This is a genomic window from Bacteroidia bacterium (genome assembly GCA_033391075.1).
Taxonomy (GTDB): domain Bacteria; phylum Bacteroidota; class Bacteroidia; order J057; family J057; genus JAWPMV01.
Genome location: JAWPMV010000002.1, coordinates 1 through 115343, shown reverse-complemented (window position 1 = coordinate 115343; position 115343 = coordinate 1). Strand labels below are relative to the sequence as shown.

General features: G+C 40.1%; 87 protein-coding genes and 6 pseudogenes (1 of these 93 running past the window's edge). 60 read left to right on the top strand and 33 right to left on the bottom strand.

Annotation, left to right across the window (positions count from 1 at the left end):
* The 3 genes from R8P61_32885 to R8P61_32875 form a co-directional block, all read left to right on the top strand.
* Positions 1-1320 carry the 3' portion of a carboxylesterase family protein gene (locus R8P61_32885; protein MDW3651916.1) on the top strand. The gene continues 240 nt to the left of window position 1, outside the view, so only the last 1320 of its 1560 coding nucleotides appear in the window; its start codon lies beyond the left edge, outside the window; the stop codon is at positions 1318-1320.
* Positions 1321-1343: 23 nt separating this feature from the next.
* Entirely contained in the window at positions 1344-4676 is a 3333-nt protein-coding gene (locus R8P61_32880; GenBank protein MDW3651915.1) for a glycosyl hydrolase, read from the top strand.
* 159 nt (positions 4677-4835) lie between these two features.
* Entirely contained in the window at positions 4836-7172 is a 2337-nt protein-coding gene (locus R8P61_32875) for a glycoside hydrolase family 3 N-terminal domain-containing protein (GenBank protein MDW3651914.1), read from the top strand.
* A gap of 70 nt (positions 7173-7242) precedes the next feature.
* Here the strand turns inward: R8P61_32875 and R8P61_32870 are convergent, their stop codons facing one another.
* From R8P61_32870 to R8P61_32845, 6 genes are all read right to left on the bottom strand, one after another.
* Complete coding sequence (locus R8P61_32870; GenBank protein MDW3651913.1) at positions 7243-8562, bottom strand: prolyl oligopeptidase family serine peptidase; 1320 nt, start codon at positions 8560-8562, stop codon at positions 7243-7245.
* A gap of 121 nt (positions 8563-8683) precedes the next feature.
* Entirely contained in the window at positions 8684-9277 is a 594-nt protein-coding gene (locus R8P61_32865; protein ID MDW3651912.1) for a YceI family protein, read from the bottom strand.
* A 36-nt stretch (positions 9278-9313) separates the two neighbouring features.
* The gene (locus R8P61_32860; protein MDW3651911.1) at positions 9314-9955 is read right to left on the bottom strand and encodes a hypothetical protein; all 642 of its coding nucleotides are present in this window, start codon (positions 9953-9955) and stop codon (positions 9314-9316) included.
* 2 nt (positions 9956-9957) lie between these two features.
* On the bottom strand, positions 9958-10377 hold the full coding sequence (locus tag R8P61_32855) for a hypothetical protein (protein ID MDW3651910.1): 420 nt from the start codon (positions 10375-10377) through the stop codon (positions 9958-9960).
* Between the two features lie 14 nt (positions 10378-10391).
* Entirely contained in the window at positions 10392-11462 is a 1071-nt protein-coding gene (locus R8P61_32850; GenBank protein MDW3651909.1) for a hypothetical protein, read from the bottom strand.
* A gap of 185 nt (positions 11463-11647) precedes the next feature.
* Entirely contained in the window at positions 11648-14272 is a 2625-nt protein-coding gene (locus tag R8P61_32845) for a TonB-dependent receptor (GenBank protein MDW3651908.1), read from the bottom strand.
* A gap of 283 nt (positions 14273-14555) precedes the next feature.
* Here R8P61_32845 and R8P61_32840 point away from each other — a divergent pair, with 283 nt between their 5' ends.
* A complete protein-coding gene (locus R8P61_32840) occupies positions 14556-15572 on the top strand; it encodes a histidine kinase (protein ID MDW3651907.1) in 1017 nt (338 codons plus the stop codon).
* Positions 15573-16295 (top strand): LytTR family DNA-binding domain-containing protein, encoded by a 723-nt coding sequence (locus R8P61_32835; protein ID MDW3651906.1) that lies wholly within the window; start codon positions 15573-15575, stop codon positions 16293-16295.
* 81 nt (positions 16296-16376) lie between these two features.
* Here the strand turns inward: R8P61_32835 and R8P61_32830 are convergent, their stop codons facing one another.
* Positions 16377-17282, bottom strand: coding sequence for a helix-turn-helix domain-containing protein (locus tag R8P61_32830; protein MDW3651905.1), 906 nt, complete (start codon positions 17280-17282; stop codon positions 16377-16379).
* Positions 17283-17468: 186 nt separating this feature from the next.
* Between R8P61_32830 and R8P61_32825 the strand changes: the two genes are divergently transcribed.
* From R8P61_32825 to R8P61_32805, 5 genes and pseudogenes are all read left to right on the top strand, one after another.
* Positions 17469-17921, top strand: coding sequence for a nuclear transport factor 2 family protein (locus R8P61_32825; protein MDW3651904.1), 453 nt, complete (start codon positions 17469-17471; stop codon positions 17919-17921).
* Positions 17922-17990: 69 nt separating this feature from the next.
* The gene (locus R8P61_32820) at positions 17991-18446 is read left to right on the top strand and encodes a (2Fe-2S)-binding protein (protein ID MDW3651903.1); all 456 of its coding nucleotides are present in this window, start codon (positions 17991-17993) and stop codon (positions 18444-18446) included.
* 53 nt (positions 18447-18499) lie between these two features.
* Positions 18500-20770, top strand: coding sequence for a molybdopterin cofactor-binding domain-containing protein (locus R8P61_32815; protein ID MDW3651902.1), 2271 nt, complete (start codon positions 18500-18502; stop codon positions 20768-20770).
* A gap of 14 nt (positions 20771-20784) precedes the next feature.
* Positions 20785-21400 (top strand): annotated as a pseudogene (locus R8P61_32810) (molybdopterin cofactor-binding domain-containing protein).
* Positions 21401-21616: 216 nt separating this feature from the next.
* Positions 21617-22033 carry a hypothetical protein gene (locus R8P61_32805; GenBank protein ID MDW3651901.1) on the top strand — a complete coding sequence of 139 codons (417 nt, stop codon included), beginning with the start codon at positions 21617-21619 and terminating at the stop codon, positions 22031-22033.
* On the opposite strand, the gene R8P61_32800 is transcribed toward R8P61_32805, so the two are convergent.
* The 3 genes and pseudogenes from R8P61_32800 to R8P61_32790 form a co-directional block, all read right to left on the bottom strand.
* On the bottom strand, positions 22004-22717 hold the full coding sequence (locus R8P61_32800) for an IS6 family transposase (protein MDW3651900.1): 714 nt from the start codon (positions 22715-22717) through the stop codon (positions 22004-22006). The two genes, R8P61_32805 and R8P61_32800, sit on opposite strands and share 30 nt — an antisense overlap.
* Before the next feature lie 65 nt (positions 22718-22782).
* Positions 22783-22944 (bottom strand): annotated as a pseudogene (locus R8P61_32795) (Crp/Fnr family transcriptional regulator).
* 371 nt (positions 22945-23315) lie between these two features.
* A complete protein-coding gene (locus tag R8P61_32790; GenBank protein ID MDW3651899.1) occupies positions 23316-24317 on the bottom strand; it encodes a two-component regulator propeller domain-containing protein in 1002 nt (333 codons plus the stop codon).
* Between the two features lie 349 nt (positions 24318-24666).
* On the opposite strand from R8P61_32790, the gene R8P61_32785 reads away from it, so the two are divergent.
* The 10 genes and pseudogenes from R8P61_32785 to R8P61_32740 all read left to right on the top strand — a co-directional run bounded on the left by R8P61_32785 (position 24667) and on the right by R8P61_32740 (position 43562).
* Positions 24667-27708, top strand: coding sequence for a Tn3 family transposase (locus R8P61_32785; protein ID MDW3651898.1), 3042 nt, complete (start codon positions 24667-24669; stop codon positions 27706-27708).
* 731 nt (positions 27709-28439) lie between these two features.
* Entirely contained in the window at positions 28440-31202 is a 2763-nt protein-coding gene (locus tag R8P61_32780) for a substrate-binding domain-containing protein (protein ID MDW3651897.1), read from the top strand.
* 205 nt (positions 31203-31407) lie between these two features.
* On the top strand, positions 31408-32736 hold the full coding sequence (locus tag R8P61_32775; GenBank protein MDW3651896.1) for a sugar porter family MFS transporter: 1329 nt from the start codon (positions 31408-31410) through the stop codon (positions 32734-32736).
* A gap of 51 nt (positions 32737-32787) precedes the next feature.
* Positions 32788-33729, top strand: a complete 942-nt coding sequence (locus R8P61_32770) for a carbohydrate kinase (protein ID MDW3651895.1) — start codon at positions 32788-32790, stop codon at positions 33727-33729.
* A gap of 10 nt (positions 33730-33739) precedes the next feature.
* Positions 33740-35356 carry a glycoside hydrolase family 32 protein gene (locus tag R8P61_32765; protein ID MDW3651894.1) on the top strand — a complete coding sequence of 539 codons (1617 nt, stop codon included), beginning with the start codon at positions 33740-33742 and terminating at the stop codon, positions 35354-35356.
* A gap of 25 nt (positions 35357-35381) precedes the next feature.
* Positions 35382-38678: a TonB-dependent receptor gene (locus R8P61_32760; GenBank protein MDW3651893.1), complete on the top strand. Its 3297-nt coding sequence runs from the start codon at positions 35382-35384 to the stop codon at positions 38676-38678.
* Positions 38679-38702: 24 nt separating this feature from the next.
* A complete protein-coding gene (locus tag R8P61_32755) occupies positions 38703-40442 on the top strand; it encodes a RagB/SusD family nutrient uptake outer membrane protein (protein MDW3651892.1) in 1740 nt (579 codons plus the stop codon).
* 81 nt (positions 40443-40523) lie between these two features.
* Entirely contained in the window at positions 40524-42359 is a 1836-nt protein-coding gene (locus tag R8P61_32750; protein MDW3651891.1) for an FG-GAP-like repeat-containing protein, read from the top strand.
* 292 nt (positions 42360-42651) lie between these two features.
* Positions 42652-42984, top strand: a pseudogene (locus tag R8P61_32745) (transposase).
* Positions 42985-43049: 65 nt separating this feature from the next.
* Positions 43050-43562, top strand: coding sequence for an HNH endonuclease (locus R8P61_32740; GenBank protein ID MDW3651890.1), 513 nt, complete (start codon positions 43050-43052; stop codon positions 43560-43562).
* Positions 43563-43778: 216 nt separating this feature from the next.
* On the opposite strand, the gene R8P61_32735 is transcribed toward R8P61_32740, so the two are convergent.
* Positions 43779-44285, bottom strand: a complete 507-nt coding sequence (locus tag R8P61_32735; protein MDW3651889.1) for a hypothetical protein — start codon at positions 44283-44285, stop codon at positions 43779-43781.
* A gap of 116 nt (positions 44286-44401) precedes the next feature.
* Here R8P61_32735 and R8P61_32730 point away from each other — a divergent pair, with 116 nt between their 5' ends.
* The 4 genes from R8P61_32730 (at position 44402) to R8P61_32715 (ending at position 47270) form a co-directional block, all read left to right on the top strand.
* Positions 44402-45115, top strand: coding sequence for an IS6 family transposase (locus R8P61_32730; GenBank protein MDW3651888.1), 714 nt, complete (start codon positions 44402-44404; stop codon positions 45113-45115).
* Positions 45116-45141: 26 nt separating this feature from the next.
* On the top strand, positions 45142-45546 hold the full coding sequence (locus R8P61_32725) for a hypothetical protein (GenBank protein MDW3651887.1): 405 nt from the start codon (positions 45142-45144) through the stop codon (positions 45544-45546).
* Positions 45547-45564: 18 nt separating this feature from the next.
* Complete coding sequence (locus R8P61_32720) at positions 45565-46284, top strand: hypothetical protein (GenBank protein MDW3651886.1); 720 nt, start codon at positions 45565-45567, stop codon at positions 46282-46284.
* A gap of 272 nt (positions 46285-46556) precedes the next feature.
* A complete protein-coding gene (locus R8P61_32715; GenBank protein MDW3651885.1) occupies positions 46557-47270 on the top strand; it encodes an IS6 family transposase in 714 nt (237 codons plus the stop codon).
* Positions 47271-47346: 76 nt separating this feature from the next.
* Here the strand turns inward: R8P61_32715 and R8P61_32710 are convergent, their stop codons facing one another.
* Positions 47347-50259, bottom strand: coding sequence for a Tn3 family transposase (locus R8P61_32710; GenBank protein ID MDW3651884.1), 2913 nt, complete (start codon positions 50257-50259; stop codon positions 47347-47349).
* 163 nt (positions 50260-50422) lie between these two features.
* Between R8P61_32710 and R8P61_32705 the strand changes: the two genes are divergently transcribed.
* Positions 50423-50986, top strand: a complete 564-nt coding sequence (locus tag R8P61_32705) for a recombinase family protein (protein MDW3651883.1) — start codon at positions 50423-50425, stop codon at positions 50984-50986.
* Positions 50987-51028: 42 nt separating this feature from the next.
* Positions 51029-51676: a T9SS type A sorting domain-containing protein gene (locus R8P61_32700; protein MDW3651882.1), complete on the top strand. Its 648-nt coding sequence runs from the start codon at positions 51029-51031 to the stop codon at positions 51674-51676.
* Positions 51677-51853: 177 nt separating this feature from the next.
* Here R8P61_32700 and R8P61_32695 read toward each other — a convergent pair whose 3' ends face one another.
* Together R8P61_32695 and R8P61_32690 are read right to left on the bottom strand one after the other, a co-directional pair.
* Complete coding sequence (locus R8P61_32695) at positions 51854-52312, bottom strand: DUF3368 domain-containing protein (GenBank protein ID MDW3651881.1); 459 nt, start codon at positions 52310-52312, stop codon at positions 51854-51856.
* On the bottom strand, positions 52312-52527 hold the full coding sequence (locus R8P61_32690; protein ID MDW3651880.1) for a UPF0175 family protein: 216 nt from the start codon (positions 52525-52527) through the stop codon (positions 52312-52314). The genes R8P61_32695 and R8P61_32690 overlap by 1 nt, the downstream gene beginning before the upstream one ends.
* 1095 nt (positions 52528-53622) lie before the next feature.
* On the opposite strand from R8P61_32690, the gene R8P61_32685 reads away from it, so the two are divergent.
* From R8P61_32685 to R8P61_32675, 3 genes are all read left to right on the top strand, one after another.
* The gene (locus R8P61_32685; protein MDW3651879.1) at positions 53623-53952 is read left to right on the top strand and encodes a hypothetical protein; all 330 of its coding nucleotides are present in this window, start codon (positions 53623-53625) and stop codon (positions 53950-53952) included.
* Between the two features lie 84 nt (positions 53953-54036).
* Positions 54037-54585 (top strand): hypothetical protein, encoded by a 549-nt coding sequence (locus R8P61_32680; GenBank protein MDW3651878.1) that lies wholly within the window; start codon positions 54037-54039, stop codon positions 54583-54585.
* A gap of 236 nt (positions 54586-54821) precedes the next feature.
* On the top strand, positions 54822-55535 hold the full coding sequence (locus tag R8P61_32675; protein ID MDW3651877.1) for an IS6 family transposase: 714 nt from the start codon (positions 54822-54824) through the stop codon (positions 55533-55535).
* Between the two features lie 30 nt (positions 55536-55565).
* On the opposite strand, the gene R8P61_32670 is transcribed toward R8P61_32675, so the two are convergent.
* Positions 55566-55904, bottom strand: coding sequence for a DUF3124 domain-containing protein (locus tag R8P61_32670; GenBank protein ID MDW3651876.1), 339 nt, complete (start codon positions 55902-55904; stop codon positions 55566-55568).
* A 317-nt stretch (positions 55905-56221) separates the two neighbouring features.
* Between R8P61_32670 and R8P61_32665 the strand changes: the two genes are divergently transcribed.
* The 9 genes from R8P61_32665 (at position 56222) to R8P61_32625 (ending at position 63942) form a co-directional block, all read left to right on the top strand.
* Positions 56222-56890 (top strand): hypothetical protein, encoded by a 669-nt coding sequence (locus tag R8P61_32665; GenBank protein MDW3651875.1) that lies wholly within the window; start codon positions 56222-56224, stop codon positions 56888-56890.
* Positions 56891-56967: 77 nt separating this feature from the next.
* Positions 56968-57828 carry a hypothetical protein gene (locus R8P61_32660; GenBank protein MDW3651874.1) on the top strand — a complete coding sequence of 287 codons (861 nt, stop codon included), beginning with the start codon at positions 56968-56970 and terminating at the stop codon, positions 57826-57828.
* Between the two features lie 98 nt (positions 57829-57926).
* Complete coding sequence (locus R8P61_32655) at positions 57927-58346, top strand: DNA starvation/stationary phase protection protein (protein MDW3651873.1); 420 nt, start codon at positions 57927-57929, stop codon at positions 58344-58346.
* A gap of 47 nt (positions 58347-58393) precedes the next feature.
* Positions 58394-59281, top strand: coding sequence for a mechanosensitive ion channel family protein (locus R8P61_32650; protein MDW3651872.1), 888 nt, complete (start codon positions 58394-58396; stop codon positions 59279-59281).
* 498 nt (positions 59282-59779) lie between these two features.
* Positions 59780-60757 (top strand): hypothetical protein, encoded by a 978-nt coding sequence (locus R8P61_32645; protein ID MDW3651871.1) that lies wholly within the window; start codon positions 59780-59782, stop codon positions 60755-60757.
* A 96-nt stretch (positions 60758-60853) separates the two neighbouring features.
* A complete protein-coding gene (locus R8P61_32640; GenBank protein MDW3651870.1) occupies positions 60854-61354 on the top strand; it encodes a hypothetical protein in 501 nt (166 codons plus the stop codon).
* A 3-nt stretch (positions 61355-61357) separates the two neighbouring features.
* Complete coding sequence (locus R8P61_32635; GenBank protein ID MDW3651869.1) at positions 61358-62272, top strand: mechanosensitive ion channel family protein; 915 nt, start codon at positions 61358-61360, stop codon at positions 62270-62272.
* 12 nt (positions 62273-62284) lie between these two features.
* The gene (locus R8P61_32630; GenBank protein MDW3651868.1) at positions 62285-62707 is read left to right on the top strand and encodes a hypothetical protein; all 423 of its coding nucleotides are present in this window, start codon (positions 62285-62287) and stop codon (positions 62705-62707) included.
* A gap of 65 nt (positions 62708-62772) precedes the next feature.
* Entirely contained in the window at positions 62773-63942 is a 1170-nt protein-coding gene (locus tag R8P61_32625) for a DUF5706 domain-containing protein (protein MDW3651867.1), read from the top strand.
* A 467-nt stretch (positions 63943-64409) separates the two neighbouring features.
* On the opposite strand, the gene R8P61_32620 is transcribed toward R8P61_32625, so the two are convergent.
* Positions 64410-65162 (bottom strand): carbonic anhydrase family protein, encoded by a 753-nt coding sequence (locus R8P61_32620; GenBank protein ID MDW3651866.1) that lies wholly within the window; start codon positions 65160-65162, stop codon positions 64410-64412.
* 228 nt (positions 65163-65390) lie between these two features.
* Between R8P61_32620 and R8P61_32615 the strand changes: the two genes are divergently transcribed.
* Positions 65391-65822: a hypothetical protein gene (locus R8P61_32615; GenBank protein MDW3651865.1), complete on the top strand. Its 432-nt coding sequence runs from the start codon at positions 65391-65393 to the stop codon at positions 65820-65822.
* A gap of 552 nt (positions 65823-66374) precedes the next feature.
* Here the strand turns inward: R8P61_32615 and R8P61_32610 are convergent.
* A complete protein-coding gene (locus R8P61_32610) occupies positions 66375-66959 on the bottom strand; it encodes a Crp/Fnr family transcriptional regulator (GenBank protein MDW3651864.1) in 585 nt (194 codons plus the stop codon).
* A 165-nt stretch (positions 66960-67124) separates the two neighbouring features.
* Here R8P61_32610 and R8P61_32605 point away from each other — a divergent pair, with 165 nt between their 5' ends.
* On the top strand, positions 67125-67988 hold the full coding sequence (locus tag R8P61_32605; protein MDW3651863.1) for a response regulator: 864 nt from the start codon (positions 67125-67127) through the stop codon (positions 67986-67988).
* A 25-nt stretch (positions 67989-68013) separates the two neighbouring features.
* On the opposite strand, the gene R8P61_32600 is transcribed toward R8P61_32605, so the two are convergent.
* Entirely contained in the window at positions 68014-68427 is a 414-nt protein-coding gene (locus R8P61_32600) for a response regulator (protein MDW3651862.1), read from the bottom strand.
* Positions 68428-69046: 619 nt separating this feature from the next.
* Here R8P61_32600 and R8P61_32595 point away from each other — a divergent pair.
* A complete protein-coding gene (locus R8P61_32595) occupies positions 69047-70033 on the top strand; it encodes a tyrosine-type recombinase/integrase (GenBank protein MDW3651861.1) in 987 nt (328 codons plus the stop codon).
* Between the two features lie 40 nt (positions 70034-70073).
* On the opposite strand, the pseudogene R8P61_32590 reads toward R8P61_32595, so the two are convergent.
* The 8 genes and pseudogenes from R8P61_32590 to R8P61_32555 form a co-directional block, all read right to left on the bottom strand.
* Positions 70074-70345: pseudogene (locus R8P61_32590) on the bottom strand (DDE-type integrase/transposase/recombinase).
* Positions 70346-70485: 140 nt separating this feature from the next.
* Positions 70486-70872: pseudogene (locus R8P61_32585) on the bottom strand (methyltransferase domain-containing protein).
* 123 nt (positions 70873-70995) lie between these two features.
* Positions 70996-71607: a hypothetical protein gene (locus R8P61_32580; protein MDW3651860.1), complete on the bottom strand. Its 612-nt coding sequence runs from the start codon at positions 71605-71607 to the stop codon at positions 70996-70998.
* Between the two features lie 47 nt (positions 71608-71654).
* Positions 71655-73034: a hypothetical protein gene (locus tag R8P61_32575; protein ID MDW3651859.1), complete on the bottom strand. Its 1380-nt coding sequence runs from the start codon at positions 73032-73034 to the stop codon at positions 71655-71657.
* Positions 73035-73113: 79 nt separating this feature from the next.
* Complete coding sequence (locus R8P61_32570; GenBank protein MDW3651858.1) at positions 73114-74367, bottom strand: hypothetical protein; 1254 nt, start codon at positions 74365-74367, stop codon at positions 73114-73116.
* Positions 74360-74923, bottom strand: a complete 564-nt coding sequence (locus tag R8P61_32565; protein ID MDW3651857.1) for an RNA polymerase sigma factor — start codon at positions 74921-74923, stop codon at positions 74360-74362. Before R8P61_32565 ends, R8P61_32570 begins: the two co-directional genes overlap by 8 nt.
* 88 nt (positions 74924-75011) lie before the next feature.
* Positions 75012-75938 (bottom strand): glycosyltransferase family 2 protein, encoded by a 927-nt coding sequence (locus tag R8P61_32560; GenBank protein MDW3651856.1) that lies wholly within the window; start codon positions 75936-75938, stop codon positions 75012-75014.
* 9 nt (positions 75939-75947) lie between these two features.
* On the bottom strand, positions 75948-77126 hold the full coding sequence (locus tag R8P61_32555; protein ID MDW3651855.1) for a class I SAM-dependent methyltransferase: 1179 nt from the start codon (positions 77124-77126) through the stop codon (positions 75948-75950).
* A gap of 347 nt (positions 77127-77473) precedes the next feature.
* Here R8P61_32555 and R8P61_32550 point away from each other — a divergent pair, with 347 nt between their 5' ends.
* The 8 genes from R8P61_32550 to R8P61_32515 all read left to right on the top strand — a co-directional run bounded on the left by R8P61_32550 (position 77474) and on the right by R8P61_32515 (position 91613).
* Positions 77474-78574: a class I SAM-dependent methyltransferase gene (locus R8P61_32550; protein MDW3651854.1), complete on the top strand. Its 1101-nt coding sequence runs from the start codon at positions 77474-77476 to the stop codon at positions 78572-78574.
* A 649-nt stretch (positions 78575-79223) separates the two neighbouring features.
* Complete coding sequence (locus R8P61_32545) at positions 79224-82895, top strand: efflux RND transporter permease subunit (protein MDW3651853.1); 3672 nt, start codon at positions 79224-79226, stop codon at positions 82893-82895.
* Complete coding sequence (locus R8P61_32540) at positions 82892-84136, top strand: TolC family protein (protein MDW3651852.1); 1245 nt, start codon at positions 82892-82894, stop codon at positions 84134-84136. The genes R8P61_32545 and R8P61_32540 overlap by 4 nt, the downstream gene beginning before the upstream one ends.
* 15 nt (positions 84137-84151) lie before the next feature.
* Positions 84152-85954 (top strand): efflux RND transporter periplasmic adaptor subunit, encoded by a 1803-nt coding sequence (locus tag R8P61_32535; GenBank protein ID MDW3651851.1) that lies wholly within the window; start codon positions 84152-84154, stop codon positions 85952-85954.
* A 132-nt stretch (positions 85955-86086) separates the two neighbouring features.
* Positions 86087-86533, top strand: a complete 447-nt coding sequence (locus R8P61_32530) for a DUF3347 domain-containing protein (protein MDW3651850.1) — start codon at positions 86087-86089, stop codon at positions 86531-86533.
* Positions 86534-86632: 99 nt separating this feature from the next.
* Positions 86633-87229, top strand: coding sequence for a DUF2911 domain-containing protein (locus R8P61_32525; protein ID MDW3651849.1), 597 nt, complete (start codon positions 86633-86635; stop codon positions 87227-87229).
* Positions 87230-87297: 68 nt separating this feature from the next.
* Positions 87298-89553, top strand: a complete 2256-nt coding sequence (locus tag R8P61_32520; protein MDW3651848.1) for a multicopper oxidase domain-containing protein — start codon at positions 87298-87300, stop codon at positions 89551-89553.
* A gap of 44 nt (positions 89554-89597) precedes the next feature.
* On the top strand, positions 89598-91613 hold the full coding sequence (locus tag R8P61_32515) for a copper-translocating P-type ATPase (GenBank protein MDW3651847.1): 2016 nt from the start codon (positions 89598-89600) through the stop codon (positions 91611-91613).
* A gap of 144 nt (positions 91614-91757) precedes the next feature.
* Here R8P61_32515 and R8P61_32510 read toward each other — a convergent pair whose 3' ends face one another.
* Positions 91758-92960 carry a hypothetical protein gene (locus R8P61_32510; GenBank protein ID MDW3651846.1) on the bottom strand — a complete coding sequence of 401 codons (1203 nt, stop codon included), beginning with the start codon at positions 92958-92960 and terminating at the stop codon, positions 91758-91760.
* 991 nt (positions 92961-93951) lie between these two features.
* On the opposite strand from R8P61_32510, the gene R8P61_32505 reads away from it, so the two are divergent.
* Positions 93952-94539, top strand: a complete 588-nt coding sequence (locus R8P61_32505; protein MDW3651845.1) for an AraC family transcriptional regulator — start codon at positions 93952-93954, stop codon at positions 94537-94539.
* Between the two features lie 143 nt (positions 94540-94682).
* Positions 94683-95423 carry a cation transporter gene (locus R8P61_32500; protein ID MDW3651844.1) on the top strand — a complete coding sequence of 247 codons (741 nt, stop codon included), beginning with the start codon at positions 94683-94685 and terminating at the stop codon, positions 95421-95423.
* 32 nt (positions 95424-95455) lie between these two features.
* Here the strand turns inward: R8P61_32500 and R8P61_32495 are convergent, their stop codons facing one another.
* Together R8P61_32495 and R8P61_32490 are read right to left on the bottom strand one after the other, a co-directional pair.
* On the bottom strand, positions 95456-96775 hold the full coding sequence (locus R8P61_32495) for a hypothetical protein (GenBank protein MDW3651843.1): 1320 nt from the start codon (positions 96773-96775) through the stop codon (positions 95456-95458).
* Positions 96768-97331: a sigma-70 family RNA polymerase sigma factor gene (locus R8P61_32490; protein ID MDW3651842.1), complete on the bottom strand. Its 564-nt coding sequence runs from the start codon at positions 97329-97331 to the stop codon at positions 96768-96770. The genes R8P61_32495 and R8P61_32490 overlap by 8 nt, the downstream gene beginning before the upstream one ends.
* 188 nt (positions 97332-97519) lie before the next feature.
* Here R8P61_32490 and R8P61_32485 point away from each other — a divergent pair, with 188 nt between their 5' ends.
* From R8P61_32485 to R8P61_32465, 5 genes are all read left to right on the top strand, one after another.
* Positions 97520-98743 (top strand): methyltransferase domain-containing protein, encoded by a 1224-nt coding sequence (locus tag R8P61_32485; GenBank protein MDW3651841.1) that lies wholly within the window; start codon positions 97520-97522, stop codon positions 98741-98743.
* A 19-nt stretch (positions 98744-98762) separates the two neighbouring features.
* Positions 98763-99839, top strand: a complete 1077-nt coding sequence (locus R8P61_32480) for an acyltransferase (GenBank protein MDW3651840.1) — start codon at positions 98763-98765, stop codon at positions 99837-99839.
* 49 nt (positions 99840-99888) lie between these two features.
* Complete coding sequence (locus R8P61_32475) at positions 99889-102084, top strand: T9SS type A sorting domain-containing protein (GenBank protein ID MDW3651839.1); 2196 nt, start codon at positions 99889-99891, stop codon at positions 102082-102084.
* 98 nt (positions 102085-102182) lie between these two features.
* The gene (locus R8P61_32470) at positions 102183-102851 is read left to right on the top strand and encodes a hypothetical protein (protein MDW3651838.1); all 669 of its coding nucleotides are present in this window, start codon (positions 102183-102185) and stop codon (positions 102849-102851) included.
* Entirely contained in the window at positions 102802-104574 is a 1773-nt protein-coding gene (locus tag R8P61_32465; protein MDW3651837.1) for a GNAT family N-acetyltransferase, read from the top strand. Before R8P61_32470 ends, R8P61_32465 begins: the two co-directional genes overlap by 50 nt.
* Positions 104575-104728: 154 nt before the next feature.
* Here the strand turns inward: R8P61_32465 and R8P61_32460 are convergent.
* The 4 genes and pseudogenes from R8P61_32460 to R8P61_32445 form a co-directional block, all read right to left on the bottom strand.
* Positions 104729-105226 (bottom strand): annotated as a pseudogene (locus tag R8P61_32460) (IS6 family transposase).
* A gap of 89 nt (positions 105227-105315) precedes the next feature.
* Positions 105316-106545 carry a hypothetical protein gene (locus tag R8P61_32455; GenBank protein MDW3651836.1) on the bottom strand — a complete coding sequence of 410 codons (1230 nt, stop codon included), beginning with the start codon at positions 106543-106545 and terminating at the stop codon, positions 105316-105318.
* A complete protein-coding gene (locus R8P61_32450) occupies positions 106542-106982 on the bottom strand; it encodes a Rieske (2Fe-2S) protein (protein MDW3651835.1) in 441 nt (146 codons plus the stop codon). The genes R8P61_32455 and R8P61_32450 overlap by 4 nt, the downstream gene beginning before the upstream one ends.
* 9 nt (positions 106983-106991) lie before the next feature.
* Positions 106992-108194, bottom strand: a complete 1203-nt coding sequence (locus R8P61_32445; GenBank protein ID MDW3651834.1) for a di-heme oxidoredictase family protein — start codon at positions 108192-108194, stop codon at positions 106992-106994.
* A 220-nt stretch (positions 108195-108414) separates the two neighbouring features.
* On the opposite strand from R8P61_32445, the gene R8P61_32440 reads away from it, so the two are divergent.
* From R8P61_32440 to R8P61_32425, 4 genes are all read left to right on the top strand, one after another.
* On the top strand, positions 108415-108753 hold the full coding sequence (locus R8P61_32440; protein MDW3651833.1) for a DUF6660 family protein: 339 nt from the start codon (positions 108415-108417) through the stop codon (positions 108751-108753).
* A 90-nt stretch (positions 108754-108843) separates the two neighbouring features.
* Positions 108844-113163, top strand: a complete 4320-nt coding sequence (locus tag R8P61_32435; GenBank protein ID MDW3651832.1) for a CusA/CzcA family heavy metal efflux RND transporter — start codon at positions 108844-108846, stop codon at positions 113161-113163.
* A gap of 21 nt (positions 113164-113184) precedes the next feature.
* Positions 113185-114405, top strand: a complete 1221-nt coding sequence (locus R8P61_32430; protein ID MDW3651831.1) for an efflux RND transporter periplasmic adaptor subunit — start codon at positions 113185-113187, stop codon at positions 114403-114405.
* A gap of 68 nt (positions 114406-114473) precedes the next feature.
* On the top strand, positions 114474-115343 hold an 870-nt coding region (locus R8P61_32425; GenBank protein MDW3651830.1), incomplete at its 3' end, for a heavy metal translocating P-type ATPase.

The following is a 115343-nucleotide window of genomic DNA, read 5'->3' as shown; positions in this document are numbered from 1 at the left end:
TCTCCCAGCCCCATCCAGAATGAGCCCAAACCTTTCTATTGTTGGTCAGAAGAATTTATCGCTCAACCAGAACCCTTAAGCGAAGATTGCCTGTACCTTAATGTATGGACAAGTGCAAAATCAAACAAAGAGAAGCAGGCCGTTTTTGTCTGGATTTATGGGGGCGGGCTAAATAGCGGCTCTGCCAATTGCGACATTTATGATGGTGAAGAAATGGCGAAGAAAGGAGTTATCTTTGTCAGCCTCAATTACCGGGTAGGGGTATTGGGTTTTATGGCACATCCCGAATTGAGCAAAGAATCCGTGTACCAGGCATCTGGGAACTATGGCTTCCTGGATCAAATGGCTGCTCTGAGGTGGATACAAGAAAATATCTCAGCTTTCGGAGGAGATCCGGATAATGTTACCATAGCCGGGCAATCGGCAGGTGCTTTTAGTGTGAATGCCTTGATTGCCTCTCCTTTAGCGAAAGGCCTATTTCACAAAGCCATCCTCCAAAGTGGGGGTTTATTATCTAGCAGGCTGAAGCAGGGGTTGACAGAGGTTGAACAAATGGGTATGCGTTTTATGAAAAAGGCAGAGGCGAATTCTCTCGAAGATTTGCGGAAACTGCCTGCCGATAAATTGCAGAAAATCAGCAATGACAGAGAAATTGGGCGATTTGGTGTTACCCTGGATGGCTATGTTTTACCCAAAAATTTATTGAGCCATTTTGAGAAAAGCTTGCACCAACAGGTACCTATTATGGCGGGTTGGGTAACAGGAGACGGAGATTTTTTGGGCAGAACGGAAATGTCGGTGGCAGCCTATCGGGAGCAAGCTCAAAAGACATATGGGGAAAATGCTGATGCTTTTTTGCATATTTTTTCTGCTACTACGAATGAAGAAGTCAAAGTTGCTAATAGTAAATTAGCTATGCTGAATTTTGCGGGTCTGCCTTCTCACTTATTAGCAGGATTTAATACCAAACCCACTTATTTGTACCAGTTCGGTCATGTACCTCCAGACAAACCCGATTTCCCTAACTATGGTGCCTTTCATACGTCTGAAGTGCCCTATGCGCTGCATACTCTGCATACCTGGAAGCGTCCCTGGAAGCCTTTGGATAGAAAGTTGGAGGAGGTGATGTCTTCCTATTGGGTCAACTTTACCAAGACTGGCAATCCCAATGGAGCGGGCTTGCCAGTCTGGGAGATATATGAAAAAGAATCAGGAACTATCTTGACCCTGGAAAATGAGACCAAATCGCAGAAAGCCTTATTGAAAGAAGCCCTGGACTTTTTAGAGAAGAAGGTCCTGCAAAATGAAGATCGAAAATGAAATTTTTGGACAAAACCTAAGTCATGAAAAATCTACTACTAACTTCTTTGTTTTTAGGAATCCTATCCTTCTCCCATTGGAGTTGTTCCCCCAAAAGCTCTACCCCTGGCATGTCAAGGGAGGAGCTTCTCTCTGGTTTTCAGAATCCTCCCAATGAAGCCCGTCCCCGAGTATGGTGGCATTGGATGAACGGCAATATCACCAAAGAAGGTATCCAAAAAGATCTGGACTGGATGGAAAGAACAGGAATTGGTGGATTTCACAATTTCGATGCTAACCTTTTCACGCCACTGGTAACGGAGAAAAAACTGGTCTTCATGACGCCGGAATGGAAAGAAGCTTTCCGCTTTACTACAGATCTGGCCATTGAAAAAGGCATGGAAATGACCATTGCAGGCTCTCCAGGCTGGAGCGAAACAGGCGGCCCCTGGGTAGAGCCCAAAGATGGTATGAAAAAATATGTATGGACGGAAACGATCGTACAAGGAGGAAAAACTTATTCAGGCAAATTGCCCCAACCAGCAGATAATATCGGTCATTTTCAAAATATTACTACTGAAGAAGGAGGGGTTCTTGGTGGTTTTGTCGGCGAGCAACCCAAATATTATCAGGATGCTCAGGTATTTGCCTACAGGATGTCTGATGGTGAAAAAACATTAAAGGATTTAAACCCAAAAGTCAGTTCCAGTGGTGGTGATTTTAACCTGAAAAAATTGACCGATGGAGACCTGCATCATTCCGAATATTTGCCGCCAGTAGAGGTCGGTAAAAATGCATGGATCCAATATGAATTTACTACGCCTCATACTTTTAAGGCTTTTTCTGTAACAGGTATAACCACTGTTCCTTTAGCTGAATTTAATGGTAATCCTGAAAACAGAGCGTTGCAGGTCAGCGACGACGGAGTAAATTATAGAGATATAACCAAAGTTCCTGGGTCAATCGTTCCGCAAGTTACAATCAGTATTGAGCCTGCCACCGCTAAATATTGGCGTATGAACTGGGAAACTTTGCCACCTGCATTCAATCCGTTTTTAGCGATGGCTGGATTGCCTGTGGGAGAACCAAAACCAGAAGGGGTAAATGTAGCCGAATTTGTTTTGTACACCACCGACCGTATTAACCAGTTTGAAGATAAGGCAGGATTTAGCCCCTGGCAAGAAGATTCACCTACTTATCTGCCAAAAGAAGTAATAGCTATTGAGCAGGATAAAATAATTGACTTGACAGAAAAAATGCAGGCAGACGGGAGTCTGAATTGGGATATTCCTGAGGGCCATTGGGTAATCGTAAGATTTGGCTATTCTCTCACAGGGCGACAAAATCATCCAGCATCACCCGAAGCAACGGGTTTGGAAGTAGATAAACTGGATGAAGAAGCTGTCAGAAGATACATAAATCATTATCTGGATTTATACGAAGATGCAACGGGTGGTAAAATAGGCGAAAAAGGCTTGGGCTCTATTATTTTAGATAGTTACGAAGCGGGGCACATGACCTGGACACACGATTTTCCAGAAGAATTTCAAAAAAGAAAAGGCTACGATATCAGACCCTGGCTTCCTGTTCTGACGGGTAGAGTGGTTGAAAGTGTTGAAAAAAGTGAAAAATTTCTCTGGGATTTTAGAAATACAATTGGAGAAATGATCGTCGAAAATCATTATGATATCATAGGCGAAGAACTGAATAAACGCGGGATGGGACGTTACACGGAATCTCATGAAAATAAACGAATTTTCCTTGCCGATGGAATGGATGTCAAACGCAATGCAGAAGTCCCCATGTCTGCCATGTGGACTCCTGGTAGTTTGGCAGGAGGAACCGATGAAGAGGTTCGGAGTGAGGCAGATATTCGGGAGGCCGCTTCTGTTGCCAATATTTATAACAAAGCTTTTGTAGCGGCTGAGTCTATGACTTCTGTGGGCAAGCCCTTTCAGGAGCATCCTGCCCGACTAAAACGCACAGCTGATTTGGAATTGGCTTCTGGATTAAATCGTTTTGTGATTCACACCTCCGTTCACCAACCGCTGGATGATAAAATGCCTGGTTTTTCGTTGGGGCCATTTGGTCAATATTTTGGCAGGCAGGAAACTTGGGCAAAACAAGCGAGGCCCTGGATAGACTATCTGTCAAGAAGTAGCTATTTATTACAACAGGGCAAAAATATTGCAGACATACTTTATTACTATGGTGAAAATACCAATATCACCTGGATTTCCCGTGAATCTTTGCCTCCAATTCCAGCAGGTTATGAATTTGATTATGTCAATGCAACTGCCCTGCTAGAAGCTATAGAAATGAAAAATGGCCAATTGACCGCAAAAAGTGGAAATACTTATCAATTGATTGTACTGGATGAAAGTGCGAAACAGATGACGCTACCTATTCTGAAAAAACTGAATGCATTGGTACAAGCCGGAGCAAAACTAACAGGAACAAAACCTGAGAGAACGCCCAGTCTTTCTGATGATGCAAATGAATTTCAGCGGATCCTCAACCAGCTTTGGAATAGCCCTAATGTATGGAAAGGTTCAATAGAGTCAGCTTTACAGTCATTACATATTTCCAAAGATGTTGATGTAAAAAATACCAGCCATAAGATTCTTTTTCGTCATCGTCAAACAGCAGATATAGATCTATTTTGGTTAAATAATCGAAGCGAAAATACAAGTTCCATAGATGTTAGTTTTAGAATTACTGGAAAAGTGCCACAACTATGGCAACCGCAAACTGGTGAAACCAAGGCAGTTTCTTACAAAATCGAAAATAATCGCACCATCATTCCGCTGGAATTTGAATCCTGGGATGCCTTCTTTATAATTTTTGCGGAAAAGGCGACTCAAAACGAGCTGTTTATTCCCACAAAAGAACAAGTCGAATTTCTAACAATTACTGGCCCCTGGTCAGTCAAATTTCAGAAAGGAAGAGGGGCACCTGAACAAGCTACTTTTGAAACCTTACAATCGTGGTCTGACCACGAAAATAAGGGGATCAAATATTTTTCAGGAACAGCTATATATTCCAACACTTTTGATATAGTCGAGATTTCAGAAAATGCTCAATATGAGTTGGACTTAGGGGAAGTCAAAAATATAGCTGAAGTCATTGTCAATGAGCAATCCTTGGGAATTCTTTGGAAAACACCATACAGCATTGATTTAAAAAACACCTTAAAAAAAGGACAAAACACCCTTGAAATTCAAGTTACTAACTCATGGGTTAATCGCCTGATTGGAGATGCACAACCTGATGTGAAAGAGAAGATTACTTTTACGACTATGCCTTTTTATCAGGCAGATGGACAATTGCAACCCTCGGGTCTGTTGGGAGAAATACAGATAGTGGAAAGACGCTAAGATTTAGAAGCTTAGGATTGTGCCCTATCAAAAGACAGAATTTCAATTACTGCCGTAGTTCACCCTAAAAATCCTGACGTTGAAAGAACAATTTCTTGATTTACTCAATGACTAATTAATTTCGCGCAATAAGAACTTTCACATTAATTATAATTTTCAATGAAAGCCTCAGCCCCTATTCTAAGTTTATTTTGCATGCTCATGGCCTTATCGTCTTGCGGACCTAAATGGACTGAGACAGAAAAAGAAGGTTTTCATTTGGTTAAAAATGAAGGCGGCCCCACCCTGGGATATAAGCCCACATCAGGGGTAAGCCTCTTAATCGTTGACCGTCTGGCTTTCAAGGATTTGAATAAAAACGACCAACTTGATCCCTACGAAGATTGGCGCTTGACATTTGAGGAGCGTGCTCAAAATCTCGCCTCTCAATTAAGCATAGAAGAAATAGCGGGTCTGATGCTCTACTCTTCCCATCAATCCATTCCTGCCCGATCGAGAGGTTATTTTGCCGGAACCTATGACGGAAAACCCTATACAGAAGGAGAGACAGACCCTAGCAATTTGACCGATCAGCAAAAAAAGTTTTTAGAAGAAGATCATCTGCGTCATGTCTTGCTCACGACAGTCAAAAGTCCGGAGATAGCTGCTAAATGGAACAATAAGCTACAAAGTTTTTGCGAAAGTCTGGGTAAAGGCATCCCTGCCAACAATAGCTCTGACCCTCGACATGGCACACAGGCACGAGCAGAATACGATGCTGCCGCAGGAGGTGAAATATCCATGTGGCCCAGTACTTTGGGCATGGCGGCGACCTTTGATCCCGATCTGGTAGAAAAATTTGGAGATATCGCCTCCAAAGAATACCGTGGATTGGGTATCACGACTGCCCTTTCGCCTCAGATAGACATCGCAACTGAGCCCCGATGGATGCGCTTCAGCGGTACATTTGGCGAGAGCCCAAACTTGTCTGCTGCGATGGCACAAGCCTATTGCGACGGGTTTCAGACTTCTGAAGGAAGCCAGGAACTTGCCAGTGGCTGGGGATTCCATAGCGTAAATGCCATGGTCAAACACTGGCCGGGTGGTGGCTCGGGAGAAGGCGGAAGGGATGCCCATTACGGCTCTGGAAAATATGCGGTTTATCCCGGCAATAATTTTGATACACACCTGATCCCTTTTACAGAAGGAGCTTTCAAATTGAAGGGAAAAACAAAAATTGCTTCCGCTATCATGCCCTACTACACCATTTCATGGAATCAGGACAAAAAGTATGGTGAGAATGTAGGCAATGCCTATAACAAATACTTAATCACCGATTTGTTACGTGAGAAATATGGATATGAGGGTGTAGTTTGTACCGATTGGGGCGTTACCAGCGACCATAATGCTATGGATGTTTTCATTGATGGACATAGCTGGGGAGCTGAAACCCTTTCAGTCGTCGACAGGCACTACAAACTCCTTATGGCTGGAGTTGACCAGTTTGGAGGAAACAACGAGGCCCAACCGATCATCGATGCCTATGAAAAAGGGGTAGCCGAAATGGGAGAAGATCAGATGCGGGCGCGTATGGAACAATCTGCAGTCCGTTTGCTCAAAAACATATTTAGGGTGGGGGTCTTTGAAAATCCTTACCTCGACATACCGGAAACCAAAGCCACAGTTGGCAATCCAGAATTTATGAAGGCTGGATATGAGGCTCAACTTAAATCTATAGTCTTGCTCAAAAATCAGGGAGAGGTTTTGCCCCTTGCAAAGAAAATGACGGTCTATGTACCGAAAAGATACGTACCTGCGAGCCGAAATTTTTTGGGTATGGAGACGCCTGCTTCCAGCGATTATCCGGTAAATCTGGATTTGGTTAAAAAATATTATCATGTAACGGATAAGCCCGGAGAGGCGGATGTGGCATTGGTTTTCATTGAAAATCCAGACGCTACTATTGGCTATGACAAAGCTGAGCTGGCAAAAGGCGGGAATGGGTATATTCCCATTAGCTTGCAATATGGGGATTATAGGGCTACAGAAGCCAGAGCCGTGAGTATAGCCGGTGGCGACCCACTTGAGGATTTCACCAACCGTTCCTACAAAAACAAAAGCACCCAAACGGCCAATAAAACGGATGCGGAACTGGTAGCCCAAACCAAGGCCCTCATGAAGGGCAAACCTGTCATTGTATCTGTCAACACCGGCAATCCTATGGTTTTTTCCGAAATTGAAAAATATGCAGCAGCCATTCTGGTCAACTTCGGGGTTCAGGACCAGGCACTGTTTGATATCATTTCCGGCAAAGCAGAACCCTCCGCTTTGTTACCCATGCAAATGCCCGCAAATATGGCAAGCGTCGAAAAACAGGCTGAGGATGTACCGTTTGATCTGGACCTTTATCAGGATTCAGAAGGGAATGTGTATGATTTTGGCTTTGGATTGAACTGGAAGGGGGTCATTAAGGATGATAGGACAGAGAAATTCCTTGAAAATAAGGTGTTGAATTGAAAAAGAGTTATCTAAGCGTTCGCATAATTTCATATTTATTTTGTTGTAGATTTCGAGACCAAAAGTTGAGTTAATTTTTCGATAAACGTTGGGCCGCTATCCACTCCATAATTGTAACGGGCCTTCCGTTCAACTTCACGGGCATACCATTATAATCCCGTTGGCACTTATTGGCATGTGAGTATATCCATGACCAGTGGCCATTGTAATGAAAATTTTCTCCTCCGAAAAAGCCAGTGATGTCTACCACATGGTCATAAAAGGAAAAATGTACATTTTTTGCCCCAGCAGCTATCAGGCGTTTGTAAAGAGGAACTACTGAGTTTTTGGCAACTGTTACGGAATCATCTTTGGCATGCACAAACCAAATGGGTACATGTTTGATGCTTTCAATTTGTTTGTCAGAGATATATTCAGACTGATAGGCCAGGGCACTTGGGAAAGCTGCTGCAAAGAAATCCGGATAAAGCAGAAGGAGTTTTAATGTCATATATCCTCCGTTGGAGCAACCACCGAGATAGATTCGATTTTGGTCAATATTCGGGTTTTTAATCATATAATCCCTGATGAGCGCCATTAAAGCTTCATTGTACATGTCATTCTCTTTGCCCGTAGTCATTCCTCCAATACCATTATCCATCCAGTAGGTGGGGCTTTGAGGCACCAATACATAAGCACCTCCCAAAAGTACTTGTATTTCGTCCGAAGCGTAGTTGGCTGCGCGATTGGCGATCAATGGAATAGAGGGATCGGTTCCTCCCTCGCCACCGCCATGTAACCAGATAATCAACGGCATTTTTTCTTTAGGTGAATCTGGGACATAGGATGCATAGGACAAGGATTGGGTTTCCTTATGTTTGTATTTGCCACTTAGATCAAAGCGATCGATCAGGGGAATTATTCGATCTCTTTCCTTATTCCAAACCTTCCCGCTGGATTTTGCTGAAATGGTCATTTTGTAATCGATCCAGTTATTACCACTGCACTTTTCATTTCGAGCATACTGAATAGGAGAGCTTAGGGGCATATTAGGAGCTACTGCCAGTACGAGGCTTATATATTTATCTTCAATTGCCTTGGTTCCCTTTGCATCCGATACATAGGCATGTATGACCCTGCGATTGCCAGATGCCTGATCAGTAGGTAGTGTGACACAATCGGTTTTCCGCTCTGCAAAAACTGTAAAATCCTTCCAATCCACAGAATTTACTGGCTCATCCAGAGAAAGGATGACTTTATTGACCGCTGGTCCCCAGTCAAAACCTTCAATTACAGCAGTATAGGTTCCTCCATTTTCGGTAATGATTAGATCATTGGTAGCATAGGTGAATAGAGGATGGATCATACACAATATCATGGCGATCCAGGTAGTACATATTATTTTCTTCATGCTTAAATTCTCTAAATATTTATCGATTCTGCTCTTTACGAATCAATCCCAATTATGTGCAAAAGTGGCGTACTGAGAAATCTTAGTGACCTTTCAGTACGCCAGTTACTCTCTGGAGATTCTATCCTTTCGACAGATTCATCTCTACATTACAAGTAATCTGAATCTCCTGACTTACTACAAGACCGCCAGTTTCTAAGGCTCTGTTAAACTGTATTCCGTATTCGAACCTATCAACGACTCCTGTAATTTTAAATCCGGCCTTTTTACCTCTTTCTCCAAGATCAACGGATCCGTTATACTTTACATCAAACTTGATAGGCTTGGTGACATCTCGCATAGTAAAATCTCCAACCAGGTGGTATTTATCCCCTTCCTTTTGAATTTTTCCTTTGAATTTTAGTTCCGGATATTTTTCCGCATTAAAAAAATCATCGGATTTGAGGTGATTATCTCTCCTTTCATTATCGGTATTTATTGAAGCGACATTTGCAACAAATTCAACCTCGGCACCGGTAAAATCCTCTGAATTCGTAGTTACAGATCCTTCAAATTCTTTGAACTCCCCATCGACTTCGCTGATTAGATAATGTACCGCAGTAAAGCGGATATCTGTGTGACTTTTGTCCACTGTCCATTTAGTTTGGGCTGGCAATAGTTGTAGGCTACTTAATGCAAATACTATAAGTAAGGCTACATTTTTCAATTTTGTCATGTTTAGAAATTTTATAAATAAAACATTAGGATTTAGTTAATCCAATTTAACGTATCGCTCTAACCTATTTAATTCGTCATCATCTACATATTTGCCAATCTCGCGTCTCCAGTGATCCATGTTTTTATAGGGGCGATATTCTTCAAATTCATGTAACATACGCTCACCTACGCCTGGAATACTCAAAATATCTTCCTTGCTGGCCGTATTGAGGTCAATGGGAACAAAAATAAATTGCTCGAAGCGGGCAACTTCATCATCATCTACATATTTGCCGATCTCACGGCGGAACTGAGCCAGTTTCACATAGGGTCTGTATTCTTCAAATTCGTGGGCCATTCTGTTGCCCATACCGGGTACCAGGAGAATCTCTTCTCTGGTGGCCGTATTCAAATTTATCGGAACAAAACATGTTACATAAAACTCTTTTCGTTGGGCTTCAGAAAAGTAGGGACTTAGGTAGCTATTGAGTGCTGAAATACTCAAAAAAGGTCTTTTATCTATGATTCCATCCACAATTTCTTGATTCATATGTGGCAAGGCGAGCAGTTCTTTTTCACTTGCACGATTGGGGTTTAATACGCCATTATTTTTTCCAACTTGTGCATGCGTATGCATAGAAAATATTAAAATGCATGCCAGAATACCGGCTATTTTTGTTTGAACAAATTTCTTCATATTTAATTTGGATTAGGGTTAATTTCTATATCATGATCTTTTAAGGTGTACAGCAATCCTAATAAACCCAGGGCAGTCATCATCCCCGGTGCGAGAACGGGTGTTGCTCCTTTCAGGGTTTTCCAGATGAGTTCCCAACCTTCCATAGAAGGATACATTTCGAGTTCAAATTCAAGATTTCCATTGTAATGCAAGCCTATTCCTGCAAAGCCAGAAATAATAAATAGCCCCATGACTAATTGGAATGATCTTCGACTTAGCTTACGGTCATCAAGGTAATACCAAACAAGCACAACAAGGCTTACGGGCATAAGTATGATGGGGACTTGCTGCCAGAATCCTTCTGTATGTTCCAGCAGAAATAATTCGGCAACTGAACCGAAAAGGCTAAACAGAAATATGGCAAGTAAATATTTATGCATGACAATTTTCAAATTCATCTACCATACCAACTTTCAATGACTTTCAGACCCTCTGCCTTGGGTGTAAAACTAAGGGGGGAAGATCTTCTCTCTCGTCCTGTTTGAGTTGCATAGTTTTCAGGCGTCCATTTCCACAGAAAGACACCAGCCAGCCACTCTTCCTTCCAGAAACTTTCAAACATAGCTTGGTAGCATTTTGCTTGTGTCTCCGTAGAAATTTCTGTTTCAGCTACTTCGCCACGTTTTTCCCACTCCCAGGGCTTTATTGCAGCATCTTTGCTACTCCGGTATCCAATTTCTGTAAATACTATGGGTTTTTGCCACTTGGTATGCAATTGTTTGAGGCTGCGATAATGAGGCGTCCAGCCCTTTTTCAGTTCTTTTAAAGAAGGATTTTCCTTATTTGTAAGAGGAAAGTAGGCCTGCAAACCAATAAAGTCCAGGGCATCCCAAAACTTAATTTCTTCATATTCCTTGTAAAAATTGGCTGCATAGGTGAGCTTTCCGGAATACACTTTTCGGATGTTGGCTATAATCTGCCTCCATTCATTCTCATGCTGTGAAGATGCAATATAAAGTTCTGTGCCTATGCAAAGCCCTTCAAAACCATGGGTTTCTGCGAGCCTTGCATGATGTAAGATAAAGGCCTCATACTGATCAAACCATTGCTGCCATTCCTGAGGACTATTCATTTCTATATCCGAGCGCCACTTCCCATTAGCTCGGGTCAGCCAGATATGGGGCTTGAGTAAGGTTTTGATGCCTTTTTCTCTAGCCAGCTTGGCTGTATGTGCCAGACCTGCATCCCGCTCGCCCCACATGCCTCGATTGCTATGAAAGGCAATTTCGGGGCTGTCATGTCCAGCTTGCCAGCCGAAAGGAGTCTGCGATATCCAGTTCACATGATGCTTTGAGAGGCTTTGAATGTGATCTGCTTGGGTAGTGTCACGTGTCGCCTCCCAGCAAACGCCCTTTATCTTCTCTAGACTAGATAGCTCGTCTGTTTTTGCAGGTGATTCCAGGGCCTTATATATGCCTGTCCCACCTAGTAGCAAAACCAGAGATAAGACAATTAAATTTTTCATTTTGAGAAATTTGTTAAGCAAAATTAGATAGTTTTATGTTAAAGACCTGGGCAAAAAATCAAGATCTATATGTAAAAAACTACCCTGTCATTCCTGCTAAGTTGACAAAAGTTGGCGGATATTTTTTCTCCTACTGGTCAAAAAAATTCCGCCACGATAGCCGCTTTAGTTTTTATATGTTTCCCTTATCTATGCTCTTTCTCTTGTTTTTTGACTCTTTTTTTAAGCGCTTTCTTTTTATCTTTCGCAGCCTTTTTAACAACTTTTCCAGCCCTTCTTCCCTGGCCTTGCCGTCCTACACTGGCTCCAGAATTTCCCCCACCCATAGAATCGTTGCCTCCCTGCATAAGGTCATCATTTCGAACAGATCTTGTCTTTCGCCGTGCATCTTTCATTTCTAGGGTTCCAAACTTATAAGTGAAATTGACTTTTATATTTCTGTTAAACAAAAGCATACTATTGCTCTGGCTAAAGATAGGGGAATTCAATTCTGATCTTACATTCCAACCTTTGCCTGCGAAGTTCTCCGCGGCTATCCCCAAACTGCCTTTTTTGTTGTTAAAGTCTTTATTCATTCCCAGGCCATACATCCCAAAACCTCCGCGGCTACCTTGCAACTCTACTCGCCTTCCACGCATAAAACTAAAAGCCTGAATACTCCATCCACTATTGAACGAGACCTGGGACATGAGTCTACCCCCAAAGTTGTAGCCAGAATTTTTGGCTGTTTCGCTTGTACCATTTATGCTCTGCACCTGTCCTTCAATTGTTGCATAATATATGTCAAATCCTCCATTAATGGTCCAGGTAGGTGTCAGGTAGACATTTGCAAAAACATTAGTTCCCAAAGCCTTTTCTTTTCCAATGTTCTCATAAGTAGTCAAGATAGCACCGCTGATGGAATCGAGCGGATACCGCACCCGGTTAATGGCGTTTTCAGTTAGCCTACCAAAAACTGACACATTCAAATAGGTTTTCTTCAAATTGGTACTTACGCCCAACTCAATGTTATCGGTCAATTCAGGTGTGAGCTTAGGATTTCCCACCTGTATATCTTGACTGTTTTGTACATCTACATTGGGGTTTAGTTGACGTAACCATGGCCTTTGAATCCGGCGGTTATAGCCTAATTTCAGGGTAGTCTTTGGTCCCAATTTTTTAGAAATATTCAAGCTTGGAACAATATTGCTGTAATCAGGGATTTCGATTTCTGACTCGTCCTGTGTAGCATCTATATAGGTTCTTTCCCATCGCACACCTCCTTTGAAAGTATAATCACCTGCTACTGAAAGGGTATAGGAAGTATAGGCAGCTGTGACATTTTGTCCATAGTCAAGGGTACCAGCAGGACGGCTTATGTCCAGGCTAAAGTCTTCAGAAGCTGTAGCAACCAGGTAGGAATAATCACTATTTACCATGCGGAAAATTCCCTTTGCTCCTACCTCAAAGATTTGTTTATCTCCTATTGGGGTAATAAAATCTGTTTGGACGGTAACTTCCTGGTTTAAGCTATTGTCCCGGTTTTTTAGACTATTCAAAACCTCGTTGTTATCACTCAGGTTGTCAGAAACGAAGTTATTATTCATATCATCTCGACTATATAAGGTCGAAATGCTCCATTCTTGTTGGGGTTTAAAAACCTTGAGATAATCCAGGTTGACATCTACAGAACCAGAATATCGGGTACTGCTAATGTCCCTTAAGCTTGAATTTTGCAATACCTCATTGACAAATACTTCTGTACTTTGAAGTTGATCTCTTGAAAACCTCCGTATTCCATATCGCACATTTCCTGATATAAACTGGGTTTTATCTATATCATAGTCAAAACCCAGGCTGTATCGACCAAAAATACCATTATCAGTAGCATCAGCCTGTTGATGGCTTAGATTTCTTATCCCATTGAAAGTAGTCATTTGTGTCATTTCAGTCTCAGCTTTGTTATAAAAAGCCCGACCATGGCCTCCAAGGCTAAGGCCAAATTTCCCTTTTCGATAGCTTCCATTTAAGCCGAGGTTAGATCCTCTTAGGCCTATGCCTGTGTTGAGATTTAAATAATATCCCTCCAGGTTGTTTTTCTTGGTGATGATATTGATAATCCCGGCTGACCCTTCTGCATCGTATTTTGCAGAGGGAGAAGTAATAACTTCTACTTTCTTGATCATATCAGCGGGAATCATTTTCAATGCATCTGCAACGCTGGCCGCCATAATGGTTGAAGGCTTGTTATTAATGAGCACCCGAATATTTGAACTTCCTCTGAGGGAAAGATTTCCCTCCAGATCTACCTGCAACAAGGGAACCTTCCGCATGACATCAGTAGCGTCTCCGCCTTTGGCAAGTATGTCTTTTTCTGCATTATAGACCAATCTATCTACTTTTTCCTCAATCAAGGAAGTTTGGCCTGAGATGGTTACTTCATCCAAGGTTAAGGCGGCCCCATTAAGGGTAATATCTCCCAGATCCAGGGTATTTCCTTTTTCAATAAGCAGCTCTGAAATTATCTTTTTCTCATAGCTCAGGTGGGATATTTCTAGTTTGTAAGTTCCATCTGCCAATCCTGCCAAGCTAAATTTCCCCTTATTGTCTGTAATCGTTCCATCAATTAGTTTTTCACTTTGTTGGTGAAAAAGCGTAAGTGTCGCAAATTCCAAAGTGATGCCTTCTTCTGCTTCCAGAACAGCACCCATAATTTTCCCTTTTCCTTTTATAGAATTTCCTGTAGGTGTAGCAGACGCTGTGCCCGGTAATTGGGCATAGGTGCTAAGGCATAGAAAGAGATTTGTGATGATTAGAAACACATTTTTCATTTTTGGCAATGTTTGAGATACACTTTTTTACTGAAATCTGATTTAAAATTTCATGAAGATTTTGAGGTTGAAAATCTACTATCAACCCTCGAAATCAAACTTATCTCAGCTTATTAACATCACCTAAAAAATTCGTTGAACGCCCATTTTATTAGGGGAACTGTATAATTTCCTCTTAACTTTCGAAAGCGGTTGTTTGACCCGGAAAAAGAGTAGTTGAACGAATCTATTCATTATAAATAGTCAAAGCCCTTAGATTTGAAAACTAAAACAGGCAAAATCTATGATGCAGAAGTTTCTTCATAGCATTTCTAAAGAGGCACTCTTTCAGGTCATACTGATTGGGATCCTCTATGTGAGCGTTGTTTTTAATAAAAAAAATCCGGAGATCAACCTTTCTGATTCTCTTTTCTTTTTCAATTATGTTCTTGCTGCATTGGCAATTGGTTACATTCTCCTTCCCCGATTTTTTTATAAAAAGGAATATAGATATTTTGCTCTTGGAGTTATTGCTATTTTAATTGTAGTGGTAATCATAGAGGAATTTGTACTTGAAAAAATATTCTATCCCGACTCCAGAGGTAGTTTCTTTCCAGGGGTTTTGCCGACACTATTTGAAGTCCTGCCCATCATTTTAATCCTGGTAGGATTTAAATTTGGCTGGGATGCCCAGAGAAAGCAAAGTGAATTGGAAAAACTTAATACCATTGTGGCAGAAAGTCGTTTGCAGTTTTTAAAATCACAGATTAATCCTCACTTTTTATTTAATAACCTCAATAATTTATATTCCCTTTCCTTAGAAAATTCTCCTAAAACTTCAGGCATTATTTTGGAATTATCCTCCTTGCTACGCTATATGCTCTATGATAGCCAGGAAGATTTTGTAGCCGTTGATAAGGAAATAAAATGTCTGGACGATTTTGTGCGGCTCCAAACCTTACAGATAGGCGATAGAGGAAACATTGAATTTTCGGTTACAGGGAAGGCAGGATCACAGGTAATTGCTCCCTTATTATTGATCGTTTTTGCAGAAAATTGCTTTAAGCATAGCACTTCGAGCCTGTCAGATGGAATTTTTATTCAGATAGACTTGAACATCATGGATGGAAAGCTAATCATGCAATGCAATAACACTTTTTCACCAAATACTAACACCGAAAAACTATCTAAGGGTATAGGATTGGAAAACGTGAAATCGAGATTGGAATTGCTGTATCCTGACGCACATATTTTGAAAATAAGCAGCGATGAAAATGTTTTCCAAGTGTATCTTGAATTAAGACTTAAAGAAATACAATAAATGCTCTCTTGTATCATTATAGAAGACCAGCCCCTGGCACAAAAAGTCTTAAAGAGGTACATTGAGGATATGGGCCATCTAGAGCTCATTGGCACTTTTGCAGATGCCCTCAGCGCACTAGAGTTCCTGAAAAACCATTCCGTTGAGTTAATATTTCTCGATATTCATTTGCCCAAAATATCCGGTATTGATTTTTTGAAAATTGTCTCGCCAAGGCCTAAAATTATCCTTACTACTGCATTCTCGGATTATGCAATTCAAAGCTATGAACTAGATGTGGTAGATTATCTGCTTAAACCTTTTTCTTTTGAGCGCTTCGTTCAAGCTGTATCGAAGGTAATTTATACAGCTGATAAAACCCCTTCTCAGCAGGTCTCTGCTCCCGAAGAAGGGGCAGAAAAGCGAGAAAATTTCATATTTGTGAAAACAGGTTCTGAATATCAAAAATTAGCTATTAGCTCTATACAGCTTATCAAAGCCGATGGCGATTATACCCGGATTTTTACGAAGGAAAAGAAATATCTCGTTTCACATCCTTTAAGGTATTGGCTGGAGAAATTAGATGCCAAATGGTTTTCTCAGATTCACAAATCCTATCTGGTCAATGTTCAGCATATTGATAAAGTTTCTGGAAATCAGGTGTATGTTGGAGAGGGTATATTGCCTATCGGCAGAACCTTTAAAGAATCATTTTTTGTGAAGTATTTGGAGGATGCGAGCTAAGAACATGGAACGTGATATCCAGATGCCAGGGAGTAGGTGAGTGGATTGAAAAAAAATCATTGTACGCGCTTTAGCTTAATATCAATTCAAGGTTCTGTATACATTGGGTGTTTGCCCAACCCGTTGTTTAAATAGCCTTGTAAAATGCTGCGGATACTTAAATCCGAGTTCATAGGCTATTTCGCTAATGGATTTATGAGAATCGAAAACCTTTTGCTTTGCCAGGTCAATAATTTTTGCATGGATGTGTTCAAGGGCACTTTTTCCCGTTTCCTTTTTAACCAAATCGCCAAAATAGTTCGAAGACAGATGTTGTTCTTCAGCAAAGTAACTTACCGTTGGCATTCCCAATTCTATGGTTTTTTCTGTTTTAAAGTAGGCCTGCAAGGAAGATTCGAACTTCGCAACGACCCCCAGGTTTACTGTATCACGAGTGATAAATTGACGGTCGTAAAAACGGGTGCAATAATTTAGGAAGAGTTCGATGTTGGACAAAATAAGCTGCTTGCTGTGTTTGTCTATACCCTGAGATAACTCATAATGAATTTTGTCAAGGCAGTCCAATACAATTTGCCTCTCGCGTTGGGAGAGGTGAAGCGCCTCGCGCAATCCATAGGAGAAAAATGAGTAATTCTCTATGTTTTTTCCCAGATTCGAGCCCAGAAGCAGGTCCGGATGAAATAATAGGGCATGTCCAGAGGGCTTAAAATCTGAACCGATCTGTGTTATATTTACGACTTGCTCAGGGCCAATAAATACCAGGGTTCCATCCTGAAAATCGTAATTCTGACGGCCATATTTCAAAATACAATTCTTCTCCTGCTTTAGAAATACTGCATAAAAATGATATCGGACTGCTTCGATTTTTTCTTGGATACTGAGGCTGCCCTCGGAGAGATCCAAGACAGCAACTAGTGGATGCAATACAGTTAGATTAAGGCCTGCGCAATAATCATTGATCGTTTCCAAATCCTTTATTTCTTTCATATCGAATTTCATTGATCGAAAATAGTAATATAATATCATCGAACTTATATAATAAGTTAGCAATCCGTAAAAATGGTAAGCATACCCGTAATTCGGGTAGGTCTAAAGATGGGAGTGATTTATATTTTCATAGATCAATTTACAACAGAATAAATGGGATGGATATAACCTGAAATAATACCTTTTATGAAAATATCAATTATCGGACTGTTTTTAGTTTTAATCAGTGCACAATTTTCCTTTGCGCAAGATGCTAGCCTGGAACAGGAAATCAAAGATCTCTGCAAAGCCAAATGGCAATGGATGGCTGACAAAGATGTGGATAAACTCGCCGAACTCTTTGACGACAGATCAAAATTTGTCCACATGAGCGGATCCTGGAAAAAGGACAGGGAACTGGAAATCATTGAATCAGGCAGTATCTGGTACAAAAAAGCCGATGTCCACGATGTAGCGGTAGAAATTTTTGGCAACACCGCTGTCCTCTGGAATCGCATCACCTTAATGGCACACGTGAGAGGAAATGATGTTTCTAACGAATTTACCGTTACCGAAATCTATCAAAAACAAGGGGATGATTGGAAATTACTGGACCTGACCTTTAGCAGTGTGCGAGATACTCATAAGATTGAACATTAGCAGACTCCCTCGATAATTAGTATCTTTTACAAGCGAACCAAGACTTTATCAATTCCAATAATCTTCATCATGGCAATATTCAACCTAAATATAAACGGCAAAACCCAGGAAGTAGATGCAGATCCTGCAACCCCCATGCTCTGGGTGCTAAGAGATCACCTCAACCTGGTAGGCACCAAATACGGTTGTGGTATAGCTCAATGTGGTGCTTGCACGATTCATCTTGACGGGGCAGCGATACGCTCTTGTCAGATGCCCATTTCGGCAGTAAGCGATAAGGCAATCACCACCATAGAAGGATTATCTGAAAATGGAGATCATCCCCTCCAAAAAGCCTGGCTGGAACATGATGTTCCTCAATGCGGATACTGCCAGGCAGGACAGATCATGAGTGCAGCATCCTTATTGAAAGACAATCCCAATCCCAGCGATGCGGAAATTGATGCTAGCATGAGCGGCAATATCTGCCGGTGTGGAACCTATTTGAGAATCAAAGCCGCAATCAAAACGGCTGCTAATTCTTAAATGATAGGTTGATGATCTCTTACAAACATTACTTTCCCAAAGCAAAAAATAACATGTCTCTTATAAGAACTTCCCATAACCGACGATCCTTTTTAAAAACCTCTGCCTTGGCAGGAGGAGGACTGATGATCAGTTTTAGTTATCTGGCTGCTTGTGTTTCTCCAGCTGAAGAAACTTTGGAAATGCCCAAAGAATGGTTTGACTTCAACAGTTATTTGAAAATCGGGGACAATGGGGTTGTTACCATTTTCTCCCCCAATCCTGAATTTGGGCAAAATGTGATCACCTCCATGCCTATGATCGTGGCGGAAGAATTGGATGTGGATTGGAAAAATGTCCTGGTAGAACAAGCGCCTTATAGTCCGGAAAAATATCCGCGTGCGCCCTTTGGCCAGTTTACAGGAGGTAGTCGAGGCATTATGTCCAAATGGAAACCGCTACGCATGGCAGGGGCAAGTGCCAAATACATGCTAAAAGAAGCGGCGGCAAAGGCCTGGCAGGTTCCATCGGCTGAAATAACTACAATAGATGGTGTTTTGCATCATAAAGCAAGTGGGAAATCAGCAGGATATGGAGAAATGGCTGCAGGAGCTGCCCAAATCCCTGTGCCAGAAGAATTGCCATTGAAGGACCCAAAAGACTTTAAAATCATAGGCCATTCTAAAAAGAATGTAGTCGGTAAGAAAATCGTTACAGGCAAGCCTTTGTTTGGCGTAGATTATCAGAAAGAAGGCATGCTGATAGCCATGATAGAGCATCCACCTGCATTTGGGATGACCCTGAAGTCCATAGCGAATGCGGAGGAGGTCAAGGCCATGTCGGGTATAAAAGAGGTCTTTTCCTTTACTACCTATAATGAGGATTTCAAAAGAGGCGGATTTGATACCAATGCTTTTCCCGAATTGATCGCCATAGTCGGAAATTCGACCTGGGAGGTAATGAATGCGAAAAAAGCCTTACAGGTAAACTGGAAACCCACGACTGATTCTACAATAACCATGAGCGCTTTTGGGAGAGACAGAGAGGTGCATATACCTGGCGGACTGGAAAACACTGTCGAACACTATTCACAAATGGAAGCCTTAATGGCAAAACCTGGCAGGGTAGTACGCAAAGATGGCAAGCCGGAAGAGGCTTTTAAAAAGGCTGCTAAGGTTATCGAACGGACCTATTCTGCCCCTTATCTTGCCCACAATTGCATGGAACCCATGAATTTCTTTGCAGATGTGAAAGAAGATCGTGCCCATGTGGCCGGTCCATTGCAAGGCCCGGGACTTATCGAGCCTGCACTGGCTGACCGACTCGGCATAGCTGAAGAAAATATCGAAATTGAAATGACCCGAATGGGAGGTGGTTTTGGCCGTCGTGCATATTCAGCTCACCTGGTAGAGGCTGCCGTTATTTCTCAACTGGTGAAAGCACCCGTTAAGCTGATGTACACTCGCGAGGATGATATGACAAATGGCATTTATCGTCCGACTTATCAGGCAACTTATAGAGCTGCTTTTGATGAAAATCAGCAATTGCTTGCCTTGCATATAAAAGCAGGAGGTGTTCCTGAAAGTCCCTTATTCGCCAATCGTTTCCCCGCAGGGTCTATTGATAATTATCTTGCAGAAGAATTTTCCATAGAATCAAATATCACCACAGGTGCCTTTAGGGCTCCACGCTCGAATTTTATGGCAGGAGCAGAACAATCGTTTTTGGATGAAATTGCAGATGTAATGGGAAAAGATCCTATAGCATTTCGCCTGGAATTGTTGAAACGTGCGAAAGAAAACCCAGTCGGCGAAAGAAATGACTACGACCCGGAACGCTACGCAGGAGTATTAACATTGGTCAGAGATAAGTCTGCCTGGGGTAAAAATGATGCAAATCTTCATAGAGGAGTTTCTGCCTATTTCTGCCATAATTCCTACGCAGCACATGTGCTGGATTTAAAAATGGAAGACGGAAAACCCATTGTGCAGAAGGTTACCTGTGCCATTGATTGTGGGATCGTGGTGAATCCAGATGCTGCCACCAATATGGCAGAAGGAGGCATTACAGATGGTATAGGAAATGCTTTTTTTGGAGAAATGACCTTTATCAAAGGAGTTCCTCAAAAGAATAATTTCCACCAGTATCGCATGATACGGATGAACGAAGCTCCTAAAGATATAGAGGTACATTTTGTACAGAACGAAATTGATCCAACAGGACTCGGCGAGCCACCGTTTCCACCCATCTTTGGTGCTGTAGCAAATGCGATGTATAAGGCAACTGGTGAGCGACATTATCAGCAACCTTTCCTCCAAGAAAAGAGAAATTTGATCAAGGGCTAGTAGATGAAAAATACATTGGCTCCTTTCAGGTGCCCAAGTCTAACTTTAGCGCAGCAGCCGAATAGTCTTTTGGGGATGAAGTTCCAGAAATGGCGGGTAAAGACAAGACCCCATCGAATTTCGACTGGAATTCCTTGAACGTGCTGGCAAAAACCCTGTTGGAGAAAGGAATGCTTATGAAGCTACGCGCTATACGGGTGTTCTCAAATTGCTGAAAGAAAAATCAGGATGGGGGAATAATCAGGCGTCCGGTGTTCATCGGGGTGTTTCTGCTTACTTCTGTCATAATTCCTATGCAGCGCAAGTGGTTGATTTGGTTATTAAAGAGGGTAAACCTGTGATACAAAACGTCTGCTGTGCGGTTGATTTTGGCATAGTTGTAAATCCCGATGCTGCGTCGAATTTGTCAGGAGGAGCCATTGTAGATGGGATTGGCAATGCCCTTTTTGGTGAATTGACCTTTAATGAAGGGGTGCCGGGAAAAATAACTTTCATCAATATCGCATGATTCGTATGGGAGAGGCTCCAAAGAAAATTGAAGTTCACTTCGTGTAGAACGAAATTGATCCAACAGGTTTAGGTGATCCTTCATTTCCACCTGTTTTTGGGGCCTTAGGGAATGCCTTATAACAGGCAACGGGTAAGCGGTATTATGATCAGCCATTTACGAATGGGGTATTAGGTGTTTCCTCAATAAACGGACGTAATTTACCGCACCAACTAAATTTTGTCATTTCAAAAACGAATCCCCAAGCCAGTTCGTAAAGAACTGAAATAGACTTACTTGTAGGCCGCCAGCTTTTTCTGTCTCTGGAGTGGTTGCCACTTGGCGCACAGCATGCAGGGATGGGAAACTTCCTTCTTTGGAAGGCGCTGACATTTGCGCATAAGAAGAGCTATACCAAGAAGTTGTTCTGCGCAAATCTCCGATCGTTTAAAGTTCACAAAGTACACTTTGTGAACCTTTTTTTGGCCAGAAATAACCTTTTTCTTTGGCTAAATCAAAAAGGTTCAATAACTTATACAAAAGTTTCAAAAACATCATCGACCTTGGCAAAAACCCAAAAATCCGGAACTGGTAAAGAAGTAGCTAAAAAACTGCCCTGGGATGTGGCCAACCACCTGGCGGAGAAACTCTACCATCACGGAAAGTTTAAATACGCTGCTTATGTCAAGGGGGCTCTGTTGCAAATACCAAGATTAATCAAAGGATTGTTATCCCGTGGTCATTTTTTAGAAGTAATCGAACTGCCTGTCGACTAGGCGGATTTCCCCCATGAGCTTGCTTTTCGCTCCATACATAAACAGATCAAACTGACCCTTTTTGAACATACGCATGGTCTCAAATCCCTTGATTGTAGCATAGGCTGTTTTCATGGATTTGAATCCTAACGTTGGTTTAATCAGGCGCTTGAGTTTCCCATGGTCGGCCTCAATAATATTGTTTAAATATTTGACTTTTCGTTGCTCACTAAATTCTGCCAGGCGGTTTTCTTCTTTCAACATTTTTATGGCTGCTCCATAGCTAGGATTTTGATCCGTATTAATCACATAAGGTTGTTGCCAGTCCTTTAAACCCTTGATTGCTTTCTGTAGAAAGCGTTTTGCAGCTTTTGTATTCCGAGTGTGAGAAAGATAAAAGTCGATGGTTCTTCCCCGTTTGTCAACCGCTCTGTACAGATATTTCCATATTCCTTTTACTTTTATATAGGTCTCATCTACTCTCCACGAGGCTCCTTGAGAAAATTTCTTATACCAACGCATTTGCTTTTCTAATTCAGGTGCATATCGCTGAACCCATCTATAAATGGTGGTGTGATCGACTTTAACCCCGCGCTCTTCCATCATTTCCTCCAGGTCTCGATAGCTGATTCCGTACTTACAATACCAGCGAACACATTGTAAAATGATTTCTCTTTGGAAATGACGGTATTTGAAGGCGTTCATGAGTCTGGATTGTTATAAGTGATCTAACACTAAATATACAAAACCTCAACTTTGCAACAGAGCCGTACACCTTCCAAAATGAAACCAACTCGTTTTGGAATTTTTCCTGCTTCTGAAAAGTAATCACCCTTCTGAAGTTGTAATTCGGTTGCTTTTTTTGAGATTAAATTTATTTGTTGTTGGTTTATATCACCAAACTGCAAAATGTATTCTATCAATTGTTCCATTCGTCCAATGTAATTCAAATTGTCTTTTTAGGATTTGTCATTTGGTAAAAAACATTTTAGCCTGTGTTTTTTCTAATTGGCTTTGGCTACAAGATTATGATTTACAACAGTCGTATGGTGTAGCCGGATGTCAGTTGTAAATCAAGTTGAACAAAGTGGCCTATGGCGTTAGTCTATGGGGATTTAATGGTCTTACCTGCTCAAACGGATGATATTGCCCACGAAATTTCTTGAATTGAATAAGCCCCTTCTTGCCGATTTTCTCGAATGCTTTGAGTTAGACCTTCAAATCACCTAAATTTAGCCTAGATAGTTGCTGTATGGCTTGCACGAATTCAACAAGTTTCTAAGATAACGTCCCCGCATACCCATCATTCCTGAGCCTCTTTATTTTTAAAATCGGTAATGGTATTTCCATCATAACGATACACTCCATCAAATGCGCCAAACCAAATACTTCCATCATTAGCTTCAAAAATCGCCCAAAGATGTACTGATTGTGTTATTTCAGTTACAGTTGGTTTTTTATTAGATAATGACTTTTCATCATAACAGGATAATACAAATATTCTCCTGTCATTAAGACTACTAGTCCAAATGTTGCCTTTTTTATCTTCGGAGACATAAAGAACAGTATTCTCGGTGAACTTGGTAAATGAATTACCATCATAGCGCCAAAGGCCACCAACTGCACCAAGCCAAATATTGCCTTTTTTATCTTCAATTATCGACCATACGTTGTTAAAGGCTTTACCATCTTTATCTCTGAAAACGGTAAAGGTTTTCCCGTCATAAATGAAGGCATTGCCCCTTGTGCCAAACCAAAATTTTCCTGTGTTGTCTTCAATAATAGCATTAACACCATTATGCGGAAGTCCCTCTTTAGTTGTAAAATTTCGAAAAGATTTTCCATCGTATCGGCTTACTCCTCCATCAGCACCGAACCAAATATTGCCAGCTTTATCTTCATAACTAGTAAAAATCAGATCACTGACAAGACCCTCTTCTGTTGTAAAATGTTGAAAGGATTTCCCATCGTAATAATAAACACCTGAGCCACGAGTACCGAACCAAAAATTTCCTTTTCTATCTTCTAAAACAGAAAAGAAGCGGTCTGAACTAAGTTTACTTGTGATATTGGTAAACGACTTTCCATCGTACCGAATAATACCTTCGTTTGATGCAAGCCAAATGTTACCTTTTCTATCTTGAGTGATGTTACGAACCATTGTGCTTGGCCCATGGGAGGTGATGATCTCTGTAGGTATGGAATGGATAGTATCCTTGAGTAGATCTGTTGGATTTTGACCTTGACACAAAGTGTGAGAAACAAACATTAAGAACAGCGTGTAAGTCTGTGCGTATTTCATCATCTTTTCTTCTTATTATTAAGAACGTTTAGTTAGTAAGGGCAGGTTGAGCGCAAACGAATCTTGCAATTAAACATCTATGGACACGCTACAAAGTAGCGGATAACCAGTTGTAAATTTAGGCATTTTATAGGTTCCCTAGCCTTTTATCTTAAGGTGTAGCCATGCATCTGAAAGCCGAGAACTAAGTATCTAAATAAATGATCATATACTTTGATACAAGTCTCAATCTTGCTAATCGCTCTTCTTCTGGGATTTGACCAAGGTGAAATGCCCATAAAATTGGGAGGACTTTTTTTGATACACTTCTAACCCTTTCTCCTCTTGTTCAATCCATACAATCTGCCTCCTTATGCCGCTAATCAATATTCTTCCTAAAAAGAAGATCAAAGACTATGAAGAGCCTCCTGTTTTCTCTGCCCAACAGCGTAAGTATTTTCTGACTATGCCTGCTTCTATTGGAGCAAAAGTCAATTCTTTCCCTTCATCTAGCAACCAAGGGGGCTTCCAACTGATGTTTGGGTATTTTCTAGCTCAAAAACGGTTCTATTCTCCAGATCAGTTCCGGGAAAAAGATATAAGCTTTCTTTGCAAACGTTTGGGGCTGATGTCCTTTGGCTTTGATGCAAAGAGTTATCGAAAGAGTACCTATACTCGTCATAAGGCCATGATTCTGGAATACTTTGCTTTCAAGCCTTTTGAGACCTCTACCCATGGCAAGCTATTATCCCAAGCCGTTGAAGCTCAGATTTATTCCTGGGAAGATCATGCTCTTATTTTTGAGTTCATGCTAGAATGGTTGGAATTCAGACGGATAGAACGTCCCAGTTACCACAGCTTTCAAACTATTCTCACTCGTGCCATCAGAGATCGCAATAAGAAGACCAGAGAGAAATTTGACAAACTCCTCCAGCCCAAGCACAAAGAGCAGCTCGATAAGCTACTTAAAAAACAGGGAGAAGAAGGAAAGGAGGTGTATTTGCTTACATCTCTTCATAGCCTCAGTCCCTCAGATACTCCAAAGCAAATCAAGAAAAACCTTGAGAAACTACAAATTATACAAACCGTTTTCGATTCGATTAAGCCCCTGATGGAAGCGATGAGTTTTACAGACAATGCCATTCGTTATTTAGGTGAGTTTGTTTCCTGTTCCAAATCCTCAAACATTAATCGGCGAGACCCTATAGAGAGGTATCTATATCTAGCAGCTTTTTGCATGTATCAAAGAAGCATTTTTGAGGATTGGATGGGAAGAACCCTCTTAATGGTTTGCAAATCGGCCCTTAACAAAGCCTCCAGAAAAGAAAAAGACCGGCTCTTTCAAGAAAGAAAACAGCAGCGAAAGGCTTTTGTGAAACTCGCCACAATTGCTCATAGTAAGTCTAATCTGCTGATTCAGATAAGAGATTTAGCGTGGTTGGAGATATCTCCCAAAGAAAAGGAAAAACGTTTACAAGCCTTATTACCTCAAGACCAAATGGAGGATCACGATGAGCTCGAGCAGATTACTCAAAACCAAACTCGGGGTTATGATGATCCCTATTATGAATATTTGGCAGAGCAGTCCCAGGCTTTGCAACAACGAGCCTCACCCATTATCAAAAATCTGAGTTTTAATGATAAGAATTCTGATAAGGATCTACTCGCAGCTATCAAATATTTCAGGGATAAAGATGGGGTGATAAGTAAATCAGCTCCTACGGAGTTTTTAAGCTCTGAAGATAAAAAGGCTCTTTTGAATAAAGAGGGCAGGTTTAAGGTATCCCTCTACAAAATGCTACTCTTCCAGGAAACGATTGAGGCTATCAATCGAGGAAGCCTTAATCTAAAGTATTCCTACAAATACAAAGCAGTTGATGATTATCTAATCCCTCAAGATATATGGGATAAGGATGAAGATAAACTGCTAGAAAAGGCCAATTTATCCCATTTAAAGGATGTTGAAAACAGATTTAACGACTATAAGAAAATGATTGCTCATCATTTTACCCGCACCAATACGCGCATTCTAAAGGGGGGAAATAGTCATTTTCGAAAGAGCAAACGAGGAAATTACCATATTAGAACACCCAAATCTGAAAAGGAGGAAACTAGCGATACATCTCTATTCCCCTCACAAGCTTTTGTCCCCCTGAGTGAAGTCTTGGCCACGGTTGATCAGCTCACAAACTTCCTCAGTAAATTCAGACACCTCCAGCCTATGTATCGAAAGCAAAGACCTGATAAAAGTGTGTTCTTTGCGGGTATTACTGCCTTTGGATGTAACCTGGGTATACAAGCCATGGCAAAAGCAGCCTTACCTCTTTCAGCCGCTCAATTAGAAAATACCGCTAATTGGTACTTCAATCTCAAAAACCTCAATCAGGCTAATACAGCCATTAGCAACTTCACCGCAAAGCTTCCTCTGGCCAATCTGCATGTAAAAGAAAAGGGGAAACTGAGAACCTCTTCTGACGGACAGAAAATTAAAGTCATTTCCGAAGACACCATTTATGCCACCTATTCCACCAAGTATTTTAATAAAGGAAAAGGAGTCTCTGCTTATTCCTTTGTAGATGAGCGCTATATCCCTTTTTATTCTGTTATTATCGATGCCACTATTCGGGAAGCTACCTATGTACTGGACGGTTTGCTGCATAATGATGCCATCAAGTCAACAATTCATGTTACAGATACCCATGGCTTTACAGAGGCACTTTTTGGCGTGATGGATCTATTAGGATTTGGCTTCTCTCCCAATATTGCCAAGCTATATGACCAGACCCTATATACCTTCAAAGAGCAAAAAATAGCACAATACGCCCAAAAGGGGTATCCTCTTTTACCTAAGGCCTATATTAATGAAAAGCTTATTCGGGATAACTGGAATGAAATATTACGGGTACTAGTATCGCTAAAACTCAAATACTGTACAGCTTCCCAGGTATTCAAACGACTCAATTCTTATTCCAAACAACATCCCCTTTATGCTGCCCTCAAGGAATACGGAAGAATGGTTAAGACCCTCCATGTGCTCAGATTCACTGATGACCTAGAGATGAGACAGGAGGGGAGGAAGAGTGCAAATGCAATCGAATCGAGTAACCGCCTTTCTTCTGCTGTTTTCTTTGCTAACGGAGGAGAAATGATCTTTTTAACAAGACCTGAACAGCAAATTGCAGAAGCCTGTAAAAGGCTAATCAAAAACTCTATCATCTGCTGGAATTATTTGTATCTGACCCGTAAAATTCAACGGGCTCACAATCCGGAGCATCTCATAGAGGCCGCTAAAGAGACTACTGCTAATGCTTGGAAGCATCTTTATTTCAATGGTACCTATGATTTTTCTAATGAAAATCTTGCCGATTCATTCAATTTGATCCATTCCCAAAATTACGAGCTGGGTTTTGCCTGATTTTGGGAAGATGAAACATGCCTCTAGCTACTGAAAATCAGTAAGTTATAGAATTTTTCGTGGGCATTTTCTCCCCTTTGAGCAGCCATGACCACGTAAGCGGCGGATTTGGTTCATTCCGTGGCCGGACCTCTATTGGCATTTACAAAGAAAGGGAATTAGACAAGACAGCTCATCTCCGCTTTGACTTCGCTCGTTGGGGTACGGCCGACAACCGTGCAAAATGCGCCGTCTACCAGACAGAGAAAAGGGCTAATAAAGCTCAGAAACCGACTTGACCCCAATCCTTAACGTTGGACTTTTCGCCATGTCAATAAAAACCCAGATATAATCTAATTGATCTGTCTATCTATCAGGACATCTTAACTCTCAGGTACATAATTTCTTCAGACTTATTATGTCAATTTTTTCAAGAATAGATCTTTGATTTGAGTAAATGATAGAAATCCCTATGATGCAGTCTACCCAACCCAGACTTAATCCAAAGAAATTAAATTAGAGTAAATAGCTTAAATCCGAAGCTTGATAATTCTTTTTTCCATGATTATTGCTTGAAGATTGGCCAGTATTACTTGTTAAGTAACATACCGCTTCGATAATTGGGGGAGAAAGAGCCTGAATAAAATTTAGACTATGAGTGATTAATAATTGGATGGAAATCGAATAGTCTGCATACATATACAAGAATATTCATATTTTAAGCAATTAAATATAAGACGGTTTTCCTTTTAATGCTAAAATCTGATTATAAGATAGTATTTATCAGTCTTCTCCTTATTCTCCTCAATAGTTGTTCTGAAATAAAGGAAGAAAAAAAATTCGTCATAGGATTTGCCCAATGCTGCAATGATGCATGGCGAGATGTAATGAATAGCGAAATGCAACGTGAACTTTCCTTTCATCCTGAAATTGATTTTCAGTTTAGAAAATCTGATGGGGACAGTAGAGAGCAAATTCGGCATATTAATGAACTGATAGAAAATGGAATTGACTTATTAATGGTAGCACCAAATGAGGCAGAGCCCTTAACGCCAATCATTGAAGAGGTATATCAATCTGGTATTCCTGTAGTATTAATTGATCGGAAAACGGAATCTGAATTGTATACGGCTTATATAGGAGCTAATAATTACGAAATTGGGAGAATGGCTGCTGATTATATTGGAACTACCTTCAAAGAAAATGCGCAAATAATTGAGATTCAACTAGTTATGAGCATATCCCCTGCCATTGAAAGGCATAGAGGTTTTATAGATGCTCTGTCCAAATATCCCAAACTAAAGATTCTAAACAGTTTTGAAATAACCTGGGATCTTGACTATTTCGATAAGTCCTTTCCTGATACACTCAATAAGTATCCTGATGCTAATATTATTTTTGCCCATACCGATTTATTGGCAGAAAGGGCTCATAAAATAGCCAGGAAATATGGCCGTGCAGATAGTTTATTATTTGTTGGAATTGACGGGATTCCAGGAACGGGCAGAGGTATTCAGGCAGTTGAAGATGGGATTCTGGATGCTTCGATGCTCTATCCAACGGGTGGGGGAGAAGCTATCCGCTTAGCCATTAGTATATTAAATAACCTTCCCTATGAGAAGGAAAATACACTTGAGACAATCGTTATTGATGAAGCAAATGCTCGCATTTTGCACAATCAAATGAAGAAAGTCTTTAGCCTTCAGGAAAATATAGATGAGCAATTACAAGTATTAAACACTTACAAACTTGATTCTCGTATGCAAAGGATATTTATTTTCGTCCTTGTTTCAAGTTTAATTTTGGCAGTGATACTGGGTTTGTCTCTTAGAAAATCATTATTAATAAATAAGGCGGCTCTTAGAGACCTTGAGTTTAAAAATCAGGAAATAACCAAAAGTGAGAGTCGCTTGATAAAGATGTCTGAAAAGGTGAAGTCCGCGACACAGGCGAAAATAGATTTTTTTACAAATGTTAGCCATGAGTTTCGAACTCCATTAACCTTGATTCTTGGTTTTACTGATGACATACTTCCGTCTAAAGTAATAAATAAAGGGATTCAGCAGAGCTTAAAACTTATTCACCAAAATGCGCATCGATTACTTAGGCTAGTAAATCAACTGATGGATTTTCGTAAGGTTGAAAGTAATCAAATGACCTTGAGAGCCAGTGAAAATGACCTGATTTCATTTATAAAAAATGTGATGGAGTCATTTTCAAGTGCTGCAGAAAGGCGGGGAATAGATTTTGTACTACTGACCCGATTTGATCAGTTGGATCTTTGGTTCGATATAGGGATGATGGACAAAGTATTGTTCAATTTACTCTCCAATGCTTTCAAATTTACTCCCGATGGTGGGAAAATTCATATCAGCATTTCAGAAGACAAATTTGATGATAAGGTTACGGTCATAGTCGAGGACAGTGGTACAGGTTTGAGTAAAACTGATGCATCTCGAATTTTTGAACCCTTCTTTCAAGGGGAAAATCAACAAATGCTTGGGACAGGATTAGGGCTTTCTCTCTCCAAATCACTAGTTGAAATGCATGCGGGTGAAATATCAGTACAAAGTTCTTCGGGAAAGGGAAGTAGGTTCATTGTCTCATTACCTTTTGGGAAAAAACACTTGGACCAAACACAAATTATCTCTGATTCAAAACAAGTAGCAAGTGGAGAAATGTATACAGAGAATACTTGGGCCTTTGAAACCAAAGAAGATGAAATTGAAAATGGTAATGCAGGACAACAAATTCTACTTATTGAAGACAATAAAGACATACAAGAATTTCTGAAAAATAAACTCAGCAATAGTTTTCAATTAGTTCAAGCTTATGATGGGAAAGACGGACTTGATAAGGCTAAAGAACTGATTCCGGATTTAGTAATAAGTGATATTATGTTGCCGTCTATGGATGGACTAGAAATCACTCGTGCCTTAAAGACTGATCTAAGGACTTCTCATATACCTATTATATTGTTATCGGCTCGTAGTTCCATAGATCACCAAATCGAAGGGATGAATACAGGAGCAGATGCTTACATTACCAAACCATTTAACGTCCAGTTCTTATTTGCAAAGATTAAATCCTTACTGTTAAATAGACAAGTGCTCAAAGAAAGCTTTGGAAACCATATTAAATCCCATGAGATAGAATTTGGGGTGCTAGATTTACAAGAAGATATTTCTCCTATTGATCTTGAATTTCTGCAGAAATTCAATAGCTATATTTATCAAAACTATACGCGACAAGAATTTCAGGTAACCGACCTCTGCGAGGAACTAAACCTATCAAGATCCCAACTTTATCGTAAGGTGAAAGCTTTGATTGGTGAGGGAATTAGTGATTATATACAAAGAGTTAGGCTTAGCAAAGCAGAAGAGTTATTGATAGAAGGCAAGCTATCTGTATCTGATATTGCCTATACCGTCGGATATTCCTCTCCAGATTACTTCTCGACAGTATTCCGCTCAAAGTATGGAACCTCGCCTAGTGCATTTCGCAAGAACCATTAATGCAACATTTTCTCAAGTAGATACAACAAAATTTAAAGTATCTAATTGCTAATAGGCAACTGAATTTTGTTAAGTATCTGAATATAAGCATTTTATACTTTTATTTAGATGAGACAAATTCACAAGGAATTTGAAAATATATTGAAGACGATTCGCAAATAGTCAGATTAGCTTTGTATTGAATTAGACTACTAAAGCTATACTCGTGAATCATCGAAAAATATTATATTGGTCGATAACAGTAGCCCTCGCCGGATTTTTATTTGGATTCGATACTGTCGTAATCTCAGGGGCTGATTTGGCTCTGCAAGACCTCTGGCCATACGGGGAGTTATTCCACGGATTTGTCATAATGGCCTCCGCTCTATGGGGTACAGTTATTGGAGCACTCTTTGGTGGTATTCCTACAGATAAATTGGGGCGAAAGAAAACCCTCTTTTGGATTGGTATATTTTATTTTGTTTCAGCCGTGGGCTCATCTCTAGCTACGGATCCCTGGGTATTTTCCTTTTTTCGATTTCTTGGAGGTCTTGGGGTAGGAGCATCCACTATTGCTGCTCCGGCATATGTTTCTGAAATAGCACCCGCAAATAATCGAGGGAAGTTGGTAGCCCTATACCAGTTTAACATAGTTTTTGGAATCCTGGTAGCTTTCCTTTCTAACTACTTATTAAGCGGCCTTGGGGAGAATTCCTGGCGATGGATGATAGGAGTCGAGGCAATTCCTGCCCTTATGTATACTTTCATGGTTTTGACTGTGCCCAAAAGTCCCCGGTGGCAACTGATTAAGAAAAATGATAAAGCAGGTGCAGCGGAAACCTTGAAGCTAATTGATCCAACTATTGATGTAGGGGATGCAATTGAGCAAATCCTAAAAGACCAGGATACATCTAAAGAGAGTAAAAGTATTTTCAATTCAAGATACAGGTTCCCCCTAATGCTTGCTTTCTTGATTGCATTCTTTAATCAGTTCTCAGGTATTAACGCATTCTTGTATTATGCCCCGAGGATTTTCGAAATAGCTGGACTGGCAAAAAGCTCTGCTTTGTTAAGTAGTATTGGTATTGGAGTAACCAATATGGTCTTCACCTTACTTGGCCTATCCCTAATTGATCGATTTGGACGTCGTCAGTTGATGTATATAGGATCTATAGGGTATATAATTTCATTAATCCTAGTTGCTATGGCCTTTTTATATGAGTGGAAAGGCATGGCAGTTCCTATTTTTCTATTCATGTTTATCGCTGCACATGCAATAGGACAAGGGACTGTGATCTGGGTTTTTATTTCTGAGATTTTTCCAAATCATTTGAGGGCAAATGGCCAAGCTTTTGGCAGTTCGGTCCATTGGATTTTGGCGGCAATAATTCCTTCAGCTGTGCCCATATTATTTACACAAATAGGTGCTGCACCCGTTTTTTTATTCTTCGCGGGTATGATGGTTTTTCAACTGATTTTCGTCTGGAAGCTTATGCCAGAGACCAAAGGAGTTCCTCTTGAAGAGCTGGAAAAAAAGCTAATCAAAAATACCTAAAGAATGCAACCGACCAAAAGCCCTCTTAGGTCTTTTCGGATTGCCATATAAATGAAAATAGATAGGATTTTAGGTTCAAAAATAAAAAATATGTCTGAGCACTCAGTTATCTGTTTTGGTGAAGTTTTATGGGATATCCTTCCAACTGAAAAAGTTGTGGGTGGAGCTCCTCTTAATGTGGCATTTCAAATCAATCAACTGGGCGTGGATGTGGCTATTATAAGTAAAGTAGGAGATGACGATCTAGGTGCCGGAATCCTTTCCTTTTTAAAGAATAAGGATCTTACTACTGAGCTAATTCAAGTAGACAAAAACTTCCCAACAGGTAGGGTCATAGTTTCTTTTCAAGACGAACATTCCCCCGAATATAAAATAATAGGTCCTGTAGCTTGGGATCATATTGATCTAGATAGCAGGTCAAAGGATTACATTGGAGCTGCAGAAGTATTGATTTTTGGCAGCTTATCCTGTCGATCTGAAAGCAATAAAGAAATACTCCTGAAAATTATAAACTTATCTAAAATAAGGGTATTTGATGTGAACCTAAGATCGCCCTTCTACACACAAGCGCTAATCGAAGAACTTCTCTATAAGTCTGATGTGATAAAGATGAGTGAGGAAGAACTCCTGAAAATAGCTGAATGGCAGAGTTTATCGGGAGAGGAAGAGGTTGTTTTGACTCAAATTAGGAAGATTTATGGGGTAGATATTATTCTTTTAACAAAAGGGAAAGACGGAGCTAAGTGTATAGATGAGTCTGGAATAGTAGCTCATCCCGGATTTCCTATCACCGTCGAGGATACGATTGGAAGTGGAGATGCTTTCCTGGCGGGTTATATTTCAAAATTTATAAAAGGCGCTGGCAAGGATGATTGCCTCAAATATGCCTGTGCAATGGGAGCATTAGTAGCTTCCAAAAAAGGAGGAACCGCTAAAATCTCAGAGCAGGAGTTAGAAGGCTTAATCCATTCAGAAATGATAAACAATCAATAACAAATTAATTATGAGATATATAGCACTTATTTTGATTGGGGTTCTCTTAAGTACCATAGCGAACTCTTGTAAGGAAGTTCCCACGGATAATTCTCGCGATGTTACCCAGGAAATAAAATCTGATTATTACCAAGAGCAACACCGGCCTCAATTTCATTTTTCTCCAGAAGAAAAATGGATGAATGATCCCAATGGGATGGTTTATTATGCTGGAGAATATCATTTATTCTACCAACACTATCCTGATAGCAATGTGTGGGGGCCTATGCATTGGGGCCATGCTGTGAGTACTGATTTGGTTCATTGGGAACATTTGCCTATTGCCCTCTACCCAGATTCTTTAGGCTATATATTTTCAGGTAGTGCTGTAGTGGATCACAACAATACCAGTGGTTTTAAAACAGGAGACGAATCTCCCCTTATTGCCATATATACCTACCATGACATGAAGGGAGCAAATGAAGGGAGAAATGACTACCAAACCCAGGGAATCGCATATAGCAATGATAAAGGAAGGAGCTGGACCAAATATGCAGGGAATCCTGTAATCCCTAATCCTGGAATCAAAGATTTTCGTGATCCTAAAGTGATTTGGGACGATGGTTCAGAGCAGTGGGTGATGATATTTGCTGCTCAAGATCATTCTAAATTATGGGGTTCCAAGGACCTCAAATCTTGGGAATATCTTAGTGACTTTGGGAAAGAATGGGGAAACCATGGAGGTGTATGGGAATGCCCGGATATTTTTCCTATGAAGGTTGAAGGGACCCAGGAGCAGAAATGGGTCCTAATACAAAGTATAAATCCCGGAGGTCCAAATGGAGGGTCTGCGACCCAGTATTTCGTAGGAGAATTTGATGGGAAAACCTTCAGCCTTGATGAAAGATTTGCAGAGGATGTAAAAAACGAACAAGCGGTATGGATTGATTATGGAAGAGATAATTATGCGGGTGTAAGCTGGTCGGATATTCCGAAGGATGACGGAAGAAGGCTTTTTCTGGGATGGATGTCTAATTGGGATTATGCAACAAAAGTGCCTACCGAGGTATGGCGAAGTGCGATGACCTTACCCCGTGAGTTGATCCTGAAAAATACCGATAAAGGATATAGGATATCTTCATTACCTGTAAAAGAATTGGAAGTAATCCGAGAAAAGTCCTTTGAAGTTGCCGAAACTGTTTTAGCTAGCTCTATAAATTTGACTCAAGGTTTGGGAATAAAACCGGATCAAATGGAAGCCATTTTAGAACTAGAATTACCTGAAGGATATTCAGGTAAGACGGGTGTTCAACTTTCCAATGTAAATGGAGATAAATATACGATCGGTTTTGATGGAAAAACCAATCAGTTTTATAGTGATCGAACAGCAACTGGAGACAAGTCTTTTTCAGACAAGTATGGATCGAAGATTCACACCGCTCCTCGGCAAATTTCTGACAATATCCTTAGACTTCATCTCTTTTTTGACCTTGCATCAGTAGAGCTTTTTGCTGACGATGGAGCAGTTGTGATGACAGATATCTATTTCCCATCACAGCCCTTCTCACAAATCAATGTATTCTCTGAAGGTGAAGAGGTTTTTCTTAAAGGAGGAAAGCTTTTTCAACTCAACCAAATATGGAATTAATCATTAACCTTAATAACTAACTAGTATGAAACGAAGACTACTTGGTACCAAAGAGTCCTTTGGCAAGCCCTACTCGCATCGCTTGCAGAAGATTCTATGGGTGGTCATTTTCCTATCGACACCGATATGGACAATAGGCCAATCCATAACTGGAAAAGTAATCAACGAACAGGGCGAAGGACTAACTGGAGCTACTGTAATTGTAAAAGGTACAACAACCGGAGCCATTACCGAATCTGATGGAAGTTTTACCATTCAGGCAGCCGAAGGGTCTGTTCTCCTGGTTACCTATATCGGATATCTAAATCAAGAGGTAACTGTGGCTGGTTCATCTGTTACTGTCACAATGGTAGAAGATGTTACCACCTTGGATGAAGTTGTTGTGACAGGCTATAGTTCGGAAAGAAAAAAGGACCTTCTGGGAGCTGTATCGGTCATTGATGTCGATGCAATAGAAGGTAATCCTAACCCCAATGCCTTGCAGGCTATCCAGGGGAGATCCCCGGGGGTTTTTGTCGCAACAGGAGGTGATCCCGGTCAGGGTACTTCTGTCAGAATTCGAGGGATCAGTACACTAGGAAATAATGATCCGCTTTACATCGTAGACGGAGTCCCTGTACAACCCTTTCAAACCAATGAGAATGGAGCTGCTAACACCAGTTGGGATCTTTCATGGTTGAACCCTAACGATATCGAATCTATTCAGGTACTAAAAGATGCTTCATCTGCCTCTATTTATGGATCTCGAGCTTCAAACGGGGTAGTAATCATTACCACAAAGCAGCCCAATAAAAACAAGACGCCTAAGATCACTTTTAATGCAAGATATAGCATTGAAAATTGGAACCTGAGAGACCAACTAACAAATAGTGAAGAACGAGCCATAGTCGAATGGCAAGGCGCAGTAAATGATGGAACGGACCCGAATGCAACAGGTGTATATACCTACGAATGGCACCTTGATCCAAGCCTTGGATCTGGAATTCAAGGGACAGGAGTACCCGTATTGGACCGAATTATCTATCCGGAATGGCTAGATGAGGAAGATCAGCTAAGACCCGCTGGGCATCCCAACAGTATTTATGGAGGAAGCCTGGAAGAAGGTGTTAATTATTGGGATGAAGTTGCACAGACAGGTATTGTACAGAATTATGACCTTTCTTTTTCACAAGGAAATGAAAGAGGCGGTGTGCAGTTTTCTGCCAATTACTTTGACCAAAAGGGGGTGGTTATCAATACGAACTATGAAAGAATCTCGCTTCGCCTTAATTCTAATTATAATTTCCTGAATGGCAGAGTAAGCATTGGACAAAATGTAAGCGTCAGCAACGGTAAAAGGAGGTGGTTAGATGTAGGATTTGGAGGCGACCCTGCCAACGGTCCTTACCGATATAAGTCTATTCTTCCTGTAAGAACAGAAGATGGTCGCTTCTCAGGCCCTCCTGGGGGAGGATTTTCTGACCGTGATAATCCTGTTGCTTTGTCTGAAGACAATAAAGATGACCGTATTGATAACGTAAAAGTGTTTGGAAATTTATTCGCCTCGATTGAAATACTTAAAGGCCTTAATTTACGTTCCAATTTAGGGGTTGATTATGATCAAATCTTTTCCAAAGATATCTTCAGAACCTATTCACGGGGATTCCTTGGCAACTCTATAGCAGAACTTTCCCAGAGACAGTTACATCAGGTCAACTGGGTATTCAATAATACCCTAACCTACAATACAAGTTTTGGAAATAGTAATTTTTCTGCGCTGTTAGGTACTGAAGCCGTAAAGAATACCATTACCAACTTTTCTGCTTCTGCAAGAGAATTTGCATTGGAAACGGTAGATTATTTTCAGCTAGATGCTGCCTCAGGGGAGAGAACCTCTACGGGAGGTAGTACAGGATTTTCTCTTTTCTCTTACTTTGGGAAAATCAATTATTCACTTGCCGACAAATACCTGGCTTCATTTACCATACGCCGCGATGGATCCTCTCGATTCGGGATCAACAACCGATTCGCAGTATTTCCAGCAGCATCTTTGGGGTGGCGATTAAGTGAAGAAGCGTTCATTCAAAACATGAATGTTTTCTCCAATCTGAAACTTAGAGCTGCATGGGGACAAACAGGTAACCAGGACATTCTCAACGATGCCCGATTTGGTCTATATCGTGCAGTATACGCTCCTCAATCTACTATTCTACCCTGGGGAAGCGGATGTGCGCAAGCGGTGTGTCCCGACGCTGCCACTTCCTACGATATTGGAAACAACAATTCAGGTATTTTGCCTTCTGGTTTCCTAGCTACACAAACGGGAAATCCAAACCTTAGATGGGAATCTCAAACAGAGATTAACCTAGGTGTTGACTTCGGTTTATGGGAACAAAGGATTAGTGGTTCTTTTGAAGTATTCCAAAAGACAACAGAGGATATCCTGATTCAACCAACTGCTATCGCTGCCTTTGGAGATGGAGCGAATCGGTTTGCCAATGGGGCGGATATGGAAACCAATGGTTGGGAATTGGGAATTACTTATAATAGTGCTGGAGAAGGAGATTTATTCTATTCTATTACTACCAATTTCTCCGCATATAATGCTATTATAACTTCCTTGCCTGAAGACTTGTGGACTTCTTATCCCGGCAATGCAGAGCAAAATATCATAGGGCAAGCACCTAATGCACTTTTTGGGTTTAGAACAGATGGAATCTTCCAAAATGAAGAGGAAGTAGCAGCCCATGCTGATCAAACGGGTAAAAGGGTAGGATCCCTCAGATATGTGGATTTGAATAACGATGGTGTGATCAATGCCCTTGACCAGGAATATGGTGGAGCTAATGGTGTACCAGATTTGGAATATGGAGTAAATGCACAGGTAAGCTGGAAAAATTTTGACTTCAGTTTATTTATATGGGGTATGCTAGGAAGAGATGTAACGCCTGATGTGTTCCGGATGGAAAATGGATCATTGATCAATGGAGAAAATGGAGGAGTATTTCAGTTGGATTCATGGACACCTACCAATACAGACACCCACATTCCTGCTGCAAGTAATAGTTTGAATCCCTTTGGATTCTCTCTCGATTACAATGTCAGAAATGGTGATTTCCTTGCTTTTAGACAAGCTTCATTGGGATACTCATTTCCCCAAGACATAGCTGGAGGTGTATTTTCAAATCTGCGTGTTTATTTCACAGGAGAAAACCTGGGATGGATAGTTGACAAAAGTGGTCCCAACCAATTTGTGCACGCAGCATGGGCTATCGAACCCAATGTAGGAATCAAGTATCCTAGACCACTTAGACTTTCATTGGGTTTGACAGCTGGTTTCTAAGTCTAATTGATAAACATAGAAAAAATGAAAAATAAAATAAGTATTAAATCCTTCCTTTTCCTCTGTTTATTGGGGGTAATGGGATTGGGTTGTTCAGAGGAGTTTCTGGACTTTCAACCCAAAGGGGTGATTTCTGACGCGGAACTCAATACCCCTGAGAATGCAGAAAAAATGGTGATTGCTGCTTATGCAGGATTAGGGAACGACGGCCTTTTGTCGAATCAGTATGGAGACATGTGGGCATGGGGAACGGTTCGTGCAGACGATGGATACAAAGGAGGTGGGGGTATTGGCGACCAGTTTGATTCCCATACCACGGAGTTGTTTTCTCTGAATACAGCGAATAATTTTAATAGCAATCACAACTGGGCGACTATCTACGCGGCTCTTTCTCGTACAAACGATGCGATGAGACGGGTCAAGCAATTGACTGAAGCTGAGTATCCGCTGAAAAACGAACGATTGGCAGAAATGCGATTTATCAGAGGGCATTTAGAATTCATTCTCAAAATATTGTACAAATTCCCGGTTTTCATTAGTGATGATGTTGATAAGGCAGAAGTAATCAATCTTACTAACAGAGAGCTGACCGACCAGGAGGGCTGGGCATACATTGCAGATGAATTCAGAGCTGGTGTTGCTGACTTACCAGATACACAGGCTGAGGAAGGAAGACCAACCAAAAATGCAGCAAGGGCCTATCTCGCGAAAGTATTGTTATATAAAGCCTATGTTCAAGATGAGAGTCACCAGGTAGTCAGTATTACCCAATCAGAACTTCAAGAGGTTGTTAGCCTTATTGAAGCCATCGAGGGCACGGGAGAGTATGCTTTATTTGATGATTATGCAAAAAATTTCCTATGGGAATTTGAAAGTGGAGTTGAATCCGTATGGGCCATTATGAGATCTATTGATGATGGATCGCCTGAAGGCCGTGGCAATCTTTCTACAGGTTTGACTTCTAGTTTGGGCCCAGGTTATGGATGTTGTTCCTTTAATCAACCTTCACAAAACCTTGTGAATGCGTTTAAAACGGATGCTAATGGATTGCCTTTGTTTGATACCTATGACAATGCTCCTGAAATTGCAACAGGAGTAGATATGCTGGCCAATTCTATGGATCCACGAGTTGCCCATACTGCAGGAATCCCCGGAATGCCCTTTAAATATGACCCTAATAGGATTTATGATTCTACCTATAGCCGAGTACCTGGTGTATATGGCTACTATATGGGAATGAAGGATCAGGAACTGCCAACCTCACCTGCTTTTCGCCAGTATACTGCCTTCTTTAGCATTGCGCGTAATACTGACCAAATTAGGTACGGAGATTTACTATTAATGAAAGCGGAAGCCCTAATTGAATTGAATCGATTAGATGAGGCATTGAATATCATTAATGCTATTCGTGAAAGAGCGATTGCACCTGAAAGTCTCTCTCGCATAGCTGATGCCGATGGTAATCCTACAGGTAACTGGAATGTTGGAACTTACGCAACATTGGGCTCTCAGGAAAATGCCCGGAAAATCTTGCGGTGGGAACGCCGTCTGGAATTAGCTTTTGAATCTAAAAGGTTCTTTGACCTTGTAAGATGGGGCATTGCAGAGGAAACCATGAATGCCTATTTCGAAAGTGAGAAAAACAGAAAGGATTACTTGAAAGACGGAAGATTTACCGCTGGAAGGGATGAATATTTAGCCATCCCACAACAGCAGATCACCGTGAGTCAGGGTACATATGTCCAAAATCCAGGATATAACTAATAGTAGTTAGTTAGACCTAACAGGACTTTTGAGCCTGTTGGGTCTACTTTTCTTATTGTAGAACTCATCAAACCCTCAAATATGAAAAATATTTACCTCAGCTTATTTCTGGTCAGCCTGATTATTCCTGGAATGACTCAATCCTTTCAAAGAGTAGACCAGCAGGCGGGACTAAATCTTGTAACAAATAACCATGGTGTTTCAGTAGCTGACTATGACCTCGATGGGGATTTGGATATATTTTTTGTGGGGATACCTTCTTTTGAGCTCAGCGATGAAAATACATGGTCACGATTGATGCGTAATATGGGTGACGGAAGTTTTCAGGATGTTACCTTAGAAGCGGGTTTTGATAAGCAATTTATCAATTACGGGGTTCCAGCTGCCAGAGGAGAGAAAATGGGGGCATCATGGGGAGACTATGACAATGATGGATATCCCGATATCTTTCTGACCAACAGCCGCAAAGACCAGCTTTATCATAATAATGGCGATGGAACCTTTACAGATGTTACTTCGGATGCTGGTGTTGATGGATGTCTTGAATGCTACAGTGGTAGTGGCCTTTGGTGGGACCAAGACCGTGATGGAGATTTGGACCTCTTTGTCAGTATGCTAAACGATGAGAATATTATGTACAAAAATCTGGGTAATGGGACTTTTGAGGATATTACGGAAGAAATGGGGATGGGAGGTTTTGGGATTACCTGGACAAGTGTAGCGCTAGATGTAAATAATGACGGATTTCTGGATCTTTATAATATAAATGATACCCAGCCTAACCAACTTTGGATTAGTAAAGGAGGGCTTCGTTTTGAAGAAGCAGGAACGGCCTATCGAGTCAATGATGAAGGCGCTGGAATGGGTATCGCCATAGGGGATTACAACAATGATGGGAATTTTGATATGTATATAACCAATATCTATGAGCATCACCCCAATCCTCTTTATCATAATACTGGCCAACATAGGTTCTCGGACAAAGCAGAATCCTTGGGTGTAGAAAACAGTGGATGGGGATGGGGAACAGAATTTTTTGATTATGACCATGATGGAGATGAAGATCTATTTGCTGTCAATGGGCCGATAGATAAGCTTTTTGGAGAGGGGCAGGAATCTGTCAATAATTTCTTTTTTAAAAATATGTTGATGGAAGGGAGCAACATATTTGATGACTGGTCTACAGAATCCGGAACTGCCGATACAACCGGTGCCAAAGGATTGGAGGTTTTTGATTTTGATAATGATGGCGATTTAGATATCCTCGTTGCCAATATGCGAACTTCTCCTTTTTTATACCGGAATTCACTTATCACGAATTCTACCCCTTCTACCGCTAACTGGCTAAAAATCCAATTGGAAGGAACCATTTCTAATAAAAACGCATTTGGAACAAAATTGATAGCAAAAGCGAATGGACAAACGTATCATCGATATTATCATGGTGCTAGCTTGTTCAGTCAAAGCATCCAACCTGTTCATTTTGGACTAGGTAATGCAAGTCAGGTAGAGGAGTTAATTATTCATTGGAATTCAGGCTTAAAGGATACGCTAAAAAATATAGCGCTTAACCAAACCTTAAAAATCTTGGAAACTCCAGGAGATCCTTCCGAAATACCTATAGTTCCTGTTTTTACACAAAAGCAGGAAGTTTATGCTTATCCCAATCCTTTTGAATCATCTGCAACTCTTCATTTCGAAATGCCAACTGCGGGAGACCTTGAGGTCAGAATATTTTCATCTTCTGGGCAGCGTGTTTTTAATCATACATTTGCGTTTGAAGGTTCAGGCATTCTGGAAATCCCATGGGGAGGTGAGTCTATCCAGGAAGTGCCTGCAGGTATTTATTATTATCGAGCAGTTTTTACAACAGTCTTGAAAAAGCAAAAGTTTGAAGGGAAGATTCTTAAACGATGAAATTGTAGATAATAGTTTGGGAACGGCAGAAAACTGTGCAAAATGCGCCGTCTACCAGGATCTGTCTGAAATGGGATCGTGTATATGGACCTCAATGAAGCAATTGCGCATATCAGCATAATTCTGCATTTCTTGGTAAATGTATTCTATTGTTTTTTCTAATTCCTCCTCGTTTGTATAAGGAATAGTGAGTTCATAGTCCCAATTGTATGGCGTCAGCAAAAAGTGAAACACTAGCTTAGTTGTAATTTTACGGTGTGCTTTTTCATAAAACACTTAACTTAAAAGTCTTATGGCAAAGCCTAAAAAATCCAAAGTATCCTCCCGCATTTCAGAGATCAAGCGTCGTACTCGCCGCAAGTTTAGCGCAGAGGAAAAAATCCGGATTGTCCTGGAAGGAGTTCGAGGGGAAGAAAGTATAGCCGAGATCTGTCGCAAGGAAAAGATCCATCCCAATATGTATTACCGCTGGAGCAAAGAGTTTCTTGAAGCAGGAAAGAAGCGATTGACAGGCGATCTCAAACGAGAAGCCACTAGCACAGAAGTTGATGCACTCAAAGATGAGAATGTTCAGCTCAAAGAAGCCTTGGCTGAAGTGATGCTTAAGAATCGCCTCTTGAAAAAAAGCTTGAAGGGATTGGAGTAAATCAGGAAAGGTTATTTGTTACGAAACTTCGGATCAACCCATCTTTGCAACAGAGCCCCTATATCTGGGAGAGAATTTGGCAATGGGCATGCAGGCGACATCCGAATAAAAACAAGCACTGGATTGGAAGAAAGTATTTTCGTTTACAGGGAACAAAAGGCTGGGCCTTAAAGGCTAAAGTAGGCGAGCAAACGCTGGCCTTACTTCAAGCTTACCAAATCCCCATCAAACGATATGTGAAAATCAAAAAGGATGCAAATCCCTATGATCTAAGCTGGGAAGAATACTTTGAGAAGCGGGCAGAAAGAAAGGTGAAAGAGGCCCTTAGGAATGGAATGCTAAGAAAGCTTTGGGAACAGCAATCAGGAAAGTGCGGGCTTTGCAGGGAAAGGATTACTTTGGATACCTTTTGGGAAACCCATCATATCCTCCCCAAACATCTGGGAGGAAAGTATATCCTTCGTAATCTGGTGATGTTGCATCCTGAGTGCCACAAAAGAGTGCATGCCGAGAAGTTACGTGTTGAAAAGCCGGGTCAGGTTACTACACTACCCTGACCTTATGTGTGCCTGAGCCGGGTATGGGGAAACTCATCTGCCCGGTTCTTTGAGGGGAAAGAGAACTAAGGTCTTCGGATCGAAGTTCTCTGACCTACTCGATAAATAAGGTTTTATCTTTCCCCAGAAGAAGCAATCCCCCATCTATCTTTTGCAGATGAATGGGGGATCAACATATTTCAATAGGTTGGGTGAATTCTATTCTTAGAAAGAAACTTATTTCACAATAACCCTAAATTCATCAGAAGTGAAAGTTATAGTTTTCTTATCGCTTCCTTCCCCATCAAAAAGGGTAACTCTAAAACTGCCGATTGCTTCATTCGTACTTGGATCAAAAGAACTTATTTCAAAGGAATTTTCTGGATTTTCTTCGAGTGAATAATTGTCTATAGGTATATCATAATCAAGAGTCCCAAAGGCCGGAAATATTATTTCCTCAGGCTCTTCTCCAGGAATGGATCGGCCAATTGTATGCATCCCTTTCTTTGGAGGAATATTTGAAAATGTAAGTAATTCAGACAATCGATTGCTATTTCCCTCCTTTGAAATAGTTAAAATCCAGGTATCTGGTATTCGAGAATTAAATCTAGCATCGATTTCAAGCCCTTTCCATTTCTTTCCATCTTTTTCAATACTGATAATTCCTTCTCCTGGGGCTAGTTCAGTGGGAGTACAAGAGATCATTAAAGGAAGCAGGAGAGCTAGTAATAATAATTTTTTCATGATTTACTTTATTAATTTATCTAGACAAAGGCAATTTCTAAGGACTGAAAACGACCCTGTTGCAAAGATTATGCTTCGTATATTTAATGTCAACTCACAATCACTAATCCGAGCTCATGAGTGCCTTCAAATACCGTCATTTTCAGAGAGAAATTATTCTTCAATGTGTCCGTTGGTACTGCAAATACGGGATCAGCTATCGGGATCTTGAAGAAATGATGGAAGAGCGTGGAGTTAGGGTTGACCATACCACCATTTACAGGTGGGTACAGCGTTATGCTCCTGAACTGGAAAAGCAAATGCGTTGGTACAAAAAGTTCTCCTTCAGTGGATCGTGGCGAGTAGATGAAACCTATATCAAAGTAAAAGGAGTCTGGAAATATTTATATAGAGCTGTTGACAAATACGGAAGGACCATTGATTTTTATTTGTCTCCTACCCGGAATACAAAAACAGCAAAACGTTTCCTACAGAAAGCAATCAAGGGGTTAAAGGAGTGGGAGCAGCCCTACGTGATCAACACAGATCAGAATTCTACCTATGGCAAAGCCATTAAAATGCTAAAGGAAGAGCATCGCTTGTCAGCATCTACAGAACATCGAAAAGTCAAGTACTTGAATAATATAGTTGAGGCTGATCATGGAAAACTCAAGCGACTGATTAAACCAACGTTGGGATTCAAATCCATGAAGACTGCTTATGCTACAATCAAAGGATTTGAGACCATGCGAATGTTCAAAAAGGGTCAGTTTGATCTGTTTATGTATGGAGCGAAAAGCAAACTCATGGGTGAAATCCGTCTCATAGACAGACAGTTTGATTATTTTTAATAAATTGAGAGTAGCCTGACAATCTTGTGATCATTTATAATGTTTGCAACAGAGCCAATCCTAGTGCTATCAAAGATCTTAGACCAGCTAAAGATGGAATAATGTTAGGGACCCAAAATATCGTTACAGTGGAAAATAAAACAAAAGAATCTGTAGACGCCTCCCTAAACGTTAAAGTTAAAGTCCCAGGTTCCACTCATTCAATATCTTTAACACAAAGTAAAAACCTTGAGACTGGAGATGCAATGACTCTTATTACAAGTTTCTCTGGTGATAAGACTAATACAGCAGGTGTATTTAGCTCCTATAGCATTGATGAAAATGGAAATATAAAAGCCAAAGCAGGGCTAAAAGTCCAATCTCCCAAAGTAAAAGTTGGAAAAACTACATTTTCTGGATCAATTGAGGGTGGGCTGTCTAGTGAAAACTAAGATTAAAGATACTATAAAATGAAAAAAAATATCATTTATCTTCTTAGCATAATATTCACTTTAGTCCTGATATTATATTTTATGCGAGGAGAACGACCAAATTTTGATTCCTTTAGAATTGAGGAATTAGGAAAGTTTTCGGATTTGACAAAGGAAGAGAATTCTACTATTAGGGATATAAGGAAAGTTTCAGGATCTTCTGAGATAAATTTTCTTGGCGACAAACAAGAAATTATAATGAAAAGAATCAAAAGTTCTGATGGTCAGATTAACCTTAGTATTCCATCTCATTGGGAAATAAAAGATGATTCTTCAAAAGCATTGTTTTGCAAAATTGGAGAAAAAAAAGGCAATAACTTTAAGATATTTATTCATAATAAAAAGGAAACAATAGGGCTAACCATAGAAACCTATAGAGACTATTTCTTAAATTTAGTTTCGGAAGACACTGTAAAGAAATTCACAATTAAGGAGTTTTCAAAAGCAGTAAATACAATGGAGGAGATATATTTTTTGAATACTGCAAGTGTTGATAAAGGGGTGAAATATGAAACTTTTACAATCATTTTAGAAAATGATAATTATATATTCGATTTTACCTATTGGACATCCGATAATAAAAATGAATTTATTTCAAAGTTCTTGTTTTTTTATGTAATGTATACAATTGATATTTGTGGATACTATGTCCTACCGCAACCCGTCGAATTAAGAGAAGCCGAGATAATTTGGGAGTAATACAAGTTTGAACCAATGTTTACAGTTAGGAATTACCTCCTTAAAATAATAATGGGATTATGGCCTTTTATTTTATTTGGTTAAGATCTTCATTTTTTCATGAAAAAATTTAAAGGATAGATACTGTTTTTTTGATTTCAGTTGGACAATTAGATGCATTTATAGAATGAAAACGGTATTCATTATCTTCCTTTCAATGGCTTTTTCTGACCCTGTTGCAAAGATTATGCTTCGTATATTTAATGTCAACTCACAATCACTAATCCGAGCTCATGAGTGCCTTCAAATACCGTCATTTTCAGAGAGAAATTATTCTTCAATGTGTCCGTTGGTACTGCAAATACGGGATCAGCTATCGGGATCTTGAAGAAATGATGGAAGAGCGTGGAGTTAGGGTTGACCATACCACCATTTACAGGTGGGTACAGCGTTATGCTCCTGAACTGGAAAAGCAAATGCGTTGGTACAAAAAGTTCTCCTTCAGTGGATCGTGGCGAGTAGATGAAACCTATATCAAAGTAAAAGGAGTCTGGAAATATTTATATAGAGCTGTTGACAAATACGGAAGGACCATTGATTTTTATTTGTCTCCTACCCGGAATACAAAAGCAGCAAAACGTTTCCTACAGAAAGCAATCAAGGGGTTAAAGGAGTGGGAGCAGCCCTACGTGATCAACACAGATCAGAATTCTACCTATGGCAAAGCCATTAAAATGCTAAAGGAAGAGCATCGCTTGTCAGCATCTACAGAACATCGAAAAGCCAAGTACTTGAATAATATAGTTGAGGCTGATCATGGAAAACTCAAGCGACTGATTAAACCAACGTTGGGATTCAAATCCATGAAGACTGCTTATGCTACAATCAAAGGATTTGAGACCATGCGAATGTTCAAAAAGGGTCAGTTTGATCTGTTTATGTATGGAGCGAAAAGCAAACTCATGGGTGAAATCCCTCTCATAGACAGACAGTTTGATTATTTTTAATAAATTGAGAGTAGGGGTAGCGGGGGCATTTCAACAGAAAGTTACGCTACGCATTAGGTTTTTCATATATGTTTGTTTAATCGATAAAGTATGTGCCGTTGGGAATGATATGTTTATAGGGTAGCAAAGAGATATGCTTTAGGACATCATCTTCTATGATCTGTCCGTTCTTTCTCATTTTATGAACGATACGCTGGATTTTTTGTGTATTCCAATATAGAATAGCATTTGAGACAAGGCTAAGGCAAGAAGCTTTATTCATAATCTCGGTATAGTCCCCTGTGGTGAACTTCCCTTGATTGGCAAAAAAGATTTTTCGAGGGAGATTGTGTCTGTATTCGCCTTTGTTTAGTTGCAACTGTACACTTCTCCTCAGCTTGGGATCAGAGATGTATCTGAGTATGTACTGGGTCTTGATAATTCTGCCAAAATGGGTGAATGCTTTAGCCAGATTATCAGCAGGGGAAGCATTCATCAGTCTTTGTACAACTACATGGGCGGGAGCTGTTCTTAGTTGTAAAGACCTGGCCACTCGAATCATCTCTGACCATTGCTCCTCTATGAGTTTAGGATTTGCCTTTTTGCTCAGTAAAGGACTGAAAACTCCCAATTCATGATCGGTATCAATTCTGTAGAGTTGTTGGTCTTTGAGATCCCTGATCCTGGGCATAAAATAATAGCCTAGTAGATGACAGAGGGCAAATATAATTTCGGTGTATCCTGCGGTATCTGTAGTATGTTTTAGTGGCTTGAGGATCGTGTTATTTTCTAATAATCCATCCAACACATAAAGTGCTTCTCTGGGTCCACAGGAAATAGCTTTTGTGTTAAAGACCGAATACTGATCAGAAACATGGGTGTAGATTCCAATGGCCTTTTCATAGTATCCATAGTATCTGGGATAATAGGAAGCCAGTAAGCTTGATGCCCTAATACCAAACCTCTGGGCATCTGAAGATGAGATTTCTCCGGATCCATGAATAGAGCTTAAGGGTAATTTGTGATGATGGTTGACAATTTCAGCATTAGCTGCCTTGAGGGTTTCTTCTCGGATATAATAGCTGAGGATATGGCGAAGTCTATCTACCGGAGCATGCTTCATGCTGGCACTCATCGCAACTACTCCCAGATTTGTGGCCTGCGATATGAGAGTAGCCATTAAGTGGGTGTAGAAATCTTTAGGCCTGGAATTATGCGGATGCTCAGGAATAAAATGACGAGTAAATCGGGTATGTCTATCAACCTCTTGAAGTAATTTTTCAATCCGAATGATAGGCAAGGATGCATCCAGGGTTTTCTGTAAACGAGTAATTTGATCAGGGATCTGGGCTTTATCATCTTTTTTTAGCTTGAGCTTTCCCCCTTCAATTTTAGCGAAATCATCTAATGGGAAAGCCGATTGAGCCTTCTTAATCTCCTGGATAAATTGCTTTTGAGTTTGCTGATGCACCTGTTTTTTCTCTGGCTGTCCCATTAAGCTGTAGGTACTGGGTTCAAGCTCCTTCCATCTTTGCTCACTGAGCATCAGATTCCAGAATGAGACATAGTTTTTACTCTCTTCCAGGTAAATATCTCCGCTTCTGAGGGCATCCTTTAAGATAATGGCCAAGGAGAGCTCCCATGCATTTCGTTTGATCGTTCCCTTTTCATCATAAAGTAGCTTTTCTAATTCTTTGGGTACAAAATCCAGGGGAGTCTCATCCGGTAATTGATTGAGGACCCCTTGATCCAGTTTTTTGAGTAGCTCCAGAGCCAGTAGTATAGATTCACTCCCTAGTGCTGCTTTAAAAGGCAAATCTATATAGTGTGCAAAGTATTTTCGCAGGCTTGGGTAGCGGCGCAGGAGAATATGTCCCAGACCCTTTTCTTCCATCTCTTTATAGAGTTTGAGATGGATACGGCAATTGCTCAAGGCTTGCTTATCAATTTTCTCCCATAGATCTAGGGTGGTTATTTCTTCCTCCTCTGGCCAATCGAGTAAGGTCTCGGTTGTGAAAAGGGCCATGTCTACAGCTTTTTTATAGGTTCTTCTTAGTTTTCGTTGGCTCCTCTGGTAACTGTTCTTGGACTGCCTGAGTATCTCAGCGATATATTGCTCGTGCATCTGAATGAGGTAATCGGTCAGCATCTTTTTCCTCTCTAGCAAAAAACACAGCATAAGCATGTATTTTTTGCTTTTCTTAAATCGTTTGAGATCCTTGGCATGATATGAAATGGCCAGTTTATAAAAATGTTCAACCCATTGAGGTGCTAATGCGTAATTTTCAAAAGGACTGAACTTTATCTGGGATAGTTTTTGATAACGAGATAGATATAACTTCAGAGAACGGATACCTGCAGCAGGAGGATACTCTTTGAGCTGTTGAAAAAAGGAATGCTGCTTGTCTGGATCCACTTCTAATAAAGCATCAATACTTTTTCTTAAATCAGGACTCAGTTTGTGGTAGATATTTTCAAAAAGCTGACCTTGGGTTTCCTGAAAGGTGCTGTGGATAAGCCGATCTAATATCGTCTTTCCGGGAAGTAAAACCCGGGCCTCAAGCAAATATTGCTGGGCTTGCTCAGACAGATGATCTGGGAGAACTCCTGAATGAATGAGGGGCTTGAGCCATCCTATCAGCTCCGCTTCTACTTTTTTAGTAAATTTTTGAAAGCCCAGGTGAGTCAGGATCTGTTTTCTGTATTTCGAAAGAGTGGCTTTTCTATCTGGATATTCAACAAATAGAGAGGGCGGTTGCCCCAACTGAGTACAAAGATAAGAACTGATGCGGGGAGAGAGGTGATTAACATCTCTCAGAAAACGGCCATAGAGTTTTACAGCCAATAGTTGAAGGGCTATAAATAGCTGATAGTTCATTTGAACGCTCATGAGTTGAGCTTTATCTACCTCTGAGAGTGTCCAGTCTCGAATCATTTCTTCTTCGGAGAACTGCTCAGTTTTAAGGTAATAGTTGTGAATACTCACATGGGAGGACTTTTTCTGGGACATAAGGAGTTGGAGTTAATTTAGGCTGGTAAAACAAAGGGGCGTTTTATTTACTCTCCAACAGAAGAGCTAAAACTCACTTTTAGCTGGTTAATAAAGTCAGTAAATAAATGAAAGTAAACCCAAATCCATTAATGATGAGTATATTTACTTTTAAAAAATAGATATGCTTATAGGATATGCCAGAGTTTCTACAGATGATCAGAATCTTTCTCTGCAAAAGGACGCATTAGGGCAAGCAGGTTGTGAAAAGATTTTTGAAGATCATCAAAGTGGCGCTACTGCATCCAGACCAGGATTGGATCAGGCACTTGCATATCTTAGAACGGGAGATACCCTGGTAGTATGGAGGCTTGACAGACTCAGTAGGTCGCTCAAAGATTTGATTGAAATGGTAAATACCCTGGAGGAAAAACAGATCCAGTTAAAATCTTTGCAGGAATCAATGGATACCTCTTCCTCTACCGGGAAACTGATCTTTCACATTTTTGCTGCTCTGGCTGAATTTGAACGCAACCTTATCAGAGAAAGAACACAGGCTGGACTCAAAGCTGCAAGAGCCAGAGGAAGATTGGGGGGAAGGCCTTTTGCCCTGAGTGAAAAGAAGAGAAAAGTGGCTATAAACCTCTATGATAAAAAGGAACATACCATTGCCGAGATTTGTGAAATGATGGAGATTTCAAAACCCACTCTTTATAAATACATTAGGGCTCATAAAGCAAATAGGTGAGTGAGGAGAGATTATCAGCACTCCTCATATAGAGAAAACTTTATGCGTAGCGTAACTTTCTGTAGAAATGCCCCCGCTACCCCAGGTTCAGACATAGATGGGGAAGCCTCCGAAGATGCTTCTGGGTTTGCAGTATCTTTTTCCAATAACGGAAACCGATTGGCCGTTACTGCAAATACAAATGATGGAAACGGAAATGATGCAGGCCATCTTCGAATCTTTGATTGGGATGGAAACAACTGGTTACAACTAGGTGATGATATTGATGGGGAGTTTGCTGGCGATAGATCTGGTTATTCCGTTTCACTTTCAGCAGATGGTCAAAGAGTTGCCATTGGTGCTCCTTTGAATGATGGAATTGCAAATGATGCGGGCCATGTTCGGGTGTATGAACTTCCACTTATGAGTACATCCATCGAACCGACTGCTTCGAAGGGTCATATTTTTGAGCAAATTTCTCCAAACCCTGCCTTGTATAAAACAGAGCTTACCTTTTCTTTAAAAATACCAGGGCCTGTAGCAATCAGACTATTTGATAGTATGGGGAAATTGATTTCGAAGAAATCTTATTTAGCTAAACAGGGAATAAATCGACTAGATTGGGAAGTTTCACAATTAACTCCTGGGAATTACTTCTTTGAACTTAATCACCAAGGAGAAACTACATTTCAGAAATTAATAGTTAGGTAACTATTATCATGAGGTTAAAAGGGAATAGGTAAATTTTCTACTACAGGTAATTATTATAGATTAATTCGATATTTGAGAATGACATGTTACCGGGTTTCCACCCGATTGTTAACATAATTATGATTATAATCCTGGAAATTATTCCGGATGGAAATTCTACCCTATCGGAATTTATTCCTAATTTTCATCAGCTTCTCTTAAGATTTCCTCTAGGATCGCACGTGAAAACCGAAACCCAATTTTGTGCAACTTCTTCAAGGGATCTTTAATTGTAGGTATAAATCCTTTCTTTTTGCCTAATATCAATACCTTGAGTGTTCCAATAATAGATATTTGGTATTCTTTTGCGATTTTCCTGCCTTTCTTTTCATCTATAATCAGAATACTATTTTCAAGCTGTCGGGCCAATGCTATTGCACTTGCTTCACCCAAGTCTAATCTTTTCTCTAGCTCTTTTTGGAATTGAAGATCTTTTACAGAAAGAACACTTATCCAATCTGGCAATTCTTTGCCAAATTCTTGCTCAACCTCTGGGGTCGTGATTACTTGTTGGAAAATTTGTTTTAGTAGTACAAGCTGATCAATCCCTTCTAATGCAATCAAACAACTTGTATCAGAGATTATTACCTTATCCATCAATCAAAAGGAATTTTTAAATCCTCTACCGTCTCACCAAATATGGAAACACCATATCTCCCAACGGTTTCAAGAAATTCTCGTTTTGATATCCCCACAAATTTTGCGGCTTGTCCGGAAGAAAGGATTCCCTTATCAAACAAAGCTGATGCTATAGTCATCCGAACTTCTTTTTCATTCACTTCTTCGGGTATGTTTATTGATAAAGTCCTCATATCTTCAATTTATGAAATAATACGGTTCTTATCTCTATCCTGTTATGAAATATGATCAATATTCAAAATCTCCCCTTTAATTAAACTCAGAGAATTTTAATTCAACAACCCCCCCAAAATATCTTAAGTTGGAAATTTTATAATGTTGAATAGAACCCTAATTATGTTAACACAAAGATCGAAACACCTGACATCGATGTATGTCCCGAATCCTTCTACTATGAAGTGCTTAGCCTAAAAAGTTGAGGCTACCACCAAATCCTAATTATTGAATTAAGATTCGTCCTATTTATAGGATTTAATTTTCCAGATTTGATTCTCCCTAGCTTTCAAAAAGAAAAGTTAAACCATTAAATAGGGGAAAATAAAGATTGAAAAAGTAAAAGTCCTGGGATCTTTGGAGGAAAACAAAGCACTCTCAAGTATACTGAATCAGGTCACAGCGTCTTAGATTAATATAGATTCATTCGCGATAACAGCCCGACACAAACTTTTTGTTTACTTTGTAGAGTCTCCATGCTTAGATAAGATTCACCTAACAATTTATCCCCAACTCTCCAGATATTTGGAAACAAGACAGCCCAAAATATGTTAGCATCTGGGGTCTTAAATTTTACGTTATACAAAAAGGGCTCAGCTTAGGTATTTTTTCGCAGTAATAGCTTATCGAAACTTACTATGCCTACTTCAGTCAAGGGTTTAATACTTTCACTCTTTAGTTTGTTATGGCTGCAGTTAAGCTGGATTGATGGCGTTCTAATTTTTCTATTCTGCTCATACTGTCACGTGACGCAGTTTTGTCTCAATGGTTGGAAGGTTTGGACACTTATTTTATTTAAGCGAATGAATCACTTATATATAAACAGCTCGGAATAAGTTATAAATATTATCATATTGGAATGATGAATATGCCAGAGTATCTACCGGTAGTAAATATTTGCAGAAACTATAAGTAATTAATAAACAACATGAAACGATTAAGATAACTCAGAATGAATTATTTTCAGTACTTATAGTTTGCGCATGTATTTTGTGATAATAACAACAAAGACAGACTCAAGGATTTCCTTTGGAATTGAATAAAACGCACGAACTATGGATATTATAAAATTAGTGAAAGAAACTATTTCCGCGCTTTATGCAATTGATATGATTCAGCAAATTGAAAACAAAGAAATAGAAAAAAGATGGCAGGAATACCAGCAAAGTATAACTGATCACTATAAAATATTTAACCTAGCTGGAGAGGAAATTACCAGTAAAGAGAAAAGGGAAATGATTAAAAATAAACGCAGTATGGTTGACTCATTTCCTTTTGAAGGTTATTTATCGGTAAGTTTTGGAAAGGGAGTTATTAATTTTTCGGGGTGGCAGTTTTGTGAGACTAAGAAGCCGATAAAATATGATATTGTAATTAAGGTTTAGAGTAAATCATCAAAAAACCAAACTTACTGATATCGATCACCACCATTAAGTAAAAACACATAGTTAAAACAACCAATAACAAAAATGAAACAAACATTTTCATTAATCATTATTCTAATCTCTTGCCTTGTATCATTTTCTCAGGACCAGAAAACAGCTCCACCAGATCCAGAAACTCAATCCAAAATGGAAGCCTTTGCATCAGGGACAGGTGAAATTATGAAATTCACTGATACTGAACTTTCAAAGCTATCTCTTCTTTATGGAGTAGCAGATACAAAAGTCAGAGAGATCAAAAGAGGGGGCCAAACGATGTATTTTTACCAAATCAGCAAGGCTGATAAGTATAGCACGCACATTGCCTCAATTGCTTACGAGGACTTACTTGAGGTAATTAAAGCAATGGAAGCTTTGGTCGAAGAATCTGCTAAAGATGCTACTAGCACTAAGTACATCGAAAACAAGTTTGTAACTGATGACGGATTCCAGGTGGGATACTTTGTAAGTAAAGGAAAATTAAGCTGGTATCTGAAACTGAAGAGGTATGGGAAGAATACTTTGTTTTTGAAGAACCTAGAAAGCATTCAATTATCATTTAATCAGGCAAAAAATGTCATTGATCAAATGAAGTAATAATGACCGTAGCTTACTAAGTAGTACCAGTTCTGAAAAAAAAGAGTTCGCGGCATTTAAAGCTGGTTTCTAGGGACTGGTACTACTGTTATGGTTGTACCTACTTATCTGATGGAAGAAAAGAAGACCTGGAAAAAATGTGCCCCAATTATAGAGACTACATGCGCTAAAGGACCCTGTTGCAAAGATTATGCTTCGTATATTTAATGTCAACTCACAATCACTAATCCGAGCTCATGAGTGCCTTCAAATACCGTCATTTTCAGAGAGAAATTATTTTACAATGTGTCCGTTGGTACTGCAAATACGGGATCAGCTATCGGGATCTTGAAGAAATGATGGAAGAGCGTAGAGTTAGGGTTGACCATACCACCATTTACAGGTGGGTACAGCGATATGCTCCTGAACTGGAAAAGCAAATGCGTTGGTACAAAAAGTTCTCCTTCAGTGGATCGTGGCGAGTAGATGAAACCTATATCAAAGTAAAAGGAGTCTGGAAATATTTATATAGAGCTGTTGACAAATACGGAAGGACCATTGATTTTTATTTGTCTCATACCCGGAATACAAAAGCAGCAAAACGTTTCCTACAGAAAGCAATCAAGGGGTTAAAGGAGTGGGAGCAGCCCTACGTGATCAACACAGATCAGAATTCTACCTATGGCAAAGCCATTAAAATGCTAAAGGAAGAGCATCGCTTGTCAGCATCTACAGAACATCGAAAAGCCAAGTACTTGAATAATATTGTTGAGGCTGATCATGGAAAACTCAAGCGACTGATTAAACCAACGTTGGGATTCAAATCCATGAAGACTGCTTATGCTACAATCAAAGGATTTGAGACCATGCGAATGTTCAAAAAGGGTCAGTTTGATCTGTTTATGTATGGAGCGAAAAGCAAACTCATGGGTGAAATCCGTCTCATAGACAGACAGTTTGATTATTTTTAATAAATTGAGAGTAGCCTGACAATCTTGTGATCATTTATAATGTTTGCAACAGAGCCCTTTATTGCCCGCTGAGTCGTAATAATCAATGTCTTCTATGTAGATGCTGTCTGATAAGCTCGTATTTCTAAGACTCAAAGTTGCTGTTAGTTTAAATCGGACATCTTTGGTTTCACTATAAATGTCTGAATAAATAGGAACATAGACCGTATCTTTAAATTTGAGTTCCAAATCTTCTACAAAAATCTCCTGCGCTTTGAGCACATCTTCTCCGACCTTATTAAGGTTAGGGTTCTTTCCTTCACAGCCTATTATTATAAGCAGTAATGCAAAAGGAATGCATATCTTTAGGCTGGAAAGTAAGAGCTTCATCTATGTCTGATAATTATGAATATATCCCCAATATTAAAACAAATAACCTAAAGTCTAAACTTTATACAACTTATTTCATTTGCACAAAAAACATTACGACTCGTAGAAATATCTAAACTATTTTAAATTCTCCCCGTATATGTAAATGTATGTTAAAGTCAGAACACGCTAGTATTTCTATTTTCTTTCCTGCAAAAACTCTCTGGAATCCCTATCTTTTCCCCTGATGGGTTCTTAGCATCATTCCCATTTATTTTTCGTTCATCCTAATCAGTTTTTGATCCCCTCAAAAACGGTGACCTAATATTCAGTTTTTTATGCTATCAACTCAAGAGTTTCAAACACTCCTTCTGAGAAATGGAGGAGATATCATTAACAATATAGATCCAGAAGAAATTCATTTATACCACCTCATTAAACAAAATCTTCACAAGACCAATCTAGCAGAGAATGAAGACTTTCAAGCAGATTTTGCCTATCTGTACAAACTAAGAGGGAAAAGCTACCATGTAAAGCTGATGAAGCGCTTTTTTCAATTGCTGGAAAAAGAGAAAGCACATGCTACAGTCAACATCCGGCAAACATCCCGCAAGTTATTCGGCATAAAACCGAAAGCTTTTAGAGGAAAGCACTTCTCCCTGCTTACCCAGTTTTTGCACACTTTGCACGAAAACTACCCTATTTATAATAAAGAGGTAGCTGAATTATTCGTAGAGGAACTTCCCACAAACAGAAAGATTCCCTTTTATCGGAAGACAAATCTGTTTTTTCACAATTATGACAAAACGCTCAGTCTGTACAAGGAGGTTTTGAGCAAAGGCAAACTTTATGATCTAATCCGAGTCCTGGAGCTGAAGTTCAAGCCATTCAAAGAATCCTTGAGCCATTCGAAAAACCTCGATTTGCTGGTTCGTTCAGCGGGTGACCTGAAAAGAAAAGGGCAACTCCTCAATCCGGGAGATCACATTTTCCTGACTTCTACCTAACAGCATCCAAAGCTATATGTTTCTTTCCTCTCGCTTTAGCAAGAGGAGCCCATTCCTTATACCTAATTCAATTACGCATGAAGTCTCAAACTATACTTAGAAAAGAAAAAATATTTATCCTGCTCGACAAAGCAAGCAAGTCCAATCCCATTTTAGATTACGGACTTAAATTGGCGGCCCGGATGCGATTCTCCGCCAGCTTGTTGGCTTTTAAAGAAGAGCAACAACAAGCGCTCACGAACCTGCTTCCCTCCGGGCTTTCTCCTTTTGGAGCCCGATCTATGGACATCTTTGCCGAAAAAGTCAGTCCCATTCCCCTCGATAACCAACTGTCCCGCGAATCCAGCAGACTTTGGAGCAAGTTGCAATACGAATTGGGAAGAGAAGCGAATCTGAATCAGGTTCTTCTCACAATTCAGGAAGAAGATGCCTTTTTGCTTGTGCTGGAAGGAAGCAATCCCAAACATAAACTTCAAGAGATACTCGGGACCTTTGATACCCGATTAGCCGGTGCGACGGATCTCCCGGTTCTTATTCTCCCACCTTCAACTAGCTGGAAAGGGGTAGACAAGCTCCTCTTCATTATGGATGCAGAAGACCTTAATCGAAAACCACTCAAGACCATGTACACCTTGAGTAAACGACTGGAAGCTCGCCTGGAAGTCGTAATGATTTCAGAAGAAGCTATGGGGCAATCGGAGGGGAACTTCCTCCTGCTGCGAGAAAACATCCACCAAGAATTTCCAGATGTAAACCTCTCATTCCACAAAATCTACGGAGAGCAAAACCTAGAAGAAGTTCAAATCCTGATTGAGGCTACTGAAGCCGATTGGTTGGTCTTTGAAAAAAAGGATCGCAACTTATTTGACCGCCTATTTGACAGTTACCATAACCACAAACTTATCCAGGAATCGCCTATACCCTGCCTTGTATTCTAGGCCCAGGGTTTCCACTCATTTTCAACCGAAAAATTAAATACATGAATTACCAAACACTTAGTAATAAATACATTTCAGATAGCCAATGAAAACTCAACATCCTACTTGCCAGCCTACACATTTATTACCAAAATCTAAGAACGTTTCACTGGAAGGTTCAAGGGCCAAATTTTTTCGAATTGCATAAGCAGTTCGAAAATATGTACGAAAAAGTCAGTAAAAATATTGACGACACTGCCGAAAGAGTAATGGCCCTCCAGGGCAAGCCCATAACCCAGCTTTCAGAATACCTGACCATTTCTGTACTCGATGAAGTCTCTGGGGAGTTAACTAGCAGGGAGATGCTTGAAAAGGTACTTAGCGACCAGGAAATTCTCATTCAAAGCCTGAGATTTTTGGTCTCATTTTCCAATCAACATGGAGACGAAGCTAGCGCTGATATGTTGGTTTCGATCTTACATGAAGTCGAAAAAGAATCCTGGATGATGCGAGCTTTTCTCAGAAGAAATAGTAGCTAGAAATAGCACGTAACCAGAACATTATTTTTTCACCTATAAGCCAACTTATGTTCCCGTTTTTAAACGAATTTTATACTACAATCACCTCCTTTTTCTCTCAATTAGCAGTAGCCCTACCCTTATTGTTAGTCGCCATTCTGTGTTTTAGTCTTTTTTATCTGCTGTCAAATTATATATCCAAAAACCTGGGGAAGCAATTGGCTACCAGTATGGATGATCCTTTGCTGGCTCAGTTTCTAAGCCGATCTGTAAAGATATTTATACTGGCCATTGCGTTCATGATCTGCCTCAAAATCATGGGATGGGGAGATGTCGCTGCGGGCTTGCTCACAGGTGCAAGTGTCAGTGCTTTATTGATCGGATTTGCCTTTAAAGATATAGGCGAAAACTTCCTGGCCGGCATCATGATGGCATTTAATCGTCCCTTTCAATTAGGGGATGTTGTAGAAATCAATGGATACACAGGGAAAGTGCAGGAACTGAATCTGCGTAATTCTCTTATCAAGACTTTCGATGGAAGAGATGTATATATTCCTAATGCAAATATTGTCAAAAATCCCGTCCTCAATCATACCATTGATGGCTTTCGTCGTTATGAGTTTGACCTCATTCTGGATTATGAGGCAGATACTGAAAAAGTAATACGCATCTGTACCGAAATGTTAAAATCTGTATCGGGAGTTTTGGAGGGAGATAAAGCCCCTGCAGCTTATATAACAGATATTGGGAATCGTACCTTAAAGATCACCGCTTATTTTTGGATAAATACTTTTGACAAACGAATAAATGCTTTGGCCATTAAATCGGAAGCTATAGGTAAAATTCTCAAGCTGTTAGGAAAGCACGGCATTTACCTTCCTGGAGAAATCATTGAATTGAAAAACTACCCTAATCAAAGTTTAAGGATGCAAACAAAGAAGCCTTATGGAAGCTAACAATTCCAAATGTTCGACAAATACATAACCAAAATTTATTTTAAATTACCGAAATAAAATGCATATGTATTTTTATGCAACTAATTATTTTTAATCCCGTATATATAACTGTATGCCGTATTACAAAACGAAACAAAAACGTACTGTCCTTCCCTTTATTTTCTTCCGCTGACGTGGTTTAAAATTGTTCATTGGCTCAGGCGAAATTTTTCTCTTCCGCCTATTATTTCGTATAACTAAAGCCAAATTCTCTATTCTTATTTTGAATCCTTTTAAATAAATATTGCTGACAATTGCAGTCAGAAGCCTCATATGAATTTTACTCTAGAATTATTTCAATCATTAAAACTCTCACACTCAAAAACGAACCCACATCTAAGCCTTTATATTCCTACCCATAGGAAATCACAGGTCCAGGCGGATAAAATCAAGTTTAAAAATGCTCTATCAGAGGCCGAACAAAAACTCTGTGATCCCCAACGTTCTCTTTATGAAAGCATGGATTCATCAGAGGCCCAGAAGTTTCTAAAAGAAGCCTACACATATCTGAAAAATGATGAATTTTGGCTTCATCTATCTGATATGTTGGTCCTCTTTATCAGTGAGGATTGCTTTGAGGTATATACCTTACCCATCAAACGCAAGCCCCTTACATACGTAGGACCACAGTTTTACCTCAGTCCATTGATTTCTTTACTCAATAAAGAAAAGAAATTCTTCATTTTGAGTTTGAGTCAAGGTGGATCGAAGTTTTTTGAAGCAGGTCCCCATCACATTACTCCCATAATGATAGATGATCTGGTTCCTGCGAACATAGCCGAAATCGGGAACGAAGCTGAGGAAAAAAATCTTCAATTCCATTCCGTTGGAGCAAGCCAGGCGATCTTTCATGGACAAGGCATGGGAAAGGATATCAAAGAGGTAGAATTGGAAAAATATTTTCGTCAAATGGACCAAGGCTTAATGAGCATGCTCTATGATGAAAAGCTTCCCATGATACTTGCAGGCGTAGACTATCTGATTCCTATTTATAAATCTCTGTCAAAATACACCCATATCTTGCCGGAACATGTTAGCGGAAATCAGGAACATACGCATCCCATGGATTTGCATGAAAAAGCCTGGTCCATTGCTTCGCAATATTACCAGCAAGACAGAGAAGAAAAGCTCGACAGTTTCAAGGAAAACTATTTATCCTCCAAGGCCTCATTTTCTCAAGAAGAAATCATAAAATCTGCTTATGAGGGGAAAATCAAATACCTATTCCTGGACAGAGAAAATGAACCTTTATGGGGATTTTATGGCTACTTAAGCAATAACAAAGTCCAATTTTACCCTGGCCAAAATGCCTACAACTACTGCCTGTACGATTTTGCCGCTATGCAGGCATTCGAAAAAGGGGCAGAAGTATATTTGCTTGATCATGCTGAGCTACCTGTGCCTGATGCAGGCATGAATGCCATCTTTCGCTACTAATTTTTCAGGCAAGCTTCTGGCACTAGAAGCCTACGATCACTCTTTCAGCAAGAGCGGATTCCCCTTCCCTATGTTTCACTTTACCTAAATTTTATTATGACAAAAACAAGCTATAAACAAAAAGCCAAAAATCTCATTGACGAATTATTTGATAAGGTTGATGAGCTCGAAAAAGACAAAGACACTATTCAAGACGAACTGAAAAAAGACTACCAGAAAAAGGTCGACCAACTTCAGGTAAAAAAACAAAAACTCGAGGCCCGATACAAAAGGTTAAAATCCGAGATGCCTGAAATTCAGGATGAGTTAGAGAAAAGTCTTCAGGAGGCACTGAATGAAGTAAAAAATAAGAAAAATCAGGTATCCGATAGTCTTGCATCCCTGAAAGAAGAGCAGGAGGTAGTCCTTGAGAAAGTGGGGGAGCAGCTAGAAAACAAGCTGGATGATCTTAAAAATATAGGGACAATATTCAAAGAGGAGTTCGAGGGTAAGAAAGAGGAGTCAAAAGAAAGCTGGGAAGAAGCGAAAGCAACCTTTTCAAAACATGCACAAAAGTTTCAGGCCGAAGTCAAGAATTTTACCCAAAAATTTGCCTAATAAATGAAAGAACAATTCCAGCAATCATTCGAAAAGCTGTTTGATAAGACCAGTGGATGGATAGACAGTATCATACTGAGTTTACCCAATCTTATCCTTGCCTTCCTGATCGTATTGGGCTCTGTATTCATAGCAGGAAGAATCAAAAAATTCTCCGCGAAATACATGAGAAAAATCATGACTAACCCAGGCGTGGCGGGAATACTGAGCAACCTGGTCGTGGTTCTCTTCATGCTCCTGGTCCTATTCCTGGTCCTGAGTATTCTCGACCTGAGCGAAGCACTTACTGCCTTCTTGGGAACAGCTGGGGTAGCAGGTTTAGCCATCGGCTTCGCCTTGCAAGACCCCATGATCAATCTCTTTTCAGGTATGCTTATGTCGGTCAAAGACTATTATAAGTTGGGGGATTTGGTAGAAATCAAGGATTACTTTGGATACATCCAGAAAATCAATTTGAGGTCCACCATCCTGCTGACACTCGATGGGCAGGAAGTAGTCATTCCCAACAAAGATGTCCTCCAAAGCCCCTTGAAAAATTATGCCCACACTCCCAGAAGAAGAATTGACATCAATTGTGGTGTATCCTATGGAGACGAACTGGAAAAAGTCAGGGAAATTGCGCTAGAAGCGCTTAGTAAATCTGGACTTGATATCAGAGAATCCGAACCCATAGAATTCTTCTTTACAGGATTTGGGGATAGCAGTATTGATTTCAGCCTTCGATTCTGGAAAAACATTTATCATCAGGAAGACTACCTGGAAGCCAGAGATAAGGCCATTGTGGCACTTAAAACAGCTTTCGATGAAAACGGAATTACCATTCCCTTCCCCATACGCACACTAGACTTTGGAGTAGTCGGGGGAACTCGGCTTGACCAATTAGCCAAACAAAAACCCAATTCTATCAATCAAAATTAAATCAGTAGTATTATGAAAAAATTAGCCATCATGGGTATAAGTATCATGTTTCTGGGAGTTATGTTCTTCTCCTGTCAATCTGAATCTAAATCAAAAACAGAAGATATAAAGAATGAGATGGGAGATTTAGCTGAAAGTATCACGGAGGCGCTGCAGGAAGAGAAAAAAGATCTTTCCGAGGAAATTCAGCTTATGCAGGGACAAATTGACACAGAGCTTGACTCCCTTGAGAAAGAGTTGGAAAACATCTCGGAAAATGCAAAGGAAGATATGCAAACACGTATGAAGTTTCTCAGGCAAAAGCAGGATTCTCTGGATAAAAGCCTGGACCAAATAGGAACAGCCATCAAGGAAGACTGGAAAGAGATCAAAACCAAAAGTGAGCAAAACCTGGAGGAATTAGCGGAGCGCCTGAAAAAAGGCAGGGATGTTTAAAGAAGAATATAAGGGCTCAAAAGTCCCTTACTTTTTTTCTATACCCTACACCATTAATTCCTGAAATGATATCCCTAAACATCCTCCCTGAGGCAGAAACTCACGTCGAAAAACTCATTATCAATAAAAGAGCTCCAGGCCACGTATTCCACAACCTAAAATTTCGTAAGGTCTTTATCAAGGAGTCTAAAAAGCTTCTGAAACGAGCTAATCTGAAGGAAGAGACATCTAACCTGCTGATGCTCGCTGCATGTTTTAAAGATATTTCCCGGGGAATCAAAGAAGGCTCACTTGTGGAGAATAGCATTCAGATGTTGGAAACCTTCCTTGCTCCCTACGACTGTTCTCCAGAGCAAATCAAACAACTCAAAGCCTTACTCTCAGGGGAGATTCAAAAAGACCCTGAATGGATTCTGGCGAGCAATATCCTCCATGACGCTGAATGGGCCTTTGCCGGAAAAAAGAAGTTCTTCAAAAAAGTCGATCTACTTCTGTTGGAATGTAAAAACTTAACGAGTCGACCGATTGAAGAACGGCTTTGGTACAAAGAATTGATGAAAAGACTATTACACAATCGCTTTCTGACCCCCTGGGCCATTGATTGGTATACCAAAAGAAAGAATAAGAACCTCCTAAAACTAAAATCGTTCATCAAAAACCTGAAAAAAGAGCACAAGCGATTTAAGGCTGGTAAAGACTTTGGGAGAGGCATCGATACCGCTTATCGGATTACCCTGAAAAATCATACCGATCTGAGCCGAATCGCTGATGGGAAAGCCAATATGATCATTAGCATCAATACCTTAATCCTCTCGGTCCTGATTACAGGACTTACGGCCGGTTTATCCATCGATAGCTTTTCCCAAGGAATCAACTTCCCCAACTACATCCCCGTCATTATTCTCTTATTAAGTTCGCTCTTAGCAACTACTTTTGCTGTGTTTAGCGCCGTGCCTACCATAAATTCCCTCAAAGAATTTTCGCCCGGAGACATGGATCGGGAGAATATGCTTTTCTTTGGAAATTTCCTGTCCATAGAGGAAAATAAATTTGTTAACTACTTCCGAGGCCTTAGAACCGATCAGGAAAAGTTGTATGATAATCTGTCCCGAGATCTTTACGGACTTGGCAAAGTACTGAGAAAGAAATATCACCTCCTGGGTATTTCTTATCGGGTATTTATTGGCGGGCTTATCGGATCTTTTTTGAGTTTCTTGGTGGTTCAATTAATCTAGCTTCTGTCTGAAAAATACTTTTTAAGATAAAATTTGATGAAACTGAGTTTGATCATAGCCCAAAATCGTAGGCATTTTTCTCAAATCAAGTAGCAATTCACTTACAGTTCTTGAGCCAACTAACGAATCTATCAGGTTTCGTTCTTTTTATCTCTTGGGATCAAAAGAAGGCCTATGCCCACGTTTTCTCTTCTTTGTTCCCCTCCGAAGTTTCTTAAGCGGAATATTATACTTAATGACTATCTGTCAAATATTGTCTCCAGGAAAATTATATGCTTGTTAAAGAACTTTTTCTAATATAGTCTATGGAGGTCTGAGGTATCAACACACACATATGATTTTTGGGAAATAGAAGTGTGCATTTTCTGCCCCTTTAGTTTGGACTCCTCTAATCTAGCCATAACCATATAAAAACTTCACCAGAAGCAACTAATACTTCTGGTGATTAGTAATTAGCATGAATGCAATTATTTTAGAAATTCTACTCTACCATTGTCCATGTCGTAAAGAGCTCCCACGATTTTAATTTCGCCATTATCTTCCATTTCTTTTAATATGGGGCTATCTGTCCGGATCTTTTCTATGGTGTTGCGCACATTACTTTCACTTACTTTATGGACAAAAGTCTGATTTTTGGATGATCTGTCTCCCTCATACTCGATTTTCTCAACTGCCGGCTGAATTTTCGTAAGCATGGGAGTAATATTTCCTAATTTAACATCATCGATCGCTGCCTTCACTGCTCCACAATGCTCATGTCCCATCACCAGAATAAGTTTTGATCCAGAGACTTTACAAGCAAATTCCATACTGCCAAGAATGTCTTCATTTACAAAATTACCCGCAACACGAGCTACAAATACATCTCCAATTCCTCTATCAAAAACATCTTCTACCGGTACCCTGCTATCAACACAAGATAAAATGATGGCTTTTGGATATTGGGCTTTTACGCTTTCACGAACCTGAGCAGAATGATCTCTGGCGGTCAGATCATTTACCATAAATCTTTCATTTCCTTCTTTCAGAGATTGAATAACTAGATCCGGGCTTAGTGCATCCTGTTCTTCTTTTGTAAGAACTTTTTCTACCAGGCCTACGATTGACTCCTCTACTATTTGCCCACTACTCGATAAGGGTTCTTTACTCTCCCCATTGCTACTACATGCCGTTAACATACCCACCGCTATAAGTAAAACCAGAAAACTATTTTTCTTCATATAATTTATGAGTTGATTATTAGTTATTTGACAATACGAATATCGCAGATAATAATTTTACTATTATTGACAAAACTATTACTAACAGTATTTTTCTTAAATAAGGTGAAATTCTAAATACAAAGTCCTTTATATGCCATAAAATGCTCCTTAATCATAAAAAATGGATGATAGTAAAACTATCATAAAGAGTAGTCGTATGAATTTTAAAGGAAAAATACTTTATCTATGAGGTTAAACATATTCATTATCTTTTTCGCTTGGGTAAATTTATCGTTTGCTCAAGTTCTCCTTCAAGCTGAAAATTATCAGTTGAATATTAAGCCAGAATGGGGTTCGAGTCCGGTTGATAGGGCAATATTTGAGACCCTCGGAGCTGAAATAGAGCAATTAACGTATGAAGAAGCCCGGGCACTTGGTTTAAATGCCGGGATAAGGATCAACCGTATCCTACTCAGCGGAAAGTTTGGAAATAATTCTCCGAAAACAGGATTTATCATTACGCATTTCAATAAGGAAGCCATATTTAATCTTGAGACCCTGCATCATTTGCTAAAAAATTCGGAAGGACCTATTATATTAAGAGGCTTTTATGAAAGTCTATTGGGCAGAAATGCAGGGATAGGAGAAATATCTATTTATACTCTTGCGCCCCAATAAAATAGTCAAAAGGGCTTAAATTCCATATAAGAGACCTAACCTATCTGATTTCAAATTAATGCCTTGACTTAGGCATACGTTTCTATGAAAGTAGTTTTTCATTTTTATTAACAAAAAAATGCCCCAATAAAGGGGCATCAGATGGGTTTAGGATTACCTAACGATTGAAAATTTTCTTGTATTAAAGAAAGTCGAAGAGTTCCATAAAGTTAGAAACTCTCGACTTCAAGCAACATGGTCATTGCGCCCTGGTTGAGAGGCGCTGTATAATGGTTCAATTCATATTTACTCTTACATACAATCAATTGAGAATCTATTTCCTTGAGCTCAATTGGCTCCTATTACATATTCTTTGCAACAGTTTTATAGTTCCTAATATCTGAGATATATAGGTTTTAATTGCCGTTCTATCTTCCCTTGAAAGATAAGTCAATAGTGCTTGAAAGAATTGAGGAAGGGTTTAAAGTCTTCTGCGTAAATTTGAGTACAAAACATAAGACTAGTCAAACTTAATACTTTTGAACTAAGTATCTATTAACAAAAGATAATTTTTCAACTTTTCTGCTGAACTCTTTTGCGTAGTCTACTCAAAGAGACAGGTGTTACCCCTAAAAAATAGGCAATATCTTTCGCCGCAATCCGAGAAAAAATACCTGGTCTTTTCTGCAAGAGATCTAAATATCTTTCTTCCGGACTTTTACGTACAAAATTATCTATCCTTCCCAGCAATTCTAAAATTACTCTTTCAGCAAAAAATCGATAGGCAGATTGGAATCCAGGATTCTTCTTTGATACCTCCATGAGATCTCTATAATCTATACATAAAAGCATGGTTTCCTCTACTGATTGGACCATATACCTTGAACCTTCCCCATTTAAGATGGTGCGAAGACTCATGGAATGATCATGCTCAAAAGTTAAGAAAGTAGTAATTTCTTCTCCCTTATCATTCAATTGATACGTTCTTAACATTCCCTTAAGTACGTAGGCAAGTCTATAATCTTCTTGTCCTATTTCTCGAAAGATCGTTTTGGGAGGAAGTTGTTTGCTGAAGCCAAGTGAAATTACTTTTTCAGCCTCCGCTTGACTTAACAAGCCAAATTTGAAAGCATAATGCTCCCGCAACTCTTGAACCATATGGGATTAATTTACAGGATGAACACCTTAAACTACCTCAAATTGTTTGCCATTTTTGTTGCAGATATACTTATTCAAACATAGGATTTCTCCACTCAGCTACTTTTCCTTGAATAAGTAGTCAAGGCTGACCAACTTTGTCCTTTCTCTGTTAAAGGAAATATATTGAAGTCTCCAGCAAATCATGCTGCCAAACCGTATATCTTAATCGTTGAAGATGATTCAACGACTCTATCTGTATATCAAAATATTCTCCAAAGCATTGGTAGTAAATTTCAGCTTAAATGTTTCTCCGATGCAAGAGATGCCCTTTATTTCCTTGAAAAGGAATTAAAAATCCATAATTCTGTTTATGCCATTCTCCTAGATCTTCATATGCCCTACCTTGATGGCTGGCAGTTTCTTGATATTATTATGCAGCTAAAAGAATTCTCCTACTCCCCTCCCCTTATCTGGCTTTGTTCAGCAGATTCATCCTCCTATACCTTCAAACAAATCCTCAAACAGGCTTATGTCGAGCGTTTTATACATAAACCTATCGAATGGAGCCAACTCAATGAATTCTATGAAAAGGCTTTAGAGCTAAGTCCCAAAGCTAGTAATGAACGATCTCTCAATAAGCACGAAAACTCACCAAGAAGCCTTTTACACTTAATGAAACTCTCTCACAGATTTTCTCAATTTTCTATGATGAAAAAGAATCCGATAGAACAAGTTATTCTTAATGTACGTTCCAGATTAGAACTGGAAAAGCAAATTTGTATTTGCCTACAAAAACATGAAAACCCTATTTATCAGGCACTTATACTTACAGATTTCTTCCATACCCTTGAAGAGTTCATTATCAAAGTAACAGGAAGTGATGATCCCAAAAAAGAGGCTTTGATACGTATTTTGAGCGATTATCTGGAAATAGTTGAGCGGCTATGGGTAAAAAACAAATTGCATAGAAAACAAAGATCCAGGTCCTATTATGATAGATACCGTTCTGAATATCAACTACTTGAATTCAGATATATTAGCCGATGAATAATCGTTCCTGTTTACTGGAAAATTAAATAGTCTCATCCAGGTAAACAATAATACTTATAAGTTCATCCAAATCAATAGGTTTTCTCATATACGCATTTGCGCCCATCTGAATAAGCTCCTTTCCCATCCAATCATCCACAACAGATGAAAAGATAAAAATTCGAATTTCGTCAAATACTTTTTCTTTACGCAATAGTTCCAGGGTTTCAAACCCATTGAGGATAGGCATCTCCAGATCTAATAGAATCAAATTTGGGAAAGGCCTCTGTTCTCGTTCTGCTTGGCTCAATCCTTCAATCAATAGTTCACCATTGAGAAAATATACCACTTCGAATCTAGGCTTTGCTTCTTGCATAGCGCATGAAAACAGCTGAGTTTGAACGGCACTATCTTCAGCGTAAAAAATAAGCGGGGATAAGAAAGTTGAGTCTTTCATTTGCCTCTTAAGTTAATTGAGACCAAGTACTCACAAATGAAGTTGATCAGCTTGAAAAGATATTCTTAGGTGTTGATCCGATTTATTAATCTACAACTATTACAATTAATCACCAATATGTTATATTTCGTATATTTCAAAAATCGAATTACCCCCTGCAGTATAAGTCATATAATCCCCTAACACTACAAAAAGAAAAGCCCAGCTTTCACTGAGCTATAAAATGCATGACAATACAATCCACTGTCATGGGAACACTTGCTGTTACTTATTTGAATGGCTGATAGACAAGATGGGTTGTCAGCAAATTTGATTAGGATCGTATATGACTCATTAGGCCAAGTTTATCAAAAAAATGATAGGCTTCAATAAAATATGTAAGAAAATCTAACTGAAAACTTTCTGGGACTTTTCAAAAAATAAATTCCGAAATTCTTCTACTCCTATTTCTTGTCGATTAACCTTATTTTACAATAATAAATAATACGAAGATGAAAGCATTTCCAATCAAGCAGGGCCTCATTCTTAACTAATCTTCTTTTATTTTGACAAATATTCGATAAAATACTCCTAACTTGATATGTATTCCACGCAATTAAAGAATGTGTATATTTAGCCTATGGAAGATCTGCAGAAACTGCTCGGAGACTTTAGCGTTACCAAAGAAGAAATCTTTAGAAACTGGATGAGCACTTTGCCCAGCGAATCAACCAAGCGAACCTATAGCTATAGCTTTGAGAAGTTTTTGGGTTATCTAGCTCTTAGAGAAATACCGGTTAACCGCGTTCATGCGAAAGACATTTACTATTACATCGAAGAGCTGAAAAGATACGGCGACCCCTGCCAGGGAGAAGACGAGCGAAAACCGCTTTCCACGGCTTATGTGAATAAGATAATATCTTCCGTTCGGAGTTTCTATGATTACTGCATCCTGGATAATAATATAGGAGGCATTATGTTCAACCCTGCCAATCCTGTAAAACTCAGAAAACCAGTTACTTCTCGGGCCAAAAGAAAGGAAGCCTTTAGCCTGGAAGAAGTGATTGCCCTGATTGATATGGCAGATAATAAAAGAGACAAAGCCCTGATCGCCCTAATGGCAGATACGGGGATTAGAACCATAGAAGTTTATCGGGCAAACTGGGAGGACATAGGCACTAGCAACGGCCTTCCCACCCTGGATGTTCAGCGCAAAGGCTCGGAGGTGAAAGAAGATTTTGTGCACATAACCGCCAGCACTTTTCGACTATTAATGGCCTATAAAGAAGAACGCGAACCTCTCTTTGGGCCTGAGCCACTCTTTACCTCCGTTTCGCCCCGAACCCATGGCGATAGACTTACCACCCGTTCTATCAGTTGGATTGTTAAAGAACTCAAAAGCAAATGCATGGCTTTAGGCCAAGTCATTGATCCCAACGGCCAAAAGACCGCCCACAGCCTTCGCCACTTTTTTGGCACAGAGCAAATGGGCCGCACAGGTAGACTCGAAGAGGTCGCCGATGACATGGGGCATCATAGCACCGAGAATACAAAACGCTATTCGCGCAAAGCGCGGGAGGAGAGTAGAGCGAAGCGGGCAGTGGATTTTTTTGAGGGGAGGATTTGAGGGTGTGGGAATGTTCAAAAAGGGTCAGTTGATCAAGCGTTTCAATTTCCCCATGGTCGGCCTCAACTATATTATTCAAGTACTTGACTTTTCGATGCTCACAAAATTCTGAAATGCGATTTTCTTCCTTGAGCATTTTTATTGCTGCTCCATAGCTAGGATTTTGATCTGTATTGATAACGTAAGGCTGTTGCCAATTCTTTAAACCTTTGATTTCTTTCTGTAGAAAGCGTTTTGCAGCCTTTGCATTACGTTTGTGAAAAAGATAAAATCGATGGTTTTTCCTCTTTTGTCCACCGCTCGGTACAGATATTAGTTTCATATCTCCACCCTTTAATAGACACATTCAAGAATAGGTCATTTCGCTCCTCAAATACATTTTTATGAGCTGGACTATAATATATTAGATTGACTTTTCTCAGGTTCTTTATAAAAGAATCCCGGATGTTATTTAATACAACTTCCATCACATCTGGAGGGAAGGGATGAAGGAAATAAAAATGCGTGAAACGCTCAATATCAGAGAATTCCCGTGCATCTGATTCGTAAACCTTCAGGTGAGGCTTTTGAAGATGCTTAAAGTTTTTCTTAGCAATTTCACAGAGTTCTTTTGAAATCTCTACCCCTGCTACCTCTGCAAAATCATAGTTATCCATTAACATCATGGCTGCCCCTTTACCAGCACCATAATCCAGAATTCGATCTAAGGGAGAGATTCTGAGAGTATTCAGTATTTTTTCCAGGTCTCGATTTTCGCTTGGAGCATAAAATATCCCTTCACCAAATTCATCAAGCCCAAGTGATTTGTTATCAACGGTTTTAGTAAAATCTAGACCCATAAGCTTCTCTCGAATAATTTTTATTTTCCTTTTTATTTTCCCGATAAGAGAAGAATATATTCTCTTTTGTCCATTAAGAACAGCCATAATATTGAGTATAAATTTTGAACAAATTTCGAGGATTTATTTGTATGAATAAACCAGGGTCCTGTATTTCCATCCTTCGAAGCTTTTCTCAAGCTTCAGTTCTCGTCTAGCATCAAGCAAATCCTGATAACCGGGATTGTAATAAATCAGGCTCACTTTCCTAGGGAAAACCTGAACTGATTTTAGGATATTATCTAGAACTTGCTTCATCACATCTCTAGAAAAGGGGTGAAAAAAATAAAAATGAGTAAATCGATCTATATCCACGAATAGGGAAGCATCCGATTCATATATTTCAAGATCTGTGAACCCTAAGATCTTGAAATTCTTCTGGGCAATTTTGCATAAATCTCCGGATATTTCTACACCTGCAACCTCCAGGAAGTTATATTTTTGCATGATTTTCATGGCAGCTCCTTTTCCTGCCCCAAAATCGAGGATTCTGCTTCCCTCTGGAATTGAAATAACATCTAATACTTCTATTAAATCACGGCTTAAAGTAGCTGCGTAAAACACATCCCCTTCGAAATAGTCTAAACGAAGGGTTTTACTATCCACAGTCCTAGTAAAATCCAATCCTCTCAATTTTTCATACCATATGCTTTTCCTTCGGATTAACTTATCGAGCAAAGACTTACTAAGATTCATAGTTTTGATCATATGGCAAAAACGGAATTAGAATGAATTACTGTACTTTATTTGGACCATATTCCCTTGTCCTTTTTTCTAAGAATCATTTTAACCTGGACAGGGGCCAAAATCGCATTTGGGATCAGGCTTACTAGCGTACCCAAAATGATCCCTTCTATACCCATCCCTAAAGTTTTGGTAAAAAAAATTGAGGCTGGGATATTTATTATGGCTGCAAAGATCATGGCATACATTTGCAAACGAATCTTGCCAGTACCATTCAGGACCAGGTTAAAGGCGTTTACCCAATTAGTCATACAAACGGACATACAAATAAAAATGGACACTGACAGGGGAAAAACCATAATCTTGTCTTCTGTTTGCCAGACGTTGATCCAATAGAAATAGAAGACTTGTGAAAATAGAACCATGAGGATTCCCAAAACGACGCTGCCCAGCCAAATCTTTACAATTTTGTCGATAGTAGTTCTCATCCATTCATAATCATTTTTGGCATAAGCTTCTACATAAGCAGGCCAAAGTTGATTCGTAATGATCACAAATAGCATGAGGAGGATACTAAAATACTTGTAGGAGAAATCATAAATCGGAACCAGACTGACATCCAGAAGGGTGGTGATTAGTAGGGTATTGGTTTGATAAATGACTACCATAGCTACTCTGATCAGGAAGAACATCCCTCCTAAACTCAGCAGGGTATTTAGATATTTCTTTTGGAAAAAGAGAATAGAAGGAGCGTATTTCCTTAGGTTTTTTCTAAAAGCAAAAAAGCCAACTATCAAGGGGATAAAAGCAAAAGTGAAGGACTTGGAAGCACCGAAATACAGGAGAGAAGATTCGGTCGAGTAAATTAACAGACACATGATCACCAGGAAAGTAACCTTTGTCAAGGTATGGTAAAAATCAATCTTGGCCGTTTCTTGAAGTGCGCCAAAAATGTCATATATCAAAGAGGAAACAAAGCGAATCGCAAAAGCTGCACAAACTATAATGGCCAACATTCGTATTTCCGAATTCATCCCAGGATCAGTTTTTGTAAACTCTGACCATGGGATCAGGAAGCTTGCAAAAATGAAGACAAAAGCAAGTGAAGCAAAAATAATCGATACCGCCCCATAGGCTGAGCTTATATAAGCCCTTGCCTCCAAATCCTTACCCTTTGCAACTGCTTCACCTACCTTATTTTTCATCCCTTTACCTACTCCTAAATCAAGATCTTCAAACCAATCAAAGGTTGTAGAAATTAAAATGAAGATGCCAAGTTGGGTTTGGTCAAGGTATGCTAAAGACAAAGGAGATATGGCAAAGCCTACTAAAATTCCTATACCCCGATAAAAAATTGCAAGGAGAATATTCTTTTTTGCTCGAACCGTTCGCTCATGCCCACTACTGATTCGATTTTTCAATTTCTGAGTGAAATTCATACTTCTTTTGCAAACGCTTAATCTCTTGAGTTCACATGCAGTGAAATCAAAGCTCAAAACTGATTATTTATATTAATGATTAGGGATGCAATCTGTATGATCCCTTTAAGCCCCAGATACTATAAATTCTGCCTTCTAAACCTTGCGGCTTCCAATCTCTTTTTAGAAAAATTTCTATTTCCCCTATGTTTTTCCGTAGTCTAATTTTATTCCCGAAGGCTGCGTAAAACCCTCCAAAAGAAAAGGATGGATCATGAAACTTCATATTCCGTATAAGCCTGCTCTCTCCCTTAGTGAATTCGTATTCAAATTTTTGGTTTAAAAACCATCTCCCATAGATACCTCCTTCAACAAAAACCCTTGAATTATTTAGAACTTTTAGATCATATCTAATCCCAAGGGGTATTTCGAAAGTTTGAGAAGTTGACATTACCTCATGCAAGCTTCTTATAGACTGATCTTCTGAAATAGCAGGATAGGTCTTAATTAATTGATTTATCGCTCCAGGAAGATCATGATCATCGATTTTATAGGAAAGCGGGAGATAAGAAATAGCTGTATGAAGATTCAACTGATCTGACAATTGAAATTCCAGATCAACCCCCAAGGTAAATCCAGGAACTGTTTTACTCTTATCCGTACTGATTCTAGGAAGTCCAATGAAAAAACCAGGTCTGAGGCTCAATTTTGGTAATTGTAATCTTTTTGAATGTTTATTATCAGCAATAGCATCTTTGGGTGTATTCACTAATTCTTTAGGAACTGCACTATTTTTGACCTCCTTAGCAGTAGGAGCTAAACTATCTATGCTCATCGACCTAGATTGTGTTTTTAGATTTTCTCTACCTTCTGTTTTGGTTATATACGAGGCGCTTTTCTCTAACTCAATTTTTTCCTTTGGTAAAAGTTCTTCCTTAATATGATTGCTTGTTTTAGATAAAAAAGTTTCTCTATTTTCTGGTTTCGTCAAAGGGTTAAGGGTTTCCCCTGATGGTAAGTCTGTATTTATAGCAATGGTCAATGGAGTAGCAGCGGCAATATAGATCGTGTCATTAGTGCTTTTTATATCTCCATTCTCTATGACTTTGTCCATAAGTTGCTCGATTCTAGCATTACCTTTTAGCAAAAAACCTATGAGGATAAGGTTGGATAAAAGTAAAAGAATGATGGTCGAATAAAGAAATTGTTTGGAACTAATCAAGACTCTCCCTGCTGATTTATTGATATGAGAGAGGGCAAGGGATAATCTTTCCCAATTTTGCTCATCAAAGCGTGAGTCTTCGAATGATTCAAATCGCTCTTTAAGCCTGCGATCTATGTTTTGTTCATCCATAATGTTCAATTCTTTCAGGATATATCTTACTGAGCAATATCCTTAAGCGGGCTTTCGCTTTGGAGAGATTGCCCTTTGATGTGCTTACCTCTATGCCAAGTTTATCTGCAATCTCTTTGTGCGAATGACCCTCGATGACATATAAATTAAATACCATCCTATATGCCGGACTCAGTTTTTGGATCAACGCTATTATTTCCTCCTCATTTAGCTTATCGAGAATGGTGTAAGAATCTTTCTCAGAAAAAGCATAGGCAATCTCCAGGGTTTGAAATCGGTTTTTCTGTTTCCTAAAGTTATCAATAGAGGTATTTATCAGAACACGACGAAACCAGGGTCGGAAAACTTTTATTTTTTCTTTGGACTGTAGTTTTACAAAGACCTTTAAGAAACTGTCATTAACAACCTCCATCGCATCTTCTCTGGTGCTACAGAACCTAAGTGCAACTCCCATCGCATAACGATAATAGTGTGCATAGAGATTTCTTTGAGCAGATAAATCTCCCTTTCGACAAGCACCTATTAAAGATTCAGCTAATTTTTGATCTTGATCCAAGATTTTAGACTCTTTTACTAGCCTAGTCGTATTTTTATTGGAAAAAGCTTCCAATAGATTTTTTTATGTAAGAAATATTTGGTTTTGTTTAAACCAGCTTCTTTACATATAGGAATTTGGAGATCTTGGTTCCCATTAAAGTGAAGATCATCGAAAAAAGTTTGTATTTATTAAAGCCAGGAATCTCTGCCAGTTTTTGTGCATATCCCTGACTTCCTTCCTTGTCCTTCACCAGATGTAGGAAAAACCACCCATAAAAGGATCGCATGAGAAATTCCTTTAAGTTGTATTTTTTGGTAACTTTCCAATAGAAGTCTTCATGCAATAAAACACTGTATAATTGGACTTTTCGCTTGATATTTCTCTGATGGCTTTCATTAGTCATAGAGATTCTATATAAGGGGTCGATCTCTGTAGAATATATTCTGTGGGCTTCGTGTAAGTAATACCGTTTGGCTATCGCATCAATTTGGTACCAAAAAGAATCTTCATATCCTATCAAATCAACATTCAACCGCTTATTTCCTAATAATTCGGTTTTGGTAATTCCGTAAAATTCACCGGAGCAATTTTTCACAATCTTTTCTAAGTCCAGGAATTGGCTTTCATACAATCCGTACCCTGAAAAGCCCCTGGTTGAGCTGTCAATACAATTACATGTTACCGCAGTGATAGTCGGATCAATATTTTGGGGAATCTTGAGAAGGGTTTCAAAAGCACTAGGAAGAAGTACATCATCATCTGGTAACAAAGTAAACCACTCCCCCTGAATTTGATCAAAAGCAAAGTTAAATCCAGCTGCAGCACCCTTGTTTTCAGATATAGTGAAATACCTAATCTTCTCATTGTCCAGATAGGGAGCCAAAACTGCGCTCGTATTATCAGTAGATCCGTTGTTGACCAATATGATTTCAAAATCTTGATAGGTTTGTGCAAGGATGCTATCTACAGCCCGTCGTACAATTTGGCTACGATTATAGGTAACTACAAGTATGCTTATTGTAGGCGTATTCATACGTATATTTTAATTAAGAACCCAAAATTCTGCATGTAATCCAAGTCTCGAAGCATGGTTTTTTATCTCCAATTCATAGGTAGGGTTATTAATAATGATCAAATCCGGTTTAATCGCAGAGAGCTCTTCAGGGCTGATTACAGTATGTCCTGATCCTGGCATAAATTTCCCATGCCTCAGGGGATTGATATCGACAACATATTGGATAGTTTTATCAACTGGGTACATATTTAAGAATGCAAGCCCTCTAGCTCCTGCGCCCCACATGACAACTTTAACGCTTTTCGTTCCAATTGTTGCTACTCTTTTTCTATTTTCTTCTGTGATTTTTTCAACACTATTTTGAAATGATTGAACCTCATTTGAAAACAACACAAGGTCTTTTTTAAATACCGCATCCACCTTAAAAGCTGCTTGCGCAAGCCTGACTTCAATTGCCAAAAATTCGTCCTTCCAACAAGGAACTACGTCTAATACTTCAAACCCGCAATGTTCAAAAATATGGACGAGTGAAGCGGGGGCAAACCACGATTTGTGTTCATAGACAACATTCCAAACAACTTTTTCTCCAAATGTGTAATGTGCATTGGGAACTTCAAAATAAAGTACACAATCAGGAGTATTCTTTAGATTTTTTCTGATTGTCTTGAGAAATCCTATGGGGTCAGGAACAGCATTTAATACATGGCGACAAAACAAGAAATCAGGTCTAAGATCCTGGTGTTTTTCGGAATAGTACTCGCGAATAAAGTTTACAGAAAAAGTAGAATGTTTTTCTGCTTTAAGTTCAAACCCAGGATCTATGCCAATACCATCATTATCCCCGAGTAAACAAAGTGATTTGAGAAAATAGCCATCCCCAGAACCCACTTCCAAAATTGTCTTGTTGTATATATGATGCTTTTTCACCAGTCTAGATACGATCCTATCAAGATAAGAGGCAAAGGAGGGAGAATGAAAGACAGAAAAATCATAAGAATCAAAATTCGTTTTTCCCCGGTCATAACTTACGTTTTCTACATATCCACAAGAATAGCAATACACCAGATCAATATTCCCTATGGGGCTACTTTTGGCTTCCTTGAGGGTTTCAGAAAGACGCCCATCTTGAGTAGGTACCTGAGAGAGTGAGTACAGTTCGGTTGTATCATGACTTTGACATACAGAGCATAAATGATTAAGACTCATTTTTCGACTTTAAACTTAACGTGAATAATTAACCTTAACTGAATAAAGGCTGTAGATGGGCAATCAAAAAGAAAGACTCATTAGGCTAAGTCGTAGAAGTTTCTCTAAAGGTTTCCAGCACAATAAAAAAATTATGAAGAGGTGGAAGCCTTTTCTGGAAATAGTACGTCTAGGCTATTATCTGGCTTATTCTAGTCCTGCGCCTGTGGTTGTATTAATATTTAACCCCTAGTCTATTAAATGCTATACATATGATTGTAGAACACAATGAATTGAAAATTGCCACGAAACACCTTTGCTCATTATGTGGAGAAAAAGAGGCCGAGAACTTTTTTGAAATCCCAAAGATGCCAACGCAAGATGGGATTTTTGCATCCTCAGTGGAAAAAGCCCACAAGGCCTTAAAAGGAGATATTATCCTTTCGTATTGCGACCATTGTGGCTATATCTGCAATGAGGGCCATAGTCATGAAAATATCCAGTTTGATTCTTATGATTTTTCTTTAGCCAAGTCGCCTTCATTTCAAGCCTATGTAGAGGAGGCAACCAATAGACTCATAAATAAATATGATCTGAGAGAAAAGCAAATTCTTGACGTTGGATGTGGAGAGGGTTATTTCCTGAGTCAAATTTGTCAAAAGGGTGGGAATGCTGGCATTGGTATAGATCCTGGTTTCAATCACGAGAATCTTATTGGAGAGAAAAATGATAAGGTTTCTTTTATACGAGATTATTATTCAAAATCGTATGCACATCTACAAGCCGATTTTGTCATATGTAGGTTAGTTGTAGATCTACTGAATGATCCTTTTGATTTTCTGAAAAGCATGCGCTCAAATTTAGAAACTCAGCGGGACACGATTGTTTACTTTGAAGTGCCTAATACCGACTTCAATTTAGACGAACTCTGTATTTGGAACCTGGTCTATGAACACAAATCCTGGTATACCCCAGAAAGTTTGAGGTATTTCTTTGAGCTTTGTGGATTTGAAGTATTGGATATCTATCCTTGCTGGAAAAATGAATTTTTGGCTATCGAAGCTAAGCCCAGAGAATTGTCAATACCAGCTGTCCCTAAGATTAGGCAGGAACTAAAGAATAAAGCCCTAAAGATTGCCGAGGCTTTAGAAGAGATCAAGATGAGCTCTACCAAGCGTATCAAAACACTTACAGAAGAAGGAAAAAAAGTTGTTGCCTGGGGGGCGGGTGCCAGAGCGGTTTCTTTCTTCAACTTATTTGAAGTTAATGATTTGATAAAAGTAATCGTAGATATTAATGAAAAGCGACAGGGAAAATATTTACCAGGCAGTGGCCAATTGGTGGTCGCACCTGAGCATATAGTTGCAGAGAATCCTGATTTGGTTCTCATTACTAATCCTACCTATGCAGAAGAAATTAAATCCCAAGCCAGAGAATTGGGATTAGATCCTGAATTCTGGGTGCTGTAGTTTTGCGCAAAATCATGCAACTATTTCCCAAAAATGTATAACAGTTTTTTTTGAAATATCAGTTCCTTTGTATGAGATAAAAATCCTTGCTTAGAAAAATTATACATATCATCCTGACAATTTGCATATTACTTAGCTCTGTGGGCTTTGTAGTGCAAAAACATTATTGCCAGAATGAACTGAAACATAGTTCCTTTCTGTTCAAATTAGACAGTTGTGACAAGAAAAAAGCAAAGAAGGATTCTTGTCCTATGCATACAAAAGATCCTTCTCACCAAAAGGATAATTCAACCTCACCTGAAAAAGACTGCTGCGAAGATACTGTTGAGGTATTGAAGCCAGAACAGGACTTACAAGCCAAGACCTCTATTACCCAGCTTGAAATAGATCCTCTGCTTCTTGGGTTCATAGCAATAGTTCTTAAGCTAATCTTACCCGAAGACCACAAGTTTTCCCACCCTCACCAAAACTACAAACCCCCGCTCCTTGTTTGCGACCTCATATCGAGCTTGCAAACTTTTCTTTGTTAATGAAATCATTTTCAGCTTCGGCGACTTGGTGTGAAAACATCAAGGTGGCCTATTTCTATTGAGCATGTTTAAGAAAAATCCGTTTTCAAAAGTGTGTAAACCTAAACTGAATTTGACTTATGTTAGCTAAATATATTCGCTTTTTCCTGGAAAATAAGCTGGTCGCCTGGCTTCTCCTCCTAGTTTTTGTAGGATGGGGACTCGCTACCGCTCCCTTTGATTTTGGAATAGGGAATTTACCACGTGATCCCGTAGCGGTTGATGCCATCCCTGATATAGGAGAAAACCAACAAATTGTCTTCACCAAATGGATGGGACGATCTCCTCAGGACATGGAAGATCAGATATCCTATCCTTTAACTACCGCTTTGTTAGGAATACCTGGGGTGAAAAGTATTCGATCCAATTCGATGTTTGGTTTCTCTAGTATTTACATCATTTTCAATGATGATGTAGATTTTTATTGGAGCCGGAGTCGTATTCTGGAAAAACTCAATTCCCTTCCTGCCAACCTTCTACCAGGAGGCGTACAACCAACCCTTGGTCCTGATGCAACAGCTTTAGGGCAAATATATTGGTACACCTTAGAAGGGAGAGACAGCACAGGAAACCCGACAGGAGGTTGGAATCCACAAGAGTTAAGAACCATACAGGACTTTTATGTACGCTACGGACTTTCATCTGCTGAAGGAGTATCCGAGGTAGCCTCTATTGGAGGATATGTTAAGGAGTATCAGGTGGATGTGGACCCAGATGCGATGAAAACTTATGGTATCACTTTGGATCAGGTGATGCGAGCGATCAAGGGGAGTAACCTTGATGTTGGCGCACAAACCATCGAAATTAATCTGGCAGAGTATTTCGTTCGAGGCTTGGGTTATGTAAAGCAGATTGAAGACATCGAAAAAAGTGTCATTCGATCTGAAAATAATGTCCCTATCCATGTGGGTGATATTGCCAATGTGCACCTTGGACCAGCCACACGCAGAGGAGTGTTAGACAAATCAGGAGCAGAAGCCGTTGGTGGCGTAATCGTCGCAAGATATGGAGCCAATCCACTCGAAGTTATCCAAAATGTGAAGCGGCAAATAGCCGAAATAGAACCTGGTTTGCCAGCAAAAACCTTAGCAAATGGGACGATTTCACAAGTAAAAATAGTGCCTTTTTATGATCGGACAGAACTCATCCAAGAAACTATTGGTACGCTTCAAGAAGCCCTAACGCTGGAAATCCTCATTACGGTCATTGTGGTGATCTTAATGCTCCTCAATCTTAAGTCTTCCTTTTTAGTGAGCAGTACCCTTCCCATCGCAATACTGATGTGTTTTATCGCCATGCGCTATTTAGGAGTGGATGCCAATATCGTAGCCTTGTCAGGAATCGCAATTGCCATCGGAACCATGGTTGACATGGGAATTGTTATGGCAGAAAGCATGGTGAAGCGCATGGAAGAGGCGCCAGAAGGAGAAAACCTCCTAACTACCATCTATGAAGCTACCGTAGAAGTTGCTTCGGCTATCATTACGGCGGTAGCAACTACGGTCATCAGTTTCTTGCCTGTGTTTACGATGGAGGCAGCAGAAGGAAAATTGTTCAAACCATTGGCCTATACTAAGACCTTTGCTTTGGTGGCCTCTATCATTGTGGCTATTACCATCCTTCCACCTCTGGCTCATTCCCTTTTTTCCATTCGGATCCGGCAAAAAAGTATCCGATATATACTTAATAGCATCCTATTTCTGGTAGGTATTATCCTGACTCTTTATCACCCCTTAACCTGGCTCATTAGTTTGATTGGGATAATGGGAATAGCTGGATTATGGATTAGGGATAATAGGAATGGTCTCGTTTCACTCTTCAACTGGTTGCAACCGGTTATTTACGCGGTCATCGTAGCTTTTCTACTTACCCGTGTTTGGATGCCCCTTGGTGTTAGCAAATCCCTGCTGACTAACTTTATGTTTGTCAGTTCTATTATCGGATTATTAATCGGGACTTTCTATGTCATTATACATTTTTATGAACGCATCCTTCGCTTTTTACTAAAATATAAATTCATTTTCCTAAGCCTCGTTGGGTTGCTGATCTATCAAGGGTATTTGGTTCTTCAACAGACTGGAGAGGAATTTATGCCCGCCCTGGATGAGGGTTCTTTCCTGCTGATGCCTACTGCAATGCCTCATGCAGGCATGCAAGAAAATATCAAGAATCTACGCTTACTGGATATGGCAGTAACAGCTATTCCCGAAGTTGAAACCGTTGTAGGTAAGGCCGGACGGGTAGAAAGTGCCCTCGATCCTGCCCCCATGTCTATGTACGAGAATGTCATTCTCTACAAATCAGAGTACAAAACAGATGAACAAGGCCATCGAATTCGCTTCGCTTATGATGCGGAAGCGGGGGAATACCAGCAAGATGCAAATAGAGAACTAATCCCTGATCCAAATGGGCAATATTTTCGGCAATGGAGAGACCATATTCAAAGTCCAGATGATATTTGGGAGGAAATCGTCAAATCAACGCGGCTTCCAGGTATTACTTCTGCTCCTAAATTACAGCCTATACAGACAAGGTTGGTGATGCTGCAAACGGGTATGCGCGCACCCATGGGCATCAAAGTTCGCGGCCCAGACCTTAGAGCGATTGAAGCTTTCGGGCTAGAATTGGAACAAGAACTGAAAGAAGTAGAAGGAGTCAAAGACGCAGCAGTCTTCGCTGATCGTATTGTGGGCAAGCCTTATCTGCTTTTGGATATTGATCGTGATGCGATTAGCAGACACGGCTTAAGGATCGAAGATGTCCAACGCTATATTCAGGCTGCCATAGGGGGAATGAATATGACCACTACAGTGGAAGGCCGGGAACGCTATGCCATTCGAATTCGCTATCCCCGAGAGTTAAGAGATGATCCGGAAGTATTGCAGCGAGTGCTACTCCCTTCTTCTAATGGCGGACAAATTCCGCTTGGGGAGCTGGTAAAAATTAAATACAAACAAGGGCCACAATCCATCAAAAGTGAAGATGGTTTTCTTATCGGATATGTTCTCTTTGATCGCGAAGATGGCTATTCGGAAGTGGAAGTTGTGAATCAAGCTCAAAGCTACCTTGAAGGTCAAATTGAAGTAGGGGCACTTGAAGTTCCTGCAGGTATTAGTTATCGATTTGCTGGAAACTATGAGCAGCAGGTACGAGCCAGCAAACGATTGGCCCTCGTGGTCCCGATTGCCTTAGGCTTAATTTTTCTCATACTCTATTTCCAATTTAGCTCAGTAATTACTTCGCTAATGGTTTTTACTGGGGTCTTTATCGCCTTTTCAGGAGGGTTCCTGATGATCGGCTTGTATGACCAGCCCTGGTTCCTGGATTTTACACTATTTGGAACCAATCTACGTGACTTATTTCAGGTTGAAACTATCAATCTAAGCGTTGCCGTATGGGTTGGATTCCTTGCCTTATTTGGCATTGCAACAGATGATGGGGTACTCGTCGCAACATTTCTAAGAGATAGTTTCCGCAGCAATAATCCCAGCGATATCGCCGAAATACGGGATGCAGTAGTTGCTGGAGGTATGCGCCGTGTTCGTCCTGCCATGATGACAACGGCAACTACCATCCTGGCCTTGCTTCCGATTTTAACTTCAACTGGAAGAGGTGCGGACATCATGTTACCGATGGCTATCCCCTCCTTTGGAGGGATGGTCCTACAAAGCCTGACTATGTTTACGGTTCCTGTTCTTTACTCCCTTTGGCAGGAATGGCAATTCAATGTTGAACAAAGAAAAAAATCATGAGGAAGATAATCATACATATCCTGTTGGCTTTGAACATCATTTTGGTTTTTACTCAAAAAGCCGACGCTCAAAGTCCGGATGAATTATTACAAATGGCCGTAGTAGTCAATCAGGAGTTAAAAGCCCTGAAAAAAGAGTATCACGCTGCTTTGGAAAAGGCTCCTCAGATGAGTCAGTTGCTGAATCCAGAAATTGGAGTGGGGGCCTTTATTCTACCGGTGGAAACCCGGCTTGGACCACAACGAGGGAGAATAGGTATTACACAAATGTTCCCATGGTTTGGAACCTTAAAAGCACAAGAGGATTGGGCCATTACTCTAGCCAGGGCAAAGTTTGAACGAATTGCAGCGACAGAGTTGGAACTCAGATATCGCATTTCTCAGGCCTACTTTGTTTTATATGAATTACAAGCTTCACAGGTCATCATTCAGCGGAATATTGCGCTGTTTGAATCTCTGAAAGAATTGGCTGAGGTAAAGGTATCTAGTGGCAAAGCGAGCCTGGCGGATGTTTTGCGACTTGATCTGAAGATAGATGAACTTACTCAAAGGCTTCAAGTACTGGAGAATCGCAAACGAAAGCCTCTGGCAGAAATCAACCAGATTCTTCAGCGAAACTTAGACGCCCAGGTTCTAGTACCTGATAGTCTCTCCCTTGCTGAGCTGAAAATCTCACAAGATACCCTGATAGCTAAAATACGTTCTTCTCACCCTATAATTAGAATATTCGAGCTTCAGCAAGAAGCATCCCAGGCGGCTATCCAGGTAAATAAATTCCAGGGGAAACCTTCCTTTGGGATCGGGGCAGACTACATCAATACCGGGCAAAGGAGCGATGCTTTTCCTAGCAATAATGGAAGGGATGCTTTTCAGATCCGAGCCACTATTTCTATTCCGCTTTACAGGAAAAAATATCAGGCGAAAGACCGCGAAGAGCGGTTCCGCATAGAAGCTATTGAAGCTCAAAAACAGGAAACTATAAGCCTATTTGAGGCTATGATTGAAAAGGCTTATGCTGACTATGAAGATACTCGTCTTGATCTGGGACTCTACCAGCAACAAATCCAAACGACACAATCCGCCATTCAAATTCTGGAAGCTGATTATACAAGCCAGTCTCGAAGTTTTGATGAACTCTTACAATTGGAAGTGTCTCTGAACGAATATGAGCTTCGTCAGCTCCAGGCTGTGGTGAGAAGCCATCTTTCTAAAGCAGGAATCGAGCGGTATTTACCTTATTAACTAAAATGATAAATCATGAATAAACGATTGAATCAATATAAAACACATCTTATTATTGCAGGCTTATTCCTTGCTGTTGCATTAGGTCTGGGCTTGGGGTACTTGATTTTTCAGCCCTCTCCAGTCCCTATGCCTGAAGGAGATTTAGCTCATGTTCATGAAGCTGAAGAAACCATTTGGACCTGCTCCATGCACCCGCAGATTCGTCAGAATGAGCCAGGAAGTTGTCCCATTTGTGGAATGGAGCTCATTCCATTGGAGGAAAATACTTCATCGGATCCGCTTATTCTAGAAATGACGACAGGAGCAGTCAAACTTGCCCAAATAGAAACGACTGTAATTGGAAAAAGTGGAACGGCAGAAAAAATACTAAGTCTTTCTGGAAAAATCCAGGAGGATGAACGTTTGGCTGCCAGTCAGGTGGCCCATATTCCTGGCCGCATTGAAAAGCTCTTTGTGTCATTCGAAGGGGAATACGTTAGGCGAGGACAGAAAATAGCTAAGCTCTATTCTCCGGAACTTATTACTGCCCAACAGGAGCTGATCCAGGCAAATAAACTCAAAGACAGAAACCCCGGCCTGCTTACTTCCGCAAAACAAAAACTGGCATATTGGAAGCTTTCAGAGGCTCAAATTACTGCAATGGAAGCAAGTGATTCCATACAGGAGACCTTTGACATCTATGCAGATGCTTCAGGTGTAGTAACAACTCGACGGGTTTCGGTAGGAGACTATGTAAAACAAGGCGGGGTACTGTTTGATTTGGTCAATCTGAACCGGGTCTGGGTATTGTTTGATGCCTATGAGGAAGATCTTGCTCAAATTAAGCTAGGAGATGACATTCGCTTTACCACACCATCAGTTCCCGGAAAAGCCTTTACGACTCATATCACTTTTATTGATCCGGTCATCAATCCTAGAACCCGAGTTGCCTCCATTAGAGGAGAAGTATCAAATGCCAATCGGACTCTTAAACCCGAAATGTTTGTTAGAGGTGAGCTGCTTTCCTCTTCTTCAGAAAAAGAGCAACTACTCCTCCCTAAATCTGCAGTCCTATGGACAGGAAAGCGTTCAGTAGTCTACGTGCAAGTACCTAATATGAATGTTCCTTCTTTCCGCTATCAGGAAGTTGAACTAGGAGAAAGAGTGGGAAGCAGTTATCTCGTCAAGAATGGCCTTCAAGCTGGAGATGAAGTAGTTAGCTATGGCAGTTTTTCTATTGATGCCGCAGCCCAGCTTAATAATCAGCAAAGCATGATGAACCGCCTGGTAGGAAATGCTGAAGATAAGGTTTCCGATTTACCTGATTTCACAACCCTCACCTCTCCTATGTTCAAGGACCAATTATCCGAACTTTTAGCTGCTTATTTCCCATTGAAAGATGCTTTGATTCAGTCCAATGCCCAAGTTGCCATGAAACAAGCTCAGATATTTCTTTCAGGATTGGAGAACATTGACATGAGCCTGGTAAAAGGAGAAATCCATGCCTACTGGATGCAACAGGCCAAAGCCCTAAAGAATCATGCTGGAAACATTGTCTCTGGTGAAGAACTAGCTGAGCAGCGTAATCAATTCAGTTTTCTTTCCTCAGGACTTATTGAAGCCGTGCAGGTACTGGGAATAAAAGGGGATACGGTATTTATTCAACACTGTCCGATGGCCATGAATAATCAAGGAGCAAACTGGCTAAGTCTGCAAGAGGAAATTCGAAACCCTTATTTCGGGGATAAAATGCTCTCTTGCGGCTCAGTTACACAGCAATTGCCTGCCCTTTTTCAAAAATCAGAAACTAATCCAAATCAATTTCATAATCATTAATTCAAAGAACTCATGACTTATTTCAAATCGTTAAACTTAAGCATTTTTGTAATTCTTCTAGCTTTATCTCTTTTCGCTTGTACTGGTGAGAGCCAAAGCCAGAATCAGGACCAAGCAGAACATGCAAATCACATGAAACCTGCTGCTCAAACAGAAGTTTCAGCTTCTGATATGGATATTCCTAAAGAACAAGTTCAGAAGATTCTGAAGGCCTATCTTCAGGTAAAGGATGCGCTTGTTCAGACAAATGGAGAAACGGCTAGCCAAGCCGCAACTCAACTTGTCGAGGCTCTGGGAAATGAGGAGGATGAACTCCTTAAAAAAATCCGTTTCGATGCAGAACATATAGCCGAAACACAAGATCCTGCTCACCAAAGAGACCATTTCAATACGCTTTCAGACAATGTTTATGCAATAACCAAGGCTACTCAGGCCAATGAATCAACCCTCTATCGCCAGTATTGTCCCATGGCCTTTAACAACAAAGGAGCCTATTGGCTGGCATCTGAAAAGGAAGTGAATAATCCTTATTTCGGTGATAAAATGTTGCATTGTGGAAAGGTAGAAGATGAGCTATAAGTTTCATAAAGAATTTTTCCAATGGAGTCGAATTGAGAATTATCAAATGCAACTAGTTAGTACTCCAACAACATTATGTCAACAAATAAAAACTACATTATGAAATCCTATATCATTATTACATGGATTGCGATGCTACTACTGATTTCCTGTCAAAATCAAAATCGACAAGAACAAAAAGATCAGCATCATCACGAGCCTGCTGTACAAGCAGAAACCCTTCCTGAGAATACAAAGAAAAGTATTCCAAAAGAAGCCCATGGTCAGGTGGGGAATGTTCACGTTTCAATTTCCTACTACTCTCCGGGCGTAAGAGGAAGGATTATCTATGGCGGCCTTGTGCCATTTGGAGAGGTATGGGTGACCGGTGCTCATAGTGCTACTAAAGTTAGCTTTTCTGAAAACATCGAGATAGAGGGTACGTCAATTCCCAAAGGCGATTATGCCATTTTTACTATTCCTGGAGAAGAAAAATGGACCTTTATCCTCAATAAAAACTGGGAACAACATCTGGCTGATGATTATAAGCAGGAAGAAGATGTGATCCGTGTAGAATTGACACCAGAAGTTGACCTTCCGATAGCAGAAAGGCTCATTTACAACATTGAGGATAAAGGAAATGGTAAAGGAATAATTAAAATCCAATGGGAAAAGAGATCAATATCATTACCCTTTGAAGAAATTATAGCCCATTAGTTCTTGGGTACGAAAACAAATCAAAACATATGAAATTACTTCCCATAGCTTTGTACATTTTATGGGTCATGATTATTGGGTATAACTCATTGATTGGCCAAACGGACACAACAAGCTATCATCTTAGCATAGATCAAAAAAGTATAAATATCACAGGTAAAGCCGTAATGGGAATGGCTATAAATGGCCAGATCCCAGGACCAACTCTTCGATTTACAGAAGGAGATTATGCTGTTATCTATGTAAAAAACGAACTTGACGAAGAAACTTCCATTCATTGGCATGGGCTTCTTTTACCTAACTTTTATGATGGGGTTCCTTATTTGACCACTCCACCGATCTTGCCGGGAAAAACCCAGAAATATGAATTCCCCATCAGACAGTCTGGTACTTATTGGTACCATTCGCATACCATGCTACAAGAACAAAGCGGAGTATATGGCTCAATTGTTATTGAACCGAAAGAAAAAACCCTGGATTATGACAAAGAACAAGTTCTCCTTCTCTCTGACTGGACCAACGAAAATCCAGCTTCGGTACTACGCTTTCTCAAGAGAGGCACAGAATGGTATAATCTTAGAAAAGGTACTGCGACCCCATTGAATCAAGTCATCGCAAGGGGTGCTTTAGGTGCTCAAATGAATTTTTGGAGACAACGAATGGAATCAGCAGATATCGCAGACATTTACTATCCTGCCTTTCTGGCAAATGGAGCTATCAGTCGTCATTATACCGATTTTGAACCAGGAGAAAAAGTCCGTTTGCGAATCATCAATGGAGCTGCTTCCACCTCTTTCTGGATGACTTTTGGAGGAGAAGATCCTCTTTTGGTTTCCTCAGATGGTCTGGATGTAGTGCCTGTCCATAAGAACAAAACTTTCATTGGTGTTGCAGAAACTTATGATTTCATTCTCACCATTCCAGATGATGGCATGGTTGAATTTCGCACTATGGCCCAGGATGGCTCTGGAACTACCTTCACTTATTTTGGGAAAGGGGACACTTTATTTGCCCCCGTTGTACCTCGTCCAGACAAAATAGCCATGATGCAACAGATGGCGAAAATGGATATGCGAATGGGCGCTCCAGCAATAAAGTTTAAACCCAAACAGGATGATCCCTATAAAATGAAGAAAAAGTGGGGGATGAAAATGGGCGAAATGAAAGAAATGGATCATTCTCAAATGAATCCTAAGAAAAAGCCGGAGATGCCTGCGATGAATATGCCGAAAGATACCATGCCAATGGATAGCATGAAGCATCCGGGAATGGGCATGGAGAAAAGTGACAAAATGCAAGGGATGGGAATGAATATGTTCTCCGACTATAATTACGACTATTTAAAGTCACCTGAAAAAACAGTCTATGATCAGGGTACACCCACAAAGGAAGTCTTACTCAACTTAACCGGAAATATGCAGCGATATATCTGGAGCATGAATGGTATTCCACTTTCAGAAACGGATAAAATCAAAATTAAAGAAGGAGAAATTACCCGGATCACCTTTAATAACCTCACCATGATGCACCACCCCATGCACCTACATGGCCATTTTTTTCGGGTAATCAATAAAAACGGAGAATATTCCCCGCTGAAGCATACCGTCAATGTTCCGCCCATGCAAAAAGTAACCATAGAAGTTTATGGGGATGAATACGGAGACTGGTTTTTTCACTGCCACATTCTCTATCACATGATGGGAGGTATGGCACGGGTATTTAGCTATGATACTCCTAGAGATCCTCGAATGAGACCTTATCCTCTTGCCAAACTGGTACATGAAACCAATCGCCAATATACATGGGGAACATGGGATATCGCTTCACAGATGACTTCTCTCAACTTAGTTTCCTCAACTATTCGCAATCAATTCAACCTGTCAGCAGAATATGGCTATAATCAAAACATAGAAGCAGAATTTACCTACGAAAGATACCTCTATGATTATTTCAGGGTATTTGGAGGGGTCAATTTAGAAAATTCAACCAGTGGTAGTTTAGATACTTTACAAGCTGTAGCAGTGGTAGGAATTCGCTGGTTTACCCCTTATATGTTTGAGTTAGATATGCGAGTAGATCATCTACTACGGCCCAGGATCAGCATTGGTAGATCCCTCATGATTTTTCGCAGGTTTTCGATTTCCGGCTACTATGAATATCAAGCAGATTTTGGGTTAACCACAGAGCTACAAAACGGAAAATCCCTGAAAGGTGAAATTGTCTGGAATGCAGGAGCCGAATTCATATTATCTAAAAACTTTTCCTTTACAGGGCTATATGATAACCGCTTTGGAGGCGGAGGGGGATTGAGCCTTCGATTTTAGCCCGATTCGTGTACAGACTAAAACACTCTTATAATTAAAAAAAAATGAAAACTCCTCATGAAAATCATCATCAGTCACACAATCATAAAGGACAAACCCAAAAGACTCAACATCACGATCATCACAAAATGATGATTGAAGATTTCAAAAAACGGTTCTGGGTTTCGCTTTTTTTGACACTCCCCATTCTCCTCCTTTCGCCCATGATCCAAACTTGGGTAGGATTGGAATGGGAATTTCCCGGAGATAAATATGTTCTTTTCGGCCTTTCATCCTTGATATTTTTCTACGGGGGCTGGCCCTTCCTCAAAGGAATGCTAGATGAATTAAAGGGAAAGTCTCCCGGCATGATGACCCTTATCGCCATCGCCATTATGGTCGCCTATGGCTACAGTACCGCGGTGGTATTTGGTCTGGAAGGAAAAACCTTCTTCTGGGAACTTGCTACCCTCATTGATGTTATGCTCGTCGGCCACTGGATCGAGATGCAATCAGTCTTGGGGGCATCACAAGCCTTAGAAAAACTAGCCGAACTCATGCCGGACGAAGCCCATCTGGTTCATGAAGATCATGTCATGGACGTACCCGTAGCAGATCTCAAAAAAGGAGATGTTATCCTGATCAAGCCTGGTGAAAAAATCCCTGCCGATGGAATCATTATCGAAGGAGAAAGTAGCTTAAACGAAAGCATGCTGACGGGAGAAAGTAAACCTGTCAGCAAGTCAAAGGGAGATCAAGTGATTGGCGGAAGTGTCAATGGTAAAGGCTCGTTGAAAGTAGAAGTATCAGGCACAAGTGATGAAGGCTATCTCTCCAAAGTCATCAACATGGTCAAAGAAGCCCAGGGGAAGAAATCCAAAACCCAAAAACTAGCGGACAAAGCTGCTTTTTGGCTGACCCTTGTTTCGCTCAGCGTAGGTTTTGGTACCTTAACTGTTTGGTTACTATTAGGCCATGAGTTTTCCTTTGCCCTGGAACGTATGGTAACAGTCATGGTCATCTCTTGTCCGCATGCGCTCGGATTGGCCATCCCACTGGTTACAGCCATTTCTACGGCCATTTCTGCCCAGAATGGCCTATTGATCCGCAACAGGACAGCTTTTGAAAATGCAAGAAAGATTGACACCCTTGTTTTTGACAAAACCGGAACCCTCACGACCGGGGAGTTTGGGGTCAATCGCATCATCAGTGTAAAAGAAAACATAGGTGAAGTAGAGCTTCTCCGTTTAGCCAGTGCGCTGGAAGCTAACTCTGAACATCCTATTGCAGAAGGCATAATGGAGAAAGTACAAACAGAGAATATCCAGATTCCGGAAGCCAAGGATTTTCAGTCCATTACCGGCAAAGGTGTGGAAGCAAGTGTTGAAGGTAAAGATGTAAAGGTCGTTAGTCCTGGCTACCTGAAGGAAAAAGGAATTCCTACACCTGATGTGGCAAAAAATGATGGAAGTGAGACCATTGTCTTTGTGTTGGTCGAGGATGAATTAGCAGGACTTATATCGTTAGCAGACCAGATACGCCCGGAAAGTCAAGAAGCCATTCAGACCCTACACGACAACAAAATCAGAACAGTCATGCTGACTGGAGATAATGAAGCAGTCGCGAGAAAGGTCAGTCAGGAATTAAACATGGATGACTTTTTCGCTGAAGTCTTACCCAATCAAAAACTTGATAAAGTTAAGGAACTCCAGCAAAAAGGTGCTTTTGTTGCTATGACGGGCGACGGGGTGAATGATGCTCCTGCCTTAGCACAGGCTGATGTGGGAGTAGCTATTGGCAGTGGTACCGATGTTGCGGCTGAAACTGCTGACATAATCTTAGTAAACAGCAATCCCAAAGACATAAGCAACATGATCCTTTTTGGGAAAGCCACCTACAAGAAAATGATCCAAAATCTGATTTGGGCTACTGCTTACAACGTGGTCGCTATTCCTTTAGCGGCTGGTGTACTTTATCAATGGGGGATCATGATTTCCCCAGCTATTGGTGCAGCTTTCATGAGCCTCAGTACTGTCATTGTAGCTATTAACGCTCAATTGCTAAAAAAAGAGTTAGGATGAAAAATTAAGCAGCATTGTCATCATACGGTTATTATGCATTAGCTGTGAATTCACATGATGCTCACAATTTCCAAAATATATCTACCAGTTAAAACTTAATAGAGGTCCGACCTCCTCTATCCGTGGCCGGACCTTTAACACTTTTCACTTCTCCTGAAAAGACTCCCACAAAACCACTTCAGGCACTTCGGAATCTTGGGTCCAGGCGAGATAAATCTTATCGGACTGATTGATCATGATTGGAAAACCGCTTGCTCTTTCTCCGCTGATTCCTCCAACTACCTGAGGTGCTGATAGGGGCCCACCTGGATAAATTGACCTCATCATTATCTTTGCCTTCTTATCGTCGCTTCGCTCCATCCAGCTTACATACACATATCTTTCATTAGTCCAGACAATATCTACCCTACCAATAGGATTTCCAGCATCGATACGGATAGCTGAGTCAAAATGCTCACCACCATCATGAGAAAAGGCAATTTTTACTTTTGGAGTATCATTTGCAACTGTAAACCATGTAACCGCAACTTCGTTCCCTTTGGCTGCCACAGCAGGTCCATTTACAGGGCAACCATTTATTTCCCAATTGTCTGAGGCAACTGGAGCAGGTTCTAACCATGCTCCTTTCTTATATATGCTGCGGTATATGTCCCGGATTTCCCCTTCGGATCGATCCCGATATACAACGATGGCTCCGGTCGAGGTAGCTGCTGCATCCGTTTGACAGCAATCACAGGTTCGCCCATCAAGTTGAGTTTCTTCATAAAAGTTACCCGAAGGATCTACTTTTGCTGAGCGAAGGCTCATTTCCTCTTTTCCGGAAGTGTATTTTCTTCCATCAAGCCAAACCATAGCCATACCTTCTTCTTTTATTGAAAAGAAACTAACAAATCCGTGCTCGGTTTGAGAAGTATCCGTATATGGCTGCCCTAAGTCCGTAAAATGCATCTCTTTGGGGCCTTTTTGAGAAACTTCTACCCCATAGGCATAGGTCCCATTTCCTGTTTTTTCCAAATGATGCATATACATACTGCCATCTGCGCCTACATGTATTTCTGGAAAATCAGCCCAATTGACAAACCAGTCCGTCCCTTTGGCAGCTGTCATCACCTCGCTCCAGTTTTCTCCATCCCTAAAAGCAAGTTTGAGGAAACTACTGTCTTCGCGTTCTTCCAGCCAGGACATATATAATTTACCGTCTTTTTCAAAAAGATATGGAAATTCACTACCCTTTGGAGCTGGGGTTTCAACTCCACGAAAATGAAGGGGGACAAATTTGATGTCCGGCTTGTTTTCTGCACAACCGAGTACACACAAAAGGAAAAAATAAGTAGCAAGTTTCCGCATAGGATTATTTTTGAAAAGTTAATATAATGATTCATTGATTAAGCATACATTTTTTAGAGGTCTTAAACTTGGAATTGTAGAGGATAGCCAATTAAGGCGTATGCTTATGAATTTGTTTAGGGATAGATCGCTGCTTATGAGACCGTATTTAAATTTGGACAAGAGACCGATGCATTTACGATAGAACTAGAGAATATATATTTGCTTGAAAAATTACAGAATAAGAAAAATCGATTTTCTTGATTTAGAAAATACTTTTAATTGGCAGATTGAATAATCCAAGTTTGTGTAATTGAATAATTATATTGCCTTCTCATTTTAATACTTTTCGGAAAATAATCTTCCGAATGGTATTGTAAGCTAGGTTTTTATACTCAAGGTGTATGATATCCAATGCTTCCTTTGATTTGAACTCTTGTGACCTCAGCTTTCTATATTTCTCCCTAATCACGAAGTTTCTAAGCCCATTAGCATCTATCAGGTTCAATTCGGAAAGCTGTTCAAAAACATTATCCTTCATTAAGGATCTCAAGGGATTTTCTCTATTTTTTTTATGTTGAGGTTCCAAAATCTATGGCTATTAATTCAATTTTACAATCATGTGCATTTCATGACCCAAATACTTAGGGGATATGGCTACTGTAATATTCACACCACCATTATTGACTAATAATAATTTCAAATTCATTATGAGTTTGAGCTATTATTCATGGCTCTTCTTATTCTAAACAACAATGAATTAAAGTCTAAGTCGTATAATTGCTCTCTGAGGCTGCCTTCCTTTCATAATATTTCAACTATTTAAGACGAAAATGCTCAATTTATATGCTCAGCGATTTTTATTAGTATAATTGGTAATGAAGGACTTATACCTTATGGTTAGGCTTGTTTTAGTGAGGCTTTACTCTTTTAAAATATAACCTGAAATTAATCCCGATTTTTGAGTGAAACATATATAATAGTATACAATAAAAACTTTCTTTAACTAATTATGAATCAACCTACAGTTCTATCGATAAAAAACATGGTTTGCCAGCGTTGTATCCGAGTTGTGAAGGAAGAGTTGAAAATATTAGGCTTTGAACCAGACCATATTGAATTAGGAAAAGTCGTCCTAAAAAAAGAGTTGACCAAAGAAGAAGAAAACTGCATTAAACAAGCTTTGCAGGAGAGTGGATTTGAATTGCTTGGAGATAAGCAAAGTGAAACAATAGAAGCGGTAAAAAGGCTTGTAATTGAAGTTATTCACCATGAAAAGGAAAAGCCCGAGTATCAGAATTTTTCAGATTTCCTATCAAAAGAATTAGGAATAAATTATCATCATTTGACTAAGTTATTTTCTATGAAGGAGGGAATTACCATAGAAAAATATATTGCACTCCAGAAAATTGAGCGTGTCAAGGAATTTTTGGTTTACGGAGAGCTAAACATTGGAGAAATCGCCTTTGATCTCGGATATAGTAGTACTGCACATTTATCAGGACAATTCAAAAAAATTACAGGTCTTTCCCCATCTGCTTTTAGAAAACTAATTAAACCTGGACGAAAATCATTGGATGAAGTAAATCCCAAAAACTGATTGAAAGTATGTCCGCTTCTTTTTGTATAAATAAGACCTACTCCTGATACCTCCTAGACAAGGTTTTGGAAACATTAACCAAAATAATGTAAAGGTAATATCAACCTCAACAGGGATATTTGTAATAAATAATAAGAAGTATCATGATTCAAACTTATGAGATATCAGGGATGACCTGTAATAGTTGTGTAAAGCATGTACATCAGGCTTTGGAAGCAATATCTGGGATTAACGAAGTAAGGGTAGATTTATCAAGGGGTGAAGCCAGGATTGGAATGAACTCCCATGTAAAAACTGAGAAATTACAGAAAGCGCTGGATCAAGCAGGCAATTATACCATAAGCGAACTTCATTCGCCTATCATAGCAGAAACAGTTTCTTTATCAGAGGATATTCAAGTAAACAATTACAAAAGATTATTTCCCTTGTTTCTGATATTTGCCTACCTGATTTTAGGGGTGGGGCTAAGCCAGTTTGTGGCGGGAGAATGGAATAGCCAAACAGCTATGAAACATTTTATGGGGGGCTTTTTCCTCGTATTCTCCTTTTTTAAATTGTTGGATATAAAAGGCTTTGCTTATGCTTTCGCTGGCTATGATCCTATCGCAAAACGGTGGTTGGGATATGCATTTGTGTATCCATTTATAGAATTAAGTTTGGGGATAGCCTATTTGGGGGGAGCGAACCTTTTTTTGACAAATATTATCACACTCGTGATTATAGGAATAGGAACAGTAGGAGTAAGCCAGGCCTTGCTGCGGAAAAATGAAATTCAATGTGCCTGCCTGGGAACGGTTTTCAACTTACCCATGACAAAGGTAACGCTAACAGAAAACTCTTTAATGATTATTATGGCTTTGCTAATGTTATCAACTCTGCCTTAATTCAAATATTAATACTCCGAACTTCAGGAAATTTATCTGGAAGGAACCAGGCGAACAGCTCCTTTAATCCCCCAAAACGAAAATTTTCGCCCCTCAGAACCTTGTGGAATCAAGTCCTGCCTGTAGAATAGACTTAACTCAGCCATAGATTTATTCGTAAGCCTGAATCGACTGCCAATAGACGTGTAAATTCCCCCAAAATTGAAGTTGTTATTCCGGATCTCAGTTTCTTTAATAAACCGATCTTCCGATATAGAGTATTCGTATTCAAAGAATTGTTTTAAAAACAATTTTCCATAGATACCTCCATCGATGAATGGTTGCAAATGTTCTCCCTTATTCAATTCATAACGAACCCCTATAGGAAATTCCAAAGTTCGCGCATCTGCAAAAATCTCGTGTAAATTTCTGATTGATTGATCTTCTGAAATAGCAGGATACGTGCTTAATAGTTCGTTAAGCTCTTCTGGACGTCCATGGTCATCTATCTTATAAGAAAGAAAGACATGGGTTGTTCCTGTATAGAGATGGAACCTATCTGATAATGCTATTTCTAAATCTAAGCCGAATTCATAACCAGGTTCTGCTTTACTTATATCAGTGCTTATTCGCGGTAAGCCAACAAAGATTCCAGGTCTTAGAATTTCGACAAACTTTTTCTTATCGTTTTTTAGAAATTGGGATTGACCCTTATTATCCATATGGAAAGTAGATACGAGAAAAGAGGCATTAAGAGGGTTTTGAAGTTCCACTGTATTAAGGATATTCGAAGAAACCAAATCCAATATGGAACCCGGAAGGTACGCATCATTATTTGAAATCAAGCTCTGGCCTCCAGATTGAGTTTCAGATATAACCACAGCATCTTCATTTTTTAAGCTATTCCCAATTTTTGGTTCGTTTATAACTCCTTCTAATTTATTTTTTTCGTTACCATCAACTGGTTCTTTATGAACTAATGGTCCAGGTAAATGGACATTTAAATCTAGATTCTCTTCTTTATTTTCACGGTCATCGTTCTTGACAATCTCATTTGAAGATTTAGCTGAAGCGGAGTCTTCATTCTTCAGAGTAGGTGTATGATTCCCGTTTGTATTACTTTGAACCGCTACTAAATCTTCGATTTGCTTGTTTTGTTTTAACAGAAAGCCAATAAGAATCAGATTAGAAAAAAGAAGCAGAGCAACACCCATCTTTAACATATTGGGTGAAAAATAAAAAGGGCTCTTGGGTGCGTCTGACAATGTGCCAAGTGTACGGGATAATTTTTCCCAGTTTTCCTCATCATAGGTAGGATCTTCATAAACCTCAAATCTATCTCGGAGCCTACTCTCTATATTTTGTTCATCCATATTGTTCAAATCTTTCTGGGGCTAGCTGGGGGAGAAGTTTCCTCAGACTTGCTTTAGCCTTACTCAAGTTAGCTTTAGAGGTACTTACTGCAATACCGAGCTTCTTAGATATTTCTTTATGAGAATATCCTTCCAATACAAATAAATTGAATACAATTCGATATCCTGGACTAAGTCGTTGGATAAAATTAATGATTTCCTGTTCTGAAAGATAATCTAAAATTGAATATGAATCCTTATTAGATGAAGCATACACAATTTCAACTGTTTTTATTTTGTTTTTCTCTTTTCTGAACCGATCGACCGAAGTGTTTATCAAAATCCGTCTCAACCAAGCTTTGAATGAAGTTACCTGACTTCCTTTTTGCAACTGAACAAATACTTTTAAAAATCCATCATTAAGTATTTCCATTGCTTCCTCCCGAGAACCACTATATCGCAGAGCTATACCCATAGCATATCCATAATAGAGTTTATATAAACTTTCCTGTGAAGTTTTATCACCTAGTTTACATCCTTTGATTAGGGCCTCAATATTCGATTGATCTGTACTCACATTCTATATAGTTTGTTAAAAGTCTCCATAATTTATGAAACGTGAACTGAAATAAATATTGATTCTTTATCAATAACTGGCAGCCTTTTTTAACATATCTGCGACTTAGACTATAAACTTTATTTTTCTGGCTTTCCCAAATATTTTATCACAAGGAGACCTCCTAGGATTTTGATTTCATTTTTGACATGACTACTAAAAATATAAGAATAGTTTCTCAGGAAGACTCTATTTCCCCTATGTGTTCATTATGTGGCAAAAATAAAGCCAATCCTTTCTTCCGTCTTCCACAAATCCCTACTCAGAGTGGTGTTTTTAGTCCTTCACCAAAGCGAGCCTCTATGGTTTCAAGAAGTGATATAATTCTTTCATACTGCGATGCTTGCGGATTCATCTGCAATGAAGGGCATAATTTAGAAAAGCTGAAATTTGATTCAAATGATTTTTCTTTAGCCGAATCTTCTTCTTATCAAATATATATAGATCAGCTGACAGACCGATTAATCAAAAAATATAATCTATATGGAAAAAAGATAATAGAAGTAGGGTGTGGAGAAGGATATTTCTTACAGGAAATTTGTAGAAAAGGGAACAATATAGGAATAGGTTTTGATCCAGGACCTAAGAATAAATTAATTGAAAAGGAAACGCAAAATAGGTTGAAATTTATTCGAGCTTATTATAGTAGTAACTATCACTATTTACAGCCAGACTTTTTGGTTTGTCGCCTTCTTCTAGATTTGATTTCTGAGCCAATCACCTTTCTGAAGATGGTCAGGGAAAATTTAGGATCTAGCGAAAATCCAATTGTTTATTTTGAAGTTCCTAATACCAACAATATTCTTGACGAATTAAGTATATACAGTTTTGGCTATGAACATCGATCCTGCTTTACAAAGGAATCCCTGACGTACATATTCAGTTTATGCGGATTTGAAGTATTAGATATTTATTCCTGCTGGGAAAACAATTATTTGGCAATAGAAGCACGTCCAACTTCCTCGCTGCTAAGTATAGCTGAAATTCGCGAACTCCAGCGAAACGTAAATAAGAACTTAAAAGAGAAAACTATTCGGCTGAATCAAGCATTCCAAAAGTTAAAATCAGAAACAGATAAACGATTACACCAACTTCAACTTGAGCATAAAAAGGTCTTAGCTTGGGGGGCGGGGACTAGAGCAGTTACTTTCTTTAATGTATTTGATGCCAATGATCTTATACCATTCATTGTAGACATTAATGCAAGACGTCATGGAAAGTATTTGCCAGGAAGTGGACAAAAGGTAGTAGCTCCGGAATTTGTCCTCACATATAAGCCAGACCTTGTTTTGATAAGCAATCCTACCTACGCAGATGAGATTATTTCCCAGGTGAGGTCCTTGGGTCAACATCCCGAGTTTTGGATTCTCTAGCTCATTTTTATTAAAATACATGAAACTAAATTATATCGATGCGTTACGAGGACTTGCTATTTTAGGGGTTATGATTGTAAACACAGGCAGCTATGGCTTCAATGAATATCCCGATTTTTTTGATGCCTTAATAAGCCAGGGAGAACGAGGAGTACAACTTTTTTTTGTAGTCAGTGCATTCACGCTTTTTTTGTCATATCAATACCGTTTGGAAAAAGAAAGGAAAGTTGTTCGGAATTTCTTTATTCGACGATATTTTAGAATTGCCCCTCTTTACTACATCGGCATTGCTTACTATTTATGGCAAGATGGTTTCGGGGGCCGTTTCTGGTTGGGAAATGAACCCTTCGTAACGCCTTGGAATATTTTAGCAAATGTATTATTCATTCACGGGGTACGCCCAACATGGATTACAAGTGTAGTCCCTGGAGGCTGGTCTATCACCGCTGAAATGATGTTTTATTTACTAATCCCTATGCTAATAGGTCGAATTAAAAATTTGAACCAAGCGATTCACTTCACCTTAGGCACCTTTGTTTTGGCACAAATCCTCAAAGCGATAGGGTATCAGTACCCACCCATTGAGGAGATTGAATTATGGAAGGCCTATTTAAATCTTTACTTACCTGCTCAATTACCTGTATTTGGCTGTGGAATTATCGCCTACTTTATCGTAATAAAAAGAGATATAAGTGTATCAAAATTTAACTTAGGATCTTTGGCAGGCTTATTCTTAGCTACCATGATTTGGCCCAAGCTAATACCACCTAACATAGCATTTGGGTTGGGTTTTTTGCTATTGCTTTTGGCCCTCTCAAAATATGAGTTCAAATTTATAGTCAATTCACCCCTTCAATTTTTAGGTACAATTAGCTATGGGGCATATTTAGTACATTTTGCCGTACTTTATTGGTTGGGATACTGGAATTTTCTCGATTTTATCCAGCCAACTAATCCTCTTTGGGCCATTATAAATTACATTTTTCGATTATTTACCGTTTTAATCATAACCATTCCTATTTCTTATGTATCCTATAAGTTGATTGAACAGCCGATGCAAAAAGTTGGGAAATGGTTAATTAGATCGGGGATCTAGGAAATGTAATTTCCTTTCCTATTTTTGATGTTATCAAAAAAATAACGACATGCAAAATGTAAGATTCATTATATTTCTATTCTTAGTACTATTTTCATCAGTATCAAAATCACAGCATTCTGTGGCCCGTAAATGGAATGAGGTTCTACTTGAAGGAATTAGAAATGATTTTGCAAGACCAACTGTCCATGCCAGAAATCTTTTCCATACCTCAATAGCTATGTATGATGCATGGGCTGTTTTATCTGAAAATTCAGAAACTTATCTATTGGGAAAAACTGTACATAATTTCACCCTAGGGTTTGAGGGGTTTAATTATGAAGGGGATGTTAAAAAAGGCCGAGAGGAAATCATGAGCTATGCATTGGCTAGATTATTGAGGTATAGATTTCGAAATTCACCTGGGTCTATTGAAACTATCTCTAAATGTGATTCTCTACTTCGTTCTCTTGGCTATGATCCCAATAATCTGTCTATAAATTATACAAATGGGAGCCTATCTGGACTGGGAAATTATATCGGCCAAGGGTTGATTGATTATGGTTCCAATGACTATTCTAATGAAGAGGAAAATTACAGAAATGAATATTATGTACCCAGTAATTTCCCAATGGATCCGAACGATCCAGGAAATCCTTTCATAACAGATCCCAATAAATGGCAGCCACTGACATTTGACATTTTTATTGATCAAGCTGGTAACCCTATACCAGGGGACGTACCACCTTTTTTGAGTCCGGAATGGGGCAAAGTATTACCATTCGCGTTGCAAAATGATGATGTAAAAATCTTCGAGAAATTCGGTACTGATTTCTATGTTTATCATGATCCAGGCCCACCGCCATATTTACCCATAGAGCGATCAAATACTGACTTTACCAACTATCAATGGGGGTTTTCATTAGTAGCTTTATGGTCCTCACATTTAGACCCTAATGATTCTGTTTTATGGGATATATCACCAGCATCAAGAGGTAATATTCCTCTCGAGAACTTACCCACTACGACAGAAGGGTTGAAATCATTTTATAACCGTTATGAAGGCGGAGACATTGGAAATGGACACTCAATCAACCCTTATACTGGTTCTCCTTACGATCCTCAATGGGTACTTAGAGGAGATTATACACGAGTGCTGGCAGAGTTTTGGGCAGATGGGCCTGATTCCGAAACCCCACCCGGACATTGGTTTACGATTTTAAACTATGTAATTGATCATCCACTTTTCGAAAGGAAGTTCGAAGGACAAGGCCAAGAATTATCAGCATTGGAGTGGGACGTTAAATCGTATTTAACCCTGGCTGGAGCAATGCATGATGCTGCGATTGCATCATGGGGAATAAAAGGATATTACGACTATGTAAGACCTATTTCAGCAATTAGGTGGATGGGAGTTCGTGGACAATCCAGTGATCCTAATCTCCTCAATTATGATCCTGATGGATTGCCCTTGGAAGCAGGGAAAATTGAAATTGTTCAGGAAGGCGATCCCTTGGCGGGAGTCCAAGGTCAACATATAGGTAAAATTAAATTAAAAGCATGGAAGGGACCTGAATTTATAATAGATCCTGATACTAGTAAAGCAGGTGTAGGGTGGATTCTAGCAGAAAATTGGTGGCCGTACCAAAGGCCTAGTTTTGTAACTCCAAACTTTGCAGGATATATCTCAGGCCACTCAACCTTTTCTCGTGCTGCGGCAGAGGTGCTTACCTTACTTACAGGAGATCCTTTTTTCCCAGGAGGAATTGGTGAATTTGTAGCAAAGAAGAATGAATTTTTAGTATTTGAAGAAGGACCAAGTCAAGATATAATTTTACAATGGGCAACATATCGAGATGCCTCAGATCAAACCAGTCTTTCAAGAATTTGGGGAGGTATTCATCCCCCTGCTGATGATATCCCAGGTAGATTGATTGGAGAAAAAATTGGGGTAGAAGCATTTACAAAGGCAAAAAAATTATTCCAAGGTCTATATTCCCCTGGGCTAGAACCCCCACAATCATTTATATATCCCAATCCTATTTCAGCTAATGAAGAGCTTAATATTCAGCTTGAGACTTTGCAAGAGCAATCGGAATTTAAAGTAATTGGAGTCGATGGAAAAATTTACTTCTCAGACAGTGTTTTTTCAGAAAATGGAATTATCTCTTTTAGTCTAGATCTCTCACAATTGAGTCCAGGCTTTTATATTGTTGTTGTTTATGAGGATGATTCTATAAAGATGAATAAACTAATGATCGAATAGGAATTTCAATATTAAAGTTGAAGTTATTTCTGTTCGATTGCAGATGAAGCAGTCAAAATTCTACACATTTAGGGGTGTAATGCAAAAAATAGAAGAATATGATTGGGACTACCAAATCTTTTGGTCTTGTACTGGAAAAAAATGTCTGTTTCCAAAACCACACTCTTGCACTGATTTATTTGTCTTGTGCTGAAAATACCGCCCCTCGGAGTATAACCTTGCCAACAGGGACGACTTATACAGTAGGAGCAGGAATAAATACCAATGGCAGTGTTATTTCAAGTACGGGAGATATAAATGCAAGAGATGATATTGTTGTAGGCGCATCTGCCGGGGGAGATTTATCCGGGACTTATCCCAATCCGAATGTAGCTGCCATACAAGGACAGACCGTTGCTGCTACAGCTCCTTTATCTGGGCAAGTATTAAAGTGGAATGGAAGTCAATCGGCCAATGACAATTCTGGTTCAAGTATTTGGAGTGAGAATGGAACTATTGCTTATTATAACGGTGGCGATGTAGGCATAGGAACGAATGCTCCTACTGCACAACTGGAACTTTCATATAATAGTTCTCTCTCTGATCCGCAATTGTTTCTAAATGAAGATGAAAATAATTATGCCTGGATAATATTTGATAATAAAAATGGGAGTAATTACTGGACCATTGCTTCTTATATAGCGAGTAATAATAGAAATGACCGACTTAATAAACTTTATGAACAAGGAATTTACTTTTCAGTCTTATCAAGGGGCAGAAGTCTTTGATAAGATTGAGAAAGAAACACTTAAGCTCAACTGGGAAAGATTATTAAAAATACAAACGAAGCTTTCAGTTTTTCAAGGCTATGATTTTGTAACTACTTGGTACAAAAGCTACTCAGGATTTTTTACCCCATTACTTTTTTTAGCTTGGGACGATGACAACGAATTGGTGGGTCTATTACCTTTGGCTATACACAAAGAAAAGAACTATGTGGTTTGTGCAGGTGATGAACTTGCAGAGTACCATGGGTTTATTGCTGAAGCAGATTATGAGGAATCATTTGGAATACATTGCCTAAAAACCTTAAAGAAAGATTTTTCTTTTGGACATTGGCGATTGGGTTGGGTTGCTCCGGACTCCAATAGTTCCTGGACTAACAAAGAATCCTTGACTAAACATGGGATTTATTGTCATTTAGAGATTGCTACGGATCCTGTTTGGAATTTGGAAAATCCTGCCAAGCTGAAAAAAATAAAGAAACGGGCGAACGTAAAACGATGTTACCGTCAGTACAATGAACGGGGGAATTTTCGATACGAACGCATTTCAGGAACCGATAGGATGGAATTTCTTTTAAAGGAATTTTCCCGGCAAAGTGATTTCAAAAAAGAAGCCCTCTTTGGAAAAAGACTGTTTGAAACAGATCCTCATATAACGGATTTTTTAATAGCTCTACAGGAATTCCCAGAGATGAGTCATTTCTCTGTACTGTGGTTAGATGACAAACCTATTGCTTTTAACCATGGCTATGTAGACGGCAAAGAACTTTGTCTAGCGGGTTATACAAGCTACGATCCTTCTGAAAGCCGAAATTCTCCGGGAAAACTTCACTTGATAGAGCTGGCGCAGTCTGGGCCTGAAGAAGGATATACACTCATTGACTTGACTCCCGGAAAAGACGGATACAAAAGCCGCTTTGCAAACCATATGCGGGAAGTGAAAAAAATGACCTTTTACTTTAATGCGCGAGCCAAGGCTTTTGGTGATTTGAAACATGGGTTAAAAGAAAACGGTTTTCGTTTGTTCGCCAAAGCTGGAGTAAATGATTATGATGTCAAGTTTTGGAAAACCGAACTGAGGGCATATCTCAAAAGGTTGTCAAAAAGCGGGTTAAAGGGATTGGTTCATTTATGTTTGAACTTTATCCAAAGAAAGCATGAATATCGAGTCTTTCAAGTAATGAAACCTCAAGGGATTCCCGAGGCCTTAGGTCTGGGAGAGTCCTATGCGATTAAAAGGAATGACTTCTCGGACTTGGTTAACTACCATGAACCGCTGTACTATGTTTCCAGAAAAACCTTATTCCAAAAGTCATTAACACGCTTTTCGAGAGGAGATAAATTATACTCTCTGACACAAAATGGAAAACTTGTTTTTCTGGTCTGGGTGAGGAATGGTAAATATGAACTTAAATTGCCTGGAGCGAAGTATTCTCATCAATTCCCTGAAAATAGTCATGTTGCTTACGGATTTTGTGGCTTTGGAGACAAGGTGCCACAGGAAACCTTAGATGCTTTTTATCAGGAGATCATCAAAGATTGTAACAGCTTGGGAATCGCACAAATCTATTTCTGTTTTGGTTTAGAAGATATAGCCTCCCAAGAATTTGTCAAAAACAGAGGACTTGAAAAAAGGTTTACCCATTCGCATTGGCAAAGGTTCTACTTTATGAATAAGTCCTCCCATGTCGAACATGCAGAACATGTAGATCTTATTCACGCATAAGTTTAGGAGAGCGTAAAAATGTGCGGGGCAAAAATCAAGCTGCATCTGGAACTTTTTCTTGAATCTGCGCTATGAAAAAGAGGCAAGGGTACGTTTTCGGGCTCTGTTGCAAATACCAAGATTAAGCAAAAGATTGTTATCCGGTGGTCATTTTTTAGAAGTAATCGAACTGCCTGTCGACTAGGCGGATTTCACCCATGAGTTTGCTTTTCGCTCCATACATAAACAGATCAAACTGCCCCTTTTTGAACATACGCATGGTCTCAAATCCCTTGATTGTAGCATAGGCTGTTTTCATGGATTTGAATCCTAGAGTGGGTTTGATTAGCCGCTTTAGTTTCCCATGGTCAGCCTCAATAATATTATTTAGGTATTTGGCCTTTCGGTGCTCACTAAATTCTGCCAGACGATTTTCTTCTTTCAACATTTTTTTTGCTGCTCCATAGCTAGGATTTTGATCCGGATTAATCACACAGGGCTGTTGCCAATCCTTTAATTCTTTGATTGCTTTCTGTAGAAAGCGTTTTGGAGCTTTTGCACTCCGAGTGTGAGACAGATAAAAGTCGATGGTTCTTCCCCGTTTTTCCACGGCTCTGTAAAGATATTTCCATACTCCTTTTACTTTTATATAGGTCTCATCTACTTTCTGAGAATCCTTGAGAAAATTTCTTATATCATCGCATTTGCCATCTAAGATACAAACCAAATTATTTGCAAAAGGACCAGATAATGCCTTTCAGTTTAAAAATATGAAGAAACCCCAAATTGAATCCCACCAATCTTAGCAGGCGGATTACCAAGGATATCCTGTTGCTGCATATATCGGTAGTTAAGTCGAAAAACAGTTTGCCTAGTAGGCCTGAAACTGATGCCAGGCACAACTGCCCAAAGATCATCTGAAATATTGCCTCCTGTTTCCTTGAAATTTCCTGCGTTCCAATCGATATACTCCAATCGGCAAGCTACATTGATGACAGCCCGCTTAAAGCCAAAGATTTTTCGCTTTAGGATGGGTTGGACAATATCAATAAACCCGCCATGTTGACGGTTTCCAAATTGCTGTGTATAGGTCTCAGGAACATTTATTTTGATCCAAGCCCACTCTCCAACTATGTAGGTTGATATTCGGGGTATAGTAGTATTAAGGTCAACAGCAATCACATCTACTCGCCTTTTCTCATCCAGGACTAATCCATCTTCTTCGAATTTGTTATAAATCCCGCCCATATAAGAAAGTCCGATCTCCCCGATCATCTGATGGCGAACAGCCACTTTACCCGTAAACAAAGGTTGGCCATTACTGCTTTCCTCAAAACGGTCAGCATGGGCTTTAGAGGCAGGGAGAAAGGTCTTGTTTTCTGAATTGCTGATGATCGAATTATCAAAGCCATTGCTTAGGTACACTTCATACCCCAAAGCCCATTGCTTATGATACTGCTTTCCATACAGCCCAAAACCTACATTGCTCCAGGTGGCAGGAAGCATTTGGGTCATAGCGATAGGACGATCCACAAATTCCCATTTCGGTCCATCATGATTTTGATTAAAGGCACCAATAGGATTCATGATCACCCCGCCCCTGAAATTGAGGAGAGGATGTAATTCAAGATCTAAGGCCGCAAACTCGATAGCAATTTCCTTACCGCCTTCCTCCAATTCGATTTCAGAGAGAAATTTCAGTTTTCGGTGAATAGAAGAAGCAACAAAAAGTGTCATGCGCGGGATTCGAAAACTGTGCCCTTCCGTTACACCATCTTCGCCTATATATTGATAGTCTGCTTCTACATATCCTCCTACTGTAACAGGCATTTTCCCCACCTGCAGAAAAGGGCGATTGTAAACCGCATCCATATTCATGCTTTTTTGAAAGGAGGTATCAACCGGTGTCCTTATAAGTAGCGAACTATCAATCTGGGCGGAACCACAGAGACAGAAGAAAAGGAATATGCTTCCAGCTATCAGCTTCTTCATGCCAGATGTATTTTGAGGGTGTTAGTTTCAATGATAACAGGAAATGTTCGCAGAGATGCATCTGCAGGGCCATCTTGCACTTCACCCCTTTGAGTAAATTCACTACCATGTGCAGGGCATTGGAGCCGATTGTTATAAGCGCGTAACTCAGTACCCTGATGGGTACATCTCATCCATAAGGCCTGATACTCAGATGATGAAAACCTGTATACACTAATAGGATACTGAAGTTTGCTATGCTGGACCACTACATACTTGCGAAATCTTTTTTCTTCTTTCTTTATGATTTCGAAAGCACTCAGCGGGATTTCCAAGTAAGATTCAGTTAGCGTTCCATCTAGGAATTTAGTCCCTATACAGCTTTGCAGAAGAATCGGAATGCCCGTTAAGCCTAGGCAAACTGAACCACAAGTCGATAAAAACTCTTTTCTTTTCATTTTCCTCGTTTACAGGGATTCTAAAAACTGGATAAGAGCTTCCTTGTCTGACGGATTCAATGTTTGGTATTTATTACTGCTTTCTGCCGCCTCCCCTCCATGCATCAAAATAGCTTCCTCGATGCTTCTGGCTCTTCCATCATGCATCAGGAAATATTCCCCTCCTTGAGAATCGGGAGAAAGGCCCAGGCCCCATAAAGCGGGAGTTTTCCATTCAAAAGTTTCAGCCGATCCTTCTGTTACTCCATCATCCAACTGAGGTCCCATATCGTGAAGGAGCAGGTCAGTATAAGGATAAAAGGTCTTATTGGATAAGGCAGCAATGTCAGATTCGGGTGTTGTCCATTCAGGAGTATGGCAAGAACTGCATTGGATTGCAGTAAATAAGGATTTGCCTTTCATAACCTGTGGATCGTCGGATAACCTGGGCAAGGGAGCTTTCAGAGTTCTAAGATAGAACACAACGTCTTTTACCGTCTCATCTGTTACTTCGGGATCAGTAATCAACCCAGATGCAACATCCAGTGGCTCAAAAGTAGAAGTGATTCCCATGTCCTGATTATAGGCACCAACGGTTTGTTGAAGCAAATCTATTGCAGCTGCCTTTTTGCCAAATCGCCCAATGTATTTTCCATCCTGTGGCTGGTGATACCACTTCGGAATAAAATATTCAGGAGGACTTATAAAGTTGGGCACACCCGAGATGCCATTCTCGTTAGCGTCATTGGGATCAGCTTGTTCCAGGATTTGCTCGTCAGTCAGTGCTGCGAGAAGGCCCAATCCTGTAACCGCCGGAGGGGTAAATTTCATAAAAGGTGAGCCTTCCGGCACTGTTTCTGGTTCGTAGCCAGGAATAGCCCGGTGTTGCAACTGCGGACCTCCAATGGATACATCAGGCATTGTATTGGGTGAAATCTGTCCAAACCTTGTTAGGGTAGTAAAAGGGTGCCCTTTCCCATCCCCAATATGGCAACTGCCACATGAAGTGGCAACAAACAAAGGTCCTAGTCCGGTTTCAACCGTAAATACTTCGTCATTAAAGGCAATATCCCCTGCCAGGAATTGAGCCTGTTCAGCGGGGCTTAAACCTTCGATTGGGCCATCCAGTAGTTCATTTTCAGGAGGAGCAACAGGAATGATCTTTTCACAAGCGATGGAAAGGATCACTAGCCAAAGCAGAAAAAATACTTTGGCTGGTATGATTATTCTCATAGCTTTTTATTAGATTGGAATAAAAAAAAATTTAAACTAAACTTAAAAACAATTTAGACAAATCTAATAATATTTATGGCCTATCAAAAACCGAAGAGGACTATGACCGTTTCCAAAAAGTTTGCTGACAATGTATTTGTAGAACATATTCCTGAACCTTAGGTTTTTAAAGTAATTTCTTCAACATTATCCGCTACAATCCGTACATTTGCGTGAATAAATGAGAATCTTGTCCTACATAATGAGTTTCTATATGCTGCTTATGGCATTTTATCCTTGCCTGGATATAGAGCCAGTTGCACAGGATGATTCTCACCTGGTAAGCATCAGTGAAAACGATCTATTAAATCCTTCTCCTGCTGAGGATGAAGGTGAACATGATGAAGGACACTGTTCTCCCTATTGTATGTGTCATTGTTGCCACACCCATATCGTTATTGGCGATTTGCCCTTATTTCCACTTGTATCAATCCAATCTCCTCCTCATGGGTTTTATTCCAACCTGAGAACCAACGAGGTGATTCTTCCGTTTCTTCGCCCTCCTATAAAGCTTAGCTGAATTTAGTAGGTCCCTCTGACCTGATTTGGCCTTGCTCCTTATGAGCATAAGGCTAAGCTCATTTCATTCATTACATATTATCAGCTAAGCATGATTGATAACATTATTGCTTATTCCATTCGGAATAAGTTCATCATAGGCCTGCTGGTGTTAGGTCTGATTGGCTGGGGTTTGTACTCATTGCGGCAATTGCCCATTGATGCGGTCCCCGATATTACCAACAATCAGGTACAACTCATCACGCAGACTCCTACATTGGCCGCCCAGGAGGTAGAACAGTTTATTACCTATCCTGTAGAACTGGCCATGCAAAATTTGCCGGGGGTGGTCGAAATCCGATCTATCTCCCGCTTTGGCCTATCCGTAGTAACGGTGGTCTTTAGAGAAGACATGGGGACCTATTTACCCCGTCAATTGGTCTCTGAACAATTAAAGGTTGCAGAAGCAGAAATTCCTCCTGGACTTGGTAGCCCGGAAATGTCGCCCATCTCAACGGGCCTGGGAGAGATCTATCAATACGCCCTACATGTTAAACCTGGCTATGACAGCCTGTATTCTCCTATGGAACTGAGAAGTATCCAGGATTGGATTGTCAGGCGACAACTCTCTGGTGTTGATGGAGTCGTCGAGGTTAACAGTTTTGGAGGCTTTCTCAAACAGTACGAAGTTGCGGTAAATCCCGAGCAGCTTCGGGCCATGAATGTAACTATGGCTGAAGTATATCAGGCCGTTGAGAAAAACAATCAAAACACCGGAGGAAGCTATATCGAAAAAGGACCCAATGCCTATTTCGTTCGCGGTGAGGGCCTGGTCAGATCCCTCAAAGACATTGAAAAAATTCCTGTCAAAACCGTCGAAAACATCCCGGTTCGCATTTCAGATGTCGCCAAAGTCCAGTTTGGTCATAGCCCTCGCTATGGAGCCATGACCAGTAATGGCGAAGGGGAAACTGTCGGTGGGATCGTCATGATGCTCAAGGGAGCCAATTCAGCAGAAGTAATCGAGCGGGTACAAGCCCGAATTGAGCAAATACAGCAAAGCCTGCCTGAAGGCATTACCATTGATCCCTTTATTGACCGAAGTAAACTGGTTAACAAAACTATCAAAACAGTAAGTACTAATCTGATCGAGGGTGGACTGATCGTCGTATTTATCCTGGTTCTACTGTTGGGTAATCTCCGCGCCGGTTTGGTGGTAGCTTCTGTCATTCCCCTGGCCATGCTCTTTGCCATTGCTATGATGAATGTTTTTGGCGTTTCAGCTAACCTCATGAGCCTGGGGGCCATTGATTTTGGTCTCATTGTAGATGGAGCGGTCATCATTGTAGAAAGTATTGTACATAGGCTTTATACCCAGCATAAAAACCAGGTGCTGACGCAGGCAGAAATGGACAAATCAGTCAGAACCTCTGCTATCAAAATCCGAAACTCTGCGGCTTTTGGGGAAATCATCATTTTGATTGTCTATCTCCCTATCCTGGCCCTGGTAGGGATCGAAGGAAAGATGTTTGCTCCCATGGCCCAAACGGTAAGCTTTGCCATTTTGGGAGCCTTTATTCTTTCCCTGACCTATGTTCCGATGATGTCTGCGCTAGCTTTATCCAAAAAAATAGAAGTAAAGCGCACCATTGCTGATCGTATTATAGAGGTACTCCAACGAATATATGATCCCGCCATTCGGTTTTCTCTTCGATTCCGCTCGCTAGTCATTGGGGTAGCAATTATACTATTTGGCCTCAGCCTTTGGCGGTTCTCGAATATGGGGGGAGAATTTATTCCTCGCCTGGAGGAAGGCGATCTGGCCATCAATGCCACCATCAAAACCGGAAGTTCACTTAGTCAGACTATCGAAACGATGAACCGCCTGGAAGGAATTTTGATGAAGTTTCCAGAGGTAGAAGAAATCGTTACCCGGATTGGCGCAGCAGAAATTCCCACAGACCCGATGCCTATCGAAGCTGGTGATTTGATTATCGTCTTGAAAGACAAGGACGAATGGACAACCACAGGGAGCCAGGAAGAACTGGTCGAAAAAATGAAGGAGGCTATGGCAGTAATTCCCGGAGTCAATTTTGAGTTTTCCCAGCCCATTGAACTTCGATTCAACGAACTCATGACGGGAGTACGCTCTGACATTGCGATCAAGATTTACGGGGAAGATCTGCAGCTCTTGTATCAAAAAGGACAGGAGGCCAATGCAGCCATTCAAGTCATAGACGGAGTGGGTGATACCAAATTAGAACAAATCGTTGGCCTTCCCCAAATGCAGGTACAGTACGATCGAGATAAAATCGCTCAATATGGATTAAATATTGAGGATTTGAATACCTTGGTGCGAACTGCTTTTGCTGGCGAGGTTGCAGGAGTGGTGTTTGAAGGGGAAAAACGTTTTGACCTGGTTGTAAGGCTGGAAAAGGCCTTCCGGCAAGACATTCAAAACCTGCGTGAACTGTACTTAACTCTCCCCAATGGGAACAGTGTTCCTCTTAATGAAATTGCAAGCATTGAATACCAAAATGCGCCCATGCAGATCAGCCGGGACGACACCAAACGTCGGATTGTCCTGGGAGTGAATGCCAGAGGAAGGGACGTAGAAAGTCTGGTTGGTGAAATTGAACAAACCCTTCAGGAGAAGGTTGATCTTCCACCTGGCTATTATATTACCTATGGCGGTCAGTTTGAAAACCTGCAGGAAGCCAAAGCCAGGCTGAGCGTTGCTGTGCCAGTGGCCTTGCTCCTTATCTTTACTCTACTCTATCTGACCTTTCATTCTCTTGGGCAGGCTTTGCTTATTTTCACCGCGATTCCGCTTTCAGCCATTGGAGGCATTTGGGCACTTACCCTACGCGGTATGCCTTTCAGTATTTCGGCGGGGGTTGGTTTTATTGCCCTGTTTGGCGTCGCAGTACTTAACGGGATTGTCCTGATTGGCTATTTCAATGATCTTAAAAAAGAAGGTGTGAATGACGTCAGAGAACGCATCCTGGAAGGAACCCGTGTGCGTCTGCGCCCTGTCATCATGACTGCTGCCGTTGCCTCATTGGGATTTTTACCGATGGCTCTTTCAACTTCAGAAGGCGCAGAGGTGCAAAAACCCTTGGCAACTGTTGTCATCGGAGGCTTGATAACAGCCACTTTGCTTACGCTTCTAGTGCTGCCTGTTTTATATCGGATTTTTTTTGATGAGAACCGCTCAAAAGCACAGCCTTCTGCTTCCGGGATAATTTTGAAGGGATTATTTGTTTTATGCCTAAGTATTCCACTAACTAGTATGGCACAACGTCCCCTGAGCGCTGAAGAAGCAGTGCAGTTGGCTTTAGACAAGCATCCTTCAATACAAACAGCGGTTCTTGGAGTGGAAAGACAACAAGCTCTTCAAAAAAGTGCCTTTGATCTTCCAGCGACATCACTTTCTTATGGTCGCGGACAGTTTAATACTGCTGCCCTGGATAATCAATGGCAGTTAAGTCAACGTTTTTCGCTTCCACAGGTATATCAGCGCAATGGCGATCTGTTAAAAGCGAAGACAGACTTAGCAGAACGAGCCAAAGACATCAGTGAAAACCAACTCCGCAGAGAAGTACGTTTGGCTTATCAAACCTGGCATTTCTGGCTTGAACAGCGAAATCAATATGATTCTCTGCTTGTGTACTATCAAGATTTCCTGGAAGCTGCGGATCTCCGTTTTCAGACTGGGGAAAGCAATCAAGTGGAAAGCCAATTGGCAAAAGCAAAATTCCAGCAAATTCAGCTGGACTATCAGCAAGTGCTCAGTCAGATAGCCATGAGCCACCGGACTTTGCAGCAATGGCTCAGTACCACTGATTCGCTCATGGTTCCGCTTAATACGGTTTATTCTTCGTTTCCTTTACCGGGAGGTGCTGCAAGTAATATTGGGGGAAACCCTGATCTGATTTTTGTTGAGCAGCAAATTATGGTAGCCGAAAAATCACAGAAGGTCGCTCAAGCGCAGCTTTTGCCCCAATTCTCAGCTGGATACTTTCGCCAGCAAATTGATGGAGCTAGTGGTTTTCAAGGATGGCAGGTAGGCATATCGGTTCCCTTGTGGTTGCGGGCAAAGAAGGCTGAAAGTCAAGCGCATGCCATCGAGCGGAAAGTGATTGCTAGTCAGGCTGAAGATACCCGATTAAGACTTAGTTCAGCCTGGGATCAGCTACATCGGCAATATCAAACCGCCAGGCAACAACTTACCTTCTATGAAACAGAAGGCCTTAAGCTGGCAGAGGATCTAGTCCAAAGTGGAACTCTGGCTTACCGGGCTGGCGAGATTGATTATGTGGCCTATATCCAGAACCTCGATCAAGCCTTTGCGCTCAGGATTTCCTATTTGGAAAGCATACGAAAAACCAATCAGGCCGTTATTGGCCTATCTTATCTCTTAGGTATCTAATCCATTTTGAGTAACAAAATCATGCAAAGAATTTCATATTATATATTCCTCATAGCTGCTGTAATAAGCATTTTGCTCTTCAGTAGCTGTGATTCAAAAACGGCTTCTACTGAGGCGACATTGACTGAAGATGAACACGAAGAAGAGGCTGGTCCTGAAGGGATCGCTATCTTTACCAGCCAGCAGATTGAAGCGACAGGACTTAAAACAGGTAGCTTCCAGGAAATGAAACTGGCTGGGTATGTTAAAGCTAATGGGATGCTGGATTTACCCCCTTCCAATCAGGCAGCTATCAATCCTCCCCACAAAGGCTTTGTCGAAAAGACACGCTTTCTCGAAGGTGATTACATCAAAAAGGGAACTGTTTTAGCCGAACTATCGCATCCTGATTACCTACAACTCCAACAAGAATATTTGGAAGTGAAGAGTCGTTTGACATTCCTGGCCCTGGAACTAGAGCGGCAGCGAACCTTGGCGGCTGCTCATGTTAGTGCCAAGAAAAAATTGCAGGAAACAGAGGCAGAATTCAATGCGATGACTGCGAAGCAAACGGGCCTAAAAGAACGCCTCAACTATATTGGGATTTCAACCCAAAACCTGGAGACAGGTACCATACAGCGGAGGATTGCCATTCGGGCACCCTTTTCTGGTTATATCACTAAGGTAAATATTCGCCTTGGAGCCTTAGTTGAACCAGAAAACACCATGTATGAGATGGTTGATAATCGGCACATGCATTTAGAACTCAAGGTATTTGAAAAAGATTTGTTTCGGATCAAAAAAGGGCAAAGAATCACCTTCCGACTACCTACTCAGGGAAACAAAACCTATGAAGGCGATGTGCATTTGATTGGGAAAGAATTTGATCAAGATAACCGCACGGTCAATATTCATGGCCATCTGACAGAGGAACACTCTGAATTTATCGGGGGCTTATATGCAGAAGCGCAAATCTGGTTGGATGCCCTTACGGTCCCCGCACTTCCTGAATCAGCCATCGTCAGCGAGGAAGGACAGTCCTATATCTTTGTCGAGTTACCCGAAGATGTATCTCTCGAAGAGTCAGAAGACCATAATGAGAGTCAATTTCGCAAAGTGTTGGTACGGACCGGGGTAACGGAAAACGGCTTTACAGAGGTATATTCGATAGAGTCCCTTCCTCCTGATGTCAAAGTTGTCCTCTCAGGAGCTTATTATCTGATGGCAGAAATGAATAAAGGCGAGGCAGAGGAGGATCATTAACCCAAAAGGAGGCCATTTGATTGCGAATGGCCCTCCTTCCTTGTTTTTTAACATTACAGTTAATCCTCATGAAAAAATTACAACTTGAAATACCCGTTCTGTTGCCAGAAATACCAGACGAAAAGGACCGATGTGTTGAGCGGTTAATTCTCGCACTAAAACCCCAAAATGGCATAGAAGATGCCCACATAAAAGAAGGTGAACCTGCTCAGCTTTGCATTCATTATGACCCTCAAATCATTTCCTTGAACAAGGTAAAAACACTTGCCCAGCAAAACGGAGCAAGTCTCACCGATCGTTATCGCCATCTTCTCATGGATGTAAAAGGCATCCGCCATCAAAGACATGCCAGGAGCATAGAGCAGTCGTTGGTGAGAGTAGAGGGGATTGTTGAAGCATCCGTTTCAGCTAGCGGAGTAGTCCAGCTAGAATGGGACACTCAGCATATTACCCAGAAGGAAGTTGAAATAGTCATCAAAAAGACGGGCCTTAAAATCGTTCAGGCAACCGCTAAGGAGCATGAGCATAAAGATGGAGAAAAACATGATCACGAACACGGACACAGTGAGTTTTTGGGAGAAAATACAGAACTCTATTTTGCCATTGGCAGTGGGGTGTTTTGGCTTTCGGGAGTACTACTGTCTTTTCTAGAAAATATTCCAGAGTGGCTTACGATTTCACTGTACGTGATCGCCCTTATATTAGGCGGTTATTTTACATTGCTCGAAGCCATAGAAACCATTCGCAAAGGAAAATTTGAGATTGATTTTCTTATGCTGGTTGCAGCAGCAGGAGCTGCTTCTTTGGGAAAATGGCAAGAGGCTGCCTTGCTCCTGTTCTTGTTTAGTCTCGGTCATGCGCTAGAGCACTATGCCATGAATCGGGCAAGAAAATCTATCGCTGCTCTTTCTGACTTAGCCCCGGCCACTGCATGGGTT

Bases quoted from the DNA above. Each gene is read 5' to 3' on its own strand.
- R8P61_32880 (MDW3651915.1), top strand. From the start codon at position 1,344: ATGAAAAATCTACTACTAACTTCTTTGTTTTTAGGAATCCTATCCTTC.
- R8P61_32875 (MDW3651914.1), top strand. From the start codon at position 4,836: ATGAAAGCCTCAGCCCCTATTCTAAGTTTATTTTGCATGCTCATGGCC.
- R8P61_32870 (MDW3651913.1), bottom strand. From the start codon at position 8,562: ATGAAGAAAATAATATGTACTACCTGGATCGCCATGATATTGTGTATG.
- R8P61_32865 (MDW3651912.1), bottom strand. From the start codon at position 9,277: ATGACAAAATTGAAAAATGTAGCCTTACTTATAGTATTTGCATTAAGT.
- R8P61_32860 (MDW3651911.1), bottom strand. From the start codon at position 9,955: ATGAAGAAATTTGTTCAAACAAAAATAGCCGGTATTCTGGCATGCATT.
- R8P61_32855 (MDW3651910.1), bottom strand. From the start codon at position 10,377: ATGCATAAATATTTACTTGCCATATTTCTGTTTAGCCTTTTCGGTTCA.
- R8P61_32850 (MDW3651909.1), bottom strand. From the start codon at position 11,462: ATGAAAAATTTAATTGTCTTATCTCTGGTTTTGCTACTAGGTGGGACA.
- R8P61_32845 (MDW3651908.1), bottom strand. From the start codon at position 14,272: ATGAAAAATGTGTTTCTAATCATCACAAATCTCTTTCTATGCCTTAGC.
- R8P61_32840 (MDW3651907.1), top strand. From the start codon at position 14,556: ATGATGCAGAAGTTTCTTCATAGCATTTCTAAAGAGGCACTCTTTCAG.
- R8P61_32835 (MDW3651906.1), top strand. From the start codon at position 15,573: ATGCTCTCTTGTATCATTATAGAAGACCAGCCCCTGGCACAAAAAGTC.
- R8P61_32830 (MDW3651905.1), bottom strand. From the start codon at position 17,282: ATGAAAGAAATAAAGGATTTGGAAACGATCAATGATTATTGCGCAGGC.
- R8P61_32825 (MDW3651904.1), top strand. From the start codon at position 17,469: ATGAAAATATCAATTATCGGACTGTTTTTAGTTTTAATCAGTGCACAA.
- R8P61_32820 (MDW3651903.1), top strand. From the start codon at position 17,991: ATGGCAATATTCAACCTAAATATAAACGGCAAAACCCAGGAAGTAGAT.
- R8P61_32815 (MDW3651902.1), top strand. From the start codon at position 18,500: ATGTCTCTTATAAGAACTTCCCATAACCGACGATCCTTTTTAAAAACC.
- R8P61_32805 (MDW3651901.1), top strand. From the start codon at position 21,617: ATGGGAAACTTCCTTCTTTGGAAGGCGCTGACATTTGCGCATAAGAAG.
- R8P61_32800 (MDW3651900.1), bottom strand. From the start codon at position 22,717: ATGAACGCCTTCAAATACCGTCATTTCCAAAGAGAAATCATTTTACAA.
- R8P61_32790 (MDW3651899.1), bottom strand. From the start codon at position 24,317: ATGATGAAATACGCACAGACTTACACGCTGTTCTTAATGTTTGTTTCT.
- R8P61_32785 (MDW3651898.1), top strand. From the start codon at position 24,667: ATGCCGCTAATCAATATTCTTCCTAAAAAGAAGATCAAAGACTATGAA.
- R8P61_32780 (MDW3651897.1), top strand. From the start codon at position 28,440: ATGCTAAAATCTGATTATAAGATAGTATTTATCAGTCTTCTCCTTATT.
- R8P61_32770 (MDW3651895.1), top strand. From the start codon at position 32,788: ATGAAAATAGATAGGATTTTAGGTTCAAAAATAAAAAATATGTCTGAG.
- R8P61_32765 (MDW3651894.1), top strand. From the start codon at position 33,740: ATGAGATATATAGCACTTATTTTGATTGGGGTTCTCTTAAGTACCATA.
- R8P61_32760 (MDW3651893.1), top strand. From the start codon at position 35,382: ATGAAACGAAGACTACTTGGTACCAAAGAGTCCTTTGGCAAGCCCTAC.
- R8P61_32755 (MDW3651892.1), top strand. From the start codon at position 38,703: ATGAAAAATAAAATAAGTATTAAATCCTTCCTTTTCCTCTGTTTATTG.
- R8P61_32750 (MDW3651891.1), top strand. From the start codon at position 40,524: ATGAAAAATATTTACCTCAGCTTATTTCTGGTCAGCCTGATTATTCCT.
- R8P61_32735 (MDW3651889.1), bottom strand. From the start codon at position 44,285: ATGAAAAAATTATTATTACTAGCTCTCCTGCTTCCTTTAATGATCTCT.
- R8P61_32730 (MDW3651888.1), top strand. From the start codon at position 44,402: ATGAGTGCCTTCAAATACCGTCATTTTCAGAGAGAAATTATTCTTCAA.
- R8P61_32720 (MDW3651886.1), top strand. From the start codon at position 45,565: ATGAAAAAAAATATCATTTATCTTCTTAGCATAATATTCACTTTAGTC.
- R8P61_32715 (MDW3651885.1), top strand. From the start codon at position 46,557: ATGAGTGCCTTCAAATACCGTCATTTTCAGAGAGAAATTATTCTTCAA.
- R8P61_32710 (MDW3651884.1), bottom strand. From the start codon at position 50,259: ATGTCCCAGAAAAAGTCCTCCCATGTGAGTATTCACAACTATTACCTT.
- R8P61_32705 (MDW3651883.1), top strand. From the start codon at position 50,423: ATGCTTATAGGATATGCCAGAGTTTCTACAGATGATCAGAATCTTTCT.
- R8P61_32700 (MDW3651882.1), top strand. From the start codon at position 51,029: ATGCGTAGCGTAACTTTCTGTAGAAATGCCCCCGCTACCCCAGGTTCA.
- R8P61_32695 (MDW3651881.1), bottom strand. From the start codon at position 52,312: ATGGATAAGGTAATAATCTCTGATACAAGTTGTTTGATTGCATTAGAA.
- R8P61_32690 (MDW3651880.1), bottom strand. From the start codon at position 52,527: ATGAGGACTTTATCAATAAACATACCCGAAGAAGTGAATGAAAAAGAA.
- R8P61_32685 (MDW3651879.1), top strand. From the start codon at position 53,623: ATGGATATTATAAAATTAGTGAAAGAAACTATTTCCGCGCTTTATGCA.
- R8P61_32680 (MDW3651878.1), top strand. From the start codon at position 54,037: ATGAAACAAACATTTTCATTAATCATTATTCTAATCTCTTGCCTTGTA.
- R8P61_32675 (MDW3651877.1), top strand. From the start codon at position 54,822: ATGAGTGCCTTCAAATACCGTCATTTTCAGAGAGAAATTATTTTACAA.
- R8P61_32670 (MDW3651876.1), bottom strand. From the start codon at position 55,904: ATGAAGCTCTTACTTTCCAGCCTAAAGATATGCATTCCTTTTGCATTA.
- R8P61_32665 (MDW3651875.1), top strand. From the start codon at position 56,222: ATGCTATCAACTCAAGAGTTTCAAACACTCCTTCTGAGAAATGGAGGA.
- R8P61_32660 (MDW3651874.1), top strand. From the start codon at position 56,968: ATGAAGTCTCAAACTATACTTAGAAAAGAAAAAATATTTATCCTGCTC.
- R8P61_32650 (MDW3651872.1), top strand. From the start codon at position 58,394: ATGTTCCCGTTTTTAAACGAATTTTATACTACAATCACCTCCTTTTTC.
- R8P61_32645 (MDW3651871.1), top strand. From the start codon at position 59,780: ATGGATTCATCAGAGGCCCAGAAGTTTCTAAAAGAAGCCTACACATAT.
- R8P61_32640 (MDW3651870.1), top strand. From the start codon at position 60,854: ATGACAAAAACAAGCTATAAACAAAAAGCCAAAAATCTCATTGACGAA.
- R8P61_32635 (MDW3651869.1), top strand. From the start codon at position 61,358: ATGAAAGAACAATTCCAGCAATCATTCGAAAAGCTGTTTGATAAGACC.
- R8P61_32630 (MDW3651868.1), top strand. From the start codon at position 62,285: ATGAAAAAATTAGCCATCATGGGTATAAGTATCATGTTTCTGGGAGTT.
- R8P61_32625 (MDW3651867.1), top strand. From the start codon at position 62,773: ATGATATCCCTAAACATCCTCCCTGAGGCAGAAACTCACGTCGAAAAA.
- R8P61_32620 (MDW3651866.1), bottom strand. From the start codon at position 65,162: ATGAAGAAAAATAGTTTTCTGGTTTTACTTATAGCGGTGGGTATGTTA.
- R8P61_32615 (MDW3651865.1), top strand. From the start codon at position 65,391: ATGAGGTTAAACATATTCATTATCTTTTTCGCTTGGGTAAATTTATCG.
- R8P61_32610 (MDW3651864.1), bottom strand. From the start codon at position 66,959: ATGGTTCAAGAGTTGCGGGAGCATTATGCTTTCAAATTTGGCTTGTTA.
- R8P61_32600 (MDW3651862.1), bottom strand. From the start codon at position 68,427: ATGAAAGACTCAACTTTCTTATCCCCGCTTATTTTTTACGCTGAAGAT.
- R8P61_32595 (MDW3651861.1), top strand. From the start codon at position 69,047: ATGGAAGATCTGCAGAAACTGCTCGGAGACTTTAGCGTTACCAAAGAA.
- R8P61_32580 (MDW3651860.1), bottom strand. From the start codon at position 71,607: ATGAATCTTAGTAAGTCTTTGCTCGATAAGTTAATCCGAAGGAAAAGC.
- R8P61_32575 (MDW3651859.1), bottom strand. From the start codon at position 73,034: ATGAATTTCACTCAGAAATTGAAAAATCGAATCAGTAGTGGGCATGAG.
- R8P61_32570 (MDW3651858.1), bottom strand. From the start codon at position 74,367: ATGGATGAACAAAACATAGATCGCAGGCTTAAAGAGCGATTTGAATCA.
- R8P61_32560 (MDW3651856.1), bottom strand. From the start codon at position 75,938: ATGAATACGCCTACAATAAGCATACTTGTAGTTACCTATAATCGTAGC.
- R8P61_32555 (MDW3651855.1), bottom strand. From the start codon at position 77,126: ATGAGTCTTAATCATTTATGCTCTGTATGTCAAAGTCATGATACAACC.
- R8P61_32550 (MDW3651854.1), top strand. From the start codon at position 77,474: ATGCCAACGCAAGATGGGATTTTTGCATCCTCAGTGGAAAAAGCCCAC.
- R8P61_32545 (MDW3651853.1), top strand. From the start codon at position 79,224: ATGTTAGCTAAATATATTCGCTTTTTCCTGGAAAATAAGCTGGTCGCC.
- R8P61_32540 (MDW3651852.1), top strand. From the start codon at position 82,892: ATGAGGAAGATAATCATACATATCCTGTTGGCTTTGAACATCATTTTG.
- R8P61_32535 (MDW3651851.1), top strand. From the start codon at position 84,152: ATGAATAAACGATTGAATCAATATAAAACACATCTTATTATTGCAGGC.
- R8P61_32530 (MDW3651850.1), top strand. From the start codon at position 86,087: ATGAAACCTGCTGCTCAAACAGAAGTTTCAGCTTCTGATATGGATATT.
- R8P61_32525 (MDW3651849.1), top strand. From the start codon at position 86,633: ATGAAATCCTATATCATTATTACATGGATTGCGATGCTACTACTGATT.
- R8P61_32520 (MDW3651848.1), top strand. From the start codon at position 87,298: ATGATTATTGGGTATAACTCATTGATTGGCCAAACGGACACAACAAGC.
- R8P61_32515 (MDW3651847.1), top strand. From the start codon at position 89,598: ATGAAAACTCCTCATGAAAATCATCATCAGTCACACAATCATAAAGGA.
- R8P61_32510 (MDW3651846.1), bottom strand. From the start codon at position 92,960: ATGCGGAAACTTGCTACTTATTTTTTCCTTTTGTGTGTACTCGGTTGT.
- R8P61_32505 (MDW3651845.1), top strand. From the start codon at position 93,952: ATGAATCAACCTACAGTTCTATCGATAAAAAACATGGTTTGCCAGCGT.
- R8P61_32500 (MDW3651844.1), top strand. From the start codon at position 94,683: ATGATTCAAACTTATGAGATATCAGGGATGACCTGTAATAGTTGTGTA.
- R8P61_32495 (MDW3651843.1), bottom strand. From the start codon at position 96,775: ATGGATGAACAAAATATAGAGAGTAGGCTCCGAGATAGATTTGAGGTT.
- R8P61_32485 (MDW3651841.1), top strand. From the start codon at position 97,520: ATGACTACTAAAAATATAAGAATAGTTTCTCAGGAAGACTCTATTTCC.
- R8P61_32480 (MDW3651840.1), top strand. From the start codon at position 98,763: ATGAAACTAAATTATATCGATGCGTTACGAGGACTTGCTATTTTAGGG.
- R8P61_32475 (MDW3651839.1), top strand. From the start codon at position 99,889: ATGCAAAATGTAAGATTCATTATATTTCTATTCTTAGTACTATTTTCA.
- R8P61_32470 (MDW3651838.1), top strand. From the start codon at position 102,183: ATGATTGGGACTACCAAATCTTTTGGTCTTGTACTGGAAAAAAATGTC.
- R8P61_32465 (MDW3651837.1), top strand. From the start codon at position 102,802: ATGAACAAGGAATTTACTTTTCAGTCTTATCAAGGGGCAGAAGTCTTT.
- R8P61_32455 (MDW3651836.1), bottom strand. From the start codon at position 106,545: ATGAAGAAGCTGATAGCTGGAAGCATATTCCTTTTCTTCTGTCTCTGT.
- R8P61_32450 (MDW3651835.1), bottom strand. From the start codon at position 106,982: ATGAAAAGAAAAGAGTTTTTATCGACTTGTGGTTCAGTTTGCCTAGGC.
- R8P61_32445 (MDW3651834.1), bottom strand. From the start codon at position 108,194: ATGAGAATAATCATACCAGCCAAAGTATTTTTTCTGCTTTGGCTAGTG.
- R8P61_32440 (MDW3651833.1), top strand. From the start codon at position 108,415: ATGAGAATCTTGTCCTACATAATGAGTTTCTATATGCTGCTTATGGCA.
- R8P61_32435 (MDW3651832.1), top strand. From the start codon at position 108,844: ATGATTGATAACATTATTGCTTATTCCATTCGGAATAAGTTCATCATA.
- R8P61_32430 (MDW3651831.1), top strand. From the start codon at position 113,185: ATGCAAAGAATTTCATATTATATATTCCTCATAGCTGCTGTAATAAGC.